General features: G+C 69.0%; 107 protein-coding genes, 2 pseudogenes and 1 riboswitch (2 of these 110 cut by a window edge). Of the genes and pseudogenes, 41 read left to right on the top strand and 68 right to left on the bottom strand.

All coding sequences use genetic code 11. The features are described from left to right. The 3 genes from metH to ACWGID_RS14610 form a co-directional block, all read right to left on the bottom strand. A protein-coding gene (gene metH / locus ACWGID_RS14620) for a methionine synthase (protein ID WP_452196961.1) crosses the window boundary here: on the bottom strand, positions 1-2559 show its 5' portion. 1059 nt of this gene lie to the left of the window's left edge; the window shows 2559 of its 3618 coding nt (coding positions 1-2559); it begins with the start codon at positions 2557-2559; its stop codon lies beyond the left edge, outside the window. A 21-nt stretch (positions 2560-2580) separates the two neighbouring features. Continuing rightward, positions 2581-2658: riboswitch (S-adenosyl-L-homocysteine riboswitch) on the bottom strand. A 65-nt stretch (positions 2659-2723) separates the two neighbouring features. Beyond that, positions 2724-3260 (bottom strand): TetR/AcrR family transcriptional regulator, encoded by a 537-nt coding sequence (locus tag ACWGID_RS14615; protein WP_452196960.1) that lies wholly within the window; start codon positions 3258-3260, stop codon positions 2724-2726. Then, positions 3257-4681 (bottom strand): MFS transporter, encoded by a 1425-nt coding sequence (locus tag ACWGID_RS14610; RefSeq protein ID WP_452196959.1) that lies wholly within the window; start codon positions 4679-4681, stop codon positions 3257-3259. Before ACWGID_RS14610 ends, ACWGID_RS14615 begins: the two co-directional genes overlap by 4 nt. Positions 4682-4824: 143 nt before the next feature. Here ACWGID_RS14610 and ACWGID_RS14605 point away from each other — a divergent pair, with 143 nt between their 5' ends. After that, entirely contained in the window at positions 4825-5667 is an 843-nt protein-coding gene (locus ACWGID_RS14605) for an NAD-dependent epimerase/dehydratase family protein (protein ID WP_452196958.1), read from the top strand. Positions 5668-6754: 1087 nt separating this feature from the next. Here ACWGID_RS14605 and ACWGID_RS14600 read toward each other — a convergent pair. Together ACWGID_RS14600 and ACWGID_RS14595 are read right to left on the bottom strand one after the other, a co-directional pair. Beyond that, positions 6755-8623 (bottom strand): S1C family serine protease, encoded by a 1869-nt coding sequence (locus ACWGID_RS14600; protein ID WP_452196957.1) that lies wholly within the window; start codon positions 8621-8623, stop codon positions 6755-6757. A gap of 85 nt (positions 8624-8708) precedes the next feature. Beyond that, positions 8709-9266 (bottom strand): TetR family transcriptional regulator, encoded by a 558-nt coding sequence (locus ACWGID_RS14595; RefSeq protein ID WP_452196956.1) that lies wholly within the window; start codon positions 9264-9266, stop codon positions 8709-8711. 95 nt (positions 9267-9361) lie between these two features. Here ACWGID_RS14595 and ACWGID_RS14590 point away from each other — a divergent pair, with 95 nt between their 5' ends. From ACWGID_RS14590 to ACWGID_RS14580, 3 genes are all read left to right on the top strand, one after another. Then, entirely contained in the window at positions 9362-10192 is an 831-nt protein-coding gene (locus ACWGID_RS14590) for an oxidoreductase (protein WP_452196955.1), read from the top strand. Positions 10193-10306: 114 nt separating this feature from the next. Next, positions 10307-11155 carry an alpha/beta fold hydrolase gene (locus tag ACWGID_RS14585; RefSeq protein WP_452196954.1) on the top strand — a complete coding sequence of 283 codons (849 nt, stop codon included), beginning with the start codon at positions 10307-10309 and terminating at the stop codon, positions 11153-11155. Continuing rightward, entirely contained in the window at positions 11148-11765 is a 618-nt protein-coding gene (locus ACWGID_RS14580) for a TetR/AcrR family transcriptional regulator C-terminal domain-containing protein (protein WP_452196953.1), read from the top strand. Before ACWGID_RS14585 ends, ACWGID_RS14580 begins: the two co-directional genes overlap by 8 nt. On the opposite strand, the gene ACWGID_RS14575 is transcribed toward ACWGID_RS14580, so the two are convergent. Further along, entirely contained in the window at positions 11749-12888 is a 1140-nt protein-coding gene (locus ACWGID_RS14575) for an epoxide hydrolase family protein (RefSeq protein ID WP_452196952.1), read from the bottom strand. The two genes, ACWGID_RS14580 and ACWGID_RS14575, sit on opposite strands and share 17 nt — an antisense overlap. 62 nt (positions 12889-12950) lie before the next feature. Here ACWGID_RS14575 and ACWGID_RS14570 point away from each other — a divergent pair, with 62 nt between their 5' ends. After that, the gene (locus ACWGID_RS14570) at positions 12951-13895 is read left to right on the top strand and encodes a helix-turn-helix transcriptional regulator (RefSeq protein WP_452196951.1); all 945 of its coding nucleotides are present in this window, start codon (positions 12951-12953) and stop codon (positions 13893-13895) included. Positions 13896-13911: 16 nt separating this feature from the next. Further along, positions 13912-14730: an alpha/beta fold hydrolase gene (locus ACWGID_RS14565; protein ID WP_452196950.1), complete on the top strand. Its 819-nt coding sequence runs from the start codon at positions 13912-13914 to the stop codon at positions 14728-14730. Here ACWGID_RS14565 and ACWGID_RS14560 read toward each other — a convergent pair. From ACWGID_RS14560 to ACWGID_RS14530, 7 genes are all read right to left on the bottom strand, one after another. Then, positions 14727-16364 (bottom strand): phospholipase C, encoded by a 1638-nt coding sequence (locus ACWGID_RS14560; RefSeq protein WP_452196949.1) that lies wholly within the window; start codon positions 16362-16364, stop codon positions 14727-14729. The genes ACWGID_RS14565 and ACWGID_RS14560 overlap by 4 nt on opposite strands. Before the next feature lie 20 nt (positions 16365-16384). Further along, positions 16385-17578 (bottom strand): iron uptake transporter deferrochelatase/peroxidase subunit, encoded by a 1194-nt coding sequence (gene efeB, locus ACWGID_RS14555; RefSeq protein WP_452196948.1) that lies wholly within the window; start codon positions 17576-17578, stop codon positions 16385-16387. Next, the gene (locus ACWGID_RS14550; RefSeq protein ID WP_452196947.1) at positions 17575-18699 is read right to left on the bottom strand and encodes an EfeM/EfeO family lipoprotein; all 1125 of its coding nucleotides are present in this window, start codon (positions 18697-18699) and stop codon (positions 17575-17577) included. Before ACWGID_RS14550 ends, efeB (ACWGID_RS14555) begins: the two co-directional genes overlap by 4 nt. A 113-nt stretch (positions 18700-18812) precedes the next feature. Beyond that, a complete protein-coding gene (locus ACWGID_RS14545; RefSeq protein ID WP_452196946.1) occupies positions 18813-19721 on the bottom strand; it encodes a ribonuclease Z in 909 nt (302 codons plus the stop codon). After that, positions 19714-20685 carry a pyridoxal-phosphate dependent enzyme gene (locus ACWGID_RS14540; protein ID WP_452196945.1) on the bottom strand — a complete coding sequence of 324 codons (972 nt, stop codon included), beginning with the start codon at positions 20683-20685 and terminating at the stop codon, positions 19714-19716. Before ACWGID_RS14540 ends, ACWGID_RS14545 begins: the two co-directional genes overlap by 8 nt. After that, positions 20682-23669, bottom strand: coding sequence for a glycine--tRNA ligase (locus ACWGID_RS14535; RefSeq protein ID WP_452197089.1), 2988 nt, complete (start codon positions 23667-23669; stop codon positions 20682-20684). The genes ACWGID_RS14540 and ACWGID_RS14535 overlap by 4 nt, the downstream gene beginning before the upstream one ends. Before the next feature lie 54 nt (positions 23670-23723). After that, the gene (locus ACWGID_RS14530) at positions 23724-24257 is read right to left on the bottom strand and encodes a TetR/AcrR family transcriptional regulator (RefSeq protein WP_452196944.1); all 534 of its coding nucleotides are present in this window, start codon (positions 24255-24257) and stop codon (positions 23724-23726) included. Positions 24258-24345: 88 nt separating this feature from the next. On the opposite strand from ACWGID_RS14530, the gene ACWGID_RS14525 reads away from it, so the two are divergent. The 3 genes from ACWGID_RS14525 (at position 24346) to ACWGID_RS14515 (ending at position 27637) form a co-directional block, all read left to right on the top strand. Then, on the top strand, positions 24346-25245 hold the full coding sequence (locus tag ACWGID_RS14525; RefSeq protein ID WP_452196943.1) for a TIGR03564 family F420-dependent LLM class oxidoreductase: 900 nt from the start codon (positions 24346-24348) through the stop codon (positions 25243-25245). 116 nt (positions 25246-25361) lie between these two features. Then, entirely contained in the window at positions 25362-26384 is a 1023-nt protein-coding gene (locus ACWGID_RS14520) for a methyltransferase (protein WP_452196942.1), read from the top strand. Then, positions 26381-27637 carry an RNA polymerase sigma factor gene (locus tag ACWGID_RS14515; RefSeq protein WP_452196941.1) on the top strand — a complete coding sequence of 419 codons (1257 nt, stop codon included), beginning with the start codon at positions 26381-26383 and terminating at the stop codon, positions 27635-27637. The genes ACWGID_RS14520 and ACWGID_RS14515 overlap by 4 nt, the downstream gene beginning before the upstream one ends. 33 nt (positions 27638-27670) lie before the next feature. Here ACWGID_RS14515 and ACWGID_RS14510 read toward each other — a convergent pair whose 3' ends face one another. After that, positions 27671-28024, bottom strand: coding sequence for a DUF3618 domain-containing protein (locus ACWGID_RS14510; RefSeq protein ID WP_452196940.1), 354 nt, complete (start codon positions 28022-28024; stop codon positions 27671-27673). 234 nt (positions 28025-28258) lie between these two features. Between ACWGID_RS14510 and ACWGID_RS14505 the strand changes: the two genes are divergently transcribed. Further along, positions 28259-29041 carry an alpha/beta fold hydrolase gene (locus tag ACWGID_RS14505; protein ID WP_452196939.1) on the top strand — a complete coding sequence of 261 codons (783 nt, stop codon included), beginning with the start codon at positions 28259-28261 and terminating at the stop codon, positions 29039-29041. 94 nt (positions 29042-29135) lie between these two features. Here the strand turns inward: ACWGID_RS14505 and ACWGID_RS14500 are convergent, their stop codons facing one another. The 4 genes from ACWGID_RS14500 to ACWGID_RS14485 form a co-directional block, all read right to left on the bottom strand. Beyond that, a complete protein-coding gene (locus tag ACWGID_RS14500; RefSeq protein ID WP_452196938.1) occupies positions 29136-29762 on the bottom strand; it encodes a superoxide dismutase in 627 nt (208 codons plus the stop codon). 213 nt (positions 29763-29975) lie between these two features. Then, a complete protein-coding gene (locus ACWGID_RS14495) occupies positions 29976-30785 on the bottom strand; it encodes an alpha/beta fold hydrolase (protein ID WP_452196937.1) in 810 nt (269 codons plus the stop codon). A gap of 35 nt (positions 30786-30820) precedes the next feature. Further along, positions 30821-31198: a YciI family protein gene (locus ACWGID_RS14490; protein ID WP_452196936.1), complete on the bottom strand. Its 378-nt coding sequence runs from the start codon at positions 31196-31198 to the stop codon at positions 30821-30823. 261 nt (positions 31199-31459) lie between these two features. Next, entirely contained in the window at positions 31460-33004 is a 1545-nt protein-coding gene (locus ACWGID_RS14485; RefSeq protein ID WP_452196935.1) for an LCP family glycopolymer transferase, read from the bottom strand. 157 nt (positions 33005-33161) lie between these two features. On the opposite strand from ACWGID_RS14485, the gene ACWGID_RS14480 reads away from it, so the two are divergent. Next, positions 33162-34103 carry an NAD-dependent epimerase/dehydratase family protein gene (locus ACWGID_RS14480; RefSeq protein ID WP_452196934.1) on the top strand — a complete coding sequence of 314 codons (942 nt, stop codon included), beginning with the start codon at positions 33162-33164 and terminating at the stop codon, positions 34101-34103. Here the strand turns inward: ACWGID_RS14480 and ACWGID_RS14475 are convergent. Together ACWGID_RS14475 and ACWGID_RS14470 are read right to left on the bottom strand one after the other, a co-directional pair. Beyond that, the gene (locus tag ACWGID_RS14475; protein WP_452196933.1) at positions 34092-34967 is read right to left on the bottom strand and encodes a hypothetical protein; all 876 of its coding nucleotides are present in this window, start codon (positions 34965-34967) and stop codon (positions 34092-34094) included. The two genes, ACWGID_RS14480 and ACWGID_RS14475, sit on opposite strands and share 12 nt — an antisense overlap. Positions 34968-34994: 27 nt before the next feature. Further along, complete coding sequence (locus ACWGID_RS14470) at positions 34995-35888, bottom strand: GntR family transcriptional regulator (RefSeq protein ID WP_452196932.1); 894 nt, start codon at positions 35886-35888, stop codon at positions 34995-34997. A gap of 227 nt (positions 35889-36115) precedes the next feature. Between ACWGID_RS14470 and ACWGID_RS14465 the strand changes: the two genes are divergently transcribed. Both ACWGID_RS14465 and ACWGID_RS14460 read left to right on the top strand, forming a co-directional pair. After that, positions 36116-36697: an HhH-GPD-type base excision DNA repair protein gene (locus tag ACWGID_RS14465; RefSeq protein ID WP_452196931.1), complete on the top strand. Its 582-nt coding sequence runs from the start codon at positions 36116-36118 to the stop codon at positions 36695-36697. Positions 36698-36854: 157 nt separating this feature from the next. Beyond that, the gene (locus ACWGID_RS14460) at positions 36855-37445 is read left to right on the top strand and encodes a TIGR03086 family metal-binding protein (RefSeq protein WP_452196930.1); all 591 of its coding nucleotides are present in this window, start codon (positions 36855-36857) and stop codon (positions 37443-37445) included. Here the strand turns inward: ACWGID_RS14460 and ACWGID_RS14455 are convergent. From ACWGID_RS14455 to ACWGID_RS14445, 3 genes are all read right to left on the bottom strand, one after another. Then, positions 37395-38627, bottom strand: coding sequence for an FAD-dependent monooxygenase (locus ACWGID_RS14455; RefSeq protein WP_452196929.1), 1233 nt, complete (start codon positions 38625-38627; stop codon positions 37395-37397). The two genes, ACWGID_RS14460 and ACWGID_RS14455, sit on opposite strands and share 51 nt — an antisense overlap. 192 nt (positions 38628-38819) lie before the next feature. Next, positions 38820-40835 (bottom strand): oxidoreductase, encoded by a 2016-nt coding sequence (locus ACWGID_RS14450; RefSeq protein WP_452196928.1) that lies wholly within the window; start codon positions 40833-40835, stop codon positions 38820-38822. Then, the gene (locus ACWGID_RS14445) at positions 40832-41374 is read right to left on the bottom strand and encodes a PadR family transcriptional regulator (RefSeq protein WP_452196927.1); all 543 of its coding nucleotides are present in this window, start codon (positions 41372-41374) and stop codon (positions 40832-40834) included. The genes ACWGID_RS14450 and ACWGID_RS14445 overlap by 4 nt, the downstream gene beginning before the upstream one ends. A 139-nt stretch (positions 41375-41513) precedes the next feature. Between ACWGID_RS14445 and ACWGID_RS14440 the strand changes: the two genes are divergently transcribed. Beyond that, positions 41514-41999, top strand: coding sequence for a cation:proton antiporter regulatory subunit (locus ACWGID_RS14440; protein WP_452196926.1), 486 nt, complete (start codon positions 41514-41516; stop codon positions 41997-41999). 2 nt (positions 42000-42001) lie between these two features. After that, entirely contained in the window at positions 42002-43234 is a 1233-nt protein-coding gene (locus ACWGID_RS14435) for a cation:proton antiporter (protein ID WP_452196925.1), read from the top strand. Here ACWGID_RS14435 and ACWGID_RS14430 read toward each other — a convergent pair. The 5 genes from ACWGID_RS14430 to ACWGID_RS14410 are packed head-to-tail and all read right to left on the bottom strand — an operon-like array spanning position 43227 to position 46833. Further along, positions 43227-43775 carry a YdeI/OmpD-associated family protein gene (locus tag ACWGID_RS14430; RefSeq protein ID WP_452196924.1) on the bottom strand — a complete coding sequence of 183 codons (549 nt, stop codon included), beginning with the start codon at positions 43773-43775 and terminating at the stop codon, positions 43227-43229. The two genes, ACWGID_RS14435 and ACWGID_RS14430, sit on opposite strands and share 8 nt — an antisense overlap. 27 nt (positions 43776-43802) lie before the next feature. Further along, positions 43803-44297 (bottom strand): methylated-DNA--[protein]-cysteine S-methyltransferase, encoded by a 495-nt coding sequence (locus tag ACWGID_RS14425; protein WP_452196923.1) that lies wholly within the window; start codon positions 44295-44297, stop codon positions 43803-43805. Next, positions 44288-44833 (bottom strand): GNAT family N-acetyltransferase, encoded by a 546-nt coding sequence (locus tag ACWGID_RS14420; protein WP_452196922.1) that lies wholly within the window; start codon positions 44831-44833, stop codon positions 44288-44290. The genes ACWGID_RS14425 and ACWGID_RS14420 overlap by 10 nt, the downstream gene beginning before the upstream one ends. Continuing rightward, complete coding sequence (locus ACWGID_RS14415) at positions 44830-46338, bottom strand: AlkA N-terminal domain-containing protein (RefSeq protein WP_452196921.1); 1509 nt, start codon at positions 46336-46338, stop codon at positions 44830-44832. Before ACWGID_RS14415 ends, ACWGID_RS14420 begins: the two co-directional genes overlap by 4 nt. A 42-nt stretch (positions 46339-46380) precedes the next feature. Then, entirely contained in the window at positions 46381-46833 is a 453-nt protein-coding gene (locus ACWGID_RS14410; RefSeq protein ID WP_452196920.1) for a MarR family winged helix-turn-helix transcriptional regulator, read from the bottom strand. A gap of 78 nt (positions 46834-46911) precedes the next feature. Between ACWGID_RS14410 and ACWGID_RS14405 the strand changes: the two genes are divergently transcribed. The 5 genes from ACWGID_RS14405 (at position 46912) to ACWGID_RS14385 (ending at position 53075) form a co-directional block, all read left to right on the top strand. Continuing rightward, on the top strand, positions 46912-47337 hold the full coding sequence (locus ACWGID_RS14405; protein WP_452196919.1) for an SgcJ/EcaC family oxidoreductase: 426 nt from the start codon (positions 46912-46914) through the stop codon (positions 47335-47337). Positions 47338-47410: 73 nt separating this feature from the next. Next, positions 47411-48151: an SDR family NAD(P)-dependent oxidoreductase gene (locus ACWGID_RS14400; RefSeq protein ID WP_452196918.1), complete on the top strand. Its 741-nt coding sequence runs from the start codon at positions 47411-47413 to the stop codon at positions 48149-48151. Between the two features lie 354 nt (positions 48152-48505). Further along, positions 48506-49291 (top strand): LLM class flavin-dependent oxidoreductase, encoded by a 786-nt coding sequence (locus ACWGID_RS14395; protein ID WP_452196917.1) that lies wholly within the window; start codon positions 48506-48508, stop codon positions 49289-49291. Positions 49292-49355: 64 nt separating this feature from the next. Then, entirely contained in the window at positions 49356-50360 is a 1005-nt protein-coding gene (locus tag ACWGID_RS14390) for a LacI family DNA-binding transcriptional regulator (protein WP_452196916.1), read from the top strand. Between the two features lie 42 nt (positions 50361-50402). After that, a complete protein-coding gene (locus ACWGID_RS14385) occupies positions 50403-53075 on the top strand; it encodes a glycogen debranching protein (protein WP_452196915.1) in 2673 nt (890 codons plus the stop codon). A gap of 435 nt (positions 53076-53510) precedes the next feature. On the opposite strand, the gene ACWGID_RS14380 is transcribed toward ACWGID_RS14385, so the two are convergent. The 10 genes from ACWGID_RS14380 to ACWGID_RS14335 form a co-directional block, all read right to left on the bottom strand. After that, a complete protein-coding gene (locus ACWGID_RS14380; protein ID WP_452196914.1) occupies positions 53511-54281 on the bottom strand; it encodes a hypothetical protein in 771 nt (256 codons plus the stop codon). After that, positions 54278-55183: an ATP-binding cassette domain-containing protein gene (locus ACWGID_RS14375; protein ID WP_452196913.1), complete on the bottom strand. Its 906-nt coding sequence runs from the start codon at positions 55181-55183 to the stop codon at positions 54278-54280. The genes ACWGID_RS14380 and ACWGID_RS14375 overlap by 4 nt, the downstream gene beginning before the upstream one ends. Beyond that, positions 55183-55542, bottom strand: a complete 360-nt coding sequence (locus ACWGID_RS14370) for a GntR family transcriptional regulator (RefSeq protein WP_452196912.1) — start codon at positions 55540-55542, stop codon at positions 55183-55185. The genes ACWGID_RS14375 and ACWGID_RS14370 overlap by 1 nt, the downstream gene beginning before the upstream one ends. A 59-nt stretch (positions 55543-55601) precedes the next feature. Beyond that, a complete protein-coding gene (locus ACWGID_RS14365; RefSeq protein ID WP_452196911.1) occupies positions 55602-56327 on the bottom strand; it encodes a GOLPH3/VPS74 family protein in 726 nt (241 codons plus the stop codon). Beyond that, positions 56320-56529 carry a hypothetical protein gene (locus tag ACWGID_RS14360; protein WP_452196910.1) on the bottom strand — a complete coding sequence of 70 codons (210 nt, stop codon included), beginning with the start codon at positions 56527-56529 and terminating at the stop codon, positions 56320-56322. The genes ACWGID_RS14365 and ACWGID_RS14360 overlap by 8 nt, the downstream gene beginning before the upstream one ends. A gap of 2 nt (positions 56530-56531) precedes the next feature. Beyond that, on the bottom strand, positions 56532-57443 hold the full coding sequence (locus tag ACWGID_RS14355; RefSeq protein ID WP_452196909.1) for an SPFH domain-containing protein: 912 nt from the start codon (positions 57441-57443) through the stop codon (positions 56532-56534). A 90-nt stretch (positions 57444-57533) separates the two neighbouring features. Continuing rightward, positions 57534-58232 carry an aminotransferase class IV gene (locus ACWGID_RS14350; RefSeq protein WP_452196908.1) on the bottom strand — a complete coding sequence of 233 codons (699 nt, stop codon included), beginning with the start codon at positions 58230-58232 and terminating at the stop codon, positions 57534-57536. Beyond that, a complete protein-coding gene (gene pabB / locus ACWGID_RS14345) occupies positions 58225-59583 on the bottom strand; it encodes an aminodeoxychorismate synthase component I (RefSeq protein ID WP_452196907.1) in 1359 nt (452 codons plus the stop codon). Before pabB ends, ACWGID_RS14350 begins: the two co-directional genes overlap by 8 nt. 42 nt (positions 59584-59625) lie before the next feature. Then, entirely contained in the window at positions 59626-60405 is a 780-nt protein-coding gene (locus tag ACWGID_RS14340; protein WP_452196906.1) for a class I SAM-dependent methyltransferase, read from the bottom strand. A 75-nt stretch (positions 60406-60480) separates the two neighbouring features. After that, positions 60481-61194 carry a metal-dependent transcriptional regulator gene (locus ACWGID_RS14335; RefSeq protein WP_452197088.1) on the bottom strand — a complete coding sequence of 238 codons (714 nt, stop codon included), beginning with the start codon at positions 61192-61194 and terminating at the stop codon, positions 60481-60483. Between the two features lie 51 nt (positions 61195-61245). Between ACWGID_RS14335 and ACWGID_RS14330 the strand changes: the two genes are divergently transcribed. From ACWGID_RS14330 to ACWGID_RS14315, 4 genes are all read left to right on the top strand, one after another. Next, positions 61246-62562 (top strand): cryptochrome/photolyase family protein, encoded by a 1317-nt coding sequence (locus tag ACWGID_RS14330; RefSeq protein WP_452196905.1) that lies wholly within the window; start codon positions 61246-61248, stop codon positions 62560-62562. 72 nt (positions 62563-62634) lie between these two features. Then, a complete protein-coding gene (locus ACWGID_RS14325) occupies positions 62635-63027 on the top strand; it encodes a GntR family transcriptional regulator (RefSeq protein ID WP_387652797.1) in 393 nt (130 codons plus the stop codon). Continuing rightward, a complete protein-coding gene (locus ACWGID_RS14320) occupies positions 63024-63902 on the top strand; it encodes an ABC transporter ATP-binding protein (protein WP_452196904.1) in 879 nt (292 codons plus the stop codon). Before ACWGID_RS14325 ends, ACWGID_RS14320 begins: the two co-directional genes overlap by 4 nt. Next, positions 63899-64948, top strand: coding sequence for an ABC transporter permease subunit (locus tag ACWGID_RS14315; protein ID WP_452196903.1), 1050 nt, complete (start codon positions 63899-63901; stop codon positions 64946-64948). Before ACWGID_RS14320 ends, ACWGID_RS14315 begins: the two co-directional genes overlap by 4 nt. Here the strand turns inward: ACWGID_RS14315 and ACWGID_RS14310 are convergent. From ACWGID_RS14310 to ACWGID_RS14285, 6 genes are all read right to left on the bottom strand, one after another. After that, on the bottom strand, positions 64914-66155 hold the full coding sequence (locus tag ACWGID_RS14310) for an APC family permease (protein ID WP_452196902.1): 1242 nt from the start codon (positions 66153-66155) through the stop codon (positions 64914-64916). The two genes, ACWGID_RS14315 and ACWGID_RS14310, sit on opposite strands and share 35 nt — an antisense overlap. Next, positions 66155-66991, bottom strand: a complete 837-nt coding sequence (locus tag ACWGID_RS14305) for a class II fructose-bisphosphate aldolase (RefSeq protein WP_452196901.1) — start codon at positions 66989-66991, stop codon at positions 66155-66157. Before ACWGID_RS14305 ends, ACWGID_RS14310 begins: the two co-directional genes overlap by 1 nt. Positions 66992-67004: 13 nt before the next feature. After that, a complete protein-coding gene (locus tag ACWGID_RS14300) occupies positions 67005-67919 on the bottom strand; it encodes a 1-phosphofructokinase family hexose kinase (RefSeq protein WP_452196900.1) in 915 nt (304 codons plus the stop codon). Further along, the gene (gene nagA, locus ACWGID_RS14295) at positions 67907-69037 is read right to left on the bottom strand and encodes an N-acetylglucosamine-6-phosphate deacetylase (RefSeq protein WP_452196899.1); all 1131 of its coding nucleotides are present in this window, start codon (positions 69035-69037) and stop codon (positions 67907-67909) included. The genes ACWGID_RS14300 and nagA overlap by 13 nt, the downstream gene beginning before the upstream one ends. Beyond that, positions 69034-70002, bottom strand: a complete 969-nt coding sequence (locus ACWGID_RS14290; RefSeq protein WP_452196898.1) for an ROK family protein — start codon at positions 70000-70002, stop codon at positions 69034-69036. The genes nagA and ACWGID_RS14290 overlap by 4 nt, the downstream gene beginning before the upstream one ends. 132 nt (positions 70003-70134) lie before the next feature. Further along, complete coding sequence (locus tag ACWGID_RS14285) at positions 70135-70833, bottom strand: TetR/AcrR family transcriptional regulator (protein ID WP_452196897.1); 699 nt, start codon at positions 70831-70833, stop codon at positions 70135-70137. A 238-nt stretch (positions 70834-71071) separates the two neighbouring features. On the opposite strand from ACWGID_RS14285, the gene ACWGID_RS14280 reads away from it, so the two are divergent. Further along, entirely contained in the window at positions 71072-71794 is a 723-nt protein-coding gene (locus ACWGID_RS14280) for a hypothetical protein (protein WP_452196896.1), read from the top strand. Positions 71795-71803: 9 nt separating this feature from the next. On the opposite strand, the gene ACWGID_RS14275 is transcribed toward ACWGID_RS14280, so the two are convergent. From ACWGID_RS14275 to ACWGID_RS14260, 4 genes are all read right to left on the bottom strand, one after another. Beyond that, entirely contained in the window at positions 71804-72388 is a 585-nt protein-coding gene (locus ACWGID_RS14275) for a CGNR zinc finger domain-containing protein (RefSeq protein ID WP_452196895.1), read from the bottom strand. A 3-nt stretch (positions 72389-72391) separates the two neighbouring features. Then, positions 72392-73402: an SPFH domain-containing protein gene (locus ACWGID_RS14270; RefSeq protein ID WP_452196894.1), complete on the bottom strand. Its 1011-nt coding sequence runs from the start codon at positions 73400-73402 to the stop codon at positions 72392-72394. Next, entirely contained in the window at positions 73402-73695 is a 294-nt protein-coding gene (locus ACWGID_RS14265; RefSeq protein WP_452196893.1) for a hypothetical protein, read from the bottom strand. Before ACWGID_RS14265 ends, ACWGID_RS14270 begins: the two co-directional genes overlap by 1 nt. A 273-nt stretch (positions 73696-73968) precedes the next feature. Further along, positions 73969-74676, bottom strand: coding sequence for a TetR/AcrR family transcriptional regulator (locus ACWGID_RS14260; protein ID WP_452196892.1), 708 nt, complete (start codon positions 74674-74676; stop codon positions 73969-73971). A gap of 114 nt (positions 74677-74790) precedes the next feature. Here ACWGID_RS14260 and ACWGID_RS14255 point away from each other — a divergent pair, with 114 nt between their 5' ends. Beyond that, positions 74791-76998, top strand: coding sequence for an MMPL family transporter (locus tag ACWGID_RS14255; protein WP_452196891.1), 2208 nt, complete (start codon positions 74791-74793; stop codon positions 76996-76998). On the opposite strand, the gene pdxH is transcribed toward ACWGID_RS14255, so the two are convergent. Genes pdxH through ACWGID_RS14240 form a run of 3 tightly spaced genes read right to left on the bottom strand, consistent with a single transcriptional unit; the run spans position 76914 to position 79899 of the window. After that, on the bottom strand, positions 76914-77588 hold the full coding sequence (pdxH, locus tag ACWGID_RS14250) for a pyridoxamine 5'-phosphate oxidase (protein WP_452196890.1): 675 nt from the start codon (positions 77586-77588) through the stop codon (positions 76914-76916). The genes ACWGID_RS14255 and pdxH overlap by 85 nt on opposite strands. 9 nt (positions 77589-77597) lie before the next feature. After that, the gene (locus ACWGID_RS14245) at positions 77598-79292 is read right to left on the bottom strand and encodes a hypothetical protein (protein ID WP_452196889.1); all 1695 of its coding nucleotides are present in this window, start codon (positions 79290-79292) and stop codon (positions 77598-77600) included. A 31-nt stretch (positions 79293-79323) separates the two neighbouring features. Further along, positions 79324-79899 carry a hypothetical protein gene (locus ACWGID_RS14240; RefSeq protein WP_452196888.1) on the bottom strand — a complete coding sequence of 192 codons (576 nt, stop codon included), beginning with the start codon at positions 79897-79899 and terminating at the stop codon, positions 79324-79326. A gap of 190 nt (positions 79900-80089) precedes the next feature. Between ACWGID_RS14240 and ACWGID_RS14235 the strand changes: the two genes are divergently transcribed. Beyond that, positions 80090-81202: a citrate synthase 2 gene (locus ACWGID_RS14235; RefSeq protein WP_452196887.1), complete on the top strand. Its 1113-nt coding sequence runs from the start codon at positions 80090-80092 to the stop codon at positions 81200-81202. Here ACWGID_RS14235 and ACWGID_RS14230 read toward each other — a convergent pair. Beyond that, a complete protein-coding gene (locus ACWGID_RS14230; RefSeq protein WP_452196886.1) occupies positions 81199-81927 on the bottom strand; it encodes a helix-turn-helix domain-containing protein in 729 nt (242 codons plus the stop codon). The genes ACWGID_RS14235 and ACWGID_RS14230 overlap by 4 nt on opposite strands. A gap of 127 nt (positions 81928-82054) precedes the next feature. Here ACWGID_RS14230 and ACWGID_RS14225 point away from each other — a divergent pair, with 127 nt between their 5' ends. Together ACWGID_RS14225 and serC are read left to right on the top strand one after the other, a co-directional pair. Continuing rightward, a complete protein-coding gene (locus ACWGID_RS14225; RefSeq protein WP_452196885.1) occupies positions 82055-82915 on the top strand; it encodes a phytanoyl-CoA dioxygenase family protein in 861 nt (286 codons plus the stop codon). A 157-nt stretch (positions 82916-83072) separates the two neighbouring features. Further along, positions 83073-84197, top strand: coding sequence for a phosphoserine transaminase (gene serC, locus ACWGID_RS14220; RefSeq protein ID WP_452196884.1), 1125 nt, complete (start codon positions 83073-83075; stop codon positions 84195-84197). Between the two features lie 146 nt (positions 84198-84343). Here serC and ACWGID_RS14215 read toward each other — a convergent pair whose 3' ends face one another. After that, positions 84344-85450, bottom strand: a complete 1107-nt coding sequence (locus ACWGID_RS14215) for a hypothetical protein (protein ID WP_452196883.1) — start codon at positions 85448-85450, stop codon at positions 84344-84346. Beyond that, positions 85447-86703, bottom strand: a complete 1257-nt coding sequence (locus ACWGID_RS14210) for a class I SAM-dependent methyltransferase (protein WP_452196882.1) — start codon at positions 86701-86703, stop codon at positions 85447-85449. The genes ACWGID_RS14215 and ACWGID_RS14210 overlap by 4 nt, the downstream gene beginning before the upstream one ends. A 135-nt stretch (positions 86704-86838) precedes the next feature. Between ACWGID_RS14210 and ACWGID_RS14205 the strand changes: the two genes are divergently transcribed. After that, positions 86839-87156, top strand: a complete 318-nt coding sequence (locus tag ACWGID_RS14205; RefSeq protein ID WP_452196881.1) for a type II toxin-antitoxin system Phd/YefM family antitoxin — start codon at positions 86839-86841, stop codon at positions 87154-87156. Positions 87157-87618: 462 nt separating this feature from the next. Here ACWGID_RS14205 and ACWGID_RS14200 read toward each other — a convergent pair whose 3' ends face one another. Beyond that, positions 87619-87984 carry a hypothetical protein gene (locus ACWGID_RS14200; protein WP_452196880.1) on the bottom strand — a complete coding sequence of 122 codons (366 nt, stop codon included), beginning with the start codon at positions 87982-87984 and terminating at the stop codon, positions 87619-87621. Positions 87985-88145: 161 nt separating this feature from the next. On the opposite strand from ACWGID_RS14200, the gene ACWGID_RS14195 reads away from it, so the two are divergent. Both ACWGID_RS14195 and ACWGID_RS14190 read left to right on the top strand, forming a co-directional pair. Beyond that, complete coding sequence (locus tag ACWGID_RS14195; RefSeq protein WP_452196879.1) at positions 88146-88769, top strand: helix-turn-helix domain-containing protein; 624 nt, start codon at positions 88146-88148, stop codon at positions 88767-88769. 24 nt (positions 88770-88793) lie between these two features. Beyond that, positions 88794-90092, top strand: coding sequence for an MFS transporter (locus ACWGID_RS14190; protein WP_452196878.1), 1299 nt, complete (start codon positions 88794-88796; stop codon positions 90090-90092). Here the strand turns inward: ACWGID_RS14190 and ACWGID_RS14185 are convergent. The 4 genes and pseudogenes from ACWGID_RS14185 to ACWGID_RS14170 form a co-directional block, all read right to left on the bottom strand. After that, positions 90022-91131, bottom strand: coding sequence for a hypothetical protein (locus tag ACWGID_RS14185; RefSeq protein ID WP_452196877.1), 1110 nt, complete (start codon positions 91129-91131; stop codon positions 90022-90024). The genes ACWGID_RS14190 and ACWGID_RS14185 overlap by 71 nt on opposite strands. A gap of 110 nt (positions 91132-91241) precedes the next feature. Then, the gene (locus tag ACWGID_RS14180) at positions 91242-92579 is read right to left on the bottom strand and encodes an FAD-binding oxidoreductase (protein ID WP_452196876.1); all 1338 of its coding nucleotides are present in this window, start codon (positions 92577-92579) and stop codon (positions 91242-91244) included. A gap of 1156 nt (positions 92580-93735) precedes the next feature. Continuing rightward, positions 93736-93838: pseudogene (locus ACWGID_RS14175) on the bottom strand (DapH/DapD/GlmU-related protein); the annotation flags it as partial. Positions 93839-93922: 84 nt separating this feature from the next. Continuing rightward, positions 93923-94234: pseudogene (locus ACWGID_RS14170) on the bottom strand (acyltransferase); the annotation flags it as partial. A 115-nt stretch (positions 94235-94349) separates the two neighbouring features. On the opposite strand from ACWGID_RS14170, the gene ACWGID_RS14165 reads away from it, so the two are divergent. The 5 genes from ACWGID_RS14165 to ACWGID_RS14145 all read left to right on the top strand — a co-directional run bounded on the left by ACWGID_RS14165 (position 94350) and on the right by ACWGID_RS14145 (position 99399). Next, positions 94350-95426 carry a LacI family DNA-binding transcriptional regulator gene (locus ACWGID_RS14165; protein ID WP_452196875.1) on the top strand — a complete coding sequence of 359 codons (1077 nt, stop codon included), beginning with the start codon at positions 94350-94352 and terminating at the stop codon, positions 95424-95426. Positions 95427-95733: 307 nt separating this feature from the next. Beyond that, positions 95734-97050, top strand: coding sequence for an ABC transporter substrate-binding protein (locus ACWGID_RS14160; RefSeq protein WP_452196874.1), 1317 nt, complete (start codon positions 95734-95736; stop codon positions 97048-97050). Between the two features lie 90 nt (positions 97051-97140). Then, entirely contained in the window at positions 97141-98121 is a 981-nt protein-coding gene (locus ACWGID_RS14155) for a carbohydrate ABC transporter permease (protein WP_452196873.1), read from the top strand. Further along, positions 98114-98953: a carbohydrate ABC transporter permease gene (locus tag ACWGID_RS14150; protein ID WP_452196872.1), complete on the top strand. Its 840-nt coding sequence runs from the start codon at positions 98114-98116 to the stop codon at positions 98951-98953. The genes ACWGID_RS14155 and ACWGID_RS14150 overlap by 8 nt, the downstream gene beginning before the upstream one ends. Before the next feature lie 5 nt (positions 98954-98958). Next, positions 98959-99399: a MaoC family dehydratase gene (locus tag ACWGID_RS14145; RefSeq protein WP_452196871.1), complete on the top strand. Its 441-nt coding sequence runs from the start codon at positions 98959-98961 to the stop codon at positions 99397-99399. A 154-nt stretch (positions 99400-99553) separates the two neighbouring features. On the opposite strand, the gene efeB (ACWGID_RS14140) is transcribed toward ACWGID_RS14145, so the two are convergent. The 4 genes from efeB (ACWGID_RS14140) to thpR are packed head-to-tail and all read right to left on the bottom strand — an operon-like array spanning position 99554 to position 103476. Continuing rightward, a complete protein-coding gene (gene efeB, locus ACWGID_RS14140; protein ID WP_452196870.1) occupies positions 99554-100843 on the bottom strand; it encodes an iron uptake transporter deferrochelatase/peroxidase subunit in 1290 nt (429 codons plus the stop codon). After that, positions 100840-101979, bottom strand: coding sequence for an iron uptake system protein EfeO (gene efeO, locus ACWGID_RS14135; RefSeq protein ID WP_452196869.1), 1140 nt, complete (start codon positions 101977-101979; stop codon positions 100840-100842). Before efeO ends, efeB (ACWGID_RS14140) begins: the two co-directional genes overlap by 4 nt. A gap of 33 nt (positions 101980-102012) precedes the next feature. Continuing rightward, complete coding sequence (gene efeU / locus ACWGID_RS14130) at positions 102013-102867, bottom strand: iron uptake transporter permease EfeU (protein WP_452196868.1); 855 nt, start codon at positions 102865-102867, stop codon at positions 102013-102015. Between the two features lie 45 nt (positions 102868-102912). Continuing rightward, positions 102913-103476, bottom strand: coding sequence for an RNA 2',3'-cyclic phosphodiesterase (gene thpR, locus ACWGID_RS14125; RefSeq protein ID WP_452196867.1), 564 nt, complete (start codon positions 103474-103476; stop codon positions 102913-102915). A gap of 56 nt (positions 103477-103532) precedes the next feature. Here thpR and ACWGID_RS14120 point away from each other — a divergent pair, with 56 nt between their 5' ends. Continuing rightward, complete coding sequence (locus ACWGID_RS14120) at positions 103533-104984, top strand: LLM class flavin-dependent oxidoreductase (protein WP_452196866.1); 1452 nt, start codon at positions 103533-103535, stop codon at positions 104982-104984. On the opposite strand, the gene ACWGID_RS14115 is transcribed toward ACWGID_RS14120, so the two are convergent. Then, positions 104967-106370 (bottom strand): mycothione reductase, encoded by a 1404-nt coding sequence (locus ACWGID_RS14115; RefSeq protein ID WP_452196865.1) that lies wholly within the window; start codon positions 106368-106370, stop codon positions 104967-104969. The genes ACWGID_RS14120 and ACWGID_RS14115 overlap by 18 nt on opposite strands. 56 nt (positions 106371-106426) lie before the next feature. On the opposite strand from ACWGID_RS14115, the gene ACWGID_RS14110 reads away from it, so the two are divergent. Further along, a complete protein-coding gene (locus ACWGID_RS14110) occupies positions 106427-107116 on the top strand; it encodes a DUF4429 domain-containing protein (protein WP_452196864.1) in 690 nt (229 codons plus the stop codon). On the opposite strand, the gene ACWGID_RS14105 is transcribed toward ACWGID_RS14110, so the two are convergent. Together ACWGID_RS14105 and ACWGID_RS14100 are read right to left on the bottom strand one after the other, a co-directional pair. Further along, positions 107113-108462, bottom strand: coding sequence for an MFS transporter (locus ACWGID_RS14105; RefSeq protein ID WP_452196863.1), 1350 nt, complete (start codon positions 108460-108462; stop codon positions 107113-107115). The two genes, ACWGID_RS14110 and ACWGID_RS14105, sit on opposite strands and share 4 nt — an antisense overlap. Next, positions 108459-108908, bottom strand: a complete 450-nt coding sequence (locus ACWGID_RS14100; protein ID WP_452196862.1) for a MarR family winged helix-turn-helix transcriptional regulator — start codon at positions 108906-108908, stop codon at positions 108459-108461. The genes ACWGID_RS14105 and ACWGID_RS14100 overlap by 4 nt, the downstream gene beginning before the upstream one ends. A gap of 83 nt (positions 108909-108991) precedes the next feature. On the opposite strand from ACWGID_RS14100, the gene ACWGID_RS14095 reads away from it, so the two are divergent. Next, positions 108992-110086 carry a hypothetical protein gene (locus ACWGID_RS14095; RefSeq protein WP_452196861.1) on the top strand — a complete coding sequence of 365 codons (1095 nt, stop codon included), beginning with the start codon at positions 108992-108994 and terminating at the stop codon, positions 110084-110086. On the opposite strand, the gene ACWGID_RS14090 is transcribed toward ACWGID_RS14095, so the two are convergent. Further along, positions 110083-110478 carry a Dabb family protein gene (locus tag ACWGID_RS14090; RefSeq protein WP_452196860.1) on the bottom strand — a complete coding sequence of 132 codons (396 nt, stop codon included), beginning with the start codon at positions 110476-110478 and terminating at the stop codon, positions 110083-110085. The two genes, ACWGID_RS14095 and ACWGID_RS14090, sit on opposite strands and share 4 nt — an antisense overlap. A gap of 70 nt (positions 110479-110548) precedes the next feature. Here ACWGID_RS14090 and ACWGID_RS14085 point away from each other — a divergent pair, with 70 nt between their 5' ends. Beyond that, positions 110549-111166, top strand: coding sequence for a TetR/AcrR family transcriptional regulator C-terminal domain-containing protein (locus ACWGID_RS14085; RefSeq protein ID WP_452196859.1), 618 nt, complete (start codon positions 110549-110551; stop codon positions 111164-111166). 14 nt (positions 111167-111180) lie between these two features. On the opposite strand, the gene ACWGID_RS14080 is transcribed toward ACWGID_RS14085, so the two are convergent. Beyond that, positions 111181-111798 carry the final stretch of a prolyl oligopeptidase family serine peptidase gene (locus tag ACWGID_RS14080; protein WP_452196858.1) on the bottom strand. 1443 nt of this gene lie beyond the right edge of the window, so only the last 618 of its 2061 coding nucleotides appear in the window; the start codon falls outside the window, past its right edge; it ends in the stop codon at positions 111181-111183.

Raw genomic sequence — 111798 nt, 5'->3', positions numbered from 1 at the left:
CACGGTCGTCTTCTCGTACGCCGGTGCGATGCGGACCGCGGTGTGTTGCTTCGACGTGGTGGCGCCACCGATCAGCAGCGGGAGCTTCAGCCCGCGGCGCTGCATCTCGGACGCCACCGACACCATCTCGTCCAGCGACGGCGTGATCAGTCCGGACAGCCCGACCGCGTCCGCGCCCTCGGCCACCGCGGTGTCGAGAATCCTTGCCGCGGGCACCATTACGCCGAGGTCGATGACCTCGTAGTTGTTGCAGCCGAGCACCACGCCGACGATGTTCTTGCCGATGTCGTGGACGTCGCCCTTCACGGTCGCGAGCACGACCTTGCCCTGGCCGCGCACCATCTCCGTGCGGCCCTCGCGGCGGGCCTGCTCCTTCTCCTCCTCCATGAACGGCTCGAGGTACGCGACCGACCGCTTCATCACCCGCGCGCTCTTCACCACCTGGGGCAGGAACATCTTGCCCGCGCCGAACAGGTCGCCGACGATCTTCATCCCGGCCATCAACGGGCCCTCGATCACCTCGAGCGGGCGGGGCAGCTGCTGCCGCGCCTCCTCGGTGTCGGCCTCGATGTAGTCGACGATGCCGTGCACCAGCGCGTGTGACAGCCGCTCCTCGACCGGCCCTTCGCGCCACGAAAGGTCGACCTCGCGCTGCTTGCCCTTGCCCTTCACGTTCTCGGCGAACGCGACCAGCCGGTCGGTGGCGTCCTCGCGACGATTGAAGATGACGTCCTCGACCAGCTCCAGCAGGTCCTTCGGGATGTCCTCGTAGACCGCGAGCTGGCCCGCGTTCACGATGCCCATGTCCAGGCCGACCTTGCCGGCGTGGAACAGGAATGCGGAGTGCATCGCCTCACGGACCACGTCGTTACCGCGGAACGAGAACGACAGGTTCGAGATACCGCCGCTGATGTGCACGCCGGGACAGCGGTCCTTGATCAGCGGGAGCGCTTCGATGAAGTTCTTCGCGTACCCGTTGTGCTCGGCCATGCCGGTGGCGACGGCCAGCACGTTCGGGTCGAAGATGATGTCCTCGGCCGGGAAGCCGATCTTCTGGGTCAGCAGGTCGTACGCCCGGCCGCAGATCTCCACCTTGCGCTCGACCGTGTCTGCCTGACCCTGCTCGTCGAACGCCATCACCACGGCGCCCGCACCGTAGTCGCGGATCTTGCGCGCGTGCTCGAGGAACTGCTCCTCGCCCTCCTTCAGGCTGATCGAGTTGACCACGCCCTTGCCCTGCACGCACTTCAGCCCGGTCTCCAGCACCGACCACTTCGAGCTGTCGATCATGATCGGGATCCGGGCCACCTCGGGCTCGGTCGCGATCAAGTTCAGGAACGTGGTCATCGCCTGCTCGCTGTCCAGCAGGTCGGCGTCCATGTTCACGTCCAGCAGGTTCGCGCCGCCGCGCACCTGCTCGAGCGCGACGTCGACCGCGGCCTGGTGGTCGTCACCCTCGATCAGCCGGCGGAACTTCGCCGACCCGGTCACGTTGGTCCGCTCGCCGATCATCACGAACCCGGTGTCCGCGCCGATCTTGAACGGCTCGAGCCCGGAGAACCGCGTCGTGTGATCCGGCCGTACGACGGTGCGCGGCTCGAGATCCTGTACGACGTGCGCGATCTGCTTGATGTGGGCCGGAGTCGTCCCGCAACAACCGCCGACGATGTTGACCAGCCCGGACTGCGCGAACTCCTCGAGCATCGCCGCGGTCTCGTCGGGCGTCTCGTCGTACCCACCGAAGGCGTTCGGGAGACCGGCGTTCGGGTGCGAGGCGACGTACGTGTCGGCGAAGCGCGCGAGGTCGGCGACGTGCGGACGCATCTCGGCGGCACCGAGCGAACAGTTGACGCCGACGACCAGCGGCTTGGCGTGCTCGACCGAACTCCAGAACGCCTCGACCGTCTGACCCGACAGCGTCCGGCCGCTCAGGTCGACGATCGTGACGGAGATCCACAGCGGCAACTGCGGCGCGACCTCACGGGCCGCGGCGACGGCAGCCTTCGCGTTCAGAGTGTCGAAGATCGTCTCGATCAGCAGCAGGTCGACACCGCCCTCGGCGAGCGCGGCGATCTGCCCGGCGTACGCGTCCTTCACCTGCTGGAAGGACACCGCGCGGTACGACGGGTCCTCGACGCGCGGGGACAGCGACAGCGTCACGTTCAACGGGCCGATCGAACCGGCGACGAACTTGGGACTGCCTGGCGTGGCGAACTCGTCCGCGGCCTCGCGGGCCAGGCGCGCGCCGGCGACGTTCATCTCGCGCACGTACTCCTGCAGACCGTAGTCGGCCTGGCCGATGCTGGTCGCGGTGAACGTGTTCGTCGTGGTGATGTCGGCACCCGCCGCGAGGTACTGCCGGTGGACGTCGAGGATCACGTCCGGACGTGTCAGGTTCAGCAGGTCCGGATCACCGGTGACATCGTGCGTGTGGTCGCCGAACCGGTCGCCCCGATAGTCGGCGGGCTGCAGCTTCGCCCCTTGGAGCATCGTGCCCCACGCACCGTCGAGGACCGCGACCCGCTGATCCAGCAGGTCCCGCAGCGCGGCTTCACTCATCTGCCTACCCCTCCAGAAAAGATTCCGGAGGCGCCCTTGCAGTCAGAGACTCAGGTCGAGCGTGGCGGACCTGGGTCCGTTGCAGCGCCTCTCGGCCTGGATCGCCATGCTAGCGGCGTCACAGCCCGCAATCAGCACCCCGGATCACATTCTAAGACGGTGTTTCAAGGGGTGATCAGGGCTTGGACTCCCGGCGCGTAGAGCTCAACGATCGTTTCCGGGTCGGTGGTGGCGATCGGGCCGGTCTTGTCGATCGCCATCGCGGCACCGAGCCCGAGCAACTGCCCGGTGACGAGCGTCGCCCGTAGCTCGGCGTCCGGGCCGGTCAGCCGGGCGATGAAGGCGCGGACCACCTGGTCGCGGAAGTGCTCGCGGATCTGCGCCCGCTCGTCACCCTTGCCGGCCGCGAACACCACCCGGACGAGCAGGTCGGCGTCGTTGTCACGGCGGTACTGGACCAGGGTCCGGACGGCGTGCTCGCCGAGTCGCTCGTTCGGGGCGGCGAGCAGCAGTTGGACCGCCTCGCTGAAGTCGGCGACCTTCTCGAACAGCGCTTCCTTGCTGCCGTAGTGCTTGACGATCAGGGCGGCACTGACCCCCGCGTCGGCGGCGACCCCGCGGAGCGTGACCGCGTCGTACGACTCCCGCGCGAACGCTTTCCGCGCCGCTCTCAGGATCGCGGTTCGCCCCGGATCGGTCACGTCCGCGCCACCCGCACCGTTTCCACCTGGTCGGCGGGCGCGGCACGGCGTACCGGGATCAGCAGCACCAGCCCGGCGGCGACCGCAGCGGCGATCCCCGCGATCACGAACACGATCAGGTACGCCGACAGCGCCGGCGCGACCTTGCCGGCCTGCGAGATCGTGACGTTGGCCAGCACGGTGGCGACGATCGTGCTGCAGATCGCCTGCCCGATCGTGCGCATCAACGTGTTCAGACCGTTGGCCGCGGCGGTTTCCGTGACCGGCACAGCATGCATGATCAGTGCCGGAAGTGCGGAGTACGCCACGGCGGTTCCGGCCGAGACGACGGTCGCGCCGATCACGATCCCGGCGACGTTGCTGCTGGTGAAGAGGCGGACGACGTACCCGGCCGCCATGATCACCGAGGCGATCATCAACGTGAACCGCGGACCGCGCGCGCTGGAGATCCGGGCGGACACCGGCGAGAGCAGCACCATGGCGACACCGCCGGGCAGCAGACACAACCCACTGACCACGATCGACTCGCCCAGTCCGTAACCGGTCCACTTCGGTTCCTGCACGAGCTGCGCGGTCGACAGCGAGTTGGCGTAGAACGCGAAACCGATCAGCAGCGCGCTGAGGTTGGTGAACAGTACGGCGGGTCGCGCCGAGACGCGGAGGTCGACGAGCGGGCTCTTGGTGCGCAGCTCGTACCAGCCCCAGAGCGGGACGAGCAGGACGGCAACGGCGTACAGGATTGTCAGTCGGCCGGCGCTCCACGCGTTGCTCTTCGAGACGGCGAGGAGCAGACAGACCAGGAACGCACTGAGCCCGAGGCCGCCGAGGACGTCGAACCGGCCGCTGGTCCGGACCGCTGACTCGGGGACGATCAGCAGCACCAGTACGACGTCCAGCAGGCCGAGGCCGAGGTTGATCCAGAACATCGTGTGCCAGTTCGCGTACTCGACGACCAGGGTCGCCGCCGGGATCCCGAACGCGGCGCCGATCCCGAGCGTCGAGCTCATGATCGCGATCGACGGGATCACCCGGGCCGGCGGCAACTCGTCGCGCAGGATGCTGATGCCGAGCGGTACGACGGCGACCGCGGCCCCCTGGAACGCGCGGCCGGTGATCAGGACGGTCAGGTTCGAACTCGTCGCGCAGAGCAGCGAGCCGATCACCATCGACGACAGGGCGATCAGCAGAACTTTCCGCTTCCCGTACATGTCGCCGGCGCGGCCGAGCAGCGGGGTGAAGACGGCACCGGTCAGCAGCGTCACGGTGATGAGCCAGCTGACGTCCGACACCGGGCTGTGGGTGATGGCGGGCAGCGACGGCAGCAGCGGTACGACGATGGTCTGGCTGATCGAGACCAGCACACCGCAGAACGCGAGCGCGGCCAGGATCAGACGTGGGTGAGCGGCAGGACGGACGATCAAGCGGAGTGTCCTCACGAGCGGCGGGGTGAACGGCTGTTTACTCAGCAATAGTAAACGCATGTTCACCCGTCCCGGAAGTGGACCGGGAAACGGTTCACCGATTGGACCAGGGACGCGGGTACCGGTTTGCCTACGGTGGCTCCATGAGGATCTTCGTCGCCGGCGCCACCGGCGTGATCGGCCGCCGGCTCGTCCCCCTGCTACTCGCCGACGGCCACCAGGTCACAGCCCTCACCCGACACACGACGGCTCACCTTCCGGCCGGCGTACAGATGGTGCTTGGCGATGTGTACGACGCCGATCATCTTCAGAACGTGGTCGCCTCAGCGCGACCGGACGTCGTCATGCACCAACTGACGGACCTCACCGCCCGCGACTTCGCCGCCAACACCCGCATCCGCCGCGAAGGCACCCGGAACCTGGTCGACGCTGCCCGAGCAGCCGGCGTACCGCGGGTCATCTCCCAAAGCATTGCCTGGGCCTACGAACCCGGCTCCACTCCCGCGACCGAGTCCACCCCGCTGGACCGGCACGCCGCCGACGAAGCCCGCCGTACGACGGTGGGAGCGGTCGCCACCCTCGAGGAGATCACCGCGGAAGCACCCGAATGGGTCGTCCTCCGCTACGGCATGCTCTACGGCCCCGACACCTGGTACAGAAAAGGCGGCCTGATGGCCGACCTAGCTCTGGCTGGCCAACTCCCCGTCACCCCCGACATCACCAGCTTCCTCCACATCGACGACGCCGCCATCGCCGCCGCAGCCGCCCTCACCTGGCCCAACGGCCCCGTGAACATCGTCGACAACACCCCCGCCCCCGCCACCACCTGGCTCCCCACCTTCACCCAATCCATCGGCGGCCCCACGCCACCCACCCCCACAACAACCCCCCGCACTCCCTGGGCCCGAGGCGCCACCAACACCCACGCCCACTCCCTCGGCTGGACCCCCACCCACCCCACCTGGCAAACCGGCTTCTTCGCCTAGCCCTTCACCGAGTCGCAGCACGCGGCACCCACCAACTCCCCCGAGTCGTGGCATCCGGCGACCACCAGCTCCCCGAGTCGTGAACCACGGCTACGAATCCCCAACCGTCACCCACGACTCGACGCAGACCATCGGCTTGAGAACAGGCCAACCGCTGCACCGCCAACAGCACGCCAAACGGCGCCCGACGTACCCAAGCCATCGCACCCCGCGCAACGCGGGCCGCGCGAGTCGGACGCCCGTCGCACGCCCGTTGCACGCGTCGTGCGATGCGTGTGTGTCGAGAGATGCGCGCGTGTTGTGCGATCGCATCGGATGCGTGCGAGGCGCGTGCTGCGCCGTACCTCCGCTCGCCTCTCGCCCACTCCACGTCGGCACACCGGTTTCTCGCCCGACCTCCACCGAGTCGTGGCATCTGGCGGCCGCCCGATTCGCCGAGTCGTGAACCGGGGCTGCGAATCCGCAGCCATCTCCCACGACTCGGCGGAGGTCGCCGCATCGGGGACCGGGTGGGGTTGGGGTGGGGTGGTTTCAGCGGGTACGGAGGCGGGGTTGGCCGCCGGCAGGCTTCAGAGCGGCGTACTGCGCTGCACTCTCGGCTGGTCGCGCCTTGGACGCACCCGGCACGGCGGGGTCGGCTGGGCCTTCGGCGAGTCGTGGCAATTGGCGGGCGCCGGATTCGCCGAGTCGTGAACTGGGGCTGCGAGTCTCCAGCCGTTTCCCACGACTCGGCGGAAGTCGCCGCATCGGGGACCGGGTGGCGTCGGGGTGGGGGTGGTTTCGGCGGGTACGGCGGCGGGGGGTGCCGCGGGCAGGCTTCAGAGCGGCGTACTGCGCTGCACTCTCGGCTGGTCGCCCGCTCGACGCACCCGGCACGGCGGGGTCGGCTGGGCCTCCGGCGAGTCGTGGCAACTGGCGGGCGCCCGATCCGCCGAGTCGTGAAGTGGGGCTGCGAATCTTCAGCCGTGTCCCACGACTCGGCGGGTGGCGGCTGGGATCTGGGGGCAAGAGAGCGGGCCCGGTGCTCCGAGGGGGGAGGAGCGCCGGGCCCGTGTTCGGTCCGCTGTAGCGAGGGGAGGCGCTACGGTCAGCGGACCGGGCCTGTGATGAGTTCGATGGTGGCCTTGTGGGTCTGGCCGGACTGGTCGGTCCAGCCGACCTCGACCTTGTCGCCGGGGTGTTGCTTGTTGAGCAGCGTGGACAGGGTGTCCGGCGACTCGACGGTGTGACCGGCGAACGAGGTGATCACGTCACCGGCCTGGATGCCGGCCTCGTCGGCGTGACCGCTCGCGACCACGTCGCCGACGACCGCGCCGGTGGTGCCTTGGCCGGCCACCACGGAGATGCCGAGCATCGCGGAGTCACCGATGTGTACGGCGTCCGACGACTTCCCGTTCTCGATCTGCTGAGCGATGTCGAGCGCCTGGTTGATCGGGATCGCGTACCCGGCGGTGGTCGTCCCGGACCCGTTCCCGGACCCGCCCTGACCGTCGCCGAACCCGTTGCCCTGACCCTGGCTCTGCCCGCTGCCGTCACCCAGACCACTGCCGTTACCGCTGCCGTCACCAAGACCACTGCCGTTACCGGAGCCGTCGCCGAGGTCGCTGCCGGAGCCATCGCCCCAACTGCCGGGGCCGTTGTCGCCGAACGGGGAGCCGGTGCCGTCGCCGTTGCCCGTGCCGTCGCCGTACCCGGTGCCGGATCCGCCGGCGGCCAGCGTCGCGGTCGCGGTGCTGCCGGACGTCGCGGCGGTCTGGCCCGGGCGGCCCTGGCCGCCGTTGTTGCCGCCGTTGCCGGCGACGTCCACGCCGATCACCTTGCCGCTGGCGTTCACCAGCGGGCCACCGGAGTCACCGGCCTGGATGTCGGCGTCGGTCCCGATCAGGTTCGTCAGGTTCTCCGGGTCCTGACCGCTTTCGTCGGTCGCGGTGATCGACTGGTTCAGCGCGGTGACCTTGCCGGCCGCGTAGCTCGGCGTACCGCCGACGCCGCCTGCGTTCCCGACGCCGACGACCTGGTCGCCGACCTTCACCTGGTCGGAGTTCCCGGTGTCCGCGGTCTGCAGTCCGGAGGCGTCCTTCAGCTTGAGTACGGCGATGTCGTGCTGGTCGTCGTACCCGACCACACTCGCCTTGTACGTCTTGCCGTTGCCGATGTCCGTCACGGTGATCGACGTGGCGCCCTGGACCACGTGGTGGTTGGTGAGTACCTCGCCGTCGGAGCTCAGCACGATCCCGGTACCCGCCGCTCGTGCTCCCTCATACCCGAGCACGGTGTTGACGTCGACCAGACCGGGCGAGACGTTCGCGGCCACGGAGGAGGCGTCGAAGGCCTTCTGGGAGAGCTGCGAGGGAAGGCCCGCGCCGTGCTGGTTGATGCCCCAGGCAACCGAACCGGCGACCAGCACCGCGGCCAGCCCGATCGCACCGGCCCCCAGCAACCGGCGACCACGCTTCTTCGGCGGCCGCTGCGGCACGTACGGCAACGGTACCTGCCCGAACGGCGGGTACGGCGCGTGCTGCCCCTGCGAGTACGGCGCCTGCTGTCCTTGCTGCCACTGCGCTTGCTGTCCCTGCTGGTACTGCGCCTGCTGAAACGGCCCCGGCGTCTGCTGGTACTGATACTGCGGCTGCCCACCCGGCACCTGCTGACCACCCGAAGCCTGCGACGGACCCTGCGGCGCCTGCTGCGCCGGCTGCTGCGGTCCCTGCGCCTGCGGCGGCTGCTGCCCAAGCGGCGCGCGCTGCTGCGCCGGCTGCGCGGACTGCGGCGCCGCCGACTGCCACTGCTGCGGCCCCTCCGCCTGCGGCGTCGGCTGCGGCTGCTGCCCCTGGGGCTGCGGCTGCTGCGGCTGTTGTGCCTGTGGCTGCTGGTTTTGTGGTGTGCCGTCCGATGGCATTCCGCCGTCCGGCGACTGCCCGCCGTTGTACGGTCCCGGTCCAGCGGTTTCGTTCATTGGTGTGTGCCCTCCTCGGCCAGTTCTCCCTCTGCTTTCGAGTAGAGCTCGCCAGACTGAGAACTCCATCGGGCCAACCAATGAATCAGCTGAGAATCTGCTGCACCGCCATCACCACCGCGCGTCGCCGGATGATCGCGTCCGGCAACTCGGTGCCGAGCTCGGGGTTCATCGAGGACCAGCTCGTCGCGATCGCCTGGATCAGCGACAACAGGCTGACCGCGGTGAACCGCCGCGGCACCACGCGCCGCCGCATCCCCCGCTGCAGTTCATCGAGCCGGGCCTGGTTGACCGCCACGATCGCCTCCAACGGCTGCCCGTCGGGCCGCTCCAGCCGGTACCAGACCGAGAGCCGCAACCGGTCCGGGTGTGCCTCGAAGTAGTCGAACACCCGCCCCGCGTACGCCGGCAGGTCGTCGACGTCGAACCCGACCTCGTCCAGGTACTTCTCCAGCGACGCACTGAACACCGCGTCGAACAGGTCGTCCTTGTTCCCGAAGTACGCGTACAGCATCGCTTTGTTGCACTCGGCGACCTCGGCGATCCGGCTCACCCGCGCGCCGCCGATCCCGCGGGCGGCGAACTCCTCGGTGGCCGCCTCCAGGATCCGGGCGCGGGTGCGGTCTGCGTTCCGTTGCTGCATACCGCCAGCTTACCAACCAACCGGTTGGTTGATTTATAACCAACCGGTTGGTTAGATTGAGGCGTATCCAACCGTTTGGTTAGTTAGGAACGACAATGAGCAAGATCTGGTTGATCACCGGCAGCTCGCGCGGCCTGGGCCGCGCCCTGACCGAGGCCGTGCTCGCGGCCGGCGACCGCGTCGTCGCGACCGCTCGCAAACCCGAGCAGCTCGACGACCTGGTGACGAAGTACGGCGACCAGCTCCGCGCGGTCGCCCTGGACGTGACGGACGCCGACGCCGCGCGCGCCGCGGCCCGGACGGCGGTCGAGGAGTTCGGCGGGCTGGACGTGGTGGCGAACAACGCCGGCTACGCGAACAGCGCACCGATCGAGCAGATGGCCGACGACGACTTCCGCGCGCAGGTGGAGACCAACCTGTTCGGCGTGGTGAACGTGACGAAGGCGGCGCTGCCGGTGTTTCGCGAGCAGCGGAGCGGGCACTTCCTGCAGTTCTCGTCGATCGGCGGGCGGGCCGGTGGCACGCCTGGGATGGGGGCCTACCAGACCGCGAAGTTCGCCGTCGAAGGGTTCTCCGAGGTGCTGAACAACGAGGTGCGGCCGCTCGGAGTCAAGGTGACGATCGTCGAGCCCGGCGGTTTCCGCACCGACTGGGGCGGCTCCTCGATGCAGCTCCACGACGTCCACCCGGACTACGAGTCCACTGTCGGCGAGATGCACCAGCGCCGCGTGGAGACCGACGGCAAGCAGCCCGGCGACCCGGCCAAGGCCGCGACCGCGATCCTCGAGATCGTCAACCTCGAGAACCCGCCGCTGCGCCTGCTGCTCGGCTCCGACGCCCTCAAGCTCGCCGTGACCTCGTCGGCATCCCGCGCCGAGGAAGCCGCCACCTGGGCCCACCTCACCACCTCGACCGACTTCGACTGACCGACCTCAGCCGACCGCCCTCGGCGACCTGGACCGACCGGCCCCGACCCGGCCTCAACCGGCCTCGGCCCGCCGAGTTCGACCAGCAGTCGGCGCCATGTCTACACTGTAGATATGATCTACAGCGTAGACACCGGGGCGGCCGAACTGCACGTGGAGCGGACCGGCGACGGGCCGCCCGTCGTGCTGATCCCCGGCGGCGGAGGCGACGCTGCGATGTACCGCGACCTGGTCGACGAACTCGCCCGCCGCTACAGCGTGATCACGTTCGACCGCCGCGGTAACTCCCGCAGCACCCGCAAACCAGGCGCCGGCAGCGGCCTCGACGAGCAGGCCGCGGACATCGTCGCGATCCTGGACGACGCCCGCCTCGACCAAGCCTTCGTCTTCGGCTCCAGCGCCGGCGGCCTGGTGGCTCTCAGCCTGATCACGCAGTACGCCGATCGCGTAGCCGCCGCCGTCGTCCACGAGGCCCCGGTGGTCCAGATCCTCCCCGACGCCGCCGAACGGACCGCCGACTTCGACGAGCTCGGCCGGATCGCCGATCGCGAAGGCGCCCTGCCGGCGATGATGAAGTTCGCCGCCACCACGATGGACAGGCCGACCAAGCTCTTCGACCGCAAGCTCGGCCGCCGGCTCGCCACCGCCGGCATCACCCTGGCCGGCCGACTCTCCCCCGACAACGAGATGAACAGACTCTTCGGCAACGCCGAGAACCTGATCCGCCGCGAGATGCCCGCCTTCGTCCGCTACCGACCTGACCGCGAAGCACTCAAGGACGCCAAGACCAGATGGGCCTTCGGCGTCGGCGATCTCAGCGAAGGCCGCTACTACAGTCGCGCCGCGCAACAGCTCGCCACCGAGCTCGGCGTACCGTGTCTGGAATTTCCTGGTGGTCACCTCGGCTACCAACGCGAGGCGGCCGAGTTCGCGCGTCGTCTGCAGGAGTACTTCGATGCCTGACCGGACCCCGCCGACGCGGGTCGTGCTGAACCGCAGGTACATCGCCGAGGTCGCGCTCGACCTGATCGACCGCGTCGGCCTGCCGAAGTTCTCGATGCGCAAGCTCGGCGCCGAGCTGGGCGCCGACCCGATGGCCGCCTACCGTCACTTCGCCGACCAGGAGGATCTGTACGACGGCATCGCCGAGCTGCTGTTCGACCGCCTCGACGTGGACTCGCTGCCCTGGGACAGCGGCTGGCGAGAGTTGTTGGCCGGCTACAACGAGAGGCTCAAGACAACACTCTTGGAGCACCCGCAGGCGGTGACCGTGTTCGCCTCCCGCCCGGTCCGCTCCCCCGAGGCGATTGCCACCGGCAACCGCATGATCGAGAGCCTGCAACGCAACGGTTTCACGGCACTCGACGCACTGCGGGTCACCCGTTGTCTCCGGGAGTACACGATCGGCCACGCGCTCACCATCGCCGTGGAAACGGTGGGCCGCAGCCGTAAGCCGCCGCCCACCGATCCCACCTACAACCTCCTCGCCGAGGCAGCCGACAGCGCAACCCCCGGCGATCACTTCACGCAAGGTCTGCAGGCGATGCTGACAGGCTTCACCGCAGCGAGCTGAAGAACTCCCGCACGTCCTTGACCAGCAGCTCCGGCTCCTCAAGCGCCGCGAAGTGACCGCCGTGGTCGACGTCCGTCCACCGCGTGATCGTGTTCGACGTCTCGCAGTACCGCCGGATCGCCACGTCGTGCGCGAGCGCCAGCACCGCAGTCGGTACGCCGGAGTTCGGGCTCGGTGCCCACGAGCGCGGCTGGGCGTACCCGATGTACGCCGCGGACCCGCCCGTGCCGGTCAGCCAGTACATCATCACGTTCGTCAGCAACCGGTCCTTGCTGATGATTGCCTCGGGCAAGGTCTCCGCCGGGAACGTCCAGGCGTGGAACTTGTCCATGATCCACGCCAGCTGCGCGACCGGCGAGTCGACCAGCCCGTATGCCAGCGTCTGCGGCCGCGTCGACTGGATCGAGATGTAGCCGAACTCGTCCTTCATGAACTGCCCGATCCGCGCCATCTTGTCCTGCTCCAGCGGCGTCAGCGTCTTGAGCTCGTCCTCGGAGATCTGCAACGGCGGCAGGTTCGTCCCGCCGTTCGTGTGCACGCCGACCACGTGCTCCGGCGCGACCCGCGCCACCTCAGGTGACACCGAGCCACCGAGATCCCCGCCCTGTACGCCGTACCGCTCGTACCCGAGCCGGCTCATCAGCTCCGCCCACACGCGCCCGATCCGCGGGAACGTCCAGTCGTCGTCCGCCGTCGGCCCGGAGAACCCGAACCCGGGCAGCGCCGGGATCACCACATGGAACGCATCCGACGCCTGCCCACCGAACGCGACCGGATCGGTCAGCGGCCCGATCAGGTCCAGGAACTCGACGATCGACCCCGGCCAGCCGTGCGTCAGCATCAACGGCAACGCGTCCGGCTCCGCCGAGCGCACGTGGATGAAGTGGATCCGCTGCCCCTCGATCTCGGTGGTGAACTGCGGGTACGAGTTCAGCTCCTTCTCGGCCGCACGCCAGTCGTAGGAGGTCCGCCAGTACTCCACCAGCGAGGACAGCCAGGACACCGGTACGCCGGTCGTCCAGTCGTCACCGGGCAACGGGGCGGGGAACCGGGCACTCGCCAGCTTGGCAGCGAGGTCGTCGAGCGTGCTCTGCGGAATGTCGATGGTGAAAGGCTTGATCATGTCTCTAGTCTGACACCCGGTTAGGACACCTTCGGACCTAACTAGATGCCAGACTAAATTCCATGCTGGAAACCTCCGCACGACTGCTCAAACTGCTCTCGCTCCTGCAGCAACCCAAGGAGTGGAGCGGCGCCGCCCTGGCCGACGAGCTCGACGTCGGAGTCCGGACGGTACGGCGGGACGTCGACAAGCTCCGCAACCTCGGCTACCCGGTCGACGCCGCACCGGGGGTCTCCGGCTACCGCCTCGGCTCCGGCGCCGCGCTCCCGCCGCTGCTGCTCGACGACGAGGAGGCCATCGCCGTCGCGGTCGGCCTACGCGCCGCCGCGACCGGCACCGTGGCCGGGACCGAGGAGTCGTCGGTGCGTGCGCTGACCAAACTCGAGCAGGTCCTGCCGTCCCGCCTGCGGCACCGGATCGAACTGCTCCAGCAGATCGCGGTCACTCCGGCGGGCGGGCCGTCGGTCCAACCCGACGTACTGCTCGCGGTCGCCGCCGCCTGTCGCGACCACCACCGGCTGCGCTTCGACTACCGCAACCACGACGGTACGGCGACCACTCGCACGACGGAGCCGCATCGACTCGTGCACACCGGCCGCCGCTGGTACCTGGTGGCGTGGGACCTGGACCGTGAGGACTGGCGCACGTTCCGCCTCGATCGACTGGAACCGCGGATCCCGACCGGCCCGCGCTTCACCCCACGCGAGGCGCCTCCTCTGGAGACCACCACCCGCGGCGTGGCATCCGGGGGGTACCGCTATCAGGCCCGCGTCCTGGTCCACGCACCGGCCGACGAGGTCGCGGATCGCTACGGGCCACACGTCGCCTCGGTGACGCCCCTCGACGAGACGACGACCCTTGTCGAGACCGGCGCGAACTCGCTCGACCAGATCGCCGTGTACCTCGGGATCCTCGGGCTCCCGTTCGAGGTCCAGTCACCGCCGGAACTGATCGATTGCATCCGCGAACTCACGACGCGCCTGACAGCCGCGATCCCGCCGTCCTGACCGGTACCGTTCAGACATGCAGGATCGGTACGTCGAGACCGTGCTGGGCCGGATCCGGTTGCGCGTCAGCGGGTCAGGGCCCGCGATGCTGTTCTGGCCGAGCCTGTTGATGGACGGCACGCTCTGGTCCGCCCAGGCCGCGCACTTCGCGGACCGCTTCCAGGTGGTGCTCGTCGATCCACCCGGGCACGGCGGCAGCGAGCCGCTGACCGGACCGTTCACCTTCGGCCAATGCGTGCAGGTGATCACCGAGATCCTCGACGACTTCGGTGTCGACCGGGTGCACCTGATCGGCAACAGCTGGGGCGGCATGATCGGCGGCACCTTCGCGGCGCTGCATCCCGACCGAATCGGCATCGCGGTGCTGATGAACGCGACCGCGTCACCGGCCGGCCGTCGGCAGCGGTTCGAGTACGGCGTCCTCACGCGGTCGGCGCAGTTGCTAGGTGGGATTCGTGGACCGCTCGTCGGGCCGGTCCGGGACGCGTTCGTCGGACCGACCGCGAAACGCGAGAAGCCCGAGGTCGTTGCCACGGTCAACGAACTGGCACGGAAGGTCAACGTCCGTTCGGGGATGCACGCCGTGACCAGCGTGGTCCCGCGCAGGCCCGACCAACGCGAACTGTTCAGGACCATCCGTACGCCGGTGCTCGTCGTCGCGGGCGGCGAGGACAAGACGTTCCCGGTCGCCGAGACCGAGGAGATGGCCGGCTGCATCCCGGGCGCGAGGTTCGTCGTACTCGAGCAGTCGGCACATCTCGCGGCGCTGGAGTCACCCAAAGAGGTGAACGCCCTGATCGACGATTTCCTCGCCGATCAGGGCAGTAACACCTAGCGGGTGACGGCCCCGGTCTTCGGGTCCAGGATCAGCGGCCGGGTGTTCGGGTGCGCGCGGAAGCTGAACATGCTGTTCAGGCTGCCGGCCCGCTCGTCGAACGAGTGGTCACCGATCTTGCCGGTCCGCCAGTTGTCCTCGATGAACTTCAGGACCGAGGTCTGGTCGGTCACCGCGTGGTCGACGTGGTTGGTCTTCGCGTACGGCGAGACGACGAGCAGCGGCAGCCGCGGGCCGTAGCCGCAGCGGTCGGCGTACCCACCGGCGACCGGCTTCTTGCCGCACAGCGCGGCCTGGTCGAGTGCCGCGTCCTTGGAACCGTTCACGCTCGGCGGCGTGACGTGGTCGTACCAGCCGTCGGAGTCGTCGTAGGCCAGGACGACCGCGGTCGACGCCCAGTCCTTGGACTTCTGCAGCTGGTTGATCTCCTTGACGACGAACGCCTGCTCGTCCAGCGGGTCGGAGTACCCGGCGTGGCCGTCCTGGTACTCGCCGGCCTTCAGGAAGCTGACCGCGGGCAGGTTGTTCGCCGCGACGGCCGCGTCGAAGTCCGACGTGTCGTACTGGTGGTTGGCCTGGTCGGTGCGACCGATCGCGGCCACCGACGACGGCGGCAGGTGCTTCGGGTTCGCGGTCGACTGGTAGTACATGAACGGCTCGTGGTGGGGGCTGTAGTCCGTCGCCGCGTTGCCGCCGATGTTGGTGTGCGTCGAGCCGCAGACCGCCTTGCCGTTCGCCGACGAGGTCGGCTTGAAGCCGCCCTGGAACCAGCCCCACGTGACGTGCTGGTCGTTGAGCAGGTCGCCGATGTTCTTGCCGTGCATCACGGCCAGGTTGTTCGACGACTTGCCGTTGTTGTTCGAGCAGTCGTCGTAGTACGGGTCGGGGTCGTTGGTCATGGTGCCGATCCCGTTCGCGTCCGGCGACTGGACGGCGTACGCGTCCGTGGTCGGCTTGCCGGTCTTCGGGTCGATCGCCTGGACGCCATGGGTCTGCCCGGAGATCAGGTTCACGGCGCCTGGCGAGGACGGCCCGTACACGGTGTCGAACGAGTTGTCGCTCAGCGCGTAGTGCTGGGCGTAGTTCCACATCGCGGTGACGGTGTTGCCGTCGAAGTAGTCCATCACCAGGCCCGGTTCACCGAACAGGACGGGCTGGCCGGTGCACTTGTCCGTCTCGGTGTTCTCGACGAACTTGTCGGCCTTGCCACCGTTGACGGCCTTCTGCTCGGCACTGTAGCCGTGGTTCTGGTCGCAGGTCAGCGCCTGCGACGGCGCCAGCCGCTTCGGGTTGTAGGCGTTGGGGTTGTTCGTCAGCAACTGCTGCGACAGGCCGTTCACCTTGGGCGTGTGCGCGGCCGCGGTGAACGGGGTGCCGTTCTCGTTGGTGGCGTTGGGGTAGGTGCCGAAGTAGTGATCGAACGAGATGTTCTCGCCGAAGATCACCACCACGTGCTTGATCGGCGTCGTCGTACCGACCGGCCGGCTCCAGTTCGCCGCCTGGGCGTTGGCCGGGGGCTGGAACGTGGCGGCGGTATTGGTCAGCTGGTGGGTGTCGCCGGCACAGCCGGCGGCAAGCAACAAGCCTGTCGTGGCCGCGGCGGCGGTGGCCGCGACCCGGAGTCTTGCGCGCATGCCTTCTCCTCCTGAGTAACTCATCCGAGCAACGACTTCCCGAAGTGGTCGTTGCCGTCCCGAACACCGGGAAGCACGAAGAAATAACCGCCGCCGACCGGCCGGATGTAGTCGACGAGAGGCTCGTCGGCCAGCCGGGTCTGTACGGCGTCGAACTGCCGGGCGATGTCCTGCTGGTAGCAGCAGAACAGCAGGCCCATGTCCAGGTCGCCGACCGCGTCGGTGCCCTTGTCGTAGTTGTAGCCGCGGCGCAGGAACTGGCTGGCCGCGGTCTCCGCGGTCCGCGGGTTCGCCCGGCGGATGTGGCTGGTCAGCGGAATCGCCGTACCGGTCGGGTCGGCCGCGTAGTCCGGTGTGTCCGTCTCGCGGTTGCCGTCCAGCGGTGCGCCCGAGTCGCGGCGGCGGCCGAACATGTTCTCCTGCTCGCCGACCGACACCCGGTCCCAGAACTCCACCAGCATGCGGATCTGGCGCAGGACCTGGTAGCTGCCGCCTTCGGTCCAGGCCGGCTCACCGTTGCCCTTGGCAACCCACACGAGCTTGTCGTGGTCGGACTGCGCCGGCTGCACGATGCCGTCCTTGAAACCCATCAGGTTGCGCTGCGTGCCGGACGGCCGCGGCGGGCTCTGGAAGCCGTCGACCCGCCAGCGCAGCTGCATCGCGCCGCGGGTGTGCCGAGCGATGTCCCGCAACGCGTGCAGTACGACGTCGGTCTCCGACGCGCACAACTGCAGGCTCAGATCCCCGTGACACAGGCTCGCGTCGAGACTGTCGTTCGGGAACTCCTTCATCGCGGTCAACTTCGCCGGCTTACGGTCCTTCAGCCCGTACCGCGCGTCGAACAACGACGCCCCGACGCCAACGGTGACCGTCAGGTCGTCCCCCGGCATGTCCGGACCGAGTACGCCGGAATCCGCCGGTGGAGCCGTGATACCCAACGGCTGCAACGCACCGCCCGCGGTCAACAGCCGCGCCCGGTCGGTCAGCGTCCGGAACAGGTCGGCGAGCTCGCCCTTGTTCGCGGCGATCACGTCGAACGAAGCGAAGATCGCCTGCTTCTGCTGCGGAGTCGTGATGCCGGCCTGGTGTACGCCGTGGAACGCCACCGACTGCGACGTCTCCGCGTCAGCAGACAACGACAACCCGGTCGCCGCGGCGGCACCTGCACCAGCTAGCGCACCGGCCAGGAAAGACCGGCGTCCGACGCCCGTCATGAGCCCCTCCGTACTTCGCAGATCGCGGCGACCGGCGCGAGCTTCTCCAGGAGTTCACCGACCGCGCCGTTGAGCTGCTCCCGCGTGGTCCGGTCCAGCTGGGCGACCGACGTGTTCTGGTGCGCGGTCAGCAGCGCCCGCGTCCGGTCTTCCCACTTCTGCACCTCAGGCAGTTCGGGGTACCGGGGCTTGAGCACCGGGTTCAGGATGGCGAGCACGTTCGCCGTGCCGTTCAGGTTCGCCAGCGCGGTGTTCAGCGACGTACCGCTGCCTTGGTCGTTCTCGCCGGTGAGTTCGAACTGGAGGGCGTTCTCCATGATCTCGTGGGCGCGCAGGCCGAGGTCGTTCGGATCCACCTGCTGGTTCGGCAGGTCGGTCTGGAGGCCGTGGACGTCGGCGGCGAGCTTGGCGGCGATCGTCTTCAGGGCGGCGGCCGTCGCGTTGTGCCAGAGGCCCTTCTCCAGCGGGTGGAAGCCGCTGTCGGAGCCGTCGATCTTGTCCGCGAAGTCGCCGAACGCGTCGTACGCGGCGCCGAGCGAGTTGTACGCCAAGTGCGCGGACAGCCAGTCGGACCGAGCGGCAGCCAGGTTGCCCGCGTCCACGTCGCCGCGCAGCTTGTCCGTCTTGCCGACCAGCTGCGCCACACCGGTCGCGACCGCGGCCTCGTACTGCTTGACCAGCGGCAGCATGTCGTTCTTGGTGACTGCCACCGCGGCCGGGCCGCCCTTCGCGTCACCCGTGAGCGTCACGCTCGGACCGGTGATCGCGTCGGTGTCCTCGATCAGGCAGCGGATCGCGTACTTGCCGGCACCGAGTTGCACGTCCATCGGTGCTGTCGTGTTCGGCCCGAGGCCCTCGACCTCGCCGTACACCTTGTTGCTGGTGACCTCGACCAGGTCGACCTCGGCCGCGGCGTCGCCGGTGTTGTGCAGCAGCAGCGTCTGCCGACCGGTCCTCGCGTTGGTCCAGCCCTGGCCGCATTGGCTGCGGGACACGCTGATCTCAGGCGGGCCGCCGGCCGCCTGGGCCGAGTCCTCCCAGGGCCGCCACAACGCCACCGCCACCAAGGCGCCGACGGCAACTACCGCGATCGCGGCCGGCAGCGGGCGGGGAGGGCGCACGGAACGTTGCTCCTGGAGTCGGGCGGATTTACATTCGCGGGCAATGTTAATCCCGCTGCACCCTGCCGTGGCTCGGGTTCCGGCGTGTTCGCGCGCTCGTCACGAACTGTTCGCTAGCGACGGGTTGGAACTGAGATTCTGCTGAGATCCGACGCCACCACGATCTCGCCGGAGAACTCCGCCGCCGCCTCCTCGTAGAAGCGCTCAGGCTCCAGGTAGCGCTGCGAGAAGTGCGTCAGGACCAGCTTCCGTACGCCGCACTCGGCCGCGACCCGCGCCGCCTGGCGCGCGGTGAGGTGACCGAAGCGACGCGCCAGCTCGGCCTCGGACGAGAGATACGTCGACTCGATCACCAACAGATCGGCGTCTTCGGCCAGCCGCAGGACGTTCGGGCACAGCCGGGTGTCCATGATGAACGCGAACCGTTGCCCGGGGCGCGGTTCGCTGACGTCCTCGAGATGGATGGTGCGACCATCGACCTCGAGCGAACCCGCCCGCTGCAGCCGGCCGATCGCCGGCCCGCTGACCCCCGCTGCGGCGAGTTTGTCCGGCAGCATGCGGCGGCCGTCCGGCTCGATCAACTGGTAGCCGAAGGACTCGATCGAGTGCTCCAGGCGGCGCGCCCACAGCTGCCCGAACGAGCCGACCGACAGCAGCCCGTCCTCCTCCACCGGCTCCTCGAGGAGTTCGGCCCGCTCGAAGAACGAGGCGGCGTACCGCAGCCGCGTGAAGTACGTCTGCCCCGATGCCGGGTAGTGCGCCCGGACCGCATGCGGTACGTCGTCCAGCGACAACCGCTGCACGATCCCCGGCACCCCGAGACAGTGGTCGCCGTGGAAATGCGTCACGCACAATCGCGTGATCGCCCCGGCCGCGACCCCGGCGTACAGCATCTGCCGCTGCGTGCCCTCCCCCGGATCGAACAGGAACCCCTCGTCGTCCCAGCGCAGGAAGTACCCGTTCTGCGTGCGTTCCCGGGACGGCACCTGACTGCCGGTCCCGAGCACCACGAGCTCACGCAAGCGCGTTCACCAGTGTTGACGAGGACATGTTGCCGCCGCAGGACACCACCGCGACGCGCTTCCCGGCCAGTTCGGTACGCCGTTCGCGCGCCGCCGCGAACGCCAGCGCGGCGGACCCTTCGATCAACTGGCGCTCGGTGTCGATCACCATCCGGAGCGCCTCCCGGATCGCGTCCTCCTCGACGAGCACCCAGTCGTCGACCAGTGCACGGCACAGGTCGAACGTGATGCTGCCCGGTTCGACGCTGCCCGCCGTACCGTCGGACAACGTCTGCGCGGCGTCGACCTGGACGATCGAGCCGGCCCGCACCGACGCCGCCATCGCGTTGTCGACCGCCGGCTGCGCGCCGTACACCTTGATGCAGGGCAGGTGCTTCTTGAGCACCGCGGCGACCCCGCTGATCAGCCCGCCACCACCGACCGACACCACCACGGCATCGAGCGATGCGCCGCCGAGCTGCTCGACGATCTCCACCGCGAGCGTCCCCTGCCCGGCGACGATGTCCGGATCGTTGTACGGCGGAATGTACGTGAGCCCGTGCTCCGCGGCGTACGCCCGGGCCTTGAGTTCGAGCGCACCGGTGTCGTTGCCCTCGGCCCGCAGTTCGAGACCGAGCCGGCGGAGCGCGGCGACTTTGCCCGGTGCGGCGTTCTCGGGCAGGTACACGATGCCGTGACCGCCGAGGGTGGCCAGCGCGTTGCCGACGCCGAGCCCATGGTTGCCGGTGGACGCCGTGATCACTCCCGCCGCCCGCTCCGCATCCGTCAGCGTGAGGATCTTCGCCAACGCCCCACGGGCCTTGAACGAACCGGTGCGCTGCTGGTGCTCGCACTTCACGAGCACCTCGGCGCCGAGGTCGTCGCTGAACGCGTCGTACCGGACGAACGGTGTCAGGCGCAGATGTTCCCGCAGGGCCGGCGCCACCCGCTCGGCCCTGTCGGCAACCTCTGCCGGAGTGATCATTCCGACGGGTTGAGGCTGGTGCCCAGCGCCTGCCAGTCGAGCACCGGCGCGGCCAGCTTGCTGATCGTTGCCAGCAGCCCCAACCGGGCGGCGCGGATCTCCGGCTCCTTCGCCATCACAAGGATCTCGTCGAAGAACGCGTTCACCGGCTCGACCAGCACCGACGCGGCCGAGACGAACTCACCGAGTCCGGTGGGCGCGGTACCGATCTTCTGCACCGCTTCGTGCAGCGCGACCTCGGCCGGCTCGGTGAGCTTGCCGGCGTCGTACTCCGCCTCGGTGCCGTCCGGAACGATCCGGCGTACCCGCTGGAGGACGGCGACCAGGTCGGCAAAGTCGCTGTTCCCGACCTGGCCCTGCAGGGTCTCCAGCGTCTCGTCGGCGACCACCGGAGCAGTTGCCAGCGGCAACACGGCGGCCACTTGGAAGTGGTCGTCGCCCCGATCCAGGAGCTGCTGCTCGTAGCGTCGGAGGGTGAACTCGGCGACCTCGTCGAGCGAGTCCGCCGGTACGTCGATGCCCTGGGCACCGATCTCGTCAGCCGCGGCCTTGATACCGACCGGCAACGTGATCGCCCGCAGCTCGGGGTGCTCGCGCAGGATCGCGACCACACCGGCAGCCGCCCGGCGCAACGCGAACGGGTCCGAGCTACCGGTCGGCTTCGCGCCGATACCGAACAGGCCGGCCAGCAGGTCGAAGCGGTCCGCCAGCGCCAGCAGCGCACCCGGAGTCGTCGACGGGACCGGGTCACCGGCCGACCGCGGCAGCTCCATGTCGAACAGCGCCTGCGCGACCGCCTCGGTCTCCCCCGCGCGCTTCGCGTACTCGCGGGCCATCGTGCCGGCCAGGCTGGTCAGCTCGACGACCATCTGCGAACCGAGGTCGAACTTCGCCAGCTCGGCCGCCCGCTTGAGCGTCGTCAGGTCGTCGCCGTCGAGGTCCACCGTGCCGGCCAGGGCCAGCGCGATCCGGCCGATCCGCCCGGCGCGGTCGGCCATCGAACCGAGCCGCTCCTCGAAGGCCAGCTTCTCCAGCTCGCTCTTCATGGACTCCAGCGGCGTCTCCAGGTCGGCCCGCCAGAAGAACGCGGCGTCCTCGTAGCGGGCCCGCAGGACCGCCTCGTTGCCGGCCCGGACCCGGTCCTCGTCGACCGAACCGTTGGCCACGGCAACGAAGTGCGGGAGCAGCTTGCCGTCGCCGTCACGCACCGGCAGGTAGCGCTGGTGCTTGCGCATGACGGTGGTCAGGATCTCGCTCGGCAGCTCCAGGTAGTCCGCGCTGAAACCGCCGAGGATCGGCGTCGGCTCCTCGATCAGGTTCACGATCTGGTCGACCAGCGCGGCCTCACCCTCGACGTCGACGGTGCCCTGCACCTTGGCCGACAAGGTTTCGGCCGCCTCGACGACGGTGGCCCGCCGCCGGGCCGGGTCGGCCTCGATGCCGTGGATCCGGAGCAGGTCCAGGTAGCCCTCGGCCGAGGCGATCTCGACCTTCGGCTGCGCGGCCGTCCGGTGTACCCGCGTCGTCCGGCCGGCGGCCAGCGTCGACACCGAGACCGGCACGATCTCGTCACCGAGCAGCGCGACCAGCCAGCGGATCGGGCGGGTGAAGGACAGCTTGGCGTCGTTCCACCGCATGTTCTTGTCCGAGCGCAGACCGGCGACGATCTCGCTCAGTACGCCGCTCAGCACCTCGGCCGCACCACGCCCCGGGTCCGGCTTGGTCACCGCGACGTACTCGACGCCGTCGACATCCAGGTCGTGCAGTTCGCTGACGTCGACGCCCTGACCACGGGCGAATCCGGCCGCGGCCTTCGTGACGTTGCCGTCGGCGTCGTACGCGGCCTGCTTCTTCGGACCGCGCACCACCCGCTCCGCGTCCGGCTCACCGGCCTGGACGGAGGCGACGAAGGCGACCACCCGGCGAGGCGTCGCGTACGTCGTGATCGCGCCGTGCCCGAGGCGCGTCGCGGCCAGCTTCTCCTCGAGCGCGGCCTGCACCGCGGCGGCGGTCTTGGTGACCTCGGACGGCGGCATCTCCTCGGTACCGATCTCGAAGGTCAGCTGCCGGGTACCGCTGCTCACCGGGAACTCGGTCGGCACGGCCGCGGCCGGCGGGAGCTCGGCGAGACCCAGCGGGTGCTCCAGCTCCTGACGGCGTTCGGCCCACAGCCGCGAGACCTCGCGCGCCAGCGTGCGCATCCGGCCGAAGGCCTTCGCGCGTTCCGTCGTACTGACGGCGCCGCGGGCGTCCAGCACGTTGAAGGTGTGCGAGCACCGCAGTACCTGGATGTGCGCCGGCACCGGGAGACGGTCGTCGATCATCCGGCGGGCCTCGTTCGCGTACTCCTCGAACAGCCGCTTCTGCGACTCCACGTCCGCGTCGTCGAGGTAGTACCGGCTCATCTCGTACTCCGCCTGGCCGAACGCCTCGCCGTACGAGATGCCCGGCGCGTAGGCGATGTCCTTGAAGTGCGAGACGCCCTGGAGCGCCATCATGATCCGCTCGATGCCGTAGGTGATCTCCACCGACACCGGGTCCAGCGTCATCCCGCCGGCCTGCTGGAAGTACGTGAACTGGGTGATCTCCAGGCCGTCCAGCCAGACCTCCCAGCCCAGACCCCAGGAGCCGGTCGCCGGGTTCGCCCAGTTGTCCTCGACGAACCGCACGTCGTGCGCGTCGATGTCGATCCCGAGCGCTTCCAGACTGTCCAGGAACAACTCCTGCGGGTTGCCCGGGTCCGGCTTCAGCACCACCTGGAACTGGGTGTGCGTCTGCAGGCGGTTCGGGTTCTCGCCGTAGCGGCTGTCGTCGGGCCGGACACTCGGCTCGACGTACGCGACCCGCCACGGCTCGGGACCGAGCACCCGCAGGATGGTGGCCGGGTTCAGCGTCCCGGCACCGACCTCGGTGTTGAACGGCTGCACGATCATGCAGCCGCGGTCGGTCCAGTACTTCGTCAGCGCCAGCAGCGCGTCCTGCATGGTGAGCACAGCAAACCTCGAGCCATCTTCGGGGGGTTTTCGCAGCGAAGTCTATTAGGCCAGCGCCGGTGCTATCCCCCGGATCGCGAGGGTGAGCAACCGGTCGGCCTGGACGGCGTCCTCGCCACTGGCCAGCGAGATGCCGTTGACGAGCTTCAGCAGGTCCTCGATCCGGACATCCGCGGGGACGGCGCCGTCGCGCTGAGCACGCTCAAGCAGCCCTCCACCGGCCGCCAGGATGCGCCGGTGGCAGTCCGAACCACGCTCCGCGCTCAGCTTCAGCGCCGGTCCGAGACCACGGCTCGCGGTGCTGTGCGCGACCATGCCGCGCAGCCAGATCGTCAACGCCCGCAGGGGTTCGGGATGGTCTGCGAGCTTTACTGCCTGGTCACAGACCGCGTCGATCCCGCTCTGGAAAACGGCCTCCAGGAGCGCCACCCGGCCGCCGAAGTGCCGGTGCAGGGTCGCGGACCCGACGCCGGCCCGGCGCGCGATCTCCTCGAGCGACGCGTCGGCGCCCTGCTCCGCGACCACCTCGGCGGCGACCGTGACCAGCCGGTCACGGTTCCGCTGGGCATCAGCTCGCATCGAAGTCCCTTGATCAAGTGGGGTGGTCCCCCATATCGTACCGGGAGATAAACGGGGGACCACCCCATTTCACTCGAGGAGACAGTTGATGCGTATCGGTATGGCCTTCGGGGACGTCCGGGGGCAGATCCCGCTGCCGGAGATCGCGCGCCAGGCGCAGGCGGCGGCCGCGGCCGGATTCCGGACCGCCTGGCTCTCGGACGGCATCGGGTGGGATGCCCTCACCGCGCTCGCGGCCGTCGGTCCCGGGGCGCCGGGGATCGAGCTCGGCACCGCCGTGGTGCCGTTCCCGCAGCGCCATCCGCTGGTGCTCGCGAGACAGGCTCTGACCGTGCAGGGGGCAGTCGGGAACCGGCTGACGCTCGGCATCGGCGCCGGGATCTCCAGGATGGTCAGCGCGATGTACGGGCTGCCGACCGAGCGGCCTGCGCGACGACTGCGCGAGTACCTCGAGATCCTGCAGCCGCTACTCCGGGGCGAGTCCGTCGACCATCACGGAGAGACCTTCACGGCGGTCGGCTCGGCCGTACTGCCGGGCACCGAGCCGCCGTCGGTCCTCGTCGCGGCGCTCGGCCCGGCGATGCTGAAGGTCGCGGGCGAGCTCGCAGACGGCACAGTCACGTGGATGACCGGACCCCAGACACTCAGCAAGCACATCGTCCCGTCGATCACCCGAGCGTCCGGGAGCCGCGACCCACGGATTGTGGCGGGTCTTGCTGTGTGTCTGACGTCCGCCGAGGACACGGTACGGGCGCGTTTTGCGGAAGAGTTCGCGCTGGCGGGTCAAGTTCCGGAGTACCGCGCGATGTTCGACCGCGAGGGCGTCGCCGGGCCGGCCGACGTACTGCTCGTCGGTGACGAGTCAGCCATCGCGAAGCAACTCGACCAAGTGCGAGACACCGGCGTCACCGACGTGATGCTCGCGCCGATCGGCACGGCTGCCGAACAGACCCGCACAACCGAGTTCCTGTCTACAGTGGTGCGGTGACCTCGCCCCTCCATGCGGCGGCAGTTCGCTAGCTCCGTCGTCCGCTCCCCGGCGCCGTACCGGCGTTCCGGGTGAGCCGTGCTGCCCATTTCGCTTCGCACTGGCAGGGACGACTCTTGGACGACGTCATCACGGTCGACGACTCCATCTCCGCGGATCGGGCGCTGCGCCTGATCGAACGCGGCTCGACACTTCTTTGGGAAGGTGATTTCCAGAACGCCAAACAACTGCTGTCCGCCCTCGGCCGCCGGCTTCCGGCCACGAGTGGTGGCTCGTTCCACGATCAACGGCGGCGCCAGGCCGAGCGGGTTCGCATCCTGAACTCCTTGTGCCTGCGACTGGTCGACCACCACATCGCGTTGCGCCGGGCTCCGGACGTGCGCGCTGCCTGCGCCGACGCCTACGGACCACCTGATGGCGAACGTTTGGTCCCGCTGCGCGAGCTGCTCGGTGTGATCGGCGCGCATCAACTTCGGCTCCGGGGGGTGGACGTGCCGACGCTCGGCGAGCGGATCCATCCGCGCTACGGCGTCTTCGCTCCGACCCGCTCGGAGTACGTCGACCTTGTTGCCGACTGCCCCTTGCCGGCGACCGGCACGGCGTTCGACATCGGCACCGGCACCGGGGTCCTGGCCGCGGTCCTCGCCCGGCGTGGAGTTCAGCGGGTTGTTGCTACGGACAACAACCCGCGCGCGGTCGAGTGCGCGCGGGAGAACCTGCGGAGGCTGGGAGTGACCGCCGAGGTGGTCGAGACCGATCTATTCCCACCTGGGCGCGCCGATCTGATCGTCTGCAACCCGCCGTGGATCCCGGCCCGGCCGATGACGGTGCTCGACCACGCCGTCTACGACGAGGACGGCCGCATGCTGCGCGCGTTCCTGGCCGAGGTCGCCGATCACTTGGAACCGGATGGGGAGGTGTGGCTGATCCTGTCCGATCTGGCGCAGGTACTCGGGCTCCGGAGGCCGGGCGAGTTGGACGAGATGTTCCGGGCCGGCGGGCTACGGGTCGTCGGCCGGGAGGACGTCGTACCGCGGCACCGCCGGGCGCGCGACGGCGAGACGACCTCGCTCTGGCGACTGCGGGTCCGTCATGACAGTTGCTGCCGGGCGGTGGTGTGTTGTTCTATCGGCGGGTGACGGTAACGGATGCGGGCGGGGCGGTCGACGCGGTTTGGAGGATCGAGTCGGCGCGGATCATCGCGGGCGTCGCACGGATCGTGCGGGACGTCGGGCTGGCGGAGGAACTGGCGCAGGACGCACTGGTGGCCGCGCTGGAGCAGTGGCCGGAGTCCGGCGTACCGAACAATCCAGGTGCCTGGTTGATGGCGATCGCCAAACGCCGCGCGATCGACCTGATCCGGCGCAAGGAGACGTACCAGCGCAAGCTCGCCGAGATGGGCCACGAGCTCGAGATCGACGGCGACAGCGTCGAGGATGATGTCGAGGCGATCCTCGAGGATCACATCGAGGACGACCTGCTCCGGCTGGTGTTCACCGCATGTCACCCGGTGCTCACCATGGACGCGCGGGTGACGCTGACGCTGAAGCTGCTCGGCGGCCTGAAGACCGACGAGATCGCCCGCGCGTTCCTCGCCCCGGAGACGACGATCGCCCAGCGGGTCGTGCGCGCCAAGAAGAACCTGGCCAAGGCGGGCGTCGAGTTCGAGGTCCCGGCCGGCCCGGACCTGCTGGACCGGTTGTCATCGGTCCTCGAGGTCGTCTACCTGATCTACAACGAGGGGTACTCCGCGACCGCGGGCGACGACTGGATGCGTCCGGCGCTCTGCAACGAGGCGATGCGGCTCGGCCGGCTGCTCGCGGAGCTGATGCCGACCGAACCCGAAGTACTCGGCCTGCTGTCGCTGATGGAGCTGCAGTCGTCCCGGGCGAACGCGCGCACCGGCCCTGACGGCGAACCGGTCCTGCTGCTCGAGCAGGACCGCCGCCGCTGGGACCGGCTGCTGATCCGCCGCGGCCTCGAAGGCATCGACCGCGCCTGGGCCCTGGAGAAGCCACCCGGCCCGTACCTATTGCAGGCCGCGATCGCCGCCTGTCACGCCCGCGCCGCCGACCCCGAGGACACCGACTGGGCCCGCATCGCCGGCCTGTACGCCGTCCTCGCGCAGGTCACCCCGTCACCGGTCGTCGAGTTGAACCAGGCGGTGGCGATCTCGATGGCGTTCGGGCCCGAGCGCGGACTCGAGGCGGTGGACCTGCTCGCGGACGACCCGTCGCTGAAGGACTACCACCTGCTGCCGAGCGTGCGCGGTGACCTGCTGTTCAAGCTCGGCCGGCTCGACGAGGCGCGCGCCGAGTTCGAGAAGGCCGCCGCGCTGACCCGCAACGAGCGCGAGCGGACCCTCCTCCTCGAACGCGCGGCGGCCTGCTGACTGCTCAGCAAGCGCCGCTCTAGTGGTGCCGGACTAGCCGTGCCGGCGGGCGATCCAGGCTGCGGCGCCGACGCCGACGGCCAGTGCGGCGCCACCGACGGCCGCGGCGGCCTTCGGGTGCCGCTTGCCCATTGCCGGCAGCTCCTTCATCGCGCCGGGCACGTCCTTCATCTTCTGGCCCGCCTGCCCGGCGGCACCCGAGACGCGCTGCCCGGCGTTCCCCGCGGTCTCCTTCACGCGCTGCGGCATGTTCAGCCGGCGGGTGAGCTCCTGGACGGTGTCGGCGAGCTGCTGCCGGGTGTGCTCGAGATCGATCCGGACCGTCTTGGCCTCGGACATCGGCTCCCGGTGGGTGGCGTTCCTGGAGTTGGTGGAGGTGGTGCTCATCGTGTGCGGTTCCCTTCCGGCTGGTGTCCCTTGAATGCTTCGAGGTCCTCGTGCACGGCGTCGGGCGGCACGCTGCGGAACGGGCGGATGGCACGTGCGACGTGCCGCTCGCGCAGCCCGGTACCCACATCACCGAGAGTCATACGTCGCACTGTGATCTGAGTCACAGGCTGTCGATCGGTCCCCCGATTCCTCGACGCACGGGTGAAGACTCACTCACTCAGGAGGATCGAGATGAACACGGTGGAATCCAAGGACGGTACGACGATCGCGTACGACCGGCGTGGGAATGGGCCGGCGCTGGTCCTGGTCGACGGCGCGCTCTGCAGCCGTGCCCAGGGCCCGATGCCCGACCTCGCCGAGACGCTCGCGGACCGGTTCACCGTCTACAACTACGACCGGCGCGGCCGTGGCGACTCCGGTGACGCCGAGGAGTACGAGGTCGACCGGGAGATCGAGGACCTGGCCGCGGTGATCGAGGCGGCCGGCGGATCGGCGTACGTCTACGGCTCGTCGTCCGGCGCGGCGCTGGCGTTGCGGGCCACGGCCGCCGGGCTGTCGATCGACAAACTGGTGGCGTTCGAGCCGCCGTACGTCGTCGACGACAGCCGCAAGCAGATCCCACGGAGCTGGGTCAGCGACCTGCAGCGCCTCGACGCGGGTGACGCGATCAAGTACTTCTTCACCAAGGGCATCGGGCTGCCCGGGATCGTCGTCACGATGATGAAGCTGATGCCGGCCTGGAAGCCGATGAAGGCGATCGCGCACACCCTGCCGTACGACGCACAGGTGGTCGGCGGCAACTGTTTCGGCGAGCCGATGGACGCGACCCAGTGGGCGCCGATCGACCAGCCGGTGCTGGTGGTGAACGGCGGCAAGAGCCCGGCGTGGATGAAGAACTCGGCCCACGCGCTCGCCGCGGCGGTCCCGGGCGCCGGCCACACCGAAGTACCGGGTCAGAACCACATGATCAAGTCGGCGGCGATCGCTCCGGTGATCGCGGAGTTCTGCCGATGAACCCCCAGGCCATCACAATCGCGCCCGCCCGTCCCCGCCGGAGCGGAGGATGGGCGGGCGCGACGGATTGTGATGGCCTGGGCGTCCGGGACGATCAGGCGCCGGTGATCAGCGCCGCGGCGCCGGAGCGCGCCGCGTCGAAGCGGGCCTGGGCGTCGCCCCAGTTGACGACGTTCCACCACGCCTTGACGTAGTCGGGCTTCACGTTCTTGTACTGCAGGTAGAACGCGTGCTCCCACATGTCCAGCATGGCGATCGGGATCTGCCCGGCCGGCAGGTTGCCCTGCTGGTCGTACAGCTGGTGGATGAGCAGCTTGCCGCCCAGCGCGTCCCAGCCGAGGATCGCCCAGCCGGAGCCCTGGATGGTGGTCGCGCTCGCGGTGAAGTTGGCCTGGAAGGCGTCGAACGAGCCGAAGAACTCGTCGATCGCCGCGCCCAGCTCGCCGTCCGGCTTGTCGCCACCGTCCGGCGACAGGTTCTTCCAGAAGATCGAGTGGTTGACGTGCCCACCGAGGTTGAAGGCGAGCGTCTTCTCCAGCCCGACGATCGCGCCGAAGTCACCCTTGTCGCGGGCCTCGGCCAGCTTGTCGAGGGTGTCGTTCAGACCCTTCACGTAGGTCGCGTGGTGCTTGTCGTGGTGCAGCTCCATGATCTCGCCGGCGATGCTCGGCGCCAGTGCACCGTAGTCGTAGGGGAGGTCGGGAAGCGTGTACGTGGTCAACTCTGCTCCTTCGTCGGGGCCCTCGGGGCCGATATCTCCGATGTCCTGTGTCAGCGGCACCAGCTTGAAACTTCAACCACGGTTGAGGTCAAGACGCCACGCGGGCGACGCGGCACCTCGGACCGGTGCCCGGTTCGACCGCGATCACTCCCCCGCGCACGTTCCGGACACCACCAGCTTCACATACTCCGCCCCAGGACCCACGGAGGAGTCTCACCTCGGCTGGTGCAGGACCTTCAGCTCGGCCCGCAGCGCCTCGGCGAACACCTCCGGCGTGTCCGCGAACCCGGTGTGACCGCCCGGGAACCGCGTCGGCTCGATGCCCAACCGGTCGGCCAGCGCGGACGACGTCCGGTCGCAGAGCTGCCCGGTCGACTCCTCGCCGATCCCGACCACGACGTCGGCCTCGCGGAGCCGGTCGAGGTCCGGGAGCCAGGTGATCGTCTCGCGCATCTCGTGCGCGAACCAGAACTGCTCCGCGGCCACCTGCTCCGGGTCGCGCTCGCCGCCGAACATCATCTCGACGACCTCGTCCGGCATCTGGATGTTCGCGAGCGCGAAGAACTGCCTCCAGGCGCCGGTCACGTCACCGGCGAGGTAGTCGGCCATCAGCTGCTCGGACTTCGCCGTCAGCTCGTCCGCGTCCGGGACCAGCCGGTTCAGCGGCGGCTCGTGCGCGATCACCGAGCGGACCAGCTCCGGGTGGTACTGCGCGAGCGCCAGCGCGCTGACCGCTCCGCCACTCGACCCCAGTACGACGGCCGGCCCGGCGTCCACGTGCCGGATCAGCCGGGCCAGGTCGTCGGCCCGCTGCTCGGGGCGCGACGTACCGCCGGGGTTCAGCGTGCTCCGCTTCACCCCGCGCGGGTCGAGCGTCAGGACGGTGTAGTCGGGCGCCAGCAGGTCGGCCAGCGGCGCGAACGCGTCCGCGTCCATGGGTGCGCCGACCAGGACCACCAACGGTCCGGTCCCGCGCACTTCGTAGTACAACTCTGCCTCGGGAACCACCAGTGTGTTGTTCATGTCCCTTCCACGAACGGAAGGGACACCTATGGACATCAGTTCTGGTAAACGTCCGAATCCGGGCCGAAGTCGGCTTGCTCGACGACCCGGCGCACCTCGACCTCGGCGCCGAGGGCCTCGGCCAGGCGGGCGGCCCACTCGATCGCCTCGTCACGGTTGCGGACCTCGACGACGATCATGCCGCCGATCAGCTCCTTGGTCTCCGCGAACGGCCCGTCGGTGACGGTACGGCGGCCGCCGTCGACCTTGACCCGGGCGCCGAGCGCGCTGCGGTGCACACCCTCCGCGAACAGCAGGACGCCGGCCTTCGACAGGTCCTCGACGACCTTGCCGACCGCCTCGCCGACCTCCGGCGCCGGGAACAACCCGGCCTCGCTGTCGGCGTCGGCCTTGTTGATGATCATGTAGCGCATCGCAACTGCTCCTCGTGGTTTCGGTCGATCACTTACTCTCACGTCGAGCGGCAGCAGTACAGATCGACACCCGCTTCAGATCATTACCCGGGTCAGTTCGCACAGCCGTCGCGCGTCGTCCGCTGGCGGCTTAGGTGCGCGTTGGCGTGTTGTAGCGCGTCAGCGGGCAAACAACCCGTCAGTGGGCTAGGGCGTGTCTCCCAATCCGGCGAGGCGCCATGCCGAGTGCCGCGCAGTAGGCGGGGGATCGGGAGACACGCCCTAGTTCGGCTGGTCGCCGTTCGGGTGGTAGGCGCAGGCGTCGGCGAGGTTCTGGGTCGGGCCGGGCGGCGGGGGCGTGGTGGCGGGCTTCCGGGTGGTCGCGGGAGTCGACGACCTGGCCGACGGTGTGGTGGTCGGTGTGGTGGTCGGTGTGGTCGTCGGCGGCGTGGTGGCCGGGGCCGGCTCGGACTCCAGAGCCGTCTCGACGGTGTCCCGTAGCGCCTGGTAGTCCGGGTGCAGGTACTTGAGCCGCAGCTTCTCCGGGTCGAGCGTGACGTTCGAGACCGTCCCCGACTTCACCTTCAGCGCCAGCTCGACCATCGCCGGCAGCAGCTCCTGCGGGATGTCGGTCCGCAGCAGGTGCTGACCGGCGCGCGCGATCGCCTTGTACTTCGTCACCAGCGTCTGCGGGTCCGCTGCGTCGACGATGCTCTTGATCACGCACCGCTGCCGGACCTGGCGCTGGTCGTCGTCGGCGCCGTACCGCCCGCGGGCGAACCACAGCGCGTGCCGCCCGTCCAGGTGCTGGTTCGGACCGGGCTCGATCCACTCCTTCGGCGGGATGTGCGAACTGCTGACGCCACCCATCGCGACCCGCTCGTTGACGTTCACCCTGATCCCGCCGAGCGCGTCGACGATCTCCGGGAAGCTCTGCAGGTTGACCTGCAGGTAGTAGTCCAGCTTCAGGCCGGTGGCCTCACCGACCGACTGCTTCAGCACGTCCGCACCCTCGTTGTCCGACGGCCCGAGGATGCCCGGGTGCGCATCCGGGATGTTCTGGTACATCGCCGTCAGCATCCACTCCAGCCGTCCGTCGAGGCTGAGCCCTTCCTTGCCGAACCCGTTGGGGTAGAACCTGGCCAGCGGTGAGTCCTTCGGGAACGGCATGAAGGTCAGGTTCCGCGGCAACGAGATCAGCGCGGTGTTCCCGGTCTTGGTGTCGATACTCGCGACGATCACCGTGTCGGTGCGCACCCCCTCGCGGCTCGGAGCGTCGTCGCCACCGAGCAGCAACAGGTTGAGTCTCGGTGTGCCCTCCCACGGGTCCTTGACGTTGACCGTCGAGGGCCGCGTCGCGCTCTTGCTCTGCTCCTGCGCCTGGAACACGTCCTGCACCAGAGTCCGCTGCGCCAGCACGGTCTGGACGCCGATCGCCGACGGCGCCGCGATCGCGAAGCACAGCACGCCGACGAACGCCGCGCCGAGCACTCGTCCGCCGGCGCCGCTCGTTGCCGGACGCAACGACCGGTGCGAGGCGACGATCACCATGATCCAGAGCAGCGCGACGACCCCGATCAGCACCGAGGTGAGCAGCAACCGACTCGGTACGACGGCCGCCGCGATCACCTCGTCACGACGGGTCAAGGCGACGTACACGACGAGGCCGGCCAGGGCGAGGAAGACGACGAGCACGAACGCACCGATCCGCCGGCGCCCGCCGGCGATCAGTCCGGTACCAGGGAGCAGTGCGCCCAGCAGCGTCAGCCCCAACACCGTGAGCACCGAGCGTGGCCGCTCGGTCTCCGCGCGCGCACCACTCGCCATGCGTTCCCCTGTCACCCCGTCTGTCCCCCGACTTCAAGTGTGCGCCAAACTCCCGCTCCTTACCTCTTCAGACGTGTTACAGGCTCAATCGGTTGTCAAACAGCCGATCGCTTAATCGGGTCGCGAGGGCCGCGCGCGGGGTCTAGGTTGGGCGGTTGTGCGGATTCTGGTGCTGGGTGGAAACGGGTTTGTCGGGCGCGCGATCGTGGACGACGCGCTGGCGCACGGGGCCGAGGTCGCCTCGTTCAGTCGCGGGAAGGGCGGTACGCCGCTCCCTTCCGGCGTGACGCAGTTGATCGGGAACCGGGAGACCGGCGACTACTCGGGGCTGCGGACCGGTGAGTGGGACGCGGTCGTCGACCTGAGCGGGTTCCGGACGCGGGACGTCGACCAGGCGATGGACGTGCTCGGTGACCGCGTCGGACGGTACGTGTTCATCTCGAGCCACGCGGTGTACGTCCGCGATCTGCCGGCCGGGACCGACGAGACCGCGCCGCGACGGGAGCCGCTGCGCGATGCCGACGTACTGACGAACGACACCTACGGTCCGTGCAAGGTGGCCTGCGAGGACGACGTCGTCGAGCGATACGGCGACCGCGCAACCATCGTCCGTCCGGGCCGGGTGACCGGCCCCGGCGACTCGTCGGGTACGGCGCTCTACTGGATCCGCCGTGGCGCGCGCGGTGGCCGCGTCGCACTGCCCACGAGTCCGGAGCAACCGCTCCAACTCATCGACAGCCGCGACGTTGGGCGTCTCGTCGTACAACTGATCACCGATGCGCGAGATGGTGCGTTCAACGCGGTCGGGCCGGACTCGACCATCAGCGATCTCATCCAGGTGTCCGCCGAGGTGTCGGGCCGCACCGTCGAGATCGTGCCCGTCCCATTCGACGCCGTACCGCCGCGGTTCCCGCTCGTCGACCCGGTGTCCGAATGGGGCGAGCGGCAACGTAACCCGGCCAAGGCCCGCGCGGCCGGTCTGCCGGTCACGCCGCTGCCGCAGACCGTGGCCGACGTACTCCAGTGGGACCAGGACCGCGGCGTACCCGCGCTGAAGATCGGGCTCACCCCGGAGCAGGAAGCTGAGCTACTCGGGTAGCGCGAGGGTCCGGCCGGCGTCGCGGGCCGCGTTGATGGAACGGGTGAGGGTGTCCTTGAGCGCGCTCGCCTCGTCAGTGAAGCCTTGGACGACCGACGTGTCGCCGACCGGTTCGGTGCGGGCGAGGAGTTCGATGTAGCGGTCGCCGTCCTCGAGTGCGGCCTCGGCCCGGAGCGCGGCGTCGGCGGCACGGACCCGGTCGGCGTACCGGTCGAGCAGATCGACCTTGCGCTTGATCGCTTCGGCGGAGAGCACCAGGGCGCGACGCTGCGGGCCGAGGACGGCGTCCAGTTCGGCGGTGGACATACCGCGCGCGACGTCCTGCTGGCGTGCCCGCAGTACGGTCTGTTCGCGCAGGACCTGGGCGATGTCCCAGAGTTGCTCGGGCAGCACCAACTCGTTCTGTACGTCGTCGAGCAGGCCGCGCCGGGTAACTGTTGCCTCAAGCACCGTTCGGACCGCGCGCTGGGCCCGGCCGAGCAGTCGCGCGGCCTCAGAGTCGAAGTCCTCCGGCAGCAGGTACTTCCGGTGCTGCAACCGGACCGCCTTGTGTCCACGGTCCTCGACCATCGACTTCACCAGGACCCCACCGGTCGCCAGCACCGCGACCCCGGCCAGCACCACCGCGGCCCACGCCGCGACCGCGGTCGGCAGCGTCGCCGCCATCACGATCAGCGCCAGGATCCACCCGCCGACACACACCGCCAGCCAGACCAGCAACGTCCCGAACGTGTTGCCGGGCGCCACCGACCACGACGACTCCCGCTTCGGCCGCGGCGCGTCGGCCGCCACGAACAACTCCGGCCGGTGCTCGTACAACCGTCGTACGCCCACAGGCACACCCGGCGCGAACACAGGCTCCATCGCCACCTCCGGAGAAGACGTCAGCACTCAGCGTAGCCGCGATGCGAGACCATCGAGGAAGACGCCGAGCCCGAATTCGAACAACTGGTCCAGGTCGTAGTCGTAGTCGAAGCCGTCGGCGAGCAGATCGCGGAAGGCGGTCAGGTTTCCGGCGGCGATCATCGCGGCCAGCTGATCGCCCTGACCCTCGACCCACTCGTCCGCGGTCACGCCGGTGTCCTGCTCGGCCTGCGCCTCGGCCTCCATCACCAGCGCGATCCCGCGCACGTACGCGAACAGACTGATCACCGCCGACAACGCGGCGCCTTTCTCGAACCCACGCAACGCACCCAGCACCGCATCCGTGTGCGGCAACAGTCGCGGCACCAACTGCGGCCGGCTCAGACTGATCGCACTCGCCAGCCACAGATGCCGCCGGTACGCCGCCCAATGCACCTTGGCCACCACCGTGATCGCGTCCCGCCAGTGCTCCGGGACCTTCCCCAACGGGAACTCGCCGATCGCCGCGTCCACCATCTGTACGACGAGCGCGTCCTTGCCACCGACGTACCGGTAGAGCGCCATCGTCGACACCCCGAGCTCGGCTGCGATCCGTCGCATCGACAACGCGGCCAACCCTTCGGCGTCCGCGATCGCGATCCCCATCCGCACGACCTCGTCCCGGTTGAGATCCGGCGCGGAATCGGCGTCGGTACGCCGGGCGCGCGGCGGCGGACCGACCACGGTCCCGACCCCCGGCGCCGGATGCACCAGCCGCTCCTGCTGCAAGACCTGCAGCGCCTTGGTCGCGGTCGCCATCGCCACCCCGAAGTCCCGGACCAGCGCCCGCGTCGACGGCACCCGGTCCCCCGGCCGCAGCTCACCGGAGTCGATCCGCCGCCGCAGTTCCGCCGCGATCACCAGGTACGGCGCTTCGCTCATCAACCCTCCCCAGATAGTGCACGTACATCGTACGCGCACTACCTCAGAACCAGTCCCACACGATCCCTCCGCCCCGCCACCTCACCACCGTTTGAGGGGCCGGCCCCTCGGCCAGTGGGTCCTACCCCCGCTGTGCAGGACGCCACCCCACAGCTTGAGGGGCCCGCCCCCCAAACGGGGCGGGGAGCGGGTGCCCGCACGGTGAGGCCCGTGCCAAGATGGGCGACATGCTGCGCGAACTGCACCTCACCGGCAACCCGGATGCCGACACGCTGCTCAACGACGACCCGTTCGCCCTGCTCGTCGGGATGCTGCTCGACCAGCAGTACCCGATGGAGCACGCCTTCTCCGGCCCGCTGAAGATCGCGAACCGGATGGACGGGTTCGACCTGCACAAGATCGCGAACACCGACCTGGAGACGTTCGTCGAACTCTGCGTCACCCCACCGGCCATCCACCGGTACGGCGGCTCGATGGCCCGCCGGGTGCACGCCCTCGCACAGCTGATCATCGACAAGTACGACGGCGACGCCGCGAACATCTGGCTCGCCGGCCGCCCGAAGCCGGACGGGCCCGAGGTGCTGAAGCGGCTGAAGTCGCTCCCGGGATTCGGCGAGCAGAAGGCGAAGATCTTCCTCGCGCTGCTCGGCAAGCAGCGCGGCGTGACGCCGAAGGGCTGGCGCGAGGCCGCGGGCAACTACGGCGACCGCGGCTCCCGGCGCTCGATCGCGGACGTCACCGACACCGCGTCGCTGAACGAGGTCCGCTCCTTCAAGAAGGCCGCGAAGGCAGCGGCCGCCGGCGCCTGATCCGGCGCCTGATTCTGCACCTGATTCCGCGCAACACCTGGGCCCGATCTGTTGCAGATCGGGCCTTTCGGTGCGGGATGTCCCTTGTGCTCCAGGCGTTTCCCTGCGAATCCCGGCGTACCGACTTATGCTCGGGGCAGCCACGGGAGGAGCGCGGATGGACATCCGGGATCTGGATCGGCGGGCCGGCGCGGTGCTTGGGGAAGTCGTGATGCAAGTGCGGCCGGAGCACCTGTGGTTTCCGACGCCGTGCCCGGACTGGACGGTCCGCGGCCTGCTCCGCCACGTGGTCAGCCAGAACGACGGCCTCGCGAAGGCCGCGCAGAACGGGTCCGCCTCCGTGCACGCGTGGAACGCCGGCCGGCTCGCCGACAACCCGGCCGGTGCCTACCGCCGCTCGAACGTGCGGGTCGCCGACGCGTTCGCCGACGGCGGCGCGCTGGACCGGCTGGTGGAGGTGCGCGAGTTCGGCTCGTTCCCGCGCCGGATCGCGCTGACCTTCCACCAGCTCGACTGCATCGTGCACGCCTGGGACCTGGCCCGGGCGATCGACGTGCCGTACAACCCGCCGCCGGACATGGTCGAGCTCGCCCTCACCCTGGCCCGCCGGATCCCCGACACCGACACCAACCGCGGGCCCGGCTACGCCTTCGAACGCGCCGTCAAGGTCTCCGGCACCGCCCCCGACCTCGACCAGTTACTCGGTTTCCTCGGCCGCGACCCGGAGTGGGTCTCGCCCCTCGACTGAGTACTCCGGCAGGTCAATGGCATCCGGCTTGGCGACGGCCATCTTGGCGAGCGCGCCGGACATCAGCCGCGACGTCATCACCCGCAGCACGAAGTCGCGGTAGCCGATGCCGAACGCGGTCATCGGCATCGCCATCTTCAGCCCACCCGGCGGCAGTTCCATCCGCTGGTCGACGTACGCCCGCATCCGGGCCTGGTACGCCGGGAACGCGCGCGCGTGATCGCCGTCCACAGCGGCCAACTCGCCGGCCAGGACATAGGCCCCGACGAGCGAGAGCGCCGTACCGTGGCCGGCCATCGGTGAACCGCAGTACCCGGCATCGCCGACCAGGGTGACCCGGCCGCGCGACCACTCCGGCACGACCACGCGGCTCGTGCTGTCGAGGTAGAAGTCGTCCGCCGCGTCCAGCCCGCGCAGGACGTGGTCGGTGTGCCACCCGAGACCCTCGAAACGCGAGCGCACCAACTGCTTCTGCGCCGCGACGTCCCGCCGGTCGTAGCTGACCACCGGCGACCGGAAACTCAGCAGCGCCTTCGCGAACCGCGGATCGCGATCCGGCCGCAGTGCCACCCAGCGACCGCGCGGCGCGGTGTACACCTTCATCCAATGGTTCAGATCCTCGGGCGAGTCGACGGTGAAGTACGACGTGTAGCCGCCGAGGTGGTGCACGAAATCAGCCTCGGGACCGAACGCCAGCCGCCGTACCCGCGAGTGCACGCCGTCGGCACCGACGACCAGGTCGAACCGCCGCCGCGCCCCGCTCGCGAACGTCACGTCGACACCGGCCGCGTCCTGCGCCAGTTCGGCGACCGAGTCGCCGTACAGGTACTCCACCTCGGCCGTCGCCGCGGTCAGGATCCCGGCGAGATCGCCACGCAGGATCTCGATCTCCGCGACCGGCCCGGCCCCGTCGAGCAGCTCCGCGGCCATCGCGGCGGACCGCCGGCCGTCGGCCCGCACGTACTCGAGCCCACGCTCGTGCACCTGCCGCTCGGCCACCGCCGGCAGCAGCCCCATCCGGTCGGCCACCACCCGGGACACTCCCCGCAGGTCGACGGTCTGCCCGCCCGGCCGCGGCCCGGACGCGAGCTCGACCACCGTCGGCGCGAACCCGAACCGCCGCAGCCAGTACGCCAGCGCCGGCCCCGCAATCCCGCCACCGGAAATCAGAACAGTCTTCATCGGACACCCCTTCGAACTAGTGCGCGTACGCCGTACACGGTGCACTACTCCGGAAGGTTGGCGCCACCGCGCACTAGTGCACCGGGGCAGGTGCACTAGTGGACGCCCAGGCCATCACAATCGCGCCACTCGGGCGGGCCCACGCTCAGCGAGCCCGCGATCGGCGGATTGTGATGGCCTGGCGGTCCGGGGTCAGAGGGTGAGGGCGAGGCGGGTCGCCTGTTCGATCGCGCGCTTGGCGTCGAGCTCGGCCGCGACGTCGGCCCCGCCGACCAGGTGCACCGGACGCCCGGTCGCCCGCAGCGCCTCGGCGAGATCGCGGACCGGCTCCTGACCGGCGCACACCACCACCGTGTCGACCGCGAGCACCGTTGCCTTCTCGCGCTTCTCACCGAACGTGATGTGCAGTCCCTCGTCGTCGATGCGCTCGTAATTCACGCCGCGCAACTGCTCGACCTGCTTGTTCTTCAACGCGGCCCGATGCACCCACCCGGTCGTCTTGCCGAGACCGGCACCGATCTTCCCGGCCTTGCGCTGCAGGAGATACACCTTCCGCGGCGACGGCTCCGGCCGCGGTACGGCGAGGGCGCCCGGCAGCTCAGTCGGATCGCCGACGCCCCACTCCGCCTTCCACGCGGCGAGATCCGGCGCCCCGTCCGTCGTCAGGAACTCGCTGACGTCCACCCCGATCCCGCCGGCCCCGATCACCGCGACCGTCTTCCCGACCGGGCGGCCCGCGCGGACCACGTCGACGTACGACAGCACTGTCGGGTGGTCGATCCCCGGGATCGCCGGAACGCGCGGTACGACGCCGGTCGCGAGCACGATCTCGTCGAAGCCGGCCAGGTCCTCGACGGTCGCGCGCCGGCCGAGGTGCAGTTTCACGCCGGTCAGGTCGAGCTGCCGCCGGTAGTACCGGATCGTCTCGGCGAACTCCTCCTTGCCCGGGATCCGCCGCGCGATCCCGAACTGCCCGCCGATCTCCGCATCCGCCTCGAACAGCTCGACCCGGTGCCCGCGTTCGGCCGCCGTCACCGCGGCCGCCAGTCCCGCAGGCCCGGCCCCGACCACCGCGAGCCGCTTGGTACGACGGGTCGGCAGCAACCGCAGCTCGGTCTCGCGCGCCGCCCGCGGGTTCACCATGCAGCTCGCCTTCTTCTTGGCGAACACGTGGTCAAGGCACGCCTGGTTGCAGGCGATGCAGACGTTGATCTCGTCGGCCCGGTCGGTGGTTGCCTTGAGCACCCACTCTGGGTCGGCCAGGAACGGCCGGGCCATGCTGACCAGGTCGGCGTCGCCGCGGGCCAGCACCTCCTCGGCGACCTGCGGCAGGTTGATCCGGTTCGAGGTGACCACCGGGATCGACACGTGCGGCTTGAACGCCGCGGTCACGCTCGTGAACGCGGCCCGCGGCACGGACGTGACGATGGTCGGGACGCGCGCCTCGTGCCAGCCGATGCCGGTGTTGATGATCGACGCCCCGGCCGCCTCGATCTCCTGGCCCAGCGCCACCACGTCGTCCCAGGTCTGACCGCCGTCGACCAGGTCCGCCATCGAGAGCCGATAGATGATCAGGAAGTCCTTGCCGACCCGCTCCCGCGTGCGCCGGACGATCTCGACCGCGAGTCGTCGCCGGTTCTCCGGGCTACCGCCCCAGCGGTCGGAGCGCTTGTTCGTGCGCTCGGCGAGGAACTGGTTGATGAAGTACCCCTCGGACCCCATGATCTCGACGCCGTCGTACCCGGCCTCGCGGGCGAGCGCCGCACAGTCGACGTACGCCGTGATCTGTTGCTGGACGCCACGATCGGAGAGGGCTCGGGGCTTGAACGGGTTGATCGGGGCCTTGAGAGCGGACGCGGAGACGCTGAACGGGTGGTACGAGTAGCGCCCGGCGTGCAGGATCTGCAGCGCGATCCGGCCGCCCTCGGCGTGGACCGCGCTGGTCAGCAGCCGGTGCCTCGTCGCCTGCCGCCGGCTCGTCAGCGTGGACCCGAAGGGCGTCAGCCAGCCGGTCCGGTTCGGGGCGTAGCCGCCGGTCACCATCAGGCCGACGCCGCCGCGGGCGCGCTCCGCGAAGTACGCCGCGAGCTTCGGCATGTCACTCAGCCGGTCCTCCAGACCGGTGTGCATCGAGCCCATGATCACGCGGTTCGGCAACGTGACATGCCCGAGATCGAGCGGCTCCAGCAAGTGCGGGTACGCGCTCATGCTCTGTCCTTTCGGAGGGCTTCGATTACTTCGTCGCACCAGGCCACGAACGACTCCTCGGCGCGGATGCCGCCGCGCAGTACGAGGTACTGGTGCAGGTCGCGGCCGTGCAGCGTGGCCGGCTTCGGGAAGTCGCGTTTCTGGATCCCGCGGTACACCTCGAGTCGCGTCGCGTGCTCGGCCCGGTGCCGCTCGATCTCGTGGAACACCACGTCCAGATCGCCGAGCGAGGCGCCGCGGAGCTTCACCCCGAGCCCGTCCCGCAGTACGGCGGGATCCTCCGGCTCGGCCAGCCAGCGCGAGAGTTCCGCGCGCCCGGCCGCCGCGACCCGGTACACCTTCTTGTCCGGGCGGCCGTCCTGGGCGATCGCGGTGTGCTTCACCCAGCCGGCCTCGTCCATCCGGCGCAGCACCCGGTAGATCTGCTGGTGGGTGGCCGGCCAGAAGTAGCCGATCGACCGGTCGAACCGCCGGGCCAGCTCGTAGCCGGAGCCGGCCCGCTCGGTCAGCGAGACCAGGATCGCGTGCTCCAGTGCCATCTCCGGAGCGTACCTATGCAACTCGTTGCAGTGCACCGGAGTGCAGCACATGTCACAACAGTTGTCCGGACAGGCCTTTTCCCGTTTGAGAGAATGGTTGCAGACGCCTTGTATTTGTCACCAATGGATTTGGAGCACCATGGACCCGCAGGCCCACACGACCAAGACCACGCTGCCCGGGATCGGCACGCGGTACGACCTGGTCACCGAAGCCGGTAAACACGTCTCGGTGGTGGCGCACAACGACGGCCGGCGGTTCCTCGGCTTCCACAAACCCGATGACGACGACGAATGCCAGGCGTCCGTACCACTGGCGCAGGGCGAGGCGGCCGCGCTCGCCCAACTGCTGCTCCCGGAGCGGATCGACCCGGTCCGCGGCGAGATGGAGATCGACCTGGTCACCGAGCACATCCCGATCACCGCCAAGTCGCCGTACGGCGGACGCACCCTCGGCGACACGCAGGTCCGCAGCCGGACCGGTGCGTCCATCGTCGCGGTACTGCGCCGGACCGGGGCCACGCCGTCGCCGACGCCGGACTTCCGGTTCGCGATCGGGGACAAGCTGGTCGTGGTCGGGACCCGCGAAGGCGTGGACGCCGTGGCCGATCTGATCGCGGGGGGCTGAGCATGCACGAAAACATCACCGCGCTGCTGATCGAGCTCGGCGCCGTCATCCTCGCCCTGGGCGTCCTCGGGCGGATCGCCGGCCGGCTCGGCTTCTCCCCGATCCCGTTGTACCTGCTGGCCGGCCTGGCGTTCGGGCACGGCGGCATCCTCCCGTTGGCCGCGAGTGAGGAGTTCGTTGCCACCGGCGCCGAGATCGGCGTGATCCTGCTGCTGTTGCTGCTCGGGCTCGAGTACACCGCGTCCGACCTGGTCGGCACGTTGAAGACGCAGTACATCTCGGGTGCGGTCGACTTCCTGCTCAACGCCATCCCGGGCGCCGTGGTGGCGCTGCTGCTCGGCTGGGGTCCGGTCGCGGCGGTCGCGCTGGCCGGTGTCACCTGGATCTCCTCGTCCGGCGTGATCGCGAAGGTCGTCGGCGACCTCGGGCGCCTGGGTAATCGCGAAACCCCTGTGGTGCTGGGGATTCTCGTCCTCGAGGACCTGTCGATGGCGGTCTACCTGCCGATCCTCACCGCATTGCTCGCGGGAGTCGGCCTGGCGGGCGGCAGCATGACGTTGCTGATCTCGCTCGGCACGGTGAGCATCGTCCTGTTCATCGCACTCCGGTACGGGCGGGTCATCAGCCGGGCCGTGTCCTCGGACAATCCCGAGATGTTGCTGCTCGTCGTACTCGGCCTGACCTTGCTGGTCGCGGGCATCGCGCAGCAGCTGCAGGTGTCGGCGGCGGTCGGTGCGTTCCTCGTCGGGATCGCGTTGTCCGGTGAGGTCGCGCACGGTGCGCGGAACCTGCTGAGCCCGCTGCGGGACCTGTTCGCCGCGGTGTTCTTCGTGTTCTTCGGTCTGAGCACCGATCCGGCGAAGATCCCGCCGGTGCTCGCGGTCGCGTTCGCCCTGGCGGTCCTCACCGCTCTCACGAAGGTCGCCACCGGCTGGTTCGCCGCCCGGCGGGCCGGCATCGCGCCCGCGGGTCGCTGGCGGGCCGGTGGCACGCTGGTCGCTCGCGGTGAGTTCTCGATCGTCATCGCCGGCCTCGCGGTCGGTGTCGAACCGAAACTCGGTCCGCTCGCCACGGCGTACGTGCTGATCCTGGTCATCCTCGGCCCGGTCGCCGCCCGCTACACCGAGCCGCTCGCCCGCCGGCTGACCCGCAAGGCGCCGGCACGGGTCGAGGCCCAGGCTGTCGACGCTCCGGCCGTCGAGCGGCTGGACGACGCCGCGAACACACCTACCTGATCCTGACGCCACCTGCGGCCTGCTCAACGGTCTGAGCGATCCGTCGGGCTCGCGTCTCCGGACGCTTCGCCAGCGTGATCCATTCGAGGATCGCCCGGCGGGACGAGGGTGGGAAAGCCCGGAAGTGTTCATCGGCCTGGGGGTCGCGTGCCAGCGCGGCCCGCAGGTCGGCCGGGACGATCAGGTCCTGCGCATCCTTCAGCAGGTCCCACGTCCCGGTCCGCCGGGCCAGCGCGACGAGCTCCTCCCCCGGCGGCATCATCAGCCCGGCCGCGGTCAACCGCTCGATCCGCTCCCGGTTCGACTTGCTCCACGTACTGCGCGGGTTCCGCGGAGTGAAGCACTGGTACGTCGTCCGCTCGTCGCGGCGCAGCGTCTTGCTGTCGACCCACCCGAAACACAACGCCTGCTCGACGGCCGCACCGAGGTCCAGGTCCTGGTGGACGATCAGCCAGACGGATCGTTCCTGCCGGCCGTTGCTGTCCAGCCAACTGCGCCACTCGTCGGCGTCCGCGCAGCTCAGGGCTTCGTCATCGTTCATGCCATCCAGAGTGCACCCGATAAGTGCTCACCCGATGAGCAGTTTTGCACCGCGTTCGTGGTCGAGAAGGGCTCGTTTGCGTTCGATGCCGCCGCCGTAGCCGGTCAGGCTGCCGGTCGAGCCGACGAGGCGGTGGCACGGGACGATGACGCTGATCGGGTTCTTCCCGTTCGCCAGACCGACCGCGCGCGCCGACTGCGGTTTCAGACCGAGCGCCGTGGCGAGTCCGCCGTACGTCGACGTCTCGCCGTACGGGATGTCCTGCAGGGCGATCCAGATCTGCCGCTGGAAGTCCGTGCCGACGAGGTGCAGCGGTACGTCGAAGCTCGTGCGGCCGTGGTTGAAGTACTCGTCCAGCTGCTCGGCGACCTCGCGCAGCGTCGAGTCGTCGCGGTCGCCGAAAGTCTCGGTCTCGGGGCGGTAGCGCTGCTGGTCCATGTACAGACCGGTCAGCCCCCCTCGGTCGCCCACGAGAGTGAGCGGGCCGAGAGGGCTGTCGATGACGGCGTACGTCATTGCCATTGGGCGCGGCTGATCCGGTAGAGCACATGGCGCTGCAGCCGGTGGCCCTGCTCGATCCGCGGGTGGTCGAAGTCGCCGGCCTCGTCGTGCACCATGCCGATCCGCTGCATCACCCGTTGCGACGGCAGGTTGGTGGTCGTCGTGAACGACACGATCTCGTCCAGCCCGGCCGGCCCGAACCCGACCGCCAGCGCCGCCCGCGCGGCCTCGGTCGCGTAGCCGTTGCCCCAGGCACCTTTCGCGAGCCGCCAGCCAATCTCGACGGCCGGCAGGAAATGCGCCTCGAACGTCGGCAGGTTCAGACCGGTGAAACCGATGAACACGCCGGTGTCGCGCACCTCGATGGCCCACAGTCCCCAGCCGCGTTCGTCGAGCGCCGCGATGTTGCGGTCGATCAGCCCGTCGCTCTGCTCGCGGGTCTGGAGTGCCGGGAAGTGCTCCATCACCGCCGGGTCCGCGTTCAGCGCGGCGAACGGGTCGCGGTCGGCGTCGCGCCACTGGCGCAGCAGCAGGCGGTCGGTGGTCAGTTCGGTCATGCTCGCTCCGTGAGTACCTGGAAGGACGGGTCGTCGGCGGCCGGAATCCGGTTGATCGCATGCTCCCCCGTCGCCCAGAGGTACTGCACGGCGTACGCACGCCAAGGCCGCCACGCGCGCGCGTGATCGGTCAGGGGTTTGGGGGCCTCGGGCAAGCCTAGGTCACGAGCGGCGTAACGGATACCGAGATCGCTCGCCACGAAGGCGTCCGGATCACCGAGCGCCCGCATCGCGATCGACTCGACCGTCCACGGCCCGATCCCCGGCAACGCCGCGAGCTGCTCCCGCGCGCGATCCCAGTCCGCACCCGCGCCGAGGTCGATGTCGCCGTCGGCCAGCGTCGCGATCAGCGTGGTGAGCGTCGTACGCCGGGACTTCGGGAACGCCAGCGATTCGGGATCGAGCCCGGCCAGCGCCTGCATCGTCGGGAACAGATGCGTGAGCCCACCGCCCGGGTCCTCGATCGACTCACCGTGCTGCAGCACCAACCGATGGGCGTGCGTCCGTGCGGCAGCCGTCGACACCTGCTGACCGAGCACCGCCCGTACGGCGAACTCCTCGCCGTCGACCGTGTGCGGGACCCGGCGGCCCGGCGCCTTCGCGATCAGCGGAGCGAGCACCGGGTCTTCGCCGAGCAGGTCGTCGACGGCGATCGGGTCCGCGTCCAGGTCGAGCATCCGCCGGCAGCGGCTGATCGCGATCGCGAGGTCGCGCTGATCGGTGAGCGAGAGCTGACAGGCGATGTGGTCAGGCATCGGCTTGAGGGCGACGACACCGTGGCCGTGCGGAAGGCGGAGCGTGCGGCGGTAGTGACCGTCGCGCCACTCCTCCACGCCCGGTACGCCGGTCGCGATCAGGTGGCCGAAGAGGTTGTCAGGCGTGAGCGGAGCGCGGAACGGGAGGCGCAGCGCGATGGTGCCGGGCGCGGCGGACGCCGTACCCCGGCGGACCCGGCGACGCAGCTCGGTCGGCGACAGCGCGAAGACCTCCTGCACCGTCTCGTTGAACGTCCGCACGCTGGAGAACCCGGCCGCGAACGCGACGTCCGCCATCTGCAGCTCACTCGTCTCGATCAACAGCCGCGCGGTCTGTGCGCGCTGCGCTCGGGCGAGCGCGAGCGGCCCCGCACCGAGCTCGGCCTGGAGTTGCCGCTGCACCTGCCGCACGCTGTACCCGAGCTGGCCGGCCAGGCCCGGTACGCCGTCCCGGTCGACGACACCCTCCGCGATCAGGCGCATCGCGCGGGCCACCAGGTCGGCGCGGTCGTTCCACTCCGGCGACCCCGGACTCGCGTCCGGCCGGCACCGCTTACAGGCCCGGAACCCGGCCTGCTGGGCAGCCGCCGCGCTCGGGTAGAACCGCATGTTCTCGACCTTCGGCGGCACCACCGGACAGCTCGGCCGGCAATAGATCTTCGTCGTCAGCACCGCGGTGAAGAACCACCCGTCGAACCGCGCGTCCTTCGACTGCACCGCCCGGATGCATCGTTCCCTGCACTCGTACACGCCCTCCAGCATCCCTGCCGCCACCGACAATCACTAGCGGATTTACGACATCGAAGTACGCCGCCCGACCAGCTCCTCGGTGGACGCCTGGTAGGCGGCGGCAGCTTCTTCGAAGTAGCGGAACAGCGTTGCCTGTTCGGCCGCGGAGTACTCGCCGATGACCGCGCCGAGCCTCCGGCGGGCGCCGGCCACGGCCTTGTCGACGGACTTCGGCGGCTTGGCCAACTCGACGACGACCTTGCGGCGGTCGTTCGGATCGTAACCGCGTTCGACGTGCCCGCGCTGCTCGAGGCGATCGATCATCCGAGTGGTGGCGCCGGTGCTCAGCCCGGTCCAGCGGGCGAGTTCGCCGGACGTCAGCGGGCCGGTCAGATCGAGCAGGTTCAGCACGAAGTAGTCGGTCGCGTTCAACCCCGCAGCCTCGGCACTGGCCAGGCTGTGCAGCACCATCGCGCTCAGGTACCGCCGGAAGACGGAGCTCTGGTCGGTTGACATGCCGGGACACCTCCAGGTTAGATATCTGCATCAATGCAGATAATGATCCAGAACAGATACTGCAAGGGAGAAGGTATCATGGAGCAGACCCGGATTCTCGCCGTTCTCGATCGGCTGGCGGCTGCCTGGGAGCGCGGTGACGGGGCGGCGTACGGGCGGGAGTTCACCGCGGACGCGTCGTACGTGACGTTCGTCGGGACGACGTACCGCGGGCGGGACGACCTGGCGGCGGGGCATGCGGTGCTGTTCGGGAAGTTCCTGAAGGGGACGCGGATGTTCTCCGAGGTGGTCGAGGTGCGGATGTACGGCGAGCGCACGGCGGTCGTGGTGACGCGCGGGGACGTGGCGAAGAAGCGGCCGCGGCGGTTGCCGAAGGTGCAGACGTACACGCTGGTGCTCGAGGACGACGGGGAATGGCGGGTGGCGGCGTTCCAGAACGCCAAGCACCACCGGTTGATGGAGGCGGTGTCGTTCCGGATGCTGCCGGCGAGTGCGCCGCGGTAGCGGTTTTGCGACGGGAGGATCCGGTGGCGGATTCTCGCCAGCTTCGTGGAGCGTCGGGCGGTGAGATTGAAACATGAACGAACTACTGGGCAAGAAGGCATTGGTGACCGGCGGCAGCCGTGGGATCGGCGCGGCGACCGCCGTCGCGCTGGCGGAGCGCGGCGCCGATGTCGCGATCACGTACAGCACATCCGCGGACGCCGCGGCGACGGTGGTGAAGGAGATCGAGGGGCTGGGACGGCGCGGGTTCGCGTTCGCGGTCGACGCGGGAGACGCGGTCGCGGCGGCGGACGGCGTACGGCGAGCCGCGGAAACCCTTGGTGGGTTGGACATTCTGGTCAACAACGCGGGCGTCGGGGCGATCGCGCCGATCTCGGACATCTCGTTGGACGACCTCGATCGGGTGCTGGCCGTCAACGTGCGGGGCGTGTACGCGACCACGCAGGCCGCCGTACCGCTGCTGTCCGACGGCGCGCGCCTGATTCACGTCGGAAGCTGCGCCGCCGAGCGGGTCACGTCTCCCGGCATGACGCTCTACGCGATGAGCAAGTCCGCGTTGACCGGCCTCAGCAAGGCACTCGCCCGCGAGCTGGGCGCCCGCAACATCACGTCGAACGTCGTCCAACCCGGCCCTACCGACACCGACATGAACCCGTCCGACGGCCCGTACGCGGCGGCACAGATCGCCGACCTCGCCCTCAACCGCTTCGCCACCCCGGCCGAAGTAGCAGCCGCCATCACCTACCTGGCCGGCCCCACCGCCGCCTACATCACCGGCACCGAACTAACCATCGCCGGCGGCCACACCGCCTAACCCCAACACGCCTCCGGTCCCGCCGCGAGGACATGAATCACGGCGTACCGAACAACGGGTAGTGCGGCACCCCCAGCAGTGCACCTGAGCGTGACCCCAGCCCCACGCACGGCCTCTCACCCACTCACTACCCGTTCTTCCGCACCACGCCACACCCGGAGCCCGCACCCCACGCGCCGAGTGCCGGCAGAGCGCGCGGCGTACCGAAGGACGGGTAGTGCGGGCCCCGCTGGTGCGGCTGAGCGGTGGGGCGGGCGGTGTGCGCGGCGTGTCGTGGGTGTACTACCCGTTGGTCTGCACGGCGCGACCGTGAATCCGTGATGGTTGGTCGGTGGGTGGGGCTAGCGTCGGGGTGTGAAATTCTCGGTGACGGTTGGGGCGGTGGGGGCCGGGCGGGATCCGCGGGGGTTGGCGGAGCTTGCTCGGGTTGCGGAGGACGCTGGGTGGGACGGGGTGTTTCTCGAGGACTATCTGGTCTATCAGGGGGACGCCTCGCAGCCGACCTACGATCCCTGGATCTGTTTGGCGGCTATGGCGGTGGCGACCGAGCGGATCCGGATCGGGACGACGGTGACGCCGTTGCCGCGGCGGCGGCCGTGGAAGGTGGCGGCGGAGGCGGTGGCGCTGGATCACCTGTCCGGCGGCCGGATGATTCTCGGGGTCGGGATCGGGGACCCGGGCGACCCGTTCCTGGAGGGCAGGAGCCCGAAGGTGTTGGCGGAGATGCTGGACGAAGGGCTCGACCTGATCGACCAACTCTGGACCGGCCGGCCGGTGAGCTTCGACGGGCAGCACTACACGCTGACCGACGCGCAGCTCACCGCGCGGCCGGTGCAGCAGCCGCGGATCCCGATCTGGGTCGGAGGCAACTTTCTCGTGCCTAGTGTCCGGCGGCGGATCCTGCGCTGGGACGGCTCGTGCGCATACAAGGGCAGCACCGCCGCGCCCCAGCCGATCACTCCGCAGGACGTGCTCGACCTCAGAGAGGACGGCGCCGTGGACGTCAAGGTGAGTGGTGGCGACCCGGCAGCCTTCGCCGAAGCGGGCGCCACCTGGTGGGGTCGGTGGATCGCGCCGATGAGCGTCGAGGACACGCTCGCGCATGTGCGGTTGGGACCACCCGGCGCTCTGAGGCGTTGACAGCGGGGCGGGCGCGGGGGAAACTGCGGATGTTTTTAACGTTCAAACGTTCGCGGGAGGCTGTGTGGCTACGTTGAAGCAGGTGGCTGCTCACGCCGAGGTGTCCGTGCAGACCGTGTCGAACGCGCTGAACGCACCGCACCGGCTGCGTCCGGACACGCTCGAGCGGGTGAACCGGTCGATCGAACTGCTCAACTACCGCCCGAATCGGAACGCGCGCAGTCTCCGGACCAGTGCCGTCGAGCTGATCGGGTACTGCGTGCCGAACTGGCCGAACCAGACGCATCTGGTGATGGACCAGTTCCTGCACGCCCTCTGCGCCGCCGCGGAACGCACCGGCCGGCACATCCTGCTCTTCACCGCGCCACCCGGGGTCGACGGCATGCCGACGTACGACGACCTGCACGCGCGGCGGCTCGTCGACGGGTTCGTGTTGTCGCAGACCGAGACGCGCGATCCCCGGCACGGTTGGCTGAAGGACCAGGACATCCCGTTCGTCAGCTTCGGCCGGGTCTGGAAAGAGACCACGCAACCCGGTCCGTGGGTGGACGTCGACGGCGCGGCCGGATCCGCGCTGGCGGTAAAGCACCTGTACGAGACCGGCCGCCGGCGGATCGCGTTCCTCGGCTGGCCGAAGGCGTCGGGTCTCGGCGAGGACCGGATCGGTGGCTGGCGGACCGAGTGCAAGACGCTCGGGCTACCGACCACCGGGTTGGCCGTCCGCTGTCGTGACGACAGCATCGACGAGGGTGCCCGCGGTACCGCGAGCCTGCTCGATTCCGGCCAGGAGATCGACGGGATCGTTGCCCTGAGCGACATTCTCGCGCTGGGCGCACTCCGCGAACTGACCCGCCGCGGCCTGACCGCCGGCCGGGAGATCGGCGTCACCGGCTTCGACGACTCGCCGCTCGCGGACGTCGTCTCCCCCGGCCTGACCAGCTTCCGGCAACCGATGGACCAGATCGCCGAAGAGCTGATCGCCATCCTCACCGGGCCCGGCGACGGGATGCCGGCCGAACGTCTGCTGCAGCCAGAACTGGTGATCAGGGGCAGCTCCGCCCCTGGCTGATCCGGCGCTGCTCCCCGGGCGCCGCGACAAGGAGGAACCGCCATGACTCCGCATCCGACCAACCGAAGTAGCTCCCCACCCCGCAGATCGGTACGCCGGGCCGCCGGCATCGCGCTGCTCGCCACCGCCACCGTCCTGGCCGGCGGCGCCTCAGCCCTCGCCGGCCCCACCGTCGACACCAACACCGGCGCCTCCAACAACACTGCCGCAGCCACGACCGCGGCCGCGGGCGGGGCGTCCGAGCTCTCCGAGACGACCCGTCTCCAGGACCGACGTTCGCTGGTCGTCGGCGACCGCGCGTACGCGATGGGCGACGAGTCCGGCCTCTACCCCGCCTCCGGCTGGCACGTCCGCGGTGAGATGGGCGGCTTCTGGACCCAGCCGATCAAGCTCCTCGACGGCCTCTGGTTCGGCCTCGACGGGAACTGGCTCGGCAAGCAAATGCCCGCCGCGAAGTACACCAGCGGTCACGGCTACAGCCGGATCGACTACTCCGGTGCCGTGAACGTCCGCCGTACCGATTTCGTCCCGGACGGGATCCGGGCGACGCTCGTCGGGCTCACGCTCAGCTCCAGTACGGCGAAGACGGTCAAGCTCGACGTCGACGCGCACTCCGAGCTGATGCAGTCCTACCCGTGGGACTGGACGACGCCGAGCGCGAAGGACGCGAACCTTCCCGACACCGGTGACTTCGTCGACGGTGCGCTCCGGTTCCGCGAGCAGGGCACCCCGGCGTACCCGAACGCGCCCGCCCACGACTACGCCGCGTTCGTCGGATCGTCCCTGCATCCGACGGGCTACCAGCCTGGTCCGGACCATCGCGGCCCGCAGGACCCGGCGGTGATCTGCCCGAAGGACGGTACGACGCCCGCGCGGTGCGACGACTCGTTGACCGGCAAGGGCACCGGCGGCCGGCTCACGTACGACGTCCCGCTCGCTGCGGGTGAGCAGAAGACGATCTGGTTCGCGGTCGCCGGCTCCGATGAGGGCAGCCAGGCGGCGCAGCGCGAGTACGGGAAGGCACTGAGCAATCCCGAGAAGTTGCTGCGGGCAAAGAGTGCCGCGCGGCAGCAGGTCGACGCACAGTCCGCGGTGGACCTGCCTGGTGACCGGCTACTGCAGCGCAGCGTCGAGTGGAGCAAGCAGAACCTCGCGGACTCGGTGCAGCAGGCCAACAACCTGCAGATCCGCGACGTCAACGAAGGCAAGGACTTCCCGGCACCGGCCGGGAAGGTACAGACCGCGCGCTGGTTCGGCGCCGGCTTCCCGGACTACCCGTGGCTGTTCGCGACCGACGGTGAGTACACCGCGTTCGCAGCGGTCGCGGCCGGTCAGTTCGACACCGTGAAGGAACACCTGCGCGCGCTCCGCGACGTCAGCGAGATCCTGAACAAGCGCAGCGGCAAGGTCGCGCACGAGGTCACCCCGAACGGCTCGGTGTACTACGGCTCGAACCAGAGCGCGGGTAACACCGACGAGACGGTGAAGTTCCCGAGCACGGTCGCGCTGCTGTGGCGGTGGACCGGCGACGACAAGTTCCGCGACGAGATGTACGACTTCAGCGTCCGGAACCTGCAGTACGTGTACCGCGAACTCGACAAGGACGGCGACGGCTGGCCCGAGGGTCTCGCGAACGTCGAGCGCACCGGCATGGGCGTCGAGAAGCTCGACAGCACCGTGTACCTCGCCCGCGGGCTGCGCGACCTCGCCGACCTGGCCGCGTCGAAGCACGACATCAAGACCGAGCAGTGGGCGACCGGCAAGGCGAACGACCTCGAGTCCCGCTTCGAAGCGCAGTGGTGGGTCCAACAGGCCATGGGGTACGCCGATTCCGTCGACGACCCCGCCAACCCGGCCAACGACAACACGCCGATCTTCCAGCGGCACTGGATCGGTGTCACGCCGATGGAGTCGGTGCTCACCCGTCCGGGTCAGCCGGCCTCGCCACTCGCGTCGAAGGAGCACGCGAACACCGCACTCGACCAGCGGGAGAAGCCCTGCTACACGGGCGAGTTCGGCCTGTTCCACACCGGCACCGGGCCGACCTCGGACCCCGCCGGCAACCCCGGCGCGTCCTGCGACGGCGTGGTGTCGCAGGTGAAGAGCGAGCGCAGCATCTTCGGTCTCAACACCTCGATCATGGCCGTTGCGGAAGGCAACTTCGGACGGCTCGGCACGAAGCAGCAGCAGGTCTACACGACCGGCAACGCGCGGATCCAGCTCGACCCGTCGGTCTGGGAGACCCCGGGCGCGATGCCGGAGATCGCGCCGTCGCCGGACTCCCCGGCGAACATCGGCCGGCCGTTCTACGACCGCTCGATGACACTGCAGGCCTGGGGTGCGTACGGCATCCTCTGGCCGGTGATCCACCAGCAGCTCGGCGTCGATCCCGATCTCGGGCACGGGCGGATCGCCGTCGTACCGCAGCTTCCGCAGGGCCAGCCGAAGGTGGCCGGGAGCAACATCCGGGTCGGTCAGGGATCCGTCGATGTGTCGCAACGCCTTGCAGGTAAGGAGTTGTCGACCGATGTGACCGTCAAGGGTGTCGGTGCCGACGTCACGGTCGGCGCGGTGCTGCCGTCCGGGGCGAAGGTGAAGAGCGTGGCGGTCAACGGCCACGCGGCGCAGTACAAGCTGGTCACGACCAGCCGTGGGACGCAGGTGCAGGTGCCCGCGCAGGGTGCGCGCACCACGCTGGCGATCACTCTCGGCTGAGCCGCGAACGACCCGAGCCGGCCGGTGCACATCCGTTCTGTGCATCGGCCGGCTCTGTTGTGTCGCCATCCGGAACTACTGGGTTCCGTTACACACAAAGAAAGATGGCAAACAGACGGCGGGGCCCCTCCGGGTATGAGTCGGAGGGGCCCGCACCAGCTGAAGGAAGGGATGACGTCTCCAGCTTCCCGATACGGGTCCGTGGTGGCCGGCAGACCCCGTCACCGGTCTACCTCGGTGGGGATCCCCACCGCGAGGGGCCCTCGGTTTCCGATCGACCCGCCACTCCTTCCGAAGTCGCGTGCCGCTATTTCTACGCCCGACCACACGGTCGGCACAAGCCTTTCCTGAGAACAGTTTCAGTCGTCCACAGTGATTGGTCAGCCATCCACAGAAATGCTCCGAGTTATGCACACCCCCTGTGCATAACGTGTCTTAGCCCTTAGCGGGTTTGAGGGCCATCGGCTCCAGAACGCGATATCCGGCGTACACACCGAGCGCGCTGACCACGAGGACGGACGGGATGGCGACTGCGAGCGGTGGGCGGTGATAGCCGGCGTTGTTGAGGATGTCCGCGAGCCACTGCGCGACGAGCAGCAACTCGGCCGCCGCCGCGGGCAGCACCGCGAGCGGCAGCATCAGCACGCCGAGCCAGAAGCCGAACCGGACGAACGTGATGCCGAGCAGCCAGCCCGCCACCTCGTGCGACAGGATCAGCAGGAAGAATTCGGCGAACACCAGACCGACCTGCGACGTACTGGTGAACAGGTGCGGGTTGTTGAGCTTGTCGGGCCAGCCCTGCCACGCGTACAACGCGTGCTCGAGCTGGTAGGCCAGCACCCACAGCAACGAGGTCGCGGCCGCAGCGCCGGTGAGGTAGATGCCGGCGGCAAAGGAGTACATCCGGCGGGTGACGCCTTGCGCGACGAACAGCGCGAAGAACGCCGGGGTGAGCGTGATGCCGATCGCCATTGAGAAGTACTTCGGGGACTGGGTGCCGTAGTCCCACATGCTGCTGGTGACGCCGCTGGTCGCCCACTGGATGACGATCCCGACGACCAGGAACGCGACCAGCATCACCGCCCAGTAGCCGACCAGCATCTGCAGCATGCCGCGCGTCATCGCGAGCAGGACTTGTTTCAAACGCTGCCCGTCGGTGACGCCCCGAGGCATCGCGGTGCGTTCCATCGCCGTACCGGTGCTCATGAACGGGCTCCTGCCGGGGCGGTGAGGTGGACGAAGAGGTCCTGCAGACCGACTGGGCCGATCTCCAGGCCGGCGTCGGTCGCCTGCGCGAGCAGCGCCGGATCGAGATCGCCGAGCACCGTGGTGGACTTGGTGCCGCCGAGACGCTCTTCCGCGAGCACGGTGAAGCCGGCGGTGAACGCGTCGACCGCGGCGGCCGGGCCGACGATCGAGGCGCCGCGACCGCGGAGCGCATCCACGGGCGACTGCGTGACGAGTCGGCCGTTGTCCAGGATCACGACCTCTTCGAGCATCGCGCTGACCTCGCTGACCAGATGCGTCGAGAGCACGATCGTCCGCGGGACCTCGGCGTAGTCGGCGAGCAGCGCGTCGTAGAACAGGTGCCGGGACGGGACGTCCATCCCCAGGTAGCTCTCGTCGAAGATCGTCAGCGGAGCCCGGCTGGCAAGCCCGAGCACGACGCCGAGCGCCGACTTCTTACCGCGGGAGAGCTTCTGGATCTTCTTGTTCAGCGGTACTTCGAAGCGGTCCAGGAGTTCGCCGGCGAGTTCAGCGTCCCAGTATGGCCGCAGCGCCGCTGCGAGTTCCAGCACGCGTTTGGCGGGCACCGGGTCCGGAAGATCTCCGGACTCGCGGATCAGGCAGACCCGGCTGGTGACGACCGCGTTCTCGTACGGCTCCTGGGCCGCGCCGAGATCGCCGCCCTCGATCAGCACCCGTCCCCCGTCCGGCCGGCGGAACCCGGCCAGGATCGCGGCGAGCGTGCTCTTGCCGGACCCGTTCCGGCCGAGCAGCCCGTGGATCTTTCCGGGCGCCAGCCGCAGATCGAGCCGGTCGAGTGCCGGCGTACCGGCGAAGTGAACCGAGAGATCCTCGGTCCGGACGGTCAGGGCGGTGGTCATCAGGTGTCACCCCACGTGCGGATGTGCTGGAGGACGTCGGCCACCGGGATGCCGATGGCCTTGGCCTCGCGGATCATCGGGTCGACGACGTCGGCGAAGAACGAGTCGCGGCGGCCGGTGCGGAGCAGGTCGCGGGCGTTCGGTGCCACGAACATGCCGATCCCGCGCTTCTTGTACAGGATCCCGTCGTCGACCAACTGGGCGAAGCCCTTGGCCGCGGTCGCCGGGTTGATCCGGTAGAAGGCGGCGTACTGGTTGGTCGACATCACCTGCTCGTCCTCGGCCAGCGCGCCGGTCACGATGTCGTTCTTGATCTGATCCGCGATCTGCAGATAGATCGGGCTGCGATCGTCGAACACCCACCCCACCTCCTTCCTCGGTTCATTACCTGAGTGCTGAACCATAGCGGCGAACAGGGTCATCCCGCGGCCGAGTACTGCGTCTGCTGCAGCGACCTCTTCAACGCCGGTACGACGGGACCGACGCGGACCGCGAGTTGCGCCAGCCGATCCTTGTGCCGCGCCTTCTGTTCCTTGGTGACGACCGTGCGCAGATCCGCGGTGGACGCGAGTACGACGACCGACGCGTCGCGCAGGTCCACTCGGGAGACGAGGCGAGACGCTCGCAATGTGTCGCGGGCGCTCTCGAGGAGTTGGCGACGTACCAACGGGTGGCGGACGGTGACGCGGTCGGCCGGGATGATGCCGAGGATGCGGTGCGGCTCGACCCTGATCAGGTGGGCGCGGGCGAGCTCGTCGCGCACGTGGCGCACGGTGGCACCCGGCCGCCGGTCGATCCAGTGCCGCCAGCGCCGCGGGCCGACCGCGCGCAGCTCCTGGAGCACCGCGGCGAGGACCGGATCCGCAGGAGCCGGTGCCGTCGTCACTCGCGCTCGGCCGTTGTCGTCCTCGAGGTTCCCGGCGAACTGCAGATCCACGAGCACCGCTGCGCGGAGGAGTTTCCCGAGCTTCGAGCGAGCGCTCAGCCGCCCTCGCTGCGGATCGTAGGCGAGCAAGAAAAGCCTTGCCGCCAAGGACTCCGGCGGCTTTGCGTTGCCTAGCGCAACTACCTTCCGGGTGGTCCGTGGTTGCCTTGCCAGACCCCGGGGACCGCGCGGCTCCGCGATCGCTGACTTCCTACTCATCGGCTTCCTCCTTCGACGGGCGGCCGGGGCGACGGAGTTTGCCCACGCCGGACGGCAACCGGCCGGCTTCGGCCAGGGCCCGGCGGAGCAGGTACTCGATCTGGGCGTTGGTGCTGCGGAGGTCGTCGGCCGCCCACCGGGCCAGCGCGTCGTGCACCACGGGATCCAGCCGGAGCAGGATCTTCTTGCGGTCGACTGCCACGATTACTGGTAGAGCGAGCCGGTGTTCAGGACAGGCTGGGCGTCCCGATCACCACAGAGGACGACCATCAGGTTGCTCACCATCGTCGCCTTGCGCTCCTCGTCCAGCTCGACCACCTCGTGCTCGGACAGCCGGTCCAGCGCGAGCTCGACCATGCCGACCGCGCCCTCGACGATCCGCTGCCGGGCCGCGACGACCGCGCCCGCCTGCTGACGGCGGAGCATCGCCTGCGCGATCTCCGGCGCGTACGCGAGGTGGGTGATCCGGGACTCGATCACCCGGACGCCGGCCGCGTGCACCCGCGCGCCGATCTCCGCGGACAGCTTCTCGGTGATCTCGTCGGTGCTGTCCCGCAGCGACAGGACGTCGTCGTCGGAGTGCACGTCGTACGGATAGCTGTTGGCGATGTGCCGGACCGCGGTCTCGGTCTGGATCGCGACGAACTCGACGAAGTCGTCCACCTCGAACAGCGCCTGCGCGGTGTCCTCGACCTGCCAGACCACCACCGCGGCGATCTCGATCGGGTTGCCGTCGGCATCGTTGACCTTGGCAACCGCCGTCTCGTGGTTGCGGATCCGGGTCGAGACCTCGCGGCGGGTGGAGATCGGGTTCACCCAGCGCAGCCCGTCGGTGCGCAGCGTCCCGGCGTACCGCCCGAGGATCTGCAGCACCCGCGCCCGCCCGGGCGAGACCGCCGTCAGGCCCGCGGCGACGATCACACCGGCCACGAACAGCACCACGCCGAGCGTGACCATCCCGCCGTGCCCGTTCGCGATCCCGAACGCGAACTGCACCACCGCGGCGATCAGCACCAGCAACGCCACGACCGCCACCGGCCAGCCATTCACATCCCAGGCCTTCCGCTCGGTCACCTTCGGCGCCGGCATCTCCACCACACCATCCACGTCCACCATCACCCGCTCCTCTCGAATAGCTCGAAGGTAGCAAAGTGATATCACATTTTCAAGCGAGAGCTGCCCCCACGCTTGGTGGGTTCTCGGGCGTTACGGGAGGCGGGCGGCGAGGGTGTCGAGGTGGGTCTGCCAGACGGTGGCGTGCGAGTTCGGGAGCGGGTCGATGGCCGACGGGCCCCAGGCGTGGACGGGGCGGATGCCGTGCAGGGCGTTCAGGAGCCAGGCCTCGGTGGTGTCGCGGAGGGCGTCGGGGGTGATCGGGTGTTCGGAGGTCTCGACGCCCTGCGCAGTGGCGATCTGGCGGAGGAGACGAGCGGTGACCGACGGGAGGAGCGGGCGGTCGGACGGCGGGAAGCAGAGGGTGTCGTCCTCCCACCAGGCGACCGCGGAGTACGCCGCCTCGAGCACGGTCCCGTCGCTGTCCAGCAACAGGATCTCGTCGGCGCGGTCGGGTGCCGCCTCCTTCAGCTTGCCCAGCAGTTCCAGGTCGGGACCCTTGACCCGTGGCGCCGTCCGCGGATCGGGACCGTCGTGTACGGCGACCCGCACCCGCCCGCCGATCGGTGGCGCCGGCCGAAGCTGGACCGCGAGCTCGCCCGACGCCTTCAGCTCGAACCGCGGGAACCACCGGCCGAACCCGGGCAACCGCCCGATCTGCTCGTCCCAGAACCGATCCGCGGACACCCCGGCCGCGGCGCAGGACCGGACGAACCGGTCCCGATGCAGCTCCAGTCCCCGGACCTTCCCGTTCGCCACCAGAAACGAGTCCGCCACCAGCAGATCACTCATGTCCCCCGCCTTTCCCGCCGACAGCCGCCGTTGCCTTCAGCACCATTTCGTCGTACTCCGCGACCGGATCGGAGTCAAGCACGATCGCACCCCCGGCGCCGATCACGGTCTCGTCCGGAGTCAGTACCGCCGTCCGGATCACCACGCTCAGGTCCGCGCGCCCGTCCACGGTCAGGTAGCCGAGCGCCCCGGCGTACACGCCCCGCGCGCTCCACTCGAGTTCGTCGATGATCTGCATCGTGCGGATCTTCGGCGCCCCGGTCATCGACCCCGGCGGGAAACACGCCCGGACCGCGTCCACCGCGGTCACCCCGGACCGCAGCCGGCCGCGGACGGTCGTCACCAGCTGATGCACGGTCCGGTAGCTCTCGACCTCCATCAGCTGCGGCACGTTCACGGTGCCCGGCTCGCTGACCCGGCCGAGGTCGTTGCGGATCAGGTCGACGATCATCAGGTTCTCGGCGCGGGTCTTGTCGTCCTCGGCGAGTGTCTTCGCGGCGAGCTGGTCCTGCGCCGGGTCGAGGTCCCGCGGTGCGGTGCCCTTGATCGGGCGGCACTCGGCCCAGCCGTCCGCGTCGACGGTCAGGAAGCGCTCCGGCGACGAGCTCGCGACCGCGAGGTCGCCGTAGCGCAGGAAGGCGGCGTACGGCGCCGGGTTCGCGGACCGTTGCCAGCGGAAGAACTCGAACGGGTCCTGGACCGCGGGCAGCCGGACCCGGTTCGTCAGGTTCACCTCGTAGGTCTCGCCGGCCTCGAGCTCGGCGAGAACGCGCGCGATCCCGGCCAGGTACGTCGCGCGGTCCTGTTCGAGGTGCGATTCGAGGTCCAGCCGGGCGATCGCTGGTTGGTCCACCGACCCCATCCACCAGTCGGCGGCGGCCTCCTCGGCGCGGTCCAGCCAGTCCTCCCCGGCGCCGGGGAGGTCGAGCGCGACGAGCCAGGTGCGATCTCGGTCGTGGTCGATGACGACGAACCGGTTCGCCCAGATCCACAGGGCGTCGGGCGTCGGCGACTCGTGAGCGGTCACTCCCCCGGTGAGCGCCTTCAGCTCGTAGCCGAAGTACCCGACGTAGCCGCCGCAGAACAGGCCGGCCAGCTCGGCCGGCGGTTCTCCGGCGCGCGCCGCCAGCAACTCGTCGAGCTCAGCGAACACGTCGCCGTCGGAAACATCCCGGGTGATCACCTCGGCACCGGCGCTCGTCCCGAGGACGGAGACGCGGCGCGGCACCCGGTCGGTCAGGCTGCCGTCGAGCCAGAACGCGACCGGTTCAGCGGCCAGCAGTTCGCGGTAGACCGTCTCACCGTCGAGCGCCCGGTCGAGCGTCCGGACAGACCAGCGCAGCGCACTCACAGGCACACGGTACCGACCGCGCGCTGCGGATGGACCCGGTGATCAGGAGACGGTCAGTGCCACCTTGGTGCGCATCGCCGTGATCCGGCGGATCGGGATCGCGACCTCGAGCCCGTCCTTCGACTCCGCACGGTCCGCGAGCCAGGCCGCGGCGGTGTCCCGCCGTACGTCGGGTGTTCCTGGGAGGTACAGCGCGTTCACCAGCCGGAGGGCGTCCTCGCGGCTGCGGATCGTGTACACGTATCGCTCGCGCTGGCTCTCCATCACGTGGAACCCGGCGTGCTTGAGCTGGTCCTTCAGCTCGGTGATCTCGCCACCGGCCGGGAACTGCGGCGTCGACCGCAGCCGCGTGGTGAGACCGCTCAGCGTCCGGATGTCCCCGCGCCGCAGTGGGCGGACGGCGGGCACGATCGCCGCCAGTACGCCGCCACGCCGCAGTACCCGGGCCGCTTCGGCGAGCACCTCGGGCAGCGGCTGCAGGACCATCAGGCCCATAGAGCAGGTGACGACGTCGAAGACCTCGTTCGCGAACGGCAGGTGCAGCGCGTCCGCCTGCACCTTCGGTCCGGGCGCCCCGGAGAGCTGGGCCGGGTTGTTGTCGACCCCGACCACCCACCGCCCGTACAGCTCGCGCGCCACCGGACCGTTACCGCAGGCCAGGTCGAGCACTCGGCGCGCCTCACCGGACACCGCGCGGACAAGCCAGCGGTACGGCGTGTGATCACCCGCCACCGCGCGGGACAGCAACGCCTCGGTGCTACCCGGCGCTGAGGTGTGGAACTCCCGCAGGTACTGCGGCCAATCAACTGGATTCTCTGACATCGCGGTCCGACGCTACCCGCTGGCAACCCGGCGTACCTCGTTGGGTGCGCAGCGTTAACGCAGTGTTGACCTCTCTCAGACCCGGCTGACGAAGATGTGGCCGGCGGTCTCGTCGCTGATCACACCACCGGCTTCGCGGCTGCCGACCAGGACACCCTCGGCGTCCAGGGTCGAGTCGACCTCACGACCGGGCAACGCACCGGCCTTACGCAGCACCGCCATCGCGCCGTCGTCGGTCTGCACCGGCTCGGCGATCCGGCGGACCAGTACCCGCACGCTCTCACCGGTGGCCGTGTCGAGCACCTGGTCGAGCGGCTCGACGCCGATCCGGAAGTCCTCGATCCCGCTGGCCTGGCTGCTGGTCTGCAGCTCCTCCAACCCCGGGATCGGGTTGCCGTACGGCGATTCGGTCGGGTTGCCGAGGAGCTGGAGCAACCGCAGCTCGACGGCGTCGCTCATCACGTGCTCCCAGCGGCAGGCCTCGGCGTGCACGTCCTCCCACTCGAGCCCGATCACGTCGACCAGCAGCCGCTCGGCCAAGCGGTGCTTGCGCATCACCCGGACCGCCTGCTTGCGACCGACGTCGGTGAGCTCGAGGTGCCGGTCACCTTCGACCTTGATCAGACCGTCCCGCTCCATCCGCGCGACCGTCTGACTGACGGTCGGGCCGGACTGGTGCAACCGTTCGGCGATCCGTGCCCGCAGCGGCACGATGCCTTCTTCTTCGAGCTCGTAGACGGTCCGCAGGTACATCTCGGTGGTATCGATCAGGTCGCTCACGACAACCATTCTCACCTATGTAGGCAAGCCTCACCCAATTTCGCTGGGTACAGGCGGAGGATGGGCCCAGTGACAGCAGTGATGTGGTTTCGGCGAGACCTCCGGTTGACGGACAACCCCGCGCTCCTGGACGCGGTGAACGCGGGCGACGGACGGGTGCTGGGCGTGTTCGTCCTGGATCCGTTGCTGTGGGGGCGGTCCGGCGACCCACGCCGCGAGCACCTGGCCGGGTCGCTGCGGGCGCTGTCGGCGGCGATGGACGGCCGGCTGGTGGTGCGGCAGGGCGATCCGGCCACCGTGATCCCGGAGATCGCGGCGGAGATCGAGGCGGCGAGTGTGCATATCAGCGCGGACTACGCGCCGTACGGACAACAGCGCGACGAAAAGGTTGAAGCCTCATTGAAGTGTCCGTTGGTGCGCACGGGGTCGCCGTACGCGATCGCGCCCGGGCGGGTGCTGAACCAGCAGGGCCGGTCGTACCTGGTGTTCACGCCGTACTACAAGGCCTGGCTCGCGCACGGCTGGCGGCAGCCGGTCGAGGCGCCCGCGAAGGTGACGTGGGTGAGCGTGGATGGCGAGAAGCTTCCGGAAGGTACGGCGGACGGTGCCGGCGAGAACGCGGCGCGCGAGCACTGGCACGAGTATCTGGACAGCGTCGGCGAGTACGACGACCAGCGCGACCGCCCCGACCTGGACAGCACCTCGCGGATGTCGATCCCGTTGAAGTGGGGCGAGCTGCATCCGCGGACGATGCTCGCCGACCTGGCCCGCAAACGCAGCGACGGCGCGCAGGCGTACGGCCGCGAACTCGCCTGGCGGGAGTTCTGCGCCGATCTCCTGGCGCGCTACCCGCAGGCGGCGTGGAAACCGCTGCGGTCCGAGTTCGAGAAGATGCAGTACGACGAACCCGACGAACTGTTCGACGCCTGGCGCGCGGGCCGCACCGGCTTCCCACTCGTCGACGCGGGGATGCGGCAGCTCGCCGAGACCGGGTTCATGCACAACCGGGTCCGGATGGTCGTCGCGTCGTTCCTGGTCAAGGACCTGCATGTGCACTGGAAGTACGGCGCCCGCTGGTTCATGCAGTCGCTGTACGACGGTGACCTCGCCTCGAACTCGCTGAACTGGCAGTGGGTGGCCGGCTGCGGCGCGGACGCGGCGCCGTACTTCCGGATCTTCAACCCGATCACGCAGGGGCTGAAGTTCGACCCGCAGGGCGACTACGTCCGGCGCTGGATCCCCGAACTGCGCGGGCTCGCGGGCAAGAAGGCGCACGAGCCGTGGAAGCACGGCGGCGCCGACGGCTACCCGGACCAGGTCGTCGACCACGGCGAGGCCCGCCACGAATCCCTCCGCAGGTACGAAGCCATCCGCTGATCCACCGCGCTCTTGACGCGGCGCTTGCCCATACACCTATAGTGCTAGGTAACTAGATGAATGGGGTTATGGATGATCGAGTTCCATCTGGACGGGCGGTCGGGGGTGTCGCCGTACCAGCAGATCGTGCAGCAGGTCCGGAACGCGTTGCGGCTCGGACTGCTGCGGGAGGGTGATCAGCTGCCGACCGTGAAGGACGTCGTGGCGGCGTTGGCGATCAACCCGAACACGGTGCTCAAGGCGTACCGCGAACTCGAGCACGAGGGCCTGGTGCAGGCCCGGCCGGGGCGCGGCACGTTCGTCACCCGCACGCTCACCGACAACTCGCTGGCCGCCCACGGCCCGCTCCGCCAGGACCTCCGCCGCTGGCTGGCCAAGGCACGCAAAGCAGGCCTCGACGACGAAAGCATCGAGGCGCTGTTCCTGACCACCTTTCGGTCCGCCGCTCAGGAGGACATAGCTTGAACACCGTTCTGCAAGCTCAGGGGCTGGGGAAGAAATACGGGCGGCGCTGGGCGCTGACCGATTGTGAGCTGGAGGTGCCGGCCGGGCACGTGGTGGGGCTCGTGGGGCCCAACGGCGCCGGTAAGAGCACGTTGCTGAATCTGGCGGTCGGGATGATCACGCCGAGCGCCGGAGCCGTCGAAGTACTGGGGGCACCGGCCGGGACACAGCAGGCGAAGGTCGGGTACGTCGCGCAGGACACGCCGACGTACGCGCGGTTGAGTGTCGCCGACCACCTGCGTCTCGGTGCGCGACTGAACCCGGCGTGGGACGAATCCCTTGCCCAGCAACGGATTCAGAACCTGAAACTGGACCCGAAGCAGCGCGCCGCCCGGCTGTCCGGTGGTCAGCGCGCGCAGCTCGCACTGACACTCGGGCTGGCGAAACAGCCCGACCTGCTCATCCTCGACGAACCGGTCGCTGCGCTCGATCCACTCGCGCGCCGGGAGTTCCTGCAGGACCTGATGGAGGCGGTCGCCGAGCAGGAGCTGAGCGTCCTCCTGTCCTCGCACCTGGTCTCCGACGTCGAACGTGCCTGCGACTACCTGATCGTCCTCGTCGACTCGCGCGTGCAGGTCAGCGGCGAGATCGACACGCTGCTCGGCACGCACTTCCGGCTCGTCGGTCCGCGGCGTGACCAGAAGGACCTGCCGAAGGACCAGTACGTGGTGACCGCGAGCCACACCGACCGGCAGTCGACGTACCTGATCCGGACCGACCAGCCGATCCTCGATCCGGCCTGGACGGTCACCCAACTCACGCTCGAGGACCTGGTACTGGCCTACATGGGCCGCGACGTCCAGCCCGAGCGCCCGGTTCTGGAGGTACAGCGATGATCTGGCTGACCTGGCGGCAGTTCCGCGTCCAGTTCGTGGTCGTCGCCGCCGTCATCGTCGCGGCCGCGATCTTCCTCGCCGCGACCGGACCGAGTCTGCTCGACGACTACCACCGACTGACCGACGGCTTCATCCAGAGCCTCGGCTACCAACGCCTCAATCCGGCGCTCTACCGCGTCGGCGAGGTCCTGCTGTACGCCGTTCCGCCGGTGATCGGTGCGTTCTGGGGCGCGCCGATGATCGCCCGGGAGCTCGAGACCGGTACGCATCGGCTGGTGTGGAGCCAGAGCATCTCGCGGCGGCGCTGGCTCGCGACGAAGCTCGGCGTGACCGGACTGTCCGCGATCGCGATCACCGGGTTGCTCAGTCTCGCGGTCACCTGGTGGTCCGACCCGATCGACGACGCGATCAACGCGGGCCAGGACTCGAACACCTACCTGCCGCGAATGTTCCCACCGATCTTCTCCGCCCGCGCCCTGGTCCCGGTCGGGTACGCCGCGTTCGCGTTCGCGCTGGGAGTCGCGGTCGGGCTGGTGGTACGCCGTACCGTGGTCGCGCTCGCGGTGACGCTCGCGGCGGTGATCCTCGTGCAGGTGGTGACCCCGATGTTCATCCGGCCGCATCTGCTCGCGCCGACGGACAAGTACATTGTCGCGACCGCGGAGAACGTTCGCGGATTCGGGCTCAGTGGGGACGGGCCGACCCCACAGGTGCAGATGATGGAGGTCGCGACCGGAGCAGTCGGTGCCTGGAAGCTGTCCGACGACACCGTCGACAAGTCGGGTCACAAGGTGGGCATCCTGCCGTCGTGGGTGATGAACTGCGCGCCCGCGCCGCCGCCGGGGCTGAACCAGCAGCCGACGACTCCCGCCGACCGGAACGCGTGTTTCCAGCGGCTCGCCGACGAGGGGTACCGGCAGCACGTCAGGTACTTCACCGCGGATACGTTCTGGGCGTTGCAGTGGCGCGAGTTCGGGCTGTTCTTCGCGCTGGCGTTGGTGCTCTGCGGGTTCAGCTTCTGGCGGATCCGGCGCGACGTGTCGTGAAGCGCCGGGCCACCAGCCCGACAACCAGAACGCCGGCGGCCGCGACCGCCGACACCCACGGGAGCGTGACCGCGAGCACGACACAACCGGTCAGGCCGACCACGTTCACGAGGCGCGGCCAGCGGCGCTGATCGGCCGGCTGGGCGAAGGCGGAGGCGTTCGCGATCGCGTAGTACAGCAGGACGCCGAACGAGGAGAAGCCGATCACGCCGCGCAGATCGGTCGTGAGGACGAGGATGCCGACCACCACGGCGAGCGCGAGCTCGGCGTGGTGCGGCACCTGGTACCGAGGATGGACGGCGGCCAGCCAGCGGGGCAGGTCGCGGTTGCGGGCCATCGCGAGCGCAGTGCGGCCGATGCCGGCGATCAAGGCGAGCAGGGCGCCGAGGCTGGCGAGCGCGGCACCGATCCGGACGATCGGCAGCGCCCACACCGCACCGACGTTGTCGAGCGCGGCCACGAAGGGCGCCGCGGCCGCCGCGGGATCACTCACCCGGAGCAGCGCCACCGCGACGACCAGGTAGATGCCAACAGCAACAGTCAGCGCGATCGTCACCGCGCGCGGGATGGTCTTCGCCGGTTCGCGGACCTCCTCGCCCATGGTGGCGATCCGCGCATACCCGGCGAACGCGAAGAAGAGCAGTCCCGCCGACTGCAGAACGCCGTACGGCGAGGTCGCGGCGGCGGTGTGGTGGTGCGAGGGGTGGGTGAAGAGCGGGACGAGCACGATCGCGAGGATCACGAACGTGAAGGTGACGATGATCCTGGTGAGCTGCGCCGTTCGGGTGATGCCCCGGTAGTTCACGGCGGCCAACGCCAGCACCGCGGCGAGAGCGATCAGCCGCCGAAGCCAGCCGATGTCGGTCACGTACGTCGCGAACGTCAGCGCCATCGCTGCACACGAGGCGGTCTTGCCGATCACGAAAGACCAGCCGGCCGCGAACCCCCACCACTCCCCCAGGCGCTCGCGCCCGTAGACGTAGGTCCCGCCCGAGACCGGGTAGACCGCGGCGAGCTGCGCCGACGACGCCGCGTTGCAGTAGGCAACGACCGCCGCAATCACCAGACCGACCAACAGCCCGGCCCCGGCTGCGCGCGCCGCCGGCCCCCACACCACAAACACACCGGCCCCAACCATCGACCCCAGCCCGATCACGACGGCGTCCCCGAGACCGAGACGCCGCGCGAGACCGGGCTGGCCGGACATCAGACGGCTTTCAGGACACTCAGCAGGCGGGCGACCTCGGTGGCGACCGTGTCGCGGGCCGGGCCCAGGTACTTGCGGGTGTCGACGAGCTTCGGGTTCTCGGCGAGGACCTGGCGGACCTTGTCGGTGAAGACGTTGTTGAGGTGCGTCGCGATGTTCACCTTCGTCATACCGGCCTCGACCGCCCGGGTGAGGTCCGGGTCCGCGACGCCGGACGAGCCGTGCAGGACCAGCGGGACCGCGACGGCCTCGTGCAGTTGAGTGATCAGGTCGAAGTCGAGGGTCGCCGTACGCTCGGTCATCGCGTGCGAGGAGCCGACGGCGACCGCGAGCGCGTCGACGCCGGTCGCCTCGGCGAACGCGACGGCCTCGTCCGGACGGGTCCGGGCGCCGGGCGCGTGTACGCCGTCCTTCCCACCGACCTCACCGATCTCGGCCTCCACGAAGACACCGTGGTCGTGGCAGTACTTCGTCACCTCGGTGGTCGCCGCGACGTTGTCGTCGTACTCGAGCTTGGAGCCGTCGTACATCACCGACGTGAAGCCGAGCGTGACGGCTTCGGTGACCAGGTCGCGGTCCATCGCGTGGTCGAGGTGGACGACGACAGGCACCGTCGCGGCGGCGGCCGCGGCGAGGGTCGCGACACCGATCGGCTTGAGCGCGCCGTGGTACTTCACCGCGTTCTCGCTGATCTGCAGGATCACCGGCGCACCGGCCTGCTCGGCGCCGGCGATCAACGCGGTCGCGTGCTCCAGCTGGATCACGTTGAACGCGCCGACACCACGACCGGCCTTAGCAGCGGCCAGCACAACTTCAGCCCCAGAAACCAACGGCATGAGGGAACTCCTTCTACTTAACGATGACCTGGGGTTGCCAGCGGCGGTATGCGGCCAGATCGATGTCTCCGGCAACGGGCGTCAGCACCGCGGCAGCGGACGCGGCGACAGCGGACTTGAGGACGACGGACCAGTCGGGCTCCGGCGACTCCGCGACCGCCGCGGCGACCACCGCCGTACACGCGTCGCCCGCGCCGGTCGGATTGCCACGCACGGTCTCGACCGGCAACGCCCGCCAGACGCCTTTCTTGCTCGCGGCAACCATCCCGCGCGGTCCGTCGGTGATCACTGCCGCGGTCGCACCGCGCGCGACCAGCTCGGACGCGCCTTCCTCGACCTCGACGTCACCCACCGCCGCTCGCAGCTCGGCCGCATTCGCCCGTACGACGGCGCCCGCGCCCGCGGCGGCCGTCAACGCGGCACCACCGGCGTCGATCACCGACAGTACGTCGTGATGGCGGGCCCGCACCGCGAGCTCGGCGTACGCATCGACCGGCAGACCCGGCGGCAAGCTCCCGGAACATGCCAGCACCGCCAGCCGTCCCCACGGCATCCGGTCGCCGAACGCGCGCCACTCGTCCGCGGTCACCGACGGCCCCGACTCGTTGAAGATCGTCGCGTCCCCGTCCACCCCGTTGACGACGGCGACGGTACGCCGAGTCTCGCCGGCGATCGGAGTGAGCAACGCGGTCAGCCCGGCGTCGAACAGCTCTTCGGCGACCAGCTCACCGGTGACCCCACCAACGAATCCGAGCACCAGCGCCTGATGCCCGAGAGTCGATGCGACCCTGGCGACGTTGACGCCCTTGCCGCCCGCGCGCCGGCGTACCTGCTGGACGCGGTGACTGCCGCCGACCACCAGTTCGTCGACGTCGTAGGTGACGTCCAGCGCCAGGTTGAGGGTGACGGTGCCGATCAGTCCAGCCATGATCCGGCCCGCATCACCTTCTGGACGGTGTACTCGGCATCCAGCAGCACCAGGTCCGCGCGCTTGCCGGTCTCGATCGAGCCCACGTCGTACCAGCCGAAGTTCTGCGCCGGGGTGGTGGAGGCCATCCGGGACGCGTCCACCAGCGAGACGCCGGCCTTGACCGCGTTGCGGTAGGCGACGTCCATGGTCAGCGTGCTGCCGGCGATCGAGTGCGTGCCGTGCGCGAGCGTCACCAGGCCGTCCTTGACGTCGACCTCGAGATCGCCGAGCTTGTACCGCCCGTCGGGCATCCCGGTCGCTTCCATCGCGTCGGTGATCAGCGCGATCCGGTGGACGCCGGCCGCGGCGAGCGCGACCCGGACCACCTGCGGGTCCAGGTGCATGCCGTCGTTGATCACCTCGAGCAGCAGTCGCTCGTCGTTCAGCGCGGCACCGACCGGACCGGGGTCGCGGTGGTGGAACGGCCGCATCCCGTTGAACAGGTGCGTCGCGACGGTCGCGCCGGCGTCGGCACCCGCGACCATCTGCTCGTACGTCGCGTCCGTGTGCCCGAGCGCGGCGACCGCGCCCGCGTCGACGACCTGACGGATCGCGTCCAGTCCGTTCTCCAGCTCGGGCGCGATCGTCACCATCTTGACCGCGTCGCTGAGCACCTTCGCCACGTCGTCCTTGAGCGGCGGCCGCAGCAGCGACGGCTCGTGCGCGCCACACCGCGCCGCGGACAGGAACGGCCCCTCGAGGTGCACGCCCGCGATCACGCCGTCCTCAAGCAGGTCCGCCAGGCAAGCGGTCTGCGAGACGAGTACGTCGAGCGGCGCCGTCACCAGGCTGGCCAGCGTGGTCGTCGTACCGTGCCTGCCGTGGAAGGCCGCGACCTTGCGGGCCTCCTCCGGATCGGTGGTCGAGTACGTCGACCCGCCGCCACCGTGGGTGTGGATGTCCACGAACCCCGGCACCACTGTCACGTCACCGAGGTCCTCGGGCCGCTTGCCGTCGGCCGGCATCCCCTCGGACCGGCGCCCGAACGCGCGGATGTCCTCGTCGACCACCTGGATCCAGGCGTTCTCCAGAACATCGTCCGGCGTCACCAACCGCCCCACGCGGTACGTCGTCATTCCTGGCCCTCCTCAGTGGCGCGGTCCCAGGCCATCTGTGCGGCGCCGAGCATGCCCGCTTCCTCGCCCAGTACGGCGGCGACGATCTCCGGCTCGCGCTGGAACGTGAGGCGCGCGTGCACACCCTCACGCAGCGGCTCCAACAGCGTCTCACCGGCGCCGATCAGACCGCCACCGATCGCGATCCGGGTCGGCGCGACGAGGGTCGTGTAGAGCACCAGCGCGTCGACGAGGGCGGCCAGCGCGTCCTGCCAGACCTGCGCGGCGTCGGGGTCACCGGCCGCCAGCAGCTCCATCACCTCGCGGGCACCGTCGACGGTCCGGCCGGTGCGAGCGGCGTACCGGCGGGCCAGCGCGGCGGCCGAGGCGACCGTCTCGAGACAGCCCCACTGGCCGCAGGCGCAGAGTTCCGCGGCGTCGCCGTGGATGAACTTCGAGTGGCCTAGCTCACCGGCGTACCCGTCGCCGCTGACCAGCGAGCCGTCGACGATCATCGCGGCCGCGATCCCGGTGCCGAGCGGGAGGAACATCGCGTTCGTGGTCCCGGCCAGGGCTCCCTGGCGCAGCTCGGCGTACCCACCGGCGCGGACGTCGTGAGCCAGCACGATGGGGACGTCGTCGCCGCCGGTCGCCTGGACCGCGGCCTTCAGCTCCGCGAGTACCGGCGTACCGACCCATTCCAGGTTCTCGGCGCCGACGGTGCCGTGCTCGGCGTCGATGACACCGGGCACCACGACCCCGATGGCACGCACCCGATGGCCTTCGGCCCTCGCCTTCTGGCCGAGCTCGACAACGGTCTCCAGCAACGCCTCGAGAATCCCGAGACCGCCGCCCCGAGGATCATCGGCAGGCTGCGGCGTCGGCCTGGTCTCGCGGTGCAGCAGGGCACCGTCGGCAGCGACCAGGCCGCATTTCATCCGGGTTCCACCGAGGTCGACGGCAACCACGACTTCACAGGGGTCCACGGAGCGCCATTATGCAGCGTTTCTGCCCCGCCCGAACATCCGTGAGCAAAACGCGGACAAATTCAGGCGGACCACTGTGCACGGTGGTCCGCGGAGCCGTGGGCATGGAAATCACGGCCCCGCGGACGTCGATCAGGATCGCAGACCGCGGTCGAAGGCCGCGACCAGGAATGCGACCAGGTTCTCGGCCAGCTTGCCGGGATCCTCCGGACCGGCGGTACCCAGTCCGGTCGCCTGTGACGTCGACGACAGTGTCGACGGTGTGGTGGACGACGTGGTGGACGCCATCGTGGACGGCGCGACGGCCAGTGCCTGTGACTGGTGCAGAGCCAGCAGACCCAGCATGTTCACGTACCCGAAGGCGACCGCGTCCGGCGTGGCCTGCGGCAGCGCCCGCTGCAGCGCGGCCAGGTACCGGCTCTCGATCGGATCCGACTCGGCCGCGTACAGCTCGCGGATCCGCCGGCTCGGATCGAACGCGATCCGGCCGATGAACCGCGCGATCACGGCACCCCGCTCACCGCGGCGCAGCACCAGGTCCAGTCCGGGCTCGATGAAGGCCCGGATCAGCTCCTCCGGTGTCGGTGACCCGCTGGCCTCCAACTGGTCCAGCCGGCGCCGGCGCTCGGCGTTGACGGGCGCCATTGCCCGGCTGACCGCGGCCCGCAACAGGGCTTCCTTCGATCCGAAGTGGTAGTTGACCGCTGCGATATTCGCGGCGGCCGCGACCGTGATGGCCCGCAGCGAGGTTCCTTCATAGCCCCCTTCGCCGAACCGCTGCTCGGCGACGTTGAGCAGCCTTTCCCTGGTCGTTTCGACCGGTGTCTCCACAGAGTTCTCCTTCCCCCCGGCTACCGCTCGCTCAGGCACCCCACCTGCTCACGCGCAGTAGCCTGCAGTCAGCATAGTTCAAACGGTCATTTGAACTGGAGGGCTCAGCCCGGTTGTCTCCGAGAAATCCTCAGATTTCTCTGAAACCCTCTACTTCCCACCACTCTCCGCGTTCACACCTCGATCACACCCTGTGCTCCGGCGAGTAGTTCCGGTGACTGGTCTAGGGTCGTGAGCCATGACTTTCGTGCGGGTCGAGCGGCGGTTCCAGGGGCCGGAGCGGTCGGGTAACGGCGGGTACGTCGCGGGTTTGGTCGGGACCGCACTGGCCGGGAAGCTCGACGGATCGCACGTTCCCACGGTGACGCTGCGGAAGCCGCCGCCCCTGCAGAAGGACCTCGGGCTGGCGGCCGCGGCGGACGGCGCGCGGCTGACCGACGGTGACGCCGTGGTCGCGGATGCAGTACCGGTCGGCAGCGACGAACTCGTCGACGCGACGATCGAACCGGTGCTGCCCGAGGAGGCGCGGGCGGCCGAGGCGTCGTACCGCGGGCTGCGGGATCACCCGTTCCCGACCTGCTTCGTCTGTGGGCCGGCGAATCGGGACGGTCTGCAGTTGAAGCCCGGGCCGATCGGCGACGGGCGGACGGCGTGCACCTGGAAGCCGGGCGGCGATCTCGCCACCGACGGGCTGGTCGACGAGGTGTTCCTCTGGGCGGCGCTGGACTGTCCTGGCGGCTGGACGATCGATCTCGAGGGCCGTCCGTCCGTGCTCGGCCGGCTGACCGCATGCATCGACGCGCGACCGCAGGCCGGCGAGGAGTGCGTCGCCCTCGGCCGCTACCTCGGCGAGGACGGCCGCAAGACGTTCACCGCAAGCACCCTGTACGACGCCGACGGCCGCGTTCTCGCCCGCGCCAAGCACACGTGGATCACGGTGGACCCCGCCGCGTTCAACTAGTGCGGGGCACTAGCGCACGCGGGCCGCGTGGGCTCGGACCTTGGCTCGGTTGCCGCAGGTGGCCATCGAGCACCAGCGGCGGCGGCCGCGCGGGTCGAGGAACAGCCAGCCGCATGACGGGCAGATCCGAACGTGCTCGCGGGACGGACCGGTCAGCAGGTCACCCGCGAGCAGCGCGACGTTGTGGAGCGGGAGCGCAGCGTCTTCGGGCAGCTGCCAGATCGGGCCGCTGTCCGATCGGACGAGTCGCCGGCGGCCGGAGGCGTCCTCGATCAAGTGGGCGACGGCCTCGAAAGTGTTGTCGGACGCCTGACCCGCCAGGACGTCGTACAGGTCGGCGCGGAAGGTGAGCGCGGCCCGCAGGTGTTCGTTGGGGGCGCCGACGAGTCGGGTCACCGTGGCGGGCGCGAGCAGGCCGACGTACGAGTTCCAGATCAGGAAGGCGTCGTACGACGTCAGCCACTCGGTCCGGGCGGGGCCTCGGGTGGTCCACTCGGACCGAGTGTTGACGAAGTCGAGCACCGGGTGCGCGCCGACCGGCTTGGGCAGGACGACGCCCTGCACGAGCTCGAGATGGGACGGCAGCGCACTCATGCTTTACCTGGCCGGCTGCGTCGGGGTGACCGGCGCGGACGGCTCCTGGTTCGGCAGCTGTCCCTGTTGGGTGGTCGTCGGCACCGGGATGCTGACGTTGCCGTTCTGCGGGATGACCATGAACTGGATCTTGCCCGATTCGATCGCGGTCTTCAGCAGGTAGCCGTTCGCACCAAGCATCGCGACCTGCTGCTTGACCGACTGCAACTCGACGTTGACCTGCTGGTTCTTCTGCTCCTGGGTGGCCTTCGCCAGCTCGGCACGCTGCTTGGCTTCCAGGCCGTCGATGATGCCCTTGTCCAGCGGCATCGGCTTCTGGACCGTGAACGACAGCTCGCCACAGTCGTTGCTGCCGTTGTAGCCCGGGCCGCAGAAGTAGTCGCCACCGACCGCGGCCGGCAGCAGCCGGGTGAATTCCTTGGCCGCCGCGCTCTGGAACGCCGACTTCTTCGCCTCGTTGTTGTAGAGCTCGGCCCACCCGTAGTTGGTCGCGACCGCGGCCAGCGCCCGGTCGATCTGCGGGCGGAAGTAGCTCTGCAGCATCGTGTTCCAGCCACTCTCTTCGTACGCCTCGGTCTTCAGGCCGATCCGTTCGTGGAAGGACTTGATGACGTCCTTGTCCCGGTTCAGCGTGAAGTAGACCTGGACCCGGACGCCGAGCCGGACGTTGTCCTTGCTGACCACGGTGACCTCGTCGCCCGCGTCGGTGTCCGCGCCGTCGCCGCCGATGATGTACGAGCGCTGGTCGATCGGGTACGTGTAGACGGTGTCACCGGGGCCGATCAGCGAGTTCGTCGAACCCGGCGGGATGATCGACTTGAACTTCTTGTCCTCGATCACGCCACCGCCGTAGTGCAGGCCGATCCGGTTCGCGTCGGTGTTCGCGAAGTTGAAGATGTTGAACAGCGCGATGATCACGATCACCGCGACGATCAGGCCACCGATCAGCTTGGCCTTCCCGCTGCCACCACCCTTCGGCTTGATCGCCGTGGCAGCGTTCCCCAGTTTCACCATCAGTCGTCGAGCTCCTTGTTGCTTTCCACCAAGCGCCGGATGTCGGCGAGGGTCAGGTCGGCGGTGACCGCGACGTCGCGCGGTACCGACGGATGCGAGCTGAGCGTACGCAGGCCCTGCTCGGCAGCCGCGACCGCCCGCTCCAGCGTCCGGACCTCCCGCATCAGCGCCCGGTGCTCGGCGTTGACCTCGGCAAGTGCCTGCTCCGCCTGGGCGGCCCGGCGGTACGACGCCCACGCCCACCAGGCGGTTCCGATCAGCAGGACGAGGGGAATCAGGCCGAGTCTGATCATCTTCCGATTGTCGTTCATCCCTGGGCGAAAACTGGTTGAACGGTGATCCGGGCGGCAGTAAGTTCTCAGTACACGCGAAGGGAGGTGGTCCAAGGCATGTATAGCTATCGGACTCGTGAGGTGGCGGCGGGCTGACCCGCCAACCACATTTGTGTGGGCAACGTGGTGGGCTAATTCAACGCCGGCCACCGGGCCCGCGGGCAGTCAGGTAGTCCGCCTGACCCTGAGCGTCGACCACCCGGTCGTGTCTCTGGAAGCGCCCGCGGGCTTTTTCTATTCCGGAGCAGGGCAGTCGAGGCCGAGAGCCTCGCCGATCTCGAAGAGCTGCGCCTCGAAGTACGCCGCGGCGTCCGGCAGCACCCAGTGCAGCTGACCGAAGACCTCCATGCAGATCAGGCCGTAGAGCCTGGTCCAGTAGTTCAGCGAGAGGTAGATCGCTCCGGGCGGCATCCCGTGGAAGTGCTCCGACTCGGCCGTGAGCTGCTCGACCAACGCCGTACCCAGTTGTTCCTCGGCCGGGTGCGGGAACGGCTTCTGGTGCCACACCTGCGCGACCAGCTCCTTGAACAGCGCCCCGAACCGCATCGCCGCCTGATGCCCCGGCGTCTCCTCGTGACAGTCGTCCTCCGGATCCGGTACGGCGGTCCCGAACAGCAACCCGAACTCGGCCGGATGGGCCAGCGCCCAGTCCCGCAGCCCGTTCGCCAGCAGGTAGAGCCGCGCGCCGAGGTCCACGCCCTCGTCGGTGCCCTGCAGATCGAGCAGCGCGCCGGTCAACTCGTCGTACAGGTCGGCGATCAGTGCACTGATCAGCGCCTCGTGACTCGGGAAGTACCGGTACAGCGCCGGCGGGGTGAGACCGAGCTCGCGCGCCACCGCGCGCAGGCCGACCGCGGCCGTCCCGCCGCTGACCAGCAGCCGGCGTGCGGCCGTCTTGATCTCGGCGAGCGTCGCCGCCCGGCGACGGTCCCGTCCGGTCACGCGGAACTCCTCCTTGACAGGGGTACAGGTCAAACCCCTAGAGTGAACACCGTTAACAGTTAACACTGTTCACTCTAGCTTCTGCGCTTCAATCTACGCCTTCGGGAGAGTTTCGTGTTCGAGACGCTCGGCCGTTTCACGTATCGGCGGCGCCGTCTGGTGCTCGCCCTGACCGGAGTCTTCGTCGTCCTCGGGCTGGCCTGGGGCACCGGCGTGTTCGGCTCCCTGGCGAACGGCGGTTTCGACGCGCCGGACACCGAGGCCGCGAACGCGGTCAAGACCATCGAGCAGAACATCGGCCGCACCGGCACCGACGTGATCGTGCTCTACAAGAGCCCGACCGAGACGGTCGCCGACCCGGCGTTCCGGCAGTCGGTCGAGCAGCACCTGGCCGGTCTCCCGAAGGACGACGTGGTCGGCGCCACGACGTACTGGAGCACCAAGTCGCCGCTCTTCGTCTCGAAGGACCAGCACAGCACGTACGCCGTCCTCACGCTCGCCGGTGCGACGCAGGAGGAGCGGCTGGCCACGTTCCACAAGATCGCCGACCAGGTCCGAGCGACGCCGGCCGGGCTGGACGCGAAGGTCGGCGGCGAGGTCGCGGTGTTCGACGAGGTGAACACGCAGACCGAGCACGACATCGTCCGGGCCGAGACGATCTCGACGCCGATCGTGCTGATCCTGCTCGTCGTGGTCTTCGGCGGCCTGGTCGCCGCGTCGCTGCCGCTGTTCGTCGGGGCGCTGGCGATCCTCGGCGCGTTCGTGCTGCTCCGCGGGTTGTCGGCGGTCACCGACGTGTCGATCTTCTCGATCAACATCGTCACGATGATCGGACTCGGCCTGGCCATCGACTACGCGCTGTTCATCGTCACGCGTTTCCGCGAAGAACTTGCCAAGGGCAATGACGTGGAGACGGCGCTGACCACGACGATGGGCACCGCCGGACGGACGGTCGCGTTCTCCGGCGTGACGGTCGGCGTGGCGATCAGCAGTCTGGTGCTGTTCCCGGTGATGTTCCTGAAGTCGATGGCGTACGGCGGTGCGGCCGCGGTCGCCGTCGCGATGATCGCTGCCCTGACCGCACTTCCGGCCCTGCTCGCGGTCCTCGGCCACCGGGTGAACAACCTGCGAATCTTCAAGCCCCGCAAGGCCACCGCGGAACACGGCGCCTGGTACCGCCTCGCGCACAGCGTCATGCGCCGCCCGGTCCGGTACGTCGTCGTGCTCGTGCCGGTGCTGCTCGTCTTGGGGATTCCGTTCCTCACCGCACAACTCGGCGGTGTCGACCACCGGGCGTTGCCGGCCGGCGCGACCTCGCGAACGGTGACCGAGACGCTGCAACGCGACTTCCCGGGCGCCGGTGGGTCGGACATCTACGCAGCGGTGCGGTTCGACTCCGCGCCGGGCGATCCGTCTGCGGCGCTGGCGCCGTACCTTGCCGAACTGCGGCGGGTGCCGGATGTGGAGAACGTGCGGATCGGCGGTTACCAGAACGGCGTCGCTTCGGTGGTGGTGCACACGAAGTACACCGGGCAGGAGTTGCCGGCGCGGGCGGTCGTGCACGGGGTGCGGGCCGTCGCGGCGCCGGCGGGGACGCAACTGCAGGTCGGCGGTGAGACCGCGGCGGTGATCGATCTGCTCGACGTACTGAAGCAGCGGGCGCCGTACATGGCGGGGTTCATCGTGCTGGTGACGTTCGTGCTGCTGTTCATCGCGTTCGGGTCGGTGGTGCTGCCGGCGAAGGCGCTGCTGATGAACGTGCTGTCACTGTCCGCGGCGTTCGGGGCGATGGTGTGGATCTTCCAGGAGGGGCACCTGTCCGGACTCCTGGACTTCACGCCGGCCGGGTTCCTGGACGCGACGAACCCGGTGCTGCTGTTCGCCGTGCTCTTCGGGCTGTCGATGGACTACGAGGTGTTCCTGCTCAGCCGGATCCGGGAGGAGTACGACAAGACCGGTGACAACACCCAGGCGGTCGCACTCGGATTGCAGCGGACCGGCGGGATCATCACCAGTGCCGCGTTGCTGCTGATCATCGTGGTGGCGGCGTTCTCCACCTCTGGCATCGTCTTCGTGAAGATGATCGGCGTCGGGCTGGTGATCGCGATCGCCCTGGACGCGACGATCGTCCGGGCGCTGCTGGTGCCGGCGACGATGCGGTTGCTGGGTCGCGCCAACTGGTGGGCGCCGGCGCCACTGCAGCGGTGGTGGAAGCGACACGGCTTCCGCGAAGGCGATCAGGGCTGGAGTCGGGACAGCTCCCAGCCCGCTGAACCTACAGGGCCTACTGAGCCTTCGGGGCCGGAGCTGGCGCGGCGGTAGGCCAGTCGGTCGTGCAGCCGGCCGGTGCGGCCCTGCCAGAACTCGAACGCCTCCGGGGCGACCAGATAGCCGCCCCAGAAGTACGGCGTGGAGATTTCGGTGCCCTCCGGCCATTGCCGCTCGTACGACGCGTACTGCAGGTCGAGCTCCTCGCGCGAGTCGACGGGCTGACTCTGCTGCGACGCCCACGCTCCGAGCTGTGATTCGCGCGGTCGACTCGCGAAGTACTCGTCGACCTCGTCGGCCGGGAGCTTGGTGACGATGCCCTCGATACGGATCTGGCGTTCCATCGCGTGCCACGGGAACACCAGCGCGCAGTGCGGGTTCGCCGCGAGGTCGTCGGCCTTGCGGGACTGCTGGTTGGTGTAGAAGACGAATCCGCGCTCATCGACGCGCTTCAGCAGCACAGTGCGCGCCGAGGGCTTCCCGTCTTCGTCGGCGGTGGCCAACACCATGGCGTTGGGCTCGGCGAGACCCGCTGCCCTGGCCTGGTCCAGCCAGAGCTGGAACTGCACGATCGGGTCGGCGTCCACCTGGCTCTCGAGCAGCTCACCCAGTCCGTACGTCTGCCGCATCTCCGCAAGGTCCACGCATCGAGCCTACTGAGGTCCGAATCTGCTGGTCCGGTAGGCCCTTTTTGTCGCTGCTATGGCGCGGATCAGCGGGCTACGGGCGGGGACGTGCCTGTTGACCTCCGCGAGGTGCTGGTCGAAGGTCGCGCGCCACAGCGCCTGGCGGAGGGTGGACTCACCGGTTGCCGAGCTCGCACCGGCTACCGAGGCGGCCCACAGCGTGCTGAGCGCCTGCGAGTCGAAACCGTCGACGTCCGCGAGCACCTGCTCGATCAGGTCGCGGTCGGCCGCATCGGCCAGACACCGGAGCTTGGCCGGGCTCCTGCGCGTACTGACCTGCGGGCTGGGCGTGAAGTCGGCCCGCTCTGGGACGAGCAGTCGTACCAGCTCGCGGTGCAAGGCGTTCTCGATGCGCTGGGCGGGATCGAGCGCGAAGGCCGCGCGAACGAACGAGGGGATGAGGAGAGGCGAGACGACGTCCCCTGTTGTACCCCCGCGGCGGAGGCGTTCTACGACGTAGAAGTAGTCGAGCATCGTGGCGTTCTCGATGCCGCCGTCGACTGCGGTTCGCAGTACCCGGTCGATCTGGTCGGCGACCGCGCTGCGAGCTGAGTCCGCGGGGCCGGCCGCTGGCATGAGGCGGGACTGCAGGTGGTTGCCGAAGGCGCTCAGCTTGGCCGGCAAGGGCAGTGCGTCGATTTGCAGTACGTCGCGTGGGTAGAAGTGGCCGTGTGCGATCTCGCCACCCGCACTGCCGATCTCCAGACGCGTCACGCCTGCCAGCGTTGCCGGAGGCGTGTTGAAGAGGTCGCTGGCCGGGCGGAGCCCTTCGGCGTACCGGTGCCAGCGCAGCGCTCGGTCCACCAGCTCGAGCGGCTGCGGTCTCACCTGCTTGCTTGGGGTCGTTTGGCTGTCCACATCGACGCCTGCGGCAAAGAATGCACTGGCAACCAGCCGCGAGTCAGGGCCACCACTCAGGTCGACAGTCGGACGTTCCTGCCACAGGCTGCCCACCGATCGGGCCACGTCCTGCAGTGCCGCTGCTGTCTCCTCAACGTCGGTCGACAACACACTGGTGGTCTCGATCCGACTCACCGTCGGTCGCTGACGGTAGCCCTCGGCAACGATGTGTGTTGCCCCGGGCACCGTGAGTACACTGTCGTACGGCGTGCTGTCGTCCATGAACCAGCCACAGCCCGCGGCGAAGGTCCAGCCACGGGACGACGCCACGGCCGGTACGCCGGCGAACAGCAACGCGGCAACGGGGCGATTGGTCCAAACCCACCCGTCCGGTAAGCGCAACTGAAACAGGCGACCGACACCAATGAAGTCAGTGAACAACTCCAGTCGCTCGTCCGCCGGGTCCAGGACGGCCATCGTGAACGGGGACGCCAGTTCGAGGAAGCTCGCCGGAGTACGTCGTACCGCGTGGGCCAACCGAGGAGGAGCGTCGTACGGCGCGATCTCGCCGATCACGCGTTGGTATCCGAGTGGAGCGTGCACACTCGCCACACAGACGTCACCGGCGTCGTGCCAGGACGGCCACCGGCAGCTGCCGTCGCGGCGGTCCCAGAGATGCAGTCCGACCGAGCTGCCGTCGTACCCGTGGTGTTTGGCCTCGTGCTGCCAGAGATCGCCGTAGTACGCCTCCACACGAGCACGACCGGCGGTTGCCCGCGCGGCGCTGTCGTGCGCGAAGGAGTAGGCGATCAGCGTTTCCATGCAGAGCCAGATGCGGGCTCCGCGGTGAAAGTTATCGGGGTGGTTGCTGCCCCGGGTACTGCTGCTGGCCGGGGTTCGGCGGCTGCTGTTGCTGGCCGGGGTAGCCGCCCCACTGCTGCTGTTGCGGGTACGTCGACTGGTAGCCGCTGCTGTCCTGGATCTGCCCAGGTGCCGCCGCCAGCTTCGCCAACTTGGCGTCCACGGCCCAACGCCGCAGACCGACCATCAGCAACGGAATGCCGAACAGGATGAACGTTCCGTCGAACAGCATGTAGCCGCTGTACTGCGTGCCCGGGAACTGGAACAGCTTCGTCAGGTCGAACGCCTGCCGCATCGGCAGCAGCAACACGGCCACGCCGACGACGCTGAGCAACGCGCCCGCACCGGTCGTCACACCGGAACCGATCGCCGGCACCAGCATCAGCAGGCCGACAACGGCCGCGATGGCGACCAGCGCGGCCAGCCACGGCAGCGTGTGGCCCGTGTCCGCGCGGAACGTCTGGATCCGGAGCATCAGGCGGGTGGTCGCGTACGACGCGCACACCATCCCGACGTACGTCACGATGACGCCGATCACGAGCCCGAGGGCGGGGAGGGGCTTTGTCATGCCCTCGACAGTAGACCTCTGACCGGTCCACCCGTGCGGAACCGACGCGTTGCACGGGGTGCACCGGGCGCCTCGAACCGGTCACAAAGCTGTCCGGTCCTCTGTACGGAGAACTATGCTGCGGAAGCGCCCATGGGTGCGCGGCTCTCCTGGTGAGCCTGCGTATTCACGACGAGGACGAGGGAGTCGCATGTCTGATCCGAGGACCGAGGTGCAGCACGGGCTGGAGGGTGTGGTCGCGTTCGACACGCAGATCGCCGAGCCGGACAAGGAAGGTTCGGCGCTGCGCTACCGCGGTGTGGACATCGAGGATCTGGTCGGCCGGGTGCCGTTCGAGAACGTCTGGGGCCTGCTGGTCGACGGTGCGTTCACGCCGGGCCTGCCGCCCGCCGAGCCGTTCCCGCTGCCGGTGCACACCGGCGACGTCCGGGTCGACGTACAGTCCGCGCTGGCGATGCTCGCACCTGCCTGGGGTCTGCGGCCGCTCTACGACATCGACGACGTCCAGGCCCGCGAGGACCTGTCCCGCGCGGCGGTGATGGCACTGTCGTACGTCGCCCAGGCCGCGCGTGGCATCGGGCAGCCGATGGTGCCGCAACGCGAGGTGGACAAGGCGAAGACGATCACCGAGCGGTTCATGATCCGCTGGCGTGGCGAGCCGGACCCGAAGCACGTCCGCGCGGTCGACGCGTACTGGACGTCCGCGGCCGAGCACGGGATGAACGCGTCGACGTTCACCGCGCGGGTCATCGCCTCCACCGGTGCGGATGTCGCCGCGGCGCTGTCCGGTGCGGTGGGTGCGATGTCCGGTCCGCTGCACGGTGGCGCGCCGGCCCGGGTACTGACGATGATCGAAGGGGTCGAGCGCTCTGGTGACGCTCGGGCCTACGTGAAGGGCCTGCTGGACGCCGGCGAGCGGTTGATGGGCTTCGGCCACCGGGTCTACCGGGCCGAGGACCCGCGCGCGCGGGTGCTTCGCCGTACGGCGCGAGAGCTGGACGCACCGCGGTACGAGGTGGCCGAGGCGCTGGAGCAGGCCGCGCTGACCGAACTGCGCGAACGGCGACCGGACCGGGTGCTGGAGACGAACGTGGAGTTCTGGGCGGCGATCGTCCTGGACTTCGCCGAGGTCCCGCCGCCGATGTTCACGTCGATGTTCACCTGTGCACGCACCGCCGGCTGGAGCGCCCACGTCCTGGAGCAGAAGCGCACCGGCCGCCTGATCCGTCCCTCGGCGATCTACTCCGGCCCCGCCTCCCGCCCGGCCGACTCCATCGAGGGCTGGAACCCCAACTGGGCCTAACGGTCCTGGCTTGGGTTGCGTCCTGTGCGTTGTTTGTACTGGCGGCTGAAGTACGGGACATCTGTGTAGCCGAGGGCGGCGGCCGTCTCTGTGACGGTCATGCCGCTCTCGGTGAGTAGTTGGTGTGCCCTATCGATCCGCGCCTGGATCAGGTACTGCGCAGGCGACATCCCGAACTGCGTGACGAAGCGCCGGGTGAACTGGGCCCTGGACAACGAAGCGCGGCGCGCCATCTCGGCGACCGTCCAGTCCCGGCTCGGGTCCTCACGTAACTGCCTCGCGAGCTCGTCGACGGCGGCGTCGGTGACGCTGCGGCCGGGATTGTGGACAGCGTCCCAGACCAGCGCGATCAGTTGCTCCAGGCACAGTTCCGCCTGTCGCCGCCCGATCGCGTCACCCCGCCGGTACGCCGCGTCGCTCGTCCGCGCGAGGACGCCGAGCAGCTCACGATCCATCACCTCACCCCAGCGTGGATCCGGTGCGGCCGTCGGCACGGTCGCGAAGTGCATGCCGAAGACCAGGAGTCTTCGGTGCGGGTCGTGCGTGGCGCGCGGCGCGTCACCCGGCTTGAACACCGCGCAGACGCCCGGCCGCAACTCCTGGCTCTGACCGTCGAGCTCGAGCGCGCCACGGCCGTCGACCACACACCACAGCAGGTGGTCCACGAGCGGCCGCGACGTCCAGGACCAGCGGGGTTCGCAGCGCCAGAAGGTCGGTGCGGACATCCGCTCCAGAGCGAGCCTGTGCAACAAAAGTTCAAGTCCTCGCGTGAATCGTCCGTGGTTCCGAACCAGGTTTGGGCAGGAAAATAGGGTTCACAAGCAGCGTAGAGCAGAGACGCGGGAGACGTGCATGAGCGTTTCATACAACACCGACGAGCGGGCCGCCGTACTCCGGGACGAGTTCGAGCGGACCGGGTACACCCTGGTGCGCGGGCTGTTCGCCACCGACGAGGTCGACCGGCTGCGGGACCACTACATGGAGGTGCGGCACGGCGGACCCCGGTCGCACGACTTCGCCGGGCACAACTCGACCGATCGCGACCCGCTGAAGCGGTACCCGCGGATGGCGCAGATGCACCGCTGGGACGACGCCTCGCTGCAGTGGCTGGTCGACCCGCGCATCGACGAGGTGATGACCGCATTGCTCGGGAGGTCGCCGTACGCCGTACAGACGATGCTCTACTTCAAGCCGCCGGGCTCCCGCGGACAGGCGCTGCACCAGGACAACTTCTACCTGAAGGCCGATCCGGGGACGTGCGTCGCGGCGTGGATGGCGCTGGACCGGGTCGACGAGGCGAACGGCTGTCTCGAGGTCGTGCCCGGGTCGCACCGCTGGCCGATCCTGTGCACCGAGAAGGCCGACACCAAGGTCAGCTTCACCGACGTGACCGTCCCGCTGCCGACGAACGGGGCCGCCGTACCGGTCGAGATGGAACCGGGTGACGTGCTGTTCTTCCACGGCGCGCTGGTGCACGGGAGCAACCCGAACGTCACCACCGACCGGTTCCGGCGGGCGCTGATCGGCCACTACATCGAGGGCGAGGCGGAACGGGTGGCGCAGTACTACCACCCGGTGCTGCGGATGGACGGGACCGAACTGCCGCTCGAGGTCGCCGAGGGCGGCGGCGCCTGCGGAGAGTGGACCGACACGCCCGATGGCCCGGTCGCCCTCCTCACCGGCACGGAGCGAACCACCCGCAAGCACGAGTAGCCCTTTGTGCACCAGATCCGTACGGCGGGGCGCTCGGCGTACGGATCCGGTGCACAGAGTGGACCCGCGGTGGTGGGTTGGGCGGGATGTGCGAGGATAGAGCGCGCTGACAGCGTCGTCGGCTTTCTGGAGTGCAGACGACGAAGGGAAGACGCTGGTGACCAGCGACATTCAGATTCCTGCAGAGCTCAAGCCCGCTGACGGCCGCTTCGGTTCGGGTCCGTCGAAGGTTAGCCCGGAGGCCATCGCCGCGCTGGCGAACGAGGGCGCCAAGCTGCTCGGCACCTCCCACCGGCAGGCGCCGGTGAAGAACCTGGTCAAGCGGGTTCAGGACGGCGTGGCCGAGCTGTTCCAGCTGCCCGACGGCTACCAGGTGGTGCTCGGGAACGGCGGCTCGACCGCGTTCTGGGACATCGCGACGTTCGGGCTGATCCGGGAGAAGAGCCAGCACCTGAGCTTCGGTGAGTTCTCCTCGAAGTTCGCGAAGGCCTCGCAGCTGGCCCCGCACCTGGGTGAGCCGTCGATCGTGAAGTCCGAGCCTGGCACCCGCCCGGTCGCGGTCGCCGAGGCCGGCGTCGACCTGTACGCGTGGCCGCACAACGAGACCTCCACCGGCGTGATGGCCCCGGTCAAGCGGGTCGAGGGCGCCGACGAGGGTGCGCTGGTCGCGATCGACGCCACGTCCGGTGCGGCCGGTCTGCCGGTCGACATCAACGAGGCCGACGTCTACTACTTCGCGCCGCAGAAGGGTTTCGCGTCCGACGGCGGCCTGTGGATCGCGCTGATGAGCCCGGCGGCGCTCGCGCGCGTCGAGGAGATCAGCGCGTCCGGCCGGTGGATCCCGGCGTTCCTGGACCTGGCGACCGCGGTCGACAACTCCAGCAAGAACCAGACGTACAACACGCCGTCGCTGGCCACGCTCTTCCTGATGGCGGAGCAGACCGACTGGATCAACAGCCAGGGCGGCCTGGAGTGGAGCGTCGCGCGGACGACGGACTCCAGCAACCGGCTCTACACGTGGGCCGAGAAGTCGGAGTACGCCACGCCGTACGTCGCCGACGCGGACGCCCGCTCGCTCGTGGTCGGCACCATCGACCTCGACGACGCGATCGACGCGACCGCGGTCGCCAAGACGCTGCGCGCCAACGGCATCGTCGACACCGAGCCGTACCGCAAGCTGGGCCGCAACCAACTGCGCGTCGCGATGTTCCCCGCAGTCGACCCCGACGACGTCGAAAAGCTCACCCAAGCCATCGACTACGTCGTCGAAAGCCTCAAGTAACCCGATAACCCCCAACAGCCGCCGCACCCACCGGGTCGCGGCGGCTGTTCACGTCTGCACCAGCAACCGGCTGCCGCACCCACCGAGGTGCGCGGTGGCCACCGTCCCCACCCAAGTAGCTACACACGCGTGGGTGGGGTTAGGGGTTAGCGACGGTGGGCTGTGGGAGGTCCTTGGCCGGTGAGGCGGTCGTTCTCGGCCTGGCGGTCGCGGCGTTCGCGGCGGCCCGGCGGGAACGTGATGAAGGTGATGATCAGCGCGAACAGCGCGGCGCCGATGACGATCCAGCGGAGGCTGTGGCTCTTGCCGGAGCTCGAGCTGTCGCTGTCCGAGCTACCGGCCGGCTTCGGAGTAGCGCTGGAACTCGGCGGCGTGGACGCAGCCGCCTTCGCCGGGATCGCGACTTGGTACACGGCCGAGTTGGGCCCTTCGCTCCCCACCACGACGGTGGTGTCGGTCGGCCCGAGCGCGACAGTCTCCCCCTGGCCGAGCGGCGCGGCGCCACGGGCGATCGCGTTGGGCGTGTCACCCCACGCGACGGTCGCGACATCGGCGTACGTCCGAAGCACCACCCGCTGGCCGTCCGGCAGGAACGTGCCGTCGGTGATCACGCCCGACGGCGCCGGGGCGAGCTTGCTGAGTTTGTTGGTGCCCTCGCGGGACGGGGCCGGCGGGGCGGCGTAGATCGCGCCGGCGCCCTTGAGCGACTTCGTGACGATGTACAGCTGGCTCGTCCCGGGCTCGACCAGCAGCGTCTCGGCGTCGTGCGCACCGTCGGGGTAGGTGAAGTCGAAGCGGTGGTACTTGACGTCCTGGTCCTGCAGCGTCTCCGGCTCCGGGACCGTGTAGATCTCGACCTGGTCCCGGTTCTCCTTGTTGTCGCCGATGTCGGCGATGTAGAGCGTGCCGTCCCGGCCGACCCCGAGCGCCTCGACGTCGGTCACCTTGGCGCCGAACTTCAGGACCGCCTTCACCTTGCCGGTCTGGTCAATTGCGAACACCCGCCCGGTGTCACCGGAGTCGTTCACGGTCCAGTAGATGCCCTGATGCTTGACGCTCTTCGCCAGCCCGGACGATTCCTTGATCCGATCGTCCCGGATCGTGAAGAGCTTCTTCGGTGCCGGCGTGGACGGGTCGGCGGCCGCGGACGAGGTGGTCGCGCTGGTCGCAGTGGCTGTTGTGGGAAGCGCCACACCTGTCAACGCGCAGAGGGCCACGCCCACCAGCGCCAACACCGACCGGACCTGTTTCACGAAACCACCTCGGCGCCCACGCTGTGCTCGGTGGGCGCTAGCAGGAGCTGGGCGAGCCGCGGCGTCACCTGCCACTCGGTGACGAGTGAACGGTACTCGGCCTGGAGGTCCGGTGTCGGCTTGGCGCCGGTCCGCGCTGCGCGGAGCAGCAGATTGCGCGGCGTGTGCTCACTGTCCACGAACTGCACGACCTCCACCCGGTATCCGACCTGTCGCAGCACGGCTGCCCGCAGGGAGTCCGTCAGGACGTCGGCGAACCGCTCACGAACGATGCCATATCTCGTCATCAGCGCATAAGGCGCCGGTGGTGTGACGCTCTTGAGCTGCTTTTGGATGTCGTGATGGCAACACGGAGCTGCGAGCACCAGCGGAGCCTCCCAGCCGACGGCCCGCGCGAGCGCGTCATCGGTCGCGGTGTCGCACGCGTGCAGCGCCAGGACGACGTCGGGCCGGACGTCCAGCTCCGCCGCCTGAATGGTCGCGTCGACGAACCGCAGGTGGTCCTGCCAGCCGAGCGCCTCGACCACTCGGCTGTTCCGTTTCCGGGCCGCCGGATTGTGGTCGATACCGGTCATCCGGACGTCGCGTCCAGCCGAGGACAGCAGGTGGTACGCCGCCAGCGTGAGATACGCGTTACCGCAGCCGAGGTCGACCACCTGCAACGGCCGCCCGGTCGCGATCCGGCCCGCCGAGATCGCCTCGTCGAGCGCCGGCGCGAGCAGCTTGCAGAACTCCTCGATCTGCTTGTACTTCGCCTGTCGCGACGGCTTCACGCGGCCTTGGTGATCACTGATCCCGAGCTCGATCAGGAACGGCGCGGCCGGGTCGAGCACCCGCCGCTTCACGCGGTCGTGAGCGGTCTCCTGCTCCCGGTCGCTCTGCTCCCGGTGCAGCAGCTCCTTGCCCTTCTTGGTGTACCGCAGCCGCAGGGTCTCGCTGGTGGTCTCGACATGCCAGGACCCGTACGCCAGCGCGAGCAGCTCGTCGACGGCCTTCTCCAGGTCCGGCCCGGCGACGTTCCGCGTGTGCGCCTGCCGTTCGTCGAACTCGGTGATCTGCAGGTGCCGCTGCCCCTTCAGATCGACGTACCGCACCTCGACCCGGAGGTACGCCGGCGGCTCCAGCCCGCGGCGCCGACCGGACGCAAGCCCGCGGACCAGACCACTCTGGTCGAGCAAGGCGGCACGGATCTCCGCCGACGCTCCGGACTCCTCCGGCTGCGCCGGACCGCCCGACCGCTCCTGTTGCTGCATCGCGCCATTGTCCCCGACCCCTCCACCGGATCTCAAAAGGGTCTCGACCACTGGCAGTACCCCTCCCAGAACTCCCCGCATTCACCCTTCCGATTCCCACCCTCGAACGGCGAACTGGACGCCGGCATTTGGCACATGTACCACCTTGGAGTCATGGATACGTTTGGGCTCCGCGAACTCCGGCAACACGCGAGCGACCCCGTCCGTCGCGCCGAAGCTGGTGACCACTTGGTGATCACGGTCTCCGGCCGCCCTGCCGCGGTGCTCCTTCGGCGCCGCAGGCCGTTCCGTCGCGCCGGCGTATCCGGCGCCGTACCCGCCGTGCGGCGACGCGCGGTGCGATGGCCGCGGCGGTGTCACGGGGCGTTGCTTGTTGTCTTGGGATGCGTGGATCGGTCGCGTCTGGGCGGAGCGGGGGTTAGGGGAACTTTTGTGCCGCCTGGTGGCAATTAGTTTCCCTAGATCGGAGCAGGTGGCGGACGGCGGCGGTGCGTGAGGCAGCCCTCTACACGCGCAATCCGACGGACTTCCGCGCCCTCCACGACCTCGTCGAGGCAGCAGCCGTCTGACCCGGTTCCCGCCGCACGCCCCACGGATGGTTGCCCCCTCGCGCGGTGTTGGATTGCCGAGCGGAAGCGCCAGAAGAACTGTCGCCACACTGCCCTCGTCGCACGTGATGGTCGCGAGGGTCCGGTCCCCCGAGGTGGGGTCGGACGCGCCGGTGACGGAGCCCGGTGAGGCCGCTTTGCGGCACACCTCACACCCGGACCTTCGCCGAGGCAGCCCACCACACCACGACCCGCGCGCCGCCGAAGGCGGCCAAAAGAACCGTCGCCGCACTCAGCCCCCTCCACACATGATGCTCGCGAGGAGCCGGGCCCCAGGCGGCGACCTTTCTCCTCCGGTCGGGGCGGTTCAGGTGAGTCTTTGGTCGTCTTCGATGAGGCCTAGGGCTCGGAGGCGGGTGGCGATGCCGCCTTCCTGGCGGCCGAGGGCTTCGACCAGCTGCTCCTTGGTGGCGCCGTTGTTGAACATCTCGATCAGGGTCTGCTCGTCCTCGGGCGTCCATTGGCGGAACGCGTTCGGGTGGTTCTTCCGGGCGCGCTCGATGCGGCGGGTCATCGAGCGGGCGTTCAGTACTTCGAGCGAGCGGATCCGGAGCTGCCGGTGGCGGCCGACCTCCTCACCCTCCCGCCAGAACACCACCGCCCCGTCGTCGAACGTCATCAGGTCGGCCGGGACGTCGCAGTAGTCGGCGTCCTCGAGCATCACGCGCATCATCGGTGGTTCTCTCCGTTCCTTGGTGGATGCGTGGTCGCCAGAGAAGATGCCGCGATCGCACCCCTACCGACCGGCCGATCCGCAATCTGTGGACAACCAACCCCAGAACTGCTTTGCAAAACCTCTTTGCAAAGAACCTTTGCAGTCCTATGCTCAGACCCATGAGCGACGACACACCGGCGCACGACAGCCCGGCGCACGACAGCACCCAGGCCGACGAGGTCGCCCGGACAGTCCGGCTGGACCGCCACCTCGTCCGCGCCCTCGCGCACCCGATGCGGAACCGGATCCTCGGTCTGCTCCGCGTCTACGGTCCACAAACCGCCACCACACTCGCCGGCCGACTCGGGGTGAACACCGGCGCGACCAGCTACCACCTCCGCCAGCTCGCGGACGCCGGGCTGGTGGTCGAGGACGACAGCCGCGGCAACGCGCGCGACCGCTGGTGGAAGTCGGCGCACCAGGGCACCGAGTTCAACGCCGCCGAACTGCTGGACCAGGAGCCGGAACTGGCACTCGGCTTCCTGCACGGCGTCGGCCAGACGTACGCCGAGAACATCTTCGGCTTCATCGACGCGATGCAGACCCTGCCGGAGGACTGGCGGGACGCCAGCCTGCTCTCGGACTACTTCTTCCACCTGCGCGCCGACCAGCTGGACGCGATGATGCACGAGGTCATGGCGGTCCTGGAGAAGTACAAGACGCCTGACCTCACCGCCCCGCTGCCCGAAGGCGCCGAGCAGGTGACGGTCCAGATCCAGGCCTTCCCGCGCGAGACGCGGTAACCGGACCAGGGGGTGAGGCAAGCGATGAACGACAAGGGGAACCGGGCGCCGTTGGTGGCGTTCCTGGTGGCCAACGTGGTCTCGATCTGCGGGACCCGCGTCAGCGCGATCGCGATCCCGTGGTTCGTGCTGATCACGACCGGGTCGCCGATCAAGACCGGTGTGGTGGCGATGGCCGAGATGGCACCGCTCGTCCTGGTGAAAGCCATCGGCGGCCCACTGATCGACCGGGTCGGCGCGCGTCGGGTCAGCGTCGTCGCAGACACAGCCAGCACTGCAGTCGTGGGCCTCGTCCCCCTGCTGCACACACTCGGCCTACTGCACTTCCCGACCCTGTTGGTGCTGGTAGCGATCGCGGGCGCCCTGCGCGGGCCAGGTGACGCCGCCAAGGACACGCTGATCCCGGACATCGCCAGAGCCGCCAAGGTCCCGCTGGAGCGAGTGACAGGCCTGGAGAGTACGACGGAACGCCTCGCCGGCTTCTTCGCGTACGCACTCGCCGGTGGACTCATCACTCTCGCGGGAGCGGTCAACGCCCTCTGGATCGATGCGGCGTCGTTCGGCGTCTGCGCCGTACTGATCGCCCGTTGGATCCCCAAGCCCGTGCAGCAAGAGCCCACCACAGCCGAGGCCGACGCAGAGGCAGAGCACAGCTACGGACAACGCCTGCTGGAAGGTTGGCGTTTTCTCCGCACCGACAAGCTGATGCTTCCGCTGGTGGTCATGATCGCGGTGACCAACCTGCTCGATGCCGCGACCAGCGGCGTACTGCTGCCGGTCTGGATCAAGGACCACGGCTACGGCCCCGGCCACACCAGTCTGATTCTCACGTCCTTCGCAGCGACCGCCACCGCATTCGCACTGCTGGCGGCCGCGATCGGCGATCGTATCCCCCGCAAGCTCGTCTTCACCGTGGCGTTCCTGATCGCCGGCGCCCCACGCTTCATCGCCATGGCGACCGACGCGCCAGTCTGGGCGCTGATGGCCGTGTACGCCGTTGGCGGGATCGGCGCCGGCTTCATCAACCCGGTCCTCGGCGCACTGTTCATCGAGCGCATCCCGAGTCACCTGCTCGGTCGCGTCCGTTCACTCAGCGGGGCGGTGTGCTGGACCGGCGTACCGCTGGGTGGCGTGATCGCCGGTGCGGCTGTCGCCGGTGTCGGACTGGCGCCCGCACTGCTCGCCGGTGGGGCGATCTACCTGGTCGCAACGATGTCACCGGTGCTGATCGGCCGGCACGAGCAGTGGAAAGCTACACCGGGTCCGACGGGTCCTGCGGAAACGGCGGCAGCTCCGGATCGGGTGGCAGTCGGAGCGTCTTAGTCTTCACCGTGGTGTCCACCGCGCGCCGCATCCGGTCGCGCTCCGCCCGCAGGATGCCGAGCATCACCAGGTCCAGCAGCATGCCGAAGGCGGCCGCGAACTGGGTGGCGGCGAACTGGAAGACCTGTGTCATCAGCAACGAGACGAGCACCGCCAGCTCGAACAGCCGGACCGCCCTGGCCCGGTTGTTCTTCCGCAGCGCCAGCGCACCGCGCACGGTGAACGTTGCTGACAGCAAACTCCCGACCGTGACTCCGACCACCGGGAGATGACCGAGACCGTCACCCAGCACGATCGCAATGATGAGCTCACCCACCACCTGGACCGCCAGCACGATGACCGCCACCCGCGGAGCCTTCGGGTGGGTGGCGAGTCGCTCGAAACCCTTCTGCAGCGCCTGCCAGGCCGCGTCCACCGGCGCGGCCAGCTCCACCTCGTCGGGCGGGCAGGCGGCCAGCAGCTCGGTCGTCTCCCGGCGACCGGAGATCTTCGGCGGAACGATCCGCAGCAGCTCTTCCGCCTCGGCCCGGCGCCGCCGGGAGAGGCCACCGGCGACGCCCTCGACGGCGTGGTCGATGACGTTCGCCAGCTCCTCGCGCGCGTCGATCGGCCGGCGCGTGGTGAGGAACCGGAACCCGAGCACGATCAGCACGAAGACGACGTACACGATCGCGGCGGTCGGTTTGTAGAAGTAGTTGTTGTCCGAGGTGACGAACTTCCCGACCTCGTCGATGAACAGCCCGAACCCGATCCCGCCGACTGTCGCCGCGGCGGGGCGGACCACCGGACCGACGTACCCGAGGAGCAGGGAGATCGCGATCAGCATCAGCAGACCGCCGGGGAGTACGTGCGCGATGTGCAGGCCGCGGCCACCGATCTGCGGGTAGCCGCTCAGGCTGAGGATCAGCCGCGTCACCAGCACCGTTGCCACACCGGACACCACGAACGTGGTCAGGTGCTCACCCGACCGGACGTTACGGACCAGGCCCGCCCGCATCAGGTACGACGACCGCGCTCCGGTACTGGTGGTGGCACTCATGGGCTCGACGTTAGCCTCCTCAGCGGAGGAACGCCGCGACCACGACGATGGCGACCAGGGCGGCCAGTACGAGAGAGGTCACCAGTCGGCGCGTGCGGGGGTCCACCCCGTCAGAGTAGGGGGAAGTTCCCAGTCAGTGTGCCGAGGGGGTCGACCCGGCGCTTGATCTCCCGCAGTCTGACCAGGTCCGGCCCGCTGACGCAGTCCTGCAACGAGCCCCACGCGGACAGGCCGGTCGGTGGCATGTCACCCGTGCGCCAAGGCGCCAGCGCCTCCTGCAGCGACCGCAGTGCGGTCTCCGCAGACTCCTGCAGCTCCGGCTTCGGAACGATGGAGACAGCCAGCACCATGTACTGCGCTGACGGGTCAGCCGAGGCCACTCCGGGACGACCGGCGTCACTACTACCCCTGAGGTGTCGCAGCTGCACCTGGAAGAGCAGCGACGGTTCACCGCCGTACTCGAGCAGCGTCGCGATCAGCTCCGGTGTGAGCTCGTCGAACGTCGACGTGATCAGTGACAGCGCCTGTGGTGGCGCCGGCACCGAATTCATCTCACCGACCTCACTGGGCTGCAGTGGACCGACGACGTCGCTCACTGGGGTGCCAGCAGCCCGGATAGTCGCCAGCACCCTGTCAAGAGCCTCCGGCTGGTACGGCGTCATCGCATCGACCATGCAGAACGACTGCCCGCGCACCTCCTCCGGCAGCGCCGGTGAGTCCGGGTAGTGGATCAGGTACGCCCACAGCGTCACCTGCTCCGCCGCGTCCCGCGTCGCCTTCGCGTACGCCGTCAGCACCGCCTCGGACTGCCCGATCGGGAACATCAGCCGCCCACCGGTGATGGCCGGAGCAGGATGCAGCTCCACCTCGGCCGACGTCACCACGCCGAAGTTCCCGCCACCACCACGCAGCGCCCACATCAGGTCCGCGTCGACGGTGTCATCGACCCACCGGCGTACTCCGGTCCCGTCGACGAGCTCCACCGCTCGGAGGCTCGCCGCACCGCTTCCGAACGGCCTGGCGAACCACGAGAACCCGCCACTCGTGCAGAACCCAACCACCGAGATGTTCCCGGTCGAACCAGGCAGTCCGGTCAGCCCAGTGCCGTCCAGCGCTGTCTGCACGGCTCCCCAGGTCACACCGGCACCAAGCCGTACGACGCGCTCCGATACGTCGACCGTGAGCTCCTCGAACGCTGCAGTCCGCACCACGATCGTCCCGTCGAGCGCGGGCGTCGTACCGTGGCCGACTGCCTGTACCGCGACCTTCAGTCCGTGCGCAGCGGCGTACGCGACGGTCTGCTCGACGTCACTCGCGTCAGCCGCTTCGACGACCGCTAGGGGGTGCGAGTCGACGGACCGGTTCCAGCCACGTCGTACGTCGTCCCAGTCCGGGTCGTCCGGGGTCACCAGCCGTCCGGTCAGTCCCTGCCGCAGCTCTTCGACCATGCATCCGGCCTACCACGCAGAGTGGGTCAGTGCAGGCTGACCAGCGGCTCCGGACGGTGCACGCCGCGAGGCCGGTAGCCCAACGCGTCGGACACGCCCAAGTAGTCGGACAGCAGCCAGATGATCGCCAGCCACATCTCGGTCCCCTGCAGACCAGGGATCGCCCGCTCGTCGGTGCCGTCCGGGGCGAACGCGAAACCGGCGCCGTCGACCCAGCGGGTGAGGATCGCGCGCAGCTGCTCCTCCGCCCAGCGCTTGCCGTCCTGCTCGCCGTACGACGTCTGTTTGCGCGCCAGCCACAGCGGGTGGATCACGTCCAGGATGTTGCACGAGTTGTAGTTGTCGCCGGTGAACATCCGCTTGTCGTTGCTGTGAGCAAGCACCGTCGCGACGGCCTGTTCGGGGTACGGCAGCGGCAGACCGAACTGCGCGTAGGTCCCCCGGGTCAGCCGGTAGAACCCGTTCACGACCTGCAGCCAGCCGTCGTCGGGATGCGGCTCGCCCCACATGCCGGTCTTCGGATCGACGTGCGTGAGGAGCCAGCCCATCAGCGGTTCGAGCGGGCCGGATTCCTTGTGGTCATGGAGATTCCGCGCCAGTGCGGTGCCGAGCGCGTCGATGCCGGAACCCGACGACCAGGCGCGCCGCTCCCACGGCAGGTTGTCGAGCTGGTCGAGGGTGAACTCGGTGGTGATCGGGTGCTCGAAACTGCTCCCGAGAACCTGGAGCGCGTACCCGATACAGAGGACGTGATAGCTCGCGGGCCCTTCCAGGACAGCGAGTTCGGCGTCCGACGGCTTGCCGAGACCGTCGTCGGAGAGGTCTCCCGGTGATACCAGTCCGGTCGCGGGATCCTGACGCGCGCGCAGTCGGCGTACCAGGTCGTCGCGCGTGTGGCCGGCCGGAGTCCGGCGTACCAGCAGATCCGCGATCTCGATCGCGTCGCACCACGGACGGATCTCGGGCGCGGCGTCGAGACCGGGGCGGTCGACGAAACGCTCACCGTCCCAGCAACGCGCCACTACGTCGTCGACCTGGGCGCGCGCCTTCGCGGCGAACTCCTGCAGTTTGGTCCGAAGGTCACCTGACATGGAAGCTCCTGTCCGCGAGCGGAGGACGCGGGCCGGGTTCCCGGCCGCGACGGAGTTGGCGGGGATGTTCTTCGTGACGACCGCGCCGGCGCCGATGATCGTGTGCGGGCCGATGGTGACACCGTCGAGGATCGTCACGTTGGAGCCGATCCAGACGTCGTCGCCGATCGTGACACCGCGCGCGGTGATCGGCTGCCGGAAGATCGGCTTGTCCGGCGACGTGCCGTGGTTGAACGCCAGGATCGACGTGTGCGCGCCGATCCGGACGCCGTCGCCGATCGTGATCTGGCCCCGGACGGTGGCGAACGGGTTGATCGTCGAGTCGGACCCGAGCGTGATCTCGCCGGTGACGTAGGCGTGCGCGGCGATGTACGAGCGCTCGCCGAGCCGCAGTACGTCGCAGTACACGGCGGCGGACTCGGCGACGTACACATCGGTGCCGAGCTCGACCGACCCGCCGAGCCGGGACTGCCGCTCGGCCTGCCGTTCGCGCTCGGCGTCGGAGCCCTTCCGGGCGTACTCCCAGGGCAGGAAATCCAGTCGCAGCGGCTCGGTCGAAGACATGGGAAAACGCTATCCAAAACCTGGCGGCACCGCCAGCCCCGAAAAGCCGCTGCTAATCTCCCGTCTGTGCGGGGACCGACATGAACACTTTTCCGTCTGTGCGAGGTGCCGGGCGATGACGACCAGCGGATCCGTGACCGACGGTGACGCCGACGGTCCGGCAGGCAGTACGCGCCGCAGCCATCGGGTCACGATCAGCGACCTCGCACGCCGGCTGCACATCTCGAAGGCGTCGGTCTCGTACGCGCTGAACGGCCGCGCCGGGGTCAGCGAAGAGACCCGGCAACGCGTCCTCGCGCTGGCCGAGGAGCTCGGCTTCCACCCGAACTCCGCCGCCGTCGCCCTGTCGGCCAGCCGGACCCGGACGATCGGCATCGTGATCGCCCGCGACCCCACGCTGATCTCGACCGAAGCGTTCTACATGCGCACGCTGGTCGGCATCGAGCAGTACCTGAACGAGGTCGATTCCTCGCTGCTCCTGCGGCTGACGGGCGAGCACGGCGAGGATCTCGACGTACTGCGGCGTTGGTCGCGGCAGGGGCGCGTCGACGGGTTCATCCTGTTCGATGAGCACGACGACGATCCGCGGATCCCGGTCATCAAAGAGCTCGGGATGCCGTGCGTGGTGGTCAGCTCGAACGCGCCGGACGACTCGGTCGGGCGGCTGATCAGCTCATCCGAGGAGACCGTCGCGCTCCTGCTCGAGCACCTTGTCGAGCTCGGGCACACGAACGTCGCGCACATCAGCGGGCCGTTCACCTTCATTCACGAACGCCTGCGGGTGCAGACGCTGCGCGACCAGGCGGCCCGGCGCGGGATCACGGTCCGGCACATCGAGGGCAGCTACCGGTACGACGACGGCGCCGAACTCACCCGCCAGTTGCTCACCGGGCCGAACCCGCCGACCGCGATCGTGCTCGGCAACGACCTGATGGCAGTCGCCGCACTCCGCGTCGCGATGGACCTCGGTACGGCGGTCCCCGGCCAGGTCTCGGTGCTCGCGTGGGACGACTCGCCGCTGTGCGAACTCGCCCGGCCCGGCATCACCGCGGTCGACCAGAAGACGATGGAACGCGGCCGCGCCGCCGCCGACCTGCTCCTCCGCATCGTCACCGGCGACCCGGACCTCCACGAACAAGCCCCCGCCGGCGAACTCCGCCGCCGCGACTCCTCCGGCCCAGCCCCCACCTGACGGCCCCCACCAACCCGCCACCGAACGGCCACCAACCCGCCGCCGGCCCCCAGCGCGGTTGAGGGGCCGGCCCCACAAACGGCACTGGATCGGGCGTCAGGTTAAGACTCTTTGAAATCGGGTGGTTTCGGAGAGTGTTGGATTGCGTTTGCCGGCGTCCTGGTGAAGTTTGAATGAGTCACGAGGTCGTAACGAAGACCCGAGAACTGAACCGGTTAGGGTTTCGAAACTTAACCGGTTAGGTCAGGATGGGGCCGATCCGCCCCCGCCGTCCGCGCGGGGGCTCGACGGGACGAGGGAGTCCGACGTGAGACTACGTTCGCTTGTAGCCGCGGTTGCGGCGACCGCCATGGGAATCAGCCTCGCCGCCTGTGGTGGCGGCGACAAGAATGACTCCTCGGGCGGCAGCTCCGGTGACCAGACGCTGACCTACTGGGCCAGCAACCAGGGCACCAGCCTGGACAACGACAAGGAGGTGCTGACCCCGGTCCTGCAGAAGTTCACCCAGGACACCGGGATCAAGGTGAACCTCGAGGTGATCGGCTGGAACGATCTGCAGACCCGGATCCAGACCGCGATCACCTCCGGCCAGGCGCCGGACGTCGTCAACATCGGCAACACCTGGGCGGCCTCACTGCAGGCCACCGACGCGTTCCTGCCCTTCGACGGCGACGCGATGTCGGCGATCGGCGGGAAGGACAAGTTCGTGCCGACGGCTCTGGCGACCGGCGGCAAGGAAGGCACCGACCCGACGTCGGTCCCGCTCTACGGTCTGGCGTACGGCCTGTACTACAACAAGGCGATGTTCGCGGCCGCCGGCCTGCAGCCGCCGAAGACCTGGGAAGAGATGGTGACCGACGCCAAGAAGCTGACCATCCCCGCGAAGAACCAGTGGGGTATGGCGCTGGCGGCCGGCAGCTACACCGAGAACGTGCACTTCGCGTTCATCAACGCCGCGCAGAACAAGGCCGACTGGTTCAACGGCGACGGCAAGCCGACCTTCACCGGTGACGGCAACGTGCAGGGCGTCCTGCGGTACCTCGACCTGATGCAGAAGGACAAGGTCGCGAACCCGTCGAACGCGCAGTACGACAACGGCACCAAGTCGGTGAACGACTTCGCCACCAAGAAGGTCGCGATGGTCATCAACCAGAACAACGCCGACTCCTCGATCGTTGCCAACGGCATGAAGGCCGGCGAGTACGGCGTCGTACCGTTCCCGTCGCCGTCCGGTGGCGAGCAGGTGGCCAGCCACGTCGCGGGCATCAACCTGTCGGTGTTCAAGAACACCAAGCACAAGGACGCGGCGCTCAAGTTCGTCAAGTACATGACCGACGCGCAGACCCAGACCACGCTGGGCAAGCCGTTCTCCTCGCTGCCGGTACTGAAGGACGCGAAGCCGGTGTTCACCACCGACGCGGCCGAGGCGGCGACGTTCTCCGACGTCTACAACACCAAGTCCAAGCCGCTGCCGCTGGTGCCGGCCGAGGACCAGTTCGAGAGCACCGTCGGCAAGGCGATGAACTCGATGTTCGCCAAGATCGCGACCGGCGGGACGGTGACCGCCGACGACGTGAAGGCAGCGCTGAAGACCGCCGAGGATCAGGTAGCGGCGAGTAGCTGACGACGGCCCGGTGGCCCGGACGCGGATCGTGTCCGGGCCACCGACCGCGTCAGCCCACCCGCACCCGACAGACAGGAGGCGACCCGGAGGATGTCCGTCGCCACAGAGCAAGCGACGCCGGCCGCCACGCAGCCCGCGAAGCAAAAGACGAAACGCGGCCCGGAACGCCGGCCAGGTCTGCACCGGTGGCTGCCGTACGCGCTGCTGGCTCCAGCGGTACTGATGGAACTGATCATCCACATCATCCCGATGCTGGTCGGGATCTGGATGAGCTTCGTGAAACTGACCAAGTTCTTCATCGCGAACTGGTCGGCCGCACCCAGCGCCGGGTTCGCCAACTACAAGGTCGCTCTCGACTTCAACAACGCGGTCGGCGAAGGACTGCTGAAGTCCTTCGGTGTCACCATCGTGTTCTCGCTCGTCACGGTCGCGTTCTCCTGGGTGCTCGGGATGGCGGCCGCGGTCGCGCTGCAGCCGGAGTTCCGCGGGCGCGGCGTGATCCGCACCCTGTTCCTGGTCCCCTACGCGCTACCGGCGTACGCCGGGATCCTGACCTGGAACTTCATGCTCCAGCGCGACACCGGCGCGGTGAACCACACGCTGCACCAACTGCACCTGGGCGACGGCAAGACGTTCTGGCTGATCGGGGGCAACGCCCTGATCTCGTTGATCATGGTGGCCGGCTGGAAGCTGTGGACGTTCGCGTTCCTGACGCTGATGGCCGGCATGCAGAGCATCCCGCGGGACCTCTACGAGGCCGCCTCAGTGGACGGTGCCGGCAACATCCGGCAGTGGCGCAACATCACGCTCCCCTCGCTGCGCCCGGTCAACCTGGTGCTCGTACTCGTGCTGTTCCTGTGGACGTTCAGCGACTTCAACACGCCGTACGTGCTGTTCGGTACGGCGCAGCCGCCGGCCGGTGACCTGATCACGTTCCACATCTACAACGCGTCGTTCCTGACCTGGAACTTCGGCACCGGTGCGGCGATGTCCGTACTGCTGCTGATCTTCCTGATGATCGTCACCGGCGCCTATCTGCTCGTCACCGGAAGGAGGTCGCGTCGTGCGTGAGACCAGAGGCTTCAAGATCTACCGCGGTGTCGTGCTGGTCGTGCTCGGGTTGTTCGTGCTCGTGCCGCTGTACGTGATGGCGACCTCGTCGCTCAAACCGCTGAAGGACGTGCAGGGCGCGTTCACCTGGTGGCCGTCGAACCTGACCATCGACCCGTTCATCGACATGTGGAAGACGGTGCCACTGGCCCGGTACTTCGTGAACTCGACGATCGTCTCGGTGGCGGCGACGGTGTTCTCGGTGGCGATCGCGATCCTGGCGGCGTTCGCGGTGTCGCGGTTCATGTTCCGCGGCCGCACCGTGTTCACCACGACCGTACTGTCGACGCAGATGTTCCCGGGTGTGCTGTTCCTGCTGCCGTTGTTCCTGATCTTCGTGAACATCAACAACTCGTTCGGGGTGCAGCTGGTCGGGACGCGTCTCGGGTTGATCATCACGTACCTGACGTTCAGCCTGCCGTTCTCGATCTGGATGCTGGCCGGGTACTTCGACAGCATCCCGCGCGAGCTCGACGAGGCCGCGCTGGTGGACGGTTGCGGTCCGATGGGAGCGCTGTGGCGGGTCGTACTGCCGGCCGCGCGGCCCGGTGTGATCGCGGTCGCGATCTACTCGTTCATGACGGCCTGGGGTGAGGTGCTGTTCGCGTCGGTGATGACGACCGAGGCGAACCGGACGCTCTCGGTGGGTCTGCGGCAGTACTCCACGCAGACCAACATCTACTGGAACCAGATCATGGCGGCCGCGCTGGTCGTCAGCGTCCCGGTCGTGATCGGCTTCCTGCTCGCGCAACGACACTTCGTCGCCGGTGTAACTGCCGGCGCGGTCAAATAGGACGCATGTACTTCGAGGACTACGTGCCGGGTGTTCGCACCGAACACCCGGCCACACTCACCGTCGACCAGACCGCCGTCATCGAGTTCGCGGAGCAGTTCGATCCGCAGTACTTCCACGTCGATCCTGAGGCCGCGGCCGACGGCCCCTTCAACGGCCTGATCGCCAGCGGCTGGCACACCGCAGGCCTGATGATGCGCCTGTACGCCGACCAGTACTTGTCGAAGGTAGCAAGCCTCGGCGGCCCCGGCGTCGACGAACTCCGCTGGCCAGCCCCGGTCCGCCCCGGCGACACCCTCCGCCTACGCACCGAAGTCCTGGAAGCACGCCGCAGCAAGTCGAAACCGGATCGTGGTCTCGTGAAAACCCGAACCGAACTCCTCAACCAGCACAACACAGTCGTCTTCACCTGCACCGTCCTGAACTTCCTCGCCGTCCGCCCCTGACGCAGTTCAGGTCGTGATCGCGGCAGCTCGACAGGTAGTGCACCAGTGAGACGGTGTACACGCCGCGCCGATCACGCTCAGGTGCACTACCAGCCCACCGACATCTCCTGTCGAGATGCCGATCAGTCAGCCGTAGGTTCAAGAACCGAGTGGTTCAGGTGAGGAGTTTTTCGCCCCAGTAGGAGCCGGGGGTTACGCCTGGGGGGCAGGCGAAGATGCCGGAGCCTACGTGGTGGATGTACTCGTTCATGGTGTCGTTCTTGGCGAGTTGGTTCTGGATCGGGATGAACTGTTTGCGGGGGTCGCGCTGGTAGGCGAGGAAGAACAGGCCGGCGTCGAGCCGCCCTAGGCCGTCGGAGCCGTCGACGAAGTTGTAGCCGCGGCGGAGCAGTTCGGCGCCCTTGTTGAACTGCGGGTGCGCCAGCCGGACGTGCGAGTCGGTGGGGACCTTCGCCTGGCCGTCGGCGTTCTTGGCGTTGAAGTCGATCGCGTCGAACTCGTCGGCCTTGCCCAACGGAGCGCCCGTACCCTTGCCGCGCCCGATGATGTTCTCCTGCTCGCTGAGCGACGTACGGTCCCAGATCTCGATGTTCATCCGGATCCGCCGCGACACCAGGTACGCGCCGCCGACCATCCAGTCCGGGCCGTCCTCGGGTTGCACCCACAGCTGCTGCTCGAGCTTGTCGGCCTCTTCGAGCTTCATGTTGTTCGTGCCGTCTTTGAACCCGAACAGGTTCCGCGGCGTGGCCTGCGCCTTCGACGTGGACGACGTCCGCCCGAAGCCGAGCTGCGAGTACCGTACGGCGACCCGCCCGAACCCGATCCGCGCCAGGTTCCGGATCGCGTGCACGGCGACCTGCGGGTCATCGGAACACGCCTGTACGGCGATGTCCCCGCCGGAGCGCGCCGGCTCCAGGTCGTCGCCGATGAAATGCGGTAGATCCACCAACGCCTTGGGCCGTTGCGAAGCCAGCCCGAACCGCTTGTCGAACAGCGACGGACCGAACCCGACCGTGATCGTGAGTCGCGCCGGCGGCAGCCCGACCGCCTCGCCGGTGTCTTCCGGCGGCGCCTCGCCCGGCCCGTTCACCGCGCCGTACTGGCCGATGTCGCGACCGGCTGTGAGGAGCGCGGCGGCGGCCGTCCACTCCTTCAGCAGCGAGATCAGTTCGTCCCGCTTGGTCGTGGTCACGTCGAACGCGGCGAAGTGCAGCCGGTCCTGGACCGGCGTGATGATCCCGGCCTGGCGCGGACCGTGGAACTCGACCGGGCCGTTGGTGTCGGCGGCCTGCGATTCCTCACCGGCCAGCGCGGAGTGCGCGGCGTACCCCGCGACCCCGGTGGCGACCGCGGCTCCGGCTGCCCCGAACAGACCACGCCGGGACAGCCCGCGACGGGTCGGCGCCGTCTCAGCCGGAGCGGAAGGCGTCGTGTTGTCGGTCATTTCTTCGCGATCACTCCGGCGACCTGGCTGACCGGCTCGGCCAACCCGTCGACGACGGCACCGAGGGCCTTCTTCTCGGCCTCGGACGCCGTGTAGGGCTTGAAGCCGTCACCGTCGCGGTACTTGTCCAGCGAGGCGAAGACCGCCTTGAAGTTCGTGTCCAGCTGGGTGACGAGCGCCGCGTTCCGCGCCTGCAGGGCCGGGCGGAGCGCCTGGATCGCGGCCTGCGAACCCTCGACGTTCGCCTGGAAGTCCCACAGGTCGGTGTGCGAGTAGCGGTCCTCCTCGCCGGTGACCTTTCCGGTCGCGACCTCGTCGAGCAGTTCCTTCGCACCGTTGGCCAGCTGCAGCGGGGTGAGCTTCACGACCTTGGCCTTCGCCACGACCGTCTTCACGTCGGTGAGCAGCTGGTCGGCGTACTTCTCCATGCCCTTGGTGGTGTTGGAGACCCAGAGCGCCTGCTCGATCCGGTGGTACCCGGTCCACTCGGTGCCCGGCTCGACGTCGTTCACGCGGGCGTCGATCTTCGGGTCGAGGTCGCCGAACGACTCCGCGACCGGCTCGATCCGCTCCCAGTACGTGCGCGACACCGGGAACAGCGCCTTCGCCTTCGCGACGTCGCCGGCCTTCACCGCGGTGACGAACTCGGTGGTCTTGTGCTCGAGCGCGATCGCCTGCGAGTTCACGTACCGCTGGTAGCTGTCCGCCGCCTGCTTGAGCAGCGCGTCCTCGGACACCTGCGACGGCGCGTCACCGGTGACGGTCAGATCGCCGCGGATGCCGTCGCCGACCATGCCGGGCTTGCAGACCGCCTGGTACTTGCCGGTCGGCAGTTCGACGATCAGGTCCCGCTTCAGGCCCGGGCCGATGTTCTCGACCTCACCCATCACGCGGTCGCCGTCGGCGTACACGTAGAACTCGGTGACCTTGCTGCCATCGTTCGCCACCGAGAACGTGCTGGTGCCGGACTTCACGTCGCGGCGGCTGAGGTCACACCCCGAGTCGGACGCCTTCACCGACACCGGGCCGGTCCCGTCGTCCTTGGCCGCGGGCGCGTCCTTCGCGCACGCGGTGAGCGCGGCGAGGCCGAGGACGACACCGAGGATGGAGGCCTTGCGGGCCAGTGAACTGGGCATGTTTCTCCTGAGCGGGGAACGACGAGAGGTGTTTCAGGCCGCGCGGCCGGTGGCGGGTTCGCCGACCGGGACAGCGGGCGGTGTGGAGCTCTTCACCGGGCGGAAGTAGAGCACCATCACCGGGACCAGGTACACGAGCCACGCGCTCGCCTCGAGAACACTCGGGGCCGGGTTGAAGTTGAAGATGCCCTTGAGCAGTACGCCGTACCAGCTGTCCGGCGGGATCACGTGGGAGATGTCGAAGGCCAGGGTGTGCAGGCCGGGCAGGATGCCGGCCTCCTGCAGGTCGTGGAAGCCGTAGGCGAAGATGCCGGCCGCGACCACGATCAGCACCGCGCCGGTCCACTTGAAGAACACGGCCAGGTTGATCTTCACCGCGCCCTTGTAGATCGCGATCCCGAGCAGCACCGAGGTGGCCAGGCCGAGCAGGACGCCGATGAACGGTACGGCGGTGGTCGCGGTGGCAGCGGACGCGTACACGATGAACGCGGTCTCGATGCTCTCCCGGAACACTGCGAGGAACGCCAGGATGACGACCGCGCGGGAGCCGACCTCGAGGGCCTGGCCCATCCGTTCGCGGAGCTCCTTGGCGATACTGCGGGACGCCTTGCGCATCCAGAAGATCATCCAGGTGACGAAGCCGACGGCGAGGATCGACATCACCCCGCCGACCGTTTCCTGGGTGGTGAAGGACTTGGCGGTCAGCGCGGTGACGAACTGGAGCAGCCCCCAGGCGGCGGCCGCCACGGCGAGGGCCGTGGCGACTCCGATCCAGACCAGTTTGAGTCGATCGCGATGGCCCGACTTGACCAGGAAGGTGGCGAGGATACTGACGACCAGTGAGGCCTCGAGTCCTTCACGGAGTCCGATCAGGTAGTTCGCGAGCATGGCGGGACTCTCTCATAGCATTAGGTACGGCTAACCTTGCTGAGGTTAGCCTAAGAAGTCCCATTCGCCTACAGTGAGGTACGCCGCACTGTGGCCCGGACCCTCGCCGAGCCGGGACTCGATCAGCCGCAGACTGCGCGCTGTCCACACAGGACTCTCGTACGTGTCGAAAACCCGTACCCACTTGGTGACGTCCATCTGCCGGCGCAGCCGCGCGAGCGTGAGATGCGGGTTGAACTTCCGGCCCTCGACGGTGACCCCGGCCCGGTTCGCCGCGGCCCGAGTCGTCATCGACAAGTGTTTGAGTGACTCGGTCTCGTCGCGAACTCCGGCGTACAGCACCCGGGCGTCCGGGACGCCGGGGAAGGCGCCGGCTCCGGCGAGCTGCAGTTCGAACGGTTTCTGCCTTCGCGCGGCCCGTTCCAGCCGCTCCTCGAGTTCCTCGGTCTTCCAGTCCGGCACCTCGCCGAGGAACGCCAGCGTGAGATGCCAGTGCTCGTCCGACGCCCACCGGATGTCGTCATCCGGATGCTCCCGGCGCGGTTCGACGAACTCGCTCAGATCCTCCACTACCTCGCTAGGTGGCACGACGGCCACGAACAATCGCATCCCGAAATGCTAGTGCCTCGCTTACGGGACACTGGCGGTGATGGAAACTGCTTTCTGTGGAACTCAAGCTGCCGTCGCCGTGCGTGGTGGTCCTGGCTGGGCCCGGGGCCTCGGGGAAGTCGACCTGGGCGGCCGAGCAGTTCGCGGCGGAGCTGATCGTGTCGAGCGATCGGTTGCGGGCGCTGGTCGGCTCGGGCGAGGACGACATCGCGGCGAGCACCGACGCCTTCGCACTGCTGGAAGTGGTAGTGCGACAGCGCATCGGGCGCCGACTGACCACGGTGATCGACACCCTGGGACTGGATCGCGAGCGGCGGACCCGGTGGCTCGGACTGGCGCGCGAGGCCGGGATGCCCTGCGTGGTGGTCGCTTTCGACACCCCGGCCGAGGAGTGCCGCCGGCGGAACCGGGAGCGGACGTCGAAGCGGATCCCGGCCGACGCGCTGACGTCCCAGCTACGGTCCTGGTCGTCGGTCAAGAAAGAACTCCCGACCGAGGGGTACGACGACGTACTGCAGCCGACCGCGGCGCGGGTGGTTCCGGCGGACTTCGTCGAGTCGACCGCCGCGCACACCCGGCAAGCGGAATCCCCGGTGGGACTGCGGTTCGGATTGCAGCTGAGCAGCTACCCCGGCGGCCGCGAAGGGCTGGCCTCGTGGGTGCGTGAGGTGGCGGAGCGCGCGGAGGCGGCCGGCTTCGACGCGATCTACGTGATGGATCACTTCCGGCAGATTCCGCAGGTCGGGCGGGCGTGGGACGACTTCCTGGAGAGCTGGACGACCCTCGGATACCTCGCCGCGTGTACGACGCGAGTTCGGCTCGGTACGCTGGTCTCCGGGATCACCTATCGCAACGTCGCGCACCTCGGGAAGATCGCGGCGACGCTCGACGTGCTCAGCGGCGGACGCGCGGTGTGCGGTGTGGGACTCGCCTGGTTCGAAGCCGAGCACAAGGCCTACGGCTGGCCGTTCCCCACCGTCGGCGAACGGTATGCGCTGCTGGCCGATGCGCTGCAGCTGCTCCCCGTCTTATGGGGACCAGGCAACAAACCGTTCCACGGCACGATGCTCGAGGTGCCGGACACCACGTGTTATCCACGCCCGTTGCAAAAACACCTGCCGCTACTGGTCGGCGGAAGCGGTCAGCGAACGTTGCGGCTGGCCGGGCGGTACGCGGACGCCGTCAACGTCTTCGGCGACACCGCGACGGTCCGCGAGCGTGCGGCGTACCTGCGGCAGGTGAGTTCGAGGGCGGTTGAGCTCACGCATCTGTCCGCGACATTGGTCGGCAAGAACCAGCAGCAGGTCGACCAGTTGGTGCAGGGACTGCGGCCGCGGAACGTGAACCCGGCACGGTACGCCGCCTCCGTGAACGCGGGCACCGTCGACGATCAGATCGGGCGGTTCCGCGAGCTGTCCGAGGCCGGGGTCGCCGAGGTGATGATCAGCCTCCCGGACCTCGACACACTCGATGCGGCCGCCGACGTGATCTCAGCCTTTCAGGTCTAGATCCAGCTTCAGCAGCGCGTTCTCGATCAGCTCGGGCATCGCCGGGTGGATCCAGTACTGGCCGCGGGCCATCGTGTACGCGTCGAGGCCGAAACTCATCGCCTGGATGACCGGCTGGATCACGGTCGGCGCATGCGGACCGATGATGTGGCAGCCGATGATCTGCCCCGTCTTCGGGTCGGCGAGGATCTTCGCGAAGCCGGTGGTGTCCTCCATCGCCCAGCCGTACGCGATGTCGGCGTACCGCTGAACCGCTGTGACATAAGGGATCCCGCGGTCCTTCGCCTGCTCCTCGGTGAGGCCGACGGAGGCGATCTGCGGCGAGCTGAAGACGGCGTGCGGGACGAACCGGTGGTCGGCCTCGATCCGGTCGTCCGGGTTCAGCAGGTTGTGCTTGACCACCCGGGCCTCGTGGTTCGCGACGTGCTTGAGTTGGTGCGGGTTCGTCACGTCACCGAGCGCGTAGATGCCGTCGACGCTGGTCTGCTGGTACGCGTCCACGAGCACGCGGCCCTCGCGGTCGGTCTCAACCCCGGTGGCGTCCAGGTCCAGTACGTCGGAGTTCGGCATCCGGCCGACCGCGACGAGCAGTTCGTCGACGACCAGCTCGTCGAGACCGTCCGGACTCAGCATCTTCACCAGCACCGAGCCGTCGTCGCGCCGGCTCACCCGGACCGTCTCGTGATTCAGCCGGACGTCGTACTTCTGCTGGGCGATCTCGGTGTAGCGGGCGGCGATCTCACCGTCCTCCGGGCGGAGCAGCTCCTTCGAGCGGGCGACGATCGTGACCTCGACCCCGAACGCCCCGAAGACGTGCGCGAACTCGGCGGCGACGAACCCGCTGCCGATGATCGCGACCCGGCGCGGCAGCTCCTCGAGCCGCATGATGCTGTTCGAGGTGTGGTACCCGGTCTCCTCCAGCCCCGGGATCGGCGGCACGATCGGCCGGCTGCCGGTCGCGATCACGAACCGGTCGGCGCTGAAGACGCTCGTCGAGCCGTCCTTGCCGTCGACCGTCAGCTCCTTCACGCCGGTGAACCGGCCGGTGCCGTCGTACATCCGCACGTTGGTGTTGTCCGGATTGTGGTGCCGGTACTCCGACCCGCTCGCCGAGATCGGGTCGATCCGGCCGAAGATCCGGTCCCGGACGTCCGGCCAGCGGACGTCGAGCAGCTGCTCGTCGACGCCGTACCGCGCGCTCTCCGACGGGGTCGCGGCGACGTCGGCGGCGTGCACGAACATCTTGGTCGGGATGCAGCCGAAGTTCAGGCAGGTGCCGCCGAAGATGCCCCGTTCGACGATCGCCACCTTCCAATCGGCGAACCGCCGGTTCACGATCGTGTTGCCGGAACCGGTCCCGATGATCACGAGGTCGTAATGGGTCACACCCCATTGTGGGGGTGACGGGCCAAAATCTGCGGTGAACCCACGGACCAGGGAAGATGAGCAGGGTGGCAAGTGGTGAGCTGAGAAGCGCGAACGGGACAGTCGTCTGGGACGGCGTCGGGACGCTCCGGCTCCGGTACGACGCGGCGGCGCCCGACCCGGTGCGCCCCCGCCTGGGCGAGCGGACCCTGCCGGTCGAGGCACTGCAGGCGGTCGAGATGAGCGGTACCGGGATCCGGTTCGTGCTGCGCGAGGGGGCCGACCCGCTGCAGTCGGTGACCCAGCCGGCTGTCGACCTCTACGACTTCCCGGGGGTCGATCCCGAGGTCGCGGGCGCGATCGCCGGCGATATCCGGCGGACCCTCACGCGGCGCGACGTACCGGCGACCCGGGCCAATGCCTGGCTGCTCGCGCCGCCGGTCGCGCCGGACCGGATCGCGGGCCGGGACGTGTCACTGGCGGTGGCGAGCGGACATCTCACGTTCTCCTACGCGCGGGCCGCGAGCCGGAAGAAGAAGTCCCTCGGCGCCCCGCGGGCGGTCCCGCTCGGTGACATCCTCGACGTGGAGTGGTCCCCGCAGCAGGGCCGGATCCGCGGCCGCGGCTTCCTCCGGATCAGTACGGCGAGCACGCCGTACGACCGCCCGAAGCCGAAGCACGACCCGGCCGCGATGGTCACCCGCCGCGGCGCCGACGTCGACGCCCTGTTCTTCGCCGCCCGCCTGCTGACCCGGATCAGGCCTTAAGCAACCTGAGGTCCGGCGTCCTGCTTCTCCTTGGAGGGAGAAGCAGGTTCCGGAAGAGGTGCGCCCTCGACGACGGCCTTCTCGCCGAGCAGCTCGGTCTGCGGCAGTACTTCGAGGCGCGGGCGCGGCAGCAACCGCGGCCGGATCGCGAGACCCCGCCGGCGGGAGAAGTACAGCACCGATCCGATCGTCCCGAGGACGGTCAGCCCACCGCCGACGATCAGCGAGTAGCGCGCACCGAACTCCTGACCGACCCAGCCGATGAACGGCGACCCGATCGGCGTGCCGCCCATCAGGACCGTCATGTAGAGGGCCATCACCCGGCCGCGCATGGTCGGCTCGATACTCAGCTGCATCGTCGCGTTCGCGGACGTCAGCATCGTCAGCGAGGCCAGCCCGACCAGCGGCAGCACCACCGCGAACCCGACGTACGTCGGCATCAGTGCGCTGACGACTTCGAAGACACCGAAGGCCAGCGCCGCGCCGATCACCAGCCGGGCGCGGATCCGGACCCGGCGCGCCGCCAGCAACGCACCAGCCAGTGAACCGATCGCGAGCACCGAGCCGAGGATGCCGTACTCCCCCGCGCCCTTGTGGAAGACCTGGGTCGCCATCAGCGCCGACGTCAGCTGGAAGTTCAGCCCGAAGGTGCCCGCGAAGAACACCGCGACCAGCACCATCATCAGGTCCGGCCGGCGCCACAGGTAGCGCATGCCGTCGCGGATCATGCCCTTGTCGCGGGCCGCGGGTTTCGGCGTGTGCAGCTCGCCGACCCGCATCATCCGCAGCGACAGGATGACGGCCGAGTAGGTGAACGCGTTGATCAGGATCACCGGACCGGTGCCGATCCAGTTGATCAGCAGACCGGCAAGGGCCGGGCCGAGCAGCCGTGCGGCGTTGAACGAGGCGGAGTTGAGGCCGACCGCGTTCGACAGCTCGTCGCGGCCGACCATCTCGACCACGAACGCCTGCCGGGTCGGGGCGTCGAAGGCCGTGCCCACACCGAAGAGCAGGGCCAGCAGGTACACGTGCCAGGGCTGGACCACACCGGCGATCGTGAGGCCACCAAGGACCAGCGCGACGGAGGCCATCGCGATCTGGGTGCAGGTCAGCACCTGCCGCTTCGGGAACCGGTCGGCGACCAGACCGGCGTACGGGCCGAGCAGGAGGGCCGGGAGGAACTGGAGACCGGTGACGATCCCGAGCGCGGTGCCGGAGTGGGTCAGCTCCAGGACCAGCCAGTCCTGGGCGACACGCTGCATCCAGGTGCCGACGTTCGAGACGATCGCGCCGGAGGCGTAGAGACGGAAGTTACGGACTTTGAAAGCACGGAAGGTGGGGCTCATCGAGCCGCCAGTCGTTCGAGAACAGGTGCTGCCTTGCGCAGGATGTCGCGCTCCTCGGGGGTCAATTGCTTCAGTTTGGTCTGCAGCCACTCGTCGCGGCGCCGCCGGTTGGCCAGGATCAGCTCGTCGGCGCGGTCGGTCAGCTCGACGACGACCTGCCGCTTGTCGGTCGGATGCGGCCGGCGGGCGACCAGGCCCGCCTCCTCCATGTTCGTCACGATCCGCGTCATCGACGGCGGCTTCACCTGCTCGTGGGCGGCGAGCTCGCCGATCGTCATCGCGTCGTGCTTCGACAGCGCGCCGAGCACGCTGAGCTGGTTGGCGGTGAGGTCGTGACCGGGCTCACGCTGTCGGCGGATCTGCCGGGACAGGCGCAGCGTCGACGACCGCAGGGCACTCGCCAGCCCGACATCACTCTTCACCTGCTGCGCTACGACCTCGGGCATGTCTTTACCTTAACTCATTACCTTTGCTAACTAAAAACCCACGATCACTCTGTGGTATTCCCGGACCGATAGAGTGCGCGGTCATGAGCACGAGCGGCGAGCTGGAGCGGTACGAGCAGCGGTTCCGGCGGGCGGGGCTGCCGCTGTTCATCGAGGACTTCTCGCCGACGCACGACATCTTCACGCGGGCGGCGCCACTGCTGGCGCTGGTGTTCCTGGCCGAGATGATCGGCGCCACCTCCCTGGACTGGGACTGGTGGCAGAACCTGCTGGCCGCGGTCGGCGGCCTGGTCGCACTGGTTGCCGGGTTCGGGCTGCTGAACGGGTTCCGGGGCCGGCCGTTCTGGTCGCTGCCGACCCGCTTCGGGATCCCGGAGCTCGCGGTGTTCGTGCTGCTTCCCGCCCTGCTGCCGGTGGTCACCCAGGGTCAGCTCAAGCAGTTCTTCGGCGTCGCCTTCGGCAACCTGCTGCTGGTCGGCGTCGTGTACGTCGTCGTCGCCTACGGATTCATCGCGACCATCGTCTGGGGTGTGCGCCGACTGGCCGGCGAGCTGGCCAACTCCGTGGCCAGCTTCATCCGGGCGTTGCCGTTGCTGCTGGTCTTCTCCCTGGTGCTGTTCATCACCGCGGACATGTGGCAGGTGTTCGCCGGGATGCCGACCGCCTTCATCGTCTTCTCCGTGGTCGCGTTCACCCTGCTGAGCACGGTGTTCCTGCTGATCCGCCTACCCAAAGAGGTCGACGCGATCGAGCGCGACGCCGGTTCCGGTCCGGCGCTGCAGCCGATCCAGCGGGTGAACCTCAGCGTCAACCTGATGATCCGGCAGTGGATGCAGGTGCTCGTGGTCAGCGCCGGCGTCGGCCTGTTCTTCGTCGCCTTCGGCCTGCTCGCGATCAGCGAGCACATCTACGACCAATGGGGCATCACGCAGGGCAGCTGGTCGTACAACCTGACGCTGATGAACCACCCGCTCGTCCTGAGCGCGTCGCTGATCAAGGTCTCGGTCGGCATCGCGAACTTCACCGGTCTCTACTACTCGATCGCGCTGCTCACCGACTCGACGTACCGCACCGAGTTCCTCGACAACGTCAGTGCGGAGCTCCGCGACCTGTTCACCGCGCGGACGGAGTACCTGGAGCTCCGCAAGACGTCCTTACAGCCCGACGCGGTCCGTTAGACGTTCGCGCCGAACAGCTCGTCGACCCGGCGGGCCCATTCGGGGTACATCTCCATCTTCCGGGAGGCGACGCCGTACACGGCCTTGCCGATCTCCGGGTCCGCGTCGTCGCTGAAGCGGACGGCGCTCATCTTCTCGATCTTGCCGAGGATCTGGTCGTCGCCGGTGAGGTGCACCGGGTCGTGCATGTAGCGCTCGAGCGCGTCGAGGTCCGGCACCGCGGACAGGTACGCATGTGTGAAGCCGTCCTCCGGGTTGCCGAAGTCCTTGCCGACGGCACCGAACGTGACCGAGTCCACCCCGGCGGTCCGGCGCATCACCGTCAGTACCTCCTCCTGCTCCACGGCGCTGACGCCGGCCTTGAACCGGAACCGCAACACGTTGACAATCATCAGTTCTCCTTTTTTGCACTGGCCAGTGCAATCTACTGTACGTCATAGTTCAGCAAGCTACCCTGACCAGGTGCCAGCCACTCGCGGGAGAATCGACAAGCGCCAGGCGATCCTGGACGCGGCGTTCACGGTCTTCGCCCGGGACGGCTACCGACCGGCGAGCGTCGACACCGTCGCGGCCACCGCCGGCGTCGCGAAACACACGATCTACAACCACTTCGGCGACAAGCAGTCGCTGTTCCGGGCCGCGGTCGCCGCGCTCGCGGACGACTCGCTCGCCCGCAACCTGACCGCGCTGGAGGTGCTGCGCGCCGACCGGGACCCGGCAGAGGCGCTCACCGAGGTCGGCCTGAAGCTCGCCGACTGCTACTGCGACGAGAAATCGTGGGCGCTCCGCCGGCTCCTGTACGCCGAGCTCGCGAGCATGCCCGAGCTCCAGGACGTCATCCGCGACCGCGCGACAGACCGGGTGAACGACGCCCTGGCCGACCGCCTGGCCCGCCTGGCCCTCGCCGGAAAGCTCCGGATCACCGACCCGGCGGTCGCGGCCGAGCAGTTCGGCGCGTTGCTGACCGCTCCCCTGGAGACCCGCTCCCGCCTCGGCACGCGGAAGATCCCGGCCCGAGAACTGGCCGAGGTCACGCAGAACGCCGTACAGACGTTCCTGCGTGCCTTCGGATCAGAGTAGGTGGCTCGTTCGGGTCAGAGTAGGTGGCTCGAGAGGAAGGCGAGTTGGGAGCGGAGCAGGCCGACCGAGGCTGCCTCGCTGGTCGCCATGTGGGTGACGTTCGACAGCGGAAGCACTTGATGAGGACGGCCTGCCGCTGTGAGTGCGGCCGACATCCGGAGCGTGTGCGCCGCGAACACGTTGTCGTCGGCGAGCCCGTGGACGAGGAGCAACGGGCGGCGCAGGTCGGCGGCGTACGTCATCAGTGACAGGCGGTCGTAGACCTCCGGGTTCTCGTCCGGATGACCGAGGAACCGCTCCCGCCAATGCGTGTCGTACAGCCGCTGATCCGCCGGAGCGGCACCGGCGACGGCGGCATGGAAGACATCCGGACGCCACAGTACGGCGGCAGCCGCGAGCAGCCCGCCGTAGCTCCAGCCCCGAATCCCCACCCGGCTCAGATCCAGCGCACCGGTCTGCTCCGCGGCCGCGTGCAATGCGGTGACCTGGTCCTCCAGCGGCGCAGTCAGGTTGTCGAGGTGGACGGTCTTCTCCCACACCGGCCCTCGGCCCGGCGTACCGCGACCGTCCGCGATGACGACCGCGAACCCGGCTTCGGCGAACCACTGCGCGGTCGCGTACGCACCTCCGCT

The organism is Kribbella sp. NPDC054772 (genome assembly GCF_053611945.1).
This window is presented reverse-complemented; position numbering and strand designations above follow the sequence as displayed.

Coding starts and splice junctions, on each gene's coding strand:
- ACWGID_RS14605 (WP_452196958.1), top strand. CDS start 4,825: ATGAGGATCTTCGTCGCCGGCGCCACCGGCGTGATCGGCCGCCGGCTC.
- ACWGID_RS14600 (WP_452196957.1), bottom strand. CDS start 8,623: ATGAACGAAACCGCTGGACCGGGACCGTACAACGGCGGGCAGTCGCCG.
- ACWGID_RS14595 (WP_452196956.1), bottom strand. CDS start 9,266: ATGCAGCAACGGAACGCAGACCGCACCCGCGCCCGGATCCTGGAGGCG.
- ACWGID_RS14590 (WP_452196955.1), top strand. CDS start 9,362: ATGAGCAAGATCTGGTTGATCACCGGCAGCTCGCGCGGCCTGGGCCGC.
- ACWGID_RS14585 (WP_452196954.1), top strand. CDS start 10,307: ATGATCTACAGCGTAGACACCGGGGCGGCCGAACTGCACGTGGAGCGG.
- ACWGID_RS14580 (WP_452196953.1), top strand. CDS start 11,148: ATGCCTGACCGGACCCCGCCGACGCGGGTCGTGCTGAACCGCAGGTAC.
- ACWGID_RS14575 (WP_452196952.1), bottom strand. CDS start 12,888: ATGATCAAGCCTTTCACCATCGACATTCCGCAGAGCACGCTCGACGAC.
- ACWGID_RS14570 (WP_452196951.1), top strand. CDS start 12,951: ATGCTGGAAACCTCCGCACGACTGCTCAAACTGCTCTCGCTCCTGCAG.
- ACWGID_RS14565 (WP_452196950.1), top strand. CDS start 13,912: ATGCAGGATCGGTACGTCGAGACCGTGCTGGGCCGGATCCGGTTGCGC.
- ACWGID_RS14560 (WP_452196949.1), bottom strand. CDS start 16,364: ATGCGCGCAAGACTCCGGGTCGCGGCCACCGCCGCCGCGGCCACGACA.
- efeB (WP_452196948.1), bottom strand. CDS start 17,578: ATGACGGGCGTCGGACGCCGGTCTTTCCTGGCCGGTGCGCTAGCTGGT.
- ACWGID_RS14540 (WP_452196945.1), bottom strand. CDS start 20,685: ATGATCACTCCGGCAGAGGTTGCCGACAGGGCCGAGCGGGTGGCGCCG.
- ACWGID_RS14535 (WP_452197089.1), bottom strand. CDS start 23,669: ATGCAGGACGCGCTGCTGGCGCTGACGAAGTACTGGACCGACCGCGGC.
- ACWGID_RS14530 (WP_452196944.1), bottom strand. CDS start 24,257: ATGCGAGCTGATGCCCAGCGGAACCGTGACCGGCTGGTCACGGTCGCC.
- ACWGID_RS14525 (WP_452196943.1), top strand. CDS start 24,346: ATGCGTATCGGTATGGCCTTCGGGGACGTCCGGGGGCAGATCCCGCTG.
- ACWGID_RS14510 (WP_452196940.1), bottom strand. CDS start 28,024: ATGAGCACCACCTCCACCAACTCCAGGAACGCCACCCACCGGGAGCCG.
- ACWGID_RS14505 (WP_452196939.1), top strand. CDS start 28,259: ATGAACACGGTGGAATCCAAGGACGGTACGACGATCGCGTACGACCGG.
- ACWGID_RS14495 (WP_452196937.1), bottom strand. CDS start 30,785: ATGAACAACACACTGGTGGTTCCCGAGGCAGAGTTGTACTACGAAGTG.
- ACWGID_RS14490 (WP_452196936.1), bottom strand. CDS start 31,198: ATGCGCTACATGATCATCAACAAGGCCGACGCCGACAGCGAGGCCGGG.
- ACWGID_RS14485 (WP_452196935.1), bottom strand. CDS start 33,004: ATGGCGAGTGGTGCGCGCGCGGAGACCGAGCGGCCACGCTCGGTGCTC.
- ACWGID_RS14475 (WP_452196933.1), bottom strand. CDS start 34,967: ATGGAGCCTGTGTTCGCGCCGGGTGTGCCTGTGGGCGTACGACGGTTG.
- ACWGID_RS14470 (WP_452196932.1), bottom strand. CDS start 35,888: ATGAGCGAAGCGCCGTACCTGGTGATCGCGGCGGAACTGCGGCGGCGG.
- ACWGID_RS14465 (WP_452196931.1), top strand. CDS start 36,116: ATGCTGCGCGAACTGCACCTCACCGGCAACCCGGATGCCGACACGCTG.
- ACWGID_RS14460 (WP_452196930.1), top strand. CDS start 36,855: ATGGACATCCGGGATCTGGATCGGCGGGCCGGCGCGGTGCTTGGGGAA.
- ACWGID_RS14455 (WP_452196929.1), bottom strand. CDS start 38,627: ATGAAGACTGTTCTGATTTCCGGTGGCGGGATTGCGGGGCCGGCGCTG.
- ACWGID_RS14450 (WP_452196928.1), bottom strand. CDS start 40,835: ATGAGCGCGTACCCGCACTTGCTGGAGCCGCTCGATCTCGGGCATGTC.
- ACWGID_RS14445 (WP_452196927.1), bottom strand. CDS start 41,374: ATGGCACTGGAGCACGCGATCCTGGTCTCGCTGACCGAGCGGGCCGGC.
- ACWGID_RS14440 (WP_452196926.1), top strand. CDS start 41,514: ATGGACCCGCAGGCCCACACGACCAAGACCACGCTGCCCGGGATCGGC.
- ACWGID_RS14435 (WP_452196925.1), top strand. CDS start 42,002: ATGCACGAAAACATCACCGCGCTGCTGATCGAGCTCGGCGCCGTCATC.
- ACWGID_RS14430 (WP_452196924.1), bottom strand. CDS start 43,775: ATGAACGATGACGAAGCCCTGAGCTGCGCGGACGCCGACGAGTGGCGC.
- ACWGID_RS14425 (WP_452196923.1), bottom strand. CDS start 44,297: ATGGCAATGACGTACGCCGTCATCGACAGCCCTCTCGGCCCGCTCACT.
- ACWGID_RS14420 (WP_452196922.1), bottom strand. CDS start 44,833: ATGACCGAACTGACCACCGACCGCCTGCTGCTGCGCCAGTGGCGCGAC.
- ACWGID_RS14410 (WP_452196920.1), bottom strand. CDS start 46,833: ATGTCAACCGACCAGAGCTCCGTCTTCCGGCGGTACCTGAGCGCGATG.
- ACWGID_RS14405 (WP_452196919.1), top strand. CDS start 46,912: ATGGAGCAGACCCGGATTCTCGCCGTTCTCGATCGGCTGGCGGCTGCC.
- ACWGID_RS14400 (WP_452196918.1), top strand. CDS start 47,411: ATGAACGAACTACTGGGCAAGAAGGCATTGGTGACCGGCGGCAGCCGT.
- ACWGID_RS14385 (WP_452196915.1), top strand. CDS start 50,403: ATGACTCCGCATCCGACCAACCGAAGTAGCTCCCCACCCCGCAGATCG.
- ACWGID_RS14380 (WP_452196914.1), bottom strand. CDS start 54,281: ATGAGCACCGGTACGGCGATGGAACGCACCGCGATGCCTCGGGGCGTC.
- ACWGID_RS14375 (WP_452196913.1), bottom strand. CDS start 55,183: ATGACCACCGCCCTGACCGTCCGGACCGAGGATCTCTCGGTTCACTTC.
- ACWGID_RS14365 (WP_452196911.1), bottom strand. CDS start 56,327: ATGAGTAGGAAGTCAGCGATCGCGGAGCCGCGCGGTCCCCGGGGTCTG.
- ACWGID_RS14355 (WP_452196909.1), bottom strand. CDS start 57,443: ATGGTGGACGTGGATGGTGTGGTGGAGATGCCGGCGCCGAAGGTGACC.
- ACWGID_RS14350 (WP_452196908.1), bottom strand. CDS start 58,232: ATGAGTGATCTGCTGGTGGCGGACTCGTTTCTGGTGGCGAACGGGAAG.
- ACWGID_RS14340 (WP_452196906.1), bottom strand. CDS start 60,405: ATGTCAGAGAATCCAGTTGATTGGCCGCAGTACCTGCGGGAGTTCCAC.
- ACWGID_RS14335 (WP_452197088.1), bottom strand. CDS start 61,194: ATGGTTGTCGTGAGCGACCTGATCGATACCACCGAGATGTACCTGCGG.
- ACWGID_RS14330 (WP_452196905.1), top strand. CDS start 61,246: ATGGGCCCAGTGACAGCAGTGATGTGGTTTCGGCGAGACCTCCGGTTG.
- ACWGID_RS14325 (WP_387652797.1), top strand. CDS start 62,635: ATGATCGAGTTCCATCTGGACGGGCGGTCGGGGGTGTCGCCGTACCAG.
- ACWGID_RS14315 (WP_452196903.1), top strand. CDS start 63,899: ATGATCTGGCTGACCTGGCGGCAGTTCCGCGTCCAGTTCGTGGTCGTC.
- ACWGID_RS14310 (WP_452196902.1), bottom strand. CDS start 66,155: ATGTCCGGCCAGCCCGGTCTCGCGCGGCGTCTCGGTCTCGGGGACGCC.
- ACWGID_RS14305 (WP_452196901.1), bottom strand. CDS start 66,991: ATGCCGTTGGTTTCTGGGGCTGAAGTTGTGCTGGCCGCTGCTAAGGCC.
- ACWGID_RS14300 (WP_452196900.1), bottom strand. CDS start 67,919: ATGGCTGGACTGATCGGCACCGTCACCCTCAACCTGGCGCTGGACGTC.
- nagA (WP_452196899.1), bottom strand. CDS start 69,037: ATGACGACGTACCGCGTGGGGCGGTTGGTGACGCCGGACGATGTTCTG.
- ACWGID_RS14280 (WP_452196896.1), top strand. CDS start 71,072: ATGACTTTCGTGCGGGTCGAGCGGCGGTTCCAGGGGCCGGAGCGGTCG.
- ACWGID_RS14275 (WP_452196895.1), bottom strand. CDS start 72,388: ATGAGTGCGCTGCCGTCCCATCTCGAGCTCGTGCAGGGCGTCGTCCTG.
- ACWGID_RS14270 (WP_452196894.1), bottom strand. CDS start 73,402: ATGGTGAAACTGGGGAACGCTGCCACGGCGATCAAGCCGAAGGGTGGT.
- ACWGID_RS14265 (WP_452196893.1), bottom strand. CDS start 73,695: ATGATCAGACTCGGCCTGATTCCCCTCGTCCTGCTGATCGGAACCGCC.
- ACWGID_RS14245 (WP_452196889.1), bottom strand. CDS start 79,292: ATGGAAACGCTGATCGCCTACTCCTTCGCGCACGACAGCGCCGCGCGG.
- ACWGID_RS14240 (WP_452196888.1), bottom strand. CDS start 79,899: ATGACAAAGCCCCTCCCCGCCCTCGGGCTCGTGATCGGCGTCATCGTG.
- ACWGID_RS14235 (WP_452196887.1), top strand. CDS start 80,090: ATGTCTGATCCGAGGACCGAGGTGCAGCACGGGCTGGAGGGTGTGGTC.
- ACWGID_RS14230 (WP_452196886.1), bottom strand. CDS start 81,927: ATGTCCGCACCGACCTTCTGGCGCTGCGAACCCCGCTGGTCCTGGACG.
- ACWGID_RS14225 (WP_452196885.1), top strand. CDS start 82,055: ATGAGCGTTTCATACAACACCGACGAGCGGGCCGCCGTACTCCGGGAC.
- ACWGID_RS14210 (WP_452196882.1), bottom strand. CDS start 86,703: ATGCAGCAACAGGAGCGGTCGGGCGGTCCGGCGCAGCCGGAGGAGTCC.
- ACWGID_RS14205 (WP_452196881.1), top strand. CDS start 86,839: ATGTACCACCTTGGAGTCATGGATACGTTTGGGCTCCGCGAACTCCGG.
- ACWGID_RS14200 (WP_452196880.1), bottom strand. CDS start 87,984: ATGATGCGCGTGATGCTCGAGGACGCCGACTACTGCGACGTCCCGGCC.
- ACWGID_RS14195 (WP_452196879.1), top strand. CDS start 88,146: ATGAGCGACGACACACCGGCGCACGACAGCCCGGCGCACGACAGCACC.
- ACWGID_RS14190 (WP_452196878.1), top strand. CDS start 88,794: ATGAACGACAAGGGGAACCGGGCGCCGTTGGTGGCGTTCCTGGTGGCC.
- ACWGID_RS14185 (WP_452196877.1), bottom strand. CDS start 91,131: ATGAGTGCCACCACCAGTACCGGAGCGCGGTCGTCGTACCTGATGCGG.
- ACWGID_RS14180 (WP_452196876.1), bottom strand. CDS start 92,579: ATGGTCGAAGAGCTGCGGCAGGGACTGACCGGACGGCTGGTGACCCCG.
- ACWGID_RS14165 (WP_452196875.1), top strand. CDS start 94,350: ATGACGACCAGCGGATCCGTGACCGACGGTGACGCCGACGGTCCGGCA.
- ACWGID_RS14155 (WP_452196873.1), top strand. CDS start 97,141: ATGTCCGTCGCCACAGAGCAAGCGACGCCGGCCGCCACGCAGCCCGCG.
- ACWGID_RS14145 (WP_452196871.1), top strand. CDS start 98,959: ATGTACTTCGAGGACTACGTGCCGGGTGTTCGCACCGAACACCCGGCC.
- efeB (WP_452196870.1), bottom strand. CDS start 100,843: ATGACCGACAACACGACGCCTTCCGCTCCGGCTGAGACGGCGCCGACC.
- efeO (WP_452196869.1), bottom strand. CDS start 101,979: ATGCCCAGTTCACTGGCCCGCAAGGCCTCCATCCTCGGTGTCGTCCTC.
- efeU (WP_452196868.1), bottom strand. CDS start 102,867: ATGCTCGCGAACTACCTGATCGGACTCCGTGAAGGACTCGAGGCCTCA.
- thpR (WP_452196867.1), bottom strand. CDS start 103,476: ATGCGATTGTTCGTGGCCGTCGTGCCACCTAGCGAGGTAGTGGAGGAT.
- ACWGID_RS14110 (WP_452196864.1), top strand. CDS start 106,427: ATGAGCAGGGTGGCAAGTGGTGAGCTGAGAAGCGCGAACGGGACAGTC.
- ACWGID_RS14105 (WP_452196863.1), bottom strand. CDS start 108,462: ATGAGCCCCACCTTCCGTGCTTTCAAAGTCCGTAACTTCCGTCTCTAC.
- ACWGID_RS14100 (WP_452196862.1), bottom strand. CDS start 108,908: ATGCCCGAGGTCGTAGCGCAGCAGGTGAAGAGTGATGTCGGGCTGGCG.
- ACWGID_RS14095 (WP_452196861.1), top strand. CDS start 108,992: ATGAGCACGAGCGGCGAGCTGGAGCGGTACGAGCAGCGGTTCCGGCGG.
- ACWGID_RS14090 (WP_452196860.1), bottom strand. CDS start 110,478: ATGATTGTCAACGTGTTGCGGTTCCGGTTCAAGGCCGGCGTCAGCGCC.